Annotated in this window: 75 protein-coding genes and 1 pseudogene (1 of these 76 cut by a window edge); 31 read left to right on the top strand and 45 right to left on the bottom strand. The window is 50.4% G+C overall.

Annotated features, from left to right (window positions below; genetic code table 11):
* Positions 1-214: the start of a LysR family transcriptional regulator gene (locus tag P2W70_RS22335; RefSeq protein ID WP_276483752.1), read on the bottom strand. It extends 671 nt beyond the left edge of the window; only the first 214 of its 885 coding nucleotides appear in the window; its start codon is at positions 212-214; the stop codon falls past the left edge of the window.
* Positions 215-620: 406 nt separating this feature from the next.
* Here P2W70_RS22335 and P2W70_RS22330 point away from each other — a divergent pair, with 406 nt between their 5' ends.
* Positions 621-3059: a TonB-dependent receptor gene (locus P2W70_RS22330; protein ID WP_276483751.1), complete on the top strand. Its 2439-nt coding sequence runs from the start codon at positions 621-623 to the stop codon at positions 3057-3059.
* A gap of 35 nt (positions 3060-3094) precedes the next feature.
* Here the strand turns inward: P2W70_RS22330 and P2W70_RS22325 are convergent, their stop codons facing one another.
* Entirely contained in the window at positions 3095-3976 is an 882-nt protein-coding gene (locus tag P2W70_RS22325; protein WP_276483750.1) for a bestrophin family protein, read from the bottom strand.
* A gap of 293 nt (positions 3977-4269) precedes the next feature.
* Between P2W70_RS22325 and P2W70_RS22320 the strand changes: the two genes are divergently transcribed.
* The 3 genes from P2W70_RS22320 (at position 4270) to P2W70_RS22310 (ending at position 8326) form a co-directional block, all read left to right on the top strand.
* Positions 4270-6405 (top strand): carbohydrate-binding protein, encoded by a 2136-nt coding sequence (locus P2W70_RS22320; RefSeq protein WP_276483749.1) that lies wholly within the window; start codon positions 4270-4272, stop codon positions 6403-6405.
* 157 nt (positions 6406-6562) lie between these two features.
* The gene (locus tag P2W70_RS22315; RefSeq protein ID WP_276483748.1) at positions 6563-6925 is read left to right on the top strand and encodes a BlaI/MecI/CopY family transcriptional regulator; all 363 of its coding nucleotides are present in this window, start codon (positions 6563-6565) and stop codon (positions 6923-6925) included.
* 6 nt (positions 6926-6931) lie between these two features.
* Entirely contained in the window at positions 6932-8326 is a 1395-nt protein-coding gene (locus P2W70_RS22310; RefSeq protein WP_276483747.1) for a M56 family metallopeptidase, read from the top strand.
* A gap of 100 nt (positions 8327-8426) precedes the next feature.
* Here the strand turns inward: P2W70_RS22310 and P2W70_RS22305 are convergent, their stop codons facing one another.
* Positions 8427-11102, bottom strand: coding sequence for a peptidase associated/transthyretin-like domain-containing protein (locus tag P2W70_RS22305; protein ID WP_276483746.1), 2676 nt, complete (start codon positions 11100-11102; stop codon positions 8427-8429).
* A 2-nt stretch (positions 11103-11104) separates the two neighbouring features.
* The gene (locus tag P2W70_RS22300; protein WP_276483745.1) at positions 11105-11995 is read right to left on the bottom strand and encodes a GLPGLI family protein; all 891 of its coding nucleotides are present in this window, start codon (positions 11993-11995) and stop codon (positions 11105-11107) included.
* A 208-nt stretch (positions 11996-12203) separates the two neighbouring features.
* On the opposite strand from P2W70_RS22300, the gene P2W70_RS22295 reads away from it, so the two are divergent.
* On the top strand, positions 12204-12506 hold the full coding sequence (locus P2W70_RS22295; protein ID WP_276483744.1) for a hypothetical protein: 303 nt from the start codon (positions 12204-12206) through the stop codon (positions 12504-12506).
* A 12-nt stretch (positions 12507-12518) separates the two neighbouring features.
* Positions 12519-14633, top strand: coding sequence for a protein kinase/lanthionine synthetase C family protein (locus P2W70_RS22290; protein ID WP_276483743.1), 2115 nt, complete (start codon positions 12519-12521; stop codon positions 14631-14633).
* A gap of 197 nt (positions 14634-14830) precedes the next feature.
* Here P2W70_RS22290 and P2W70_RS22285 read toward each other — a convergent pair whose 3' ends face one another.
* The 9 genes from P2W70_RS22285 to P2W70_RS22245 form a co-directional block, all read right to left on the bottom strand.
* Entirely contained in the window at positions 14831-15682 is an 852-nt protein-coding gene (locus tag P2W70_RS22285; RefSeq protein ID WP_276483742.1) for a hypothetical protein, read from the bottom strand.
* A 16-nt stretch (positions 15683-15698) separates the two neighbouring features.
* Entirely contained in the window at positions 15699-16196 is a 498-nt protein-coding gene (locus P2W70_RS22280) for a hypothetical protein (protein ID WP_276483741.1), read from the bottom strand.
* 12 nt (positions 16197-16208) lie between these two features.
* Complete coding sequence (locus P2W70_RS22275) at positions 16209-17363, bottom strand: DUF4221 family protein (RefSeq protein ID WP_276483740.1); 1155 nt, start codon at positions 17361-17363, stop codon at positions 16209-16211.
* A 104-nt stretch (positions 17364-17467) separates the two neighbouring features.
* Positions 17468-17764, bottom strand: a complete 297-nt coding sequence (locus tag P2W70_RS22270; RefSeq protein ID WP_276483739.1) for a hypothetical protein — start codon at positions 17762-17764, stop codon at positions 17468-17470.
* A gap of 172 nt (positions 17765-17936) precedes the next feature.
* On the bottom strand, positions 17937-20507 hold the full coding sequence (locus tag P2W70_RS22265) for a metallophosphoesterase (RefSeq protein WP_276483738.1): 2571 nt from the start codon (positions 20505-20507) through the stop codon (positions 17937-17939).
* A 26-nt stretch (positions 20508-20533) separates the two neighbouring features.
* Positions 20534-21994 (bottom strand): RagB/SusD family nutrient uptake outer membrane protein, encoded by a 1461-nt coding sequence (locus tag P2W70_RS22260; RefSeq protein WP_276483737.1) that lies wholly within the window; start codon positions 21992-21994, stop codon positions 20534-20536.
* A 19-nt stretch (positions 21995-22013) separates the two neighbouring features.
* Positions 22014-25457 (bottom strand): SusC/RagA family TonB-linked outer membrane protein, encoded by a 3444-nt coding sequence (locus P2W70_RS22255; protein WP_276483736.1) that lies wholly within the window; start codon positions 25455-25457, stop codon positions 22014-22016.
* Positions 25458-25682: 225 nt separating this feature from the next.
* The gene (locus P2W70_RS22250) at positions 25683-26945 is read right to left on the bottom strand and encodes a FecR family protein (protein ID WP_276483735.1); all 1263 of its coding nucleotides are present in this window, start codon (positions 26943-26945) and stop codon (positions 25683-25685) included.
* A 325-nt stretch (positions 26946-27270) separates the two neighbouring features.
* Complete coding sequence (locus P2W70_RS22245; protein WP_276483734.1) at positions 27271-27867, bottom strand: RNA polymerase sigma factor; 597 nt, start codon at positions 27865-27867, stop codon at positions 27271-27273.
* A 315-nt stretch (positions 27868-28182) separates the two neighbouring features.
* Between P2W70_RS22245 and P2W70_RS22240 the strand changes: the two genes are divergently transcribed.
* Positions 28183-29154: an alpha/beta hydrolase gene (locus tag P2W70_RS22240; protein ID WP_276483733.1), complete on the top strand. Its 972-nt coding sequence runs from the start codon at positions 28183-28185 to the stop codon at positions 29152-29154.
* 22 nt (positions 29155-29176) lie between these two features.
* Here the strand turns inward: P2W70_RS22240 and P2W70_RS22235 are convergent, their stop codons facing one another.
* From P2W70_RS22235 to P2W70_RS22225, 3 genes are all read right to left on the bottom strand, one after another.
* Positions 29177-30352, bottom strand: coding sequence for a hypothetical protein (locus P2W70_RS22235; protein WP_276483732.1), 1176 nt, complete (start codon positions 30350-30352; stop codon positions 29177-29179).
* A 313-nt stretch (positions 30353-30665) separates the two neighbouring features.
* Entirely contained in the window at positions 30666-30911 is a 246-nt protein-coding gene (locus P2W70_RS22230) for a hexameric tyrosine-coordinated heme protein (protein WP_276483731.1), read from the bottom strand.
* A 468-nt stretch (positions 30912-31379) separates the two neighbouring features.
* A complete protein-coding gene (locus P2W70_RS22225; RefSeq protein WP_276483730.1) occupies positions 31380-31874 on the bottom strand; it encodes a LytR/AlgR family response regulator transcription factor in 495 nt (164 codons plus the stop codon).
* Positions 31875-32382: 508 nt separating this feature from the next.
* Between P2W70_RS22225 and P2W70_RS22220 the strand changes: the two genes are divergently transcribed.
* The 6 genes from P2W70_RS22220 (at position 32383) to P2W70_RS22195 (ending at position 43388) form a co-directional block, all read left to right on the top strand.
* Positions 32383-32952, top strand: coding sequence for a hypothetical protein (locus tag P2W70_RS22220; protein WP_276483729.1), 570 nt, complete (start codon positions 32383-32385; stop codon positions 32950-32952).
* 367 nt (positions 32953-33319) lie between these two features.
* Positions 33320-34045 carry an RNA polymerase sigma factor gene (locus tag P2W70_RS22215; protein WP_276483728.1) on the top strand — a complete coding sequence of 242 codons (726 nt, stop codon included), beginning with the start codon at positions 33320-33322 and terminating at the stop codon, positions 34043-34045.
* Positions 34046-34111: 66 nt separating this feature from the next.
* Complete coding sequence (locus P2W70_RS22210) at positions 34112-35323, top strand: FecR family protein (protein ID WP_276483727.1); 1212 nt, start codon at positions 34112-34114, stop codon at positions 35321-35323.
* 123 nt (positions 35324-35446) lie between these two features.
* Positions 35447-38671, top strand: coding sequence for a TonB-dependent receptor (locus P2W70_RS22205; protein ID WP_276483726.1), 3225 nt, complete (start codon positions 35447-35449; stop codon positions 38669-38671).
* Between the two features lie 19 nt (positions 38672-38690).
* On the top strand, positions 38691-40328 hold the full coding sequence (locus tag P2W70_RS22200) for a RagB/SusD family nutrient uptake outer membrane protein (protein ID WP_276483725.1): 1638 nt from the start codon (positions 38691-38693) through the stop codon (positions 40326-40328).
* Between the two features lie 18 nt (positions 40329-40346).
* On the top strand, positions 40347-43388 hold the full coding sequence (locus P2W70_RS22195) for a glycoside hydrolase family 2 protein (protein ID WP_276483724.1): 3042 nt from the start codon (positions 40347-40349) through the stop codon (positions 43386-43388).
* 154 nt (positions 43389-43542) lie between these two features.
* Here the strand turns inward: P2W70_RS22195 and P2W70_RS22190 are convergent, their stop codons facing one another.
* Positions 43543-44028, bottom strand: a complete 486-nt coding sequence (locus P2W70_RS22190) for a GNAT family N-acetyltransferase (protein ID WP_276483723.1) — start codon at positions 44026-44028, stop codon at positions 43543-43545.
* A gap of 145 nt (positions 44029-44173) precedes the next feature.
* On the opposite strand from P2W70_RS22190, the gene P2W70_RS22185 reads away from it, so the two are divergent.
* Positions 44174-44599 carry an SRPBCC family protein gene (locus P2W70_RS22185; RefSeq protein ID WP_276483722.1) on the top strand — a complete coding sequence of 142 codons (426 nt, stop codon included), beginning with the start codon at positions 44174-44176 and terminating at the stop codon, positions 44597-44599.
* 141 nt (positions 44600-44740) lie between these two features.
* Here the strand turns inward: P2W70_RS22185 and P2W70_RS22180 are convergent, their stop codons facing one another.
* Together P2W70_RS22180 and P2W70_RS22175 are read right to left on the bottom strand one after the other, a co-directional pair.
* Positions 44741-45307 (bottom strand): porin family protein, encoded by a 567-nt coding sequence (locus P2W70_RS22180; protein ID WP_276483721.1) that lies wholly within the window; start codon positions 45305-45307, stop codon positions 44741-44743.
* A gap of 103 nt (positions 45308-45410) precedes the next feature.
* Complete coding sequence (locus tag P2W70_RS22175; protein WP_276483720.1) at positions 45411-45680, bottom strand: ribosomal protein L7/L12; 270 nt, start codon at positions 45678-45680, stop codon at positions 45411-45413.
* Positions 45681-45838: 158 nt separating this feature from the next.
* Here P2W70_RS22175 and P2W70_RS22170 point away from each other — a divergent pair, with 158 nt between their 5' ends.
* Positions 45839-47503 (top strand): M1 family metallopeptidase, encoded by a 1665-nt coding sequence (locus P2W70_RS22170; protein ID WP_276483719.1) that lies wholly within the window; start codon positions 45839-45841, stop codon positions 47501-47503.
* 78 nt (positions 47504-47581) lie between these two features.
* Here the strand turns inward: P2W70_RS22170 and P2W70_RS22165 are convergent, their stop codons facing one another.
* The 4 genes from P2W70_RS22165 to P2W70_RS22150 are packed head-to-tail and all read right to left on the bottom strand — an operon-like array spanning position 47582 to position 50839.
* Entirely contained in the window at positions 47582-48967 is a 1386-nt protein-coding gene (locus P2W70_RS22165) for a M12 family metallopeptidase (RefSeq protein ID WP_276483718.1), read from the bottom strand.
* A 39-nt stretch (positions 48968-49006) separates the two neighbouring features.
* On the bottom strand, positions 49007-49519 hold the full coding sequence (locus P2W70_RS22160) for an RICIN domain-containing protein (protein ID WP_276483717.1): 513 nt from the start codon (positions 49517-49519) through the stop codon (positions 49007-49009).
* 15 nt (positions 49520-49534) lie between these two features.
* Positions 49535-49948, bottom strand: a complete 414-nt coding sequence (locus tag P2W70_RS22155) for a lipocalin-like domain-containing protein (RefSeq protein WP_276483716.1) — start codon at positions 49946-49948, stop codon at positions 49535-49537.
* A 24-nt stretch (positions 49949-49972) separates the two neighbouring features.
* Positions 49973-50839 carry a hypothetical protein gene (locus P2W70_RS22150; RefSeq protein WP_276483715.1) on the bottom strand — a complete coding sequence of 289 codons (867 nt, stop codon included), beginning with the start codon at positions 50837-50839 and terminating at the stop codon, positions 49973-49975.
* Positions 50840-50975: 136 nt separating this feature from the next.
* Here P2W70_RS22150 and P2W70_RS22145 point away from each other — a divergent pair, with 136 nt between their 5' ends.
* Entirely contained in the window at positions 50976-51680 is a 705-nt protein-coding gene (locus P2W70_RS22145) for a LytR/AlgR family response regulator transcription factor (RefSeq protein ID WP_276483714.1), read from the top strand.
* Positions 51677-53713: a tetratricopeptide repeat-containing sensor histidine kinase gene (locus P2W70_RS22140; RefSeq protein ID WP_276483713.1), complete on the top strand. Its 2037-nt coding sequence runs from the start codon at positions 51677-51679 to the stop codon at positions 53711-53713. The genes P2W70_RS22145 and P2W70_RS22140 overlap by 4 nt, the downstream gene beginning before the upstream one ends.
* A gap of 28 nt (positions 53714-53741) precedes the next feature.
* Here the strand turns inward: P2W70_RS22140 and P2W70_RS22135 are convergent, their stop codons facing one another.
* The 11 genes from P2W70_RS22135 to gap form a co-directional block, all read right to left on the bottom strand.
* Positions 53742-54002, bottom strand: coding sequence for a hypothetical protein (locus P2W70_RS22135; RefSeq protein WP_276483712.1), 261 nt, complete (start codon positions 54000-54002; stop codon positions 53742-53744).
* 163 nt (positions 54003-54165) lie between these two features.
* Positions 54166-55110 (bottom strand): hypothetical protein, encoded by a 945-nt coding sequence (locus P2W70_RS22130; protein WP_276483711.1) that lies wholly within the window; start codon positions 55108-55110, stop codon positions 54166-54168.
* A gap of 40 nt (positions 55111-55150) precedes the next feature.
* A complete protein-coding gene (locus P2W70_RS22125) occupies positions 55151-57004 on the bottom strand; it encodes a RagB/SusD family nutrient uptake outer membrane protein (RefSeq protein WP_276483710.1) in 1854 nt (617 codons plus the stop codon).
* Between the two features lie 15 nt (positions 57005-57019).
* Positions 57020-60193 (bottom strand): SusC/RagA family TonB-linked outer membrane protein, encoded by a 3174-nt coding sequence (locus P2W70_RS22120; RefSeq protein ID WP_276483709.1) that lies wholly within the window; start codon positions 60191-60193, stop codon positions 57020-57022.
* Positions 60194-60274: 81 nt separating this feature from the next.
* Positions 60275-63409: a T9SS type A sorting domain-containing protein gene (locus tag P2W70_RS22115; protein WP_276483708.1), complete on the bottom strand. Its 3135-nt coding sequence runs from the start codon at positions 63407-63409 to the stop codon at positions 60275-60277.
* Between the two features lie 192 nt (positions 63410-63601).
* Complete coding sequence (locus P2W70_RS22110) at positions 63602-65425, bottom strand: RagB/SusD family nutrient uptake outer membrane protein (protein WP_276483707.1); 1824 nt, start codon at positions 65423-65425, stop codon at positions 63602-63604.
* Positions 65426-65443: 18 nt separating this feature from the next.
* Positions 65444-68845: a SusC/RagA family TonB-linked outer membrane protein gene (locus P2W70_RS22105; RefSeq protein WP_276483706.1), complete on the bottom strand. Its 3402-nt coding sequence runs from the start codon at positions 68843-68845 to the stop codon at positions 65444-65446.
* A 123-nt stretch (positions 68846-68968) separates the two neighbouring features.
* The gene (locus P2W70_RS22100; protein ID WP_276483705.1) at positions 68969-70189 is read right to left on the bottom strand and encodes a FecR domain-containing protein; all 1221 of its coding nucleotides are present in this window, start codon (positions 70187-70189) and stop codon (positions 68969-68971) included.
* 183 nt (positions 70190-70372) lie between these two features.
* Complete coding sequence (locus P2W70_RS22095; RefSeq protein WP_276483704.1) at positions 70373-70924, bottom strand: RNA polymerase sigma factor; 552 nt, start codon at positions 70922-70924, stop codon at positions 70373-70375.
* A 307-nt stretch (positions 70925-71231) separates the two neighbouring features.
* On the bottom strand, positions 71232-71450 hold the full coding sequence (locus P2W70_RS22090) for a helix-turn-helix domain-containing protein (RefSeq protein WP_276483703.1): 219 nt from the start codon (positions 71448-71450) through the stop codon (positions 71232-71234).
* Between the two features lie 44 nt (positions 71451-71494).
* The gene (gap, locus tag P2W70_RS22085) at positions 71495-72478 is read right to left on the bottom strand and encodes a type I glyceraldehyde-3-phosphate dehydrogenase (protein ID WP_338119858.1); all 984 of its coding nucleotides are present in this window, start codon (positions 72476-72478) and stop codon (positions 71495-71497) included.
* Positions 72479-72724: 246 nt separating this feature from the next.
* Between gap and P2W70_RS22080 the strand changes: the two genes are divergently transcribed.
* From P2W70_RS22080 to P2W70_RS22065, 4 genes are all read left to right on the top strand, one after another.
* Entirely contained in the window at positions 72725-73765 is a 1041-nt protein-coding gene (locus P2W70_RS22080) for a DUF4421 family protein (protein ID WP_276483702.1), read from the top strand.
* 44 nt (positions 73766-73809) lie between these two features.
* Positions 73810-74658 (top strand): hypothetical protein, encoded by an 849-nt coding sequence (locus P2W70_RS22075; RefSeq protein WP_276483701.1) that lies wholly within the window; start codon positions 73810-73812, stop codon positions 74656-74658.
* 12 nt (positions 74659-74670) lie between these two features.
* A complete protein-coding gene (locus P2W70_RS22070; RefSeq protein ID WP_276483700.1) occupies positions 74671-77151 on the top strand; it encodes a mechanosensitive ion channel family protein in 2481 nt (826 codons plus the stop codon).
* 126 nt (positions 77152-77277) lie between these two features.
* The gene (locus tag P2W70_RS22065; RefSeq protein WP_276483699.1) at positions 77278-78558 is read left to right on the top strand and encodes a TCR/Tet family MFS transporter; all 1281 of its coding nucleotides are present in this window, start codon (positions 77278-77280) and stop codon (positions 78556-78558) included.
* Positions 78559-78688: 130 nt separating this feature from the next.
* Here the strand turns inward: P2W70_RS22065 and P2W70_RS22060 are convergent, their stop codons facing one another.
* The gene (locus tag P2W70_RS22060) at positions 78689-79546 is read right to left on the bottom strand and encodes a polysaccharide deacetylase family protein (protein ID WP_276483698.1); all 858 of its coding nucleotides are present in this window, start codon (positions 79544-79546) and stop codon (positions 78689-78691) included.
* Between the two features lie 269 nt (positions 79547-79815).
* Here P2W70_RS22060 and P2W70_RS22055 point away from each other — a divergent pair, with 269 nt between their 5' ends.
* Positions 79816-81045 carry an MFS transporter gene (locus P2W70_RS22055; RefSeq protein WP_276483697.1) on the top strand — a complete coding sequence of 410 codons (1230 nt, stop codon included), beginning with the start codon at positions 79816-79818 and terminating at the stop codon, positions 81043-81045.
* A gap of 88 nt (positions 81046-81133) precedes the next feature.
* Here P2W70_RS22055 and P2W70_RS22050 read toward each other — a convergent pair whose 3' ends face one another.
* Positions 81134-81553: a VOC family protein gene (locus tag P2W70_RS22050; protein ID WP_276483696.1), complete on the bottom strand. Its 420-nt coding sequence runs from the start codon at positions 81551-81553 to the stop codon at positions 81134-81136.
* Between the two features lie 257 nt (positions 81554-81810).
* Between P2W70_RS22050 and P2W70_RS22045 the strand changes: the two genes are divergently transcribed.
* Entirely contained in the window at positions 81811-84351 is a 2541-nt protein-coding gene (locus tag P2W70_RS22045) for a S9 family peptidase (protein ID WP_276483695.1), read from the top strand.
* A gap of 83 nt (positions 84352-84434) precedes the next feature.
* Here the strand turns inward: P2W70_RS22045 and P2W70_RS22040 are convergent, their stop codons facing one another.
* The 8 genes from P2W70_RS22040 to P2W70_RS22005 form a co-directional block, all read right to left on the bottom strand.
* Positions 84435-87272 carry a M16 family metallopeptidase gene (locus P2W70_RS22040; RefSeq protein WP_276483694.1) on the bottom strand — a complete coding sequence of 946 codons (2838 nt, stop codon included), beginning with the start codon at positions 87270-87272 and terminating at the stop codon, positions 84435-84437.
* A 20-nt stretch (positions 87273-87292) separates the two neighbouring features.
* On the bottom strand, positions 87293-90013 hold the full coding sequence (locus P2W70_RS22035; protein ID WP_276483693.1) for a MutS-related protein: 2721 nt from the start codon (positions 90011-90013) through the stop codon (positions 87293-87295).
* Between the two features lie 42 nt (positions 90014-90055).
* The gene (locus tag P2W70_RS22030; protein ID WP_276483692.1) at positions 90056-92362 is read right to left on the bottom strand and encodes a Gldg family protein; all 2307 of its coding nucleotides are present in this window, start codon (positions 92360-92362) and stop codon (positions 90056-90058) included.
* Positions 92362-93294 carry an ABC transporter ATP-binding protein gene (locus P2W70_RS22025; RefSeq protein ID WP_276483691.1) on the bottom strand — a complete coding sequence of 311 codons (933 nt, stop codon included), beginning with the start codon at positions 93292-93294 and terminating at the stop codon, positions 92362-92364. Before P2W70_RS22025 ends, P2W70_RS22030 begins: the two co-directional genes overlap by 1 nt.
* Positions 93295-93318: 24 nt before the next feature.
* Complete coding sequence (locus P2W70_RS22020; protein WP_276483690.1) at positions 93319-94725, bottom strand: RagB/SusD family nutrient uptake outer membrane protein; 1407 nt, start codon at positions 94723-94725, stop codon at positions 93319-93321.
* A gap of 12 nt (positions 94726-94737) precedes the next feature.
* Positions 94738-98268: a SusC/RagA family TonB-linked outer membrane protein gene (locus tag P2W70_RS22015; protein WP_276483689.1), complete on the bottom strand. Its 3531-nt coding sequence runs from the start codon at positions 98266-98268 to the stop codon at positions 94738-94740.
* A gap of 377 nt (positions 98269-98645) precedes the next feature.
* Entirely contained in the window at positions 98646-99842 is a 1197-nt protein-coding gene (locus P2W70_RS22010; protein ID WP_276483688.1) for a FecR family protein, read from the bottom strand.
* 158 nt (positions 99843-100000) lie between these two features.
* Entirely contained in the window at positions 100001-100582 is a 582-nt protein-coding gene (locus P2W70_RS22005) for an RNA polymerase sigma factor (protein WP_276483687.1), read from the bottom strand.
* A 292-nt stretch (positions 100583-100874) separates the two neighbouring features.
* Between P2W70_RS22005 and P2W70_RS22000 the strand changes: the two genes are divergently transcribed.
* Together P2W70_RS22000 and P2W70_RS21995 are read left to right on the top strand one after the other, a co-directional pair.
* The gene (locus P2W70_RS22000) at positions 100875-101753 is read left to right on the top strand and encodes a helix-turn-helix domain-containing protein (RefSeq protein ID WP_276483686.1); all 879 of its coding nucleotides are present in this window, start codon (positions 100875-100877) and stop codon (positions 101751-101753) included.
* Between the two features lie 33 nt (positions 101754-101786).
* Positions 101787-102395, top strand: coding sequence for a c-type cytochrome (locus P2W70_RS21995; protein ID WP_276483685.1), 609 nt, complete (start codon positions 101787-101789; stop codon positions 102393-102395).
* Between the two features lie 97 nt (positions 102396-102492).
* Here the strand turns inward: P2W70_RS21995 and P2W70_RS21990 are convergent, their stop codons facing one another.
* Positions 102493-103950, bottom strand: coding sequence for a M28 family peptidase (locus P2W70_RS21990; RefSeq protein ID WP_276483684.1), 1458 nt, complete (start codon positions 103948-103950; stop codon positions 102493-102495).
* A gap of 274 nt (positions 103951-104224) precedes the next feature.
* Between P2W70_RS21990 and P2W70_RS21985 the strand changes: the two genes are divergently transcribed.
* From P2W70_RS21985 to P2W70_RS21960, 6 genes and pseudogenes are all read left to right on the top strand, one after another.
* Complete coding sequence (locus P2W70_RS21985) at positions 104225-105688, top strand: hypothetical protein (protein ID WP_276483683.1); 1464 nt, start codon at positions 104225-104227, stop codon at positions 105686-105688.
* 61 nt (positions 105689-105749) lie between these two features.
* Complete coding sequence (locus tag P2W70_RS21980) at positions 105750-107483, top strand: hypothetical protein (protein WP_276483682.1); 1734 nt, start codon at positions 105750-105752, stop codon at positions 107481-107483.
* Between the two features lie 357 nt (positions 107484-107840).
* The gene (locus P2W70_RS21975; RefSeq protein WP_276483681.1) at positions 107841-109286 is read left to right on the top strand and encodes a hypothetical protein; all 1446 of its coding nucleotides are present in this window, start codon (positions 107841-107843) and stop codon (positions 109284-109286) included.
* 17 nt (positions 109287-109303) lie between these two features.
* Positions 109304-113761 carry a DUF6443 domain-containing protein gene (locus tag P2W70_RS21970; RefSeq protein WP_276483680.1) on the top strand — a complete coding sequence of 1486 codons (4458 nt, stop codon included), beginning with the start codon at positions 109304-109306 and terminating at the stop codon, positions 113759-113761.
* Between the two features lie 13 nt (positions 113762-113774).
* Positions 113775-114077 carry a hypothetical protein gene (locus P2W70_RS21965; protein ID WP_276483679.1) on the top strand — a complete coding sequence of 101 codons (303 nt, stop codon included), beginning with the start codon at positions 113775-113777 and terminating at the stop codon, positions 114075-114077.
* Positions 114078-114563: 486 nt separating this feature from the next.
* Positions 114564-115343: pseudogene (locus P2W70_RS21960) on the top strand (hypothetical protein); the annotation flags it as partial.

Genomic DNA, 115343 nt, shown 5'->3' with positions numbered 1-115343 from the left:
CGCTTTGTCGGGCGTATTCCGCAAACTGCTCACCGGCTTCGGTGATGGCAATGCGTTTGCCCACGCGGTTGAAGAGGGGAATATTCAATTCTTCCTCCAGCTGCCTGATCTGCTGGGATAAGGTGCTTTGGCTGATGTGTAATTGTTGGGCTGCTTCGGTGAAATTGCGCAGTTCTCTTGCCTTCAGGAAATATTTGAGTTGTCTGAGTTCCATGGTGCATGGCGATTGGTATGCAAGATAGTCATCTGTAGCAAAAATCAGCCCCTTCCAGGAATGGAAGGGGCTTACCAAAACTAACTGCTTATGAGAATTTGCGACATTGTTACAACAGCACAAAACTAACAGGTTGGTGTGGTTCCCTTATGACGTATCGGGAAACTATCTTACCCGATACGGAAAAAGCTTTTTTTACACTACCCACTTTCCATGGTAATGGATGTTATTTATTCCCGATTTAATAAATGCTTTTTCTGAAGGGGTAGGTTTGAATGCGGAGGGCGCTTTAATTTTGCCGCGCACTAGTCAGAAGTCCAGCCGGAGCAAGCTGCACAGTCAGCCTTGCTCCGCCGGCTGGCACAATTCGTTTAATCACTGCCCTGTACCTAAATCAACCGGGATCATGCATATGAAGAAATTGGGATGGTTATTTTGCTTTGCTGCCTTATGGATCGTCAAAGCGGCTGCACAGCCGGCGACCAGTCGTTTACTCACCGGTAGCATCCGGGATTCTTCCACCAACAAACCCATCTCCTACGCCACCGTCAGTCTGCTGGATACCGCCCGTCAAACCATAGCTTCTACCTATACACAAGAAAACGGATCCTTCAAATTGGCATGGCCGGTAGCCGGTCGTTATTATATGGAGATCAGTTTCGTGGGATACAAGACACGTGAACGTAGGCTTGATTTGTCTGCAGAACAATCGCAGGTAGCGATTGGCGTGCTGTTGTTGCATCCCGGTGATGACCAGCTGCAGGCTGTTCGCGTGACCGCCCGTAAAAGGTTGGTAGATCAGAAGCCGGGTATGCTGGTGTACAATGCAGAAAACGATGTATCCAATAAAGGGGGGACGGCCGCCGATGTGTTGCGGAAGGCGCCGATATTGAATGTCGATGCACAAGGCAATGCAAGCATGCGTGGCAGCAGCAACCTGAAGATACTCGTCAATGGTAAATATTCTGGTCAGATGGCGCGCAGTGCGGCGGATGCGTTGAATATGATGCCGGCGGATATGATCAAGTCGGTGGAAGTGATCACCACTCCTTCGGCTAAATACGATGCGGAGGGCGCTGCGGGTGTCATCAACATCATTACGCGCAAAGGGAGGAACGACCTCAGCGGTACACTCGAAGCCAGCGCCAGCAACCTGGAGCAGATGCTGAACCCCAGACTCACCTATACGAATTCGAAATGGAGTATGAACCTGGCAGGCCATGTTCACAGATTACGTACCAAAGAGGCCAGGATGATGGATAGAACCTCCTTCGATAATGGCTCCGCTAGCAACCAGCTGCAGCAACGGGTGGAAGAAGACAATGCGGCACCTCATGGATCGGCCGACCTGTCTATCGGCTATACCATCGATGAATCCAATGAACTGAACCTGGGTGTTAATGCCTGGTTGGGCAAATGGCCCAATAACAATACGGTAGCGACCGTGCTCAATAGGCCGGATGGAGCTGTTGAACAGCAGTACGGTCAGGATATCGACAGCCGCAATAAATACCTGGGTGCCGATATCAACCTGGGGTATAGCCGGCGCTTCAAACGTAACGGCCAGCAGCTGACGCTGCAGGTGCAAAATTCCCCTTCGCGCGACCGGTCGGATTACGATGCCCGGCAAATCAACATGGGTAAGGACCTGCTGTACCGGGAAGTGAACAACAGTAAAACGAACAACCGGGAGTGGACCTTCCAGGTCGATTACACCCATCCGCTCAATGCCAAAGGGACTGCCCATATTGAGACCGGCACCAAGGCGATCCTGCGCCAGGTAGATACCCGCTACGAGGTGCGCGCCAGCGATCCGGCGGCGGTCGATCAATTGGTGGGGCAACCTGACCGGTCGGATAAATTTACTTACAGCCAGAATGTGGTAGCGGGGTATGCGATGTACCAGCAGCACCTGAAGGGCAATTGGTTTGTTGAGGCAGGGGCAAGGGTGGAGGCTACCCGTATCAAAGGGAACTTTGTGCGTAATGGCAACCCCTTCAGCAATGTCTTTCTGAATTTCGTGCCGACGGCTACACTCACCAAAAAACTAGATGAAAGCAATACCCTGACCCTTAGCTATACCAAAAGACTCACGCGTCCTTATATCTGGGATCTCAATCCGAACGTGGATGCCAGTGATCCGCGGAATATCGAATCCGGCAATCCGCTGTTGCAACCGGAGATCGCGCACCAGGCTGAGTTCTCTTACGGGTTGAATACCGGAAAGGCATTTTTCCTGAACGTTGCTTTGTTCTGGCGGCAGACCGACAATGCTATTATTGAATTTATGGAAACCAATGCCACCGGCATTTCCTATACCAGTAAGCAAAACCTGGCCGCCAACCGGCAATACGGTCTCAATCTGTCGGCTACTATGCAGATTTCGGAACAGTGGACGGCCAACAGCAATGTGAACCTCAATTACTTTGATTACAGCAGTGGCGCATTAGATATTTTCAGGTCCGGCTGGGGTGGGGAGATCAATGTCAATACCACTTACCGGCTACCCAATCACTATTCCCTGCAGGCGTTTGGTGAATACAACACGCGACAAGTGACCTTACTCGGCGAAGAAGGGCGTTTTTATTACTATAGTTTTGCAGCGAAGAAGGAGATCAAAAAAGCAAAACTGACGGTCACGCTGGCCGCAGTAAACCCTTTCCATGAATATGCTTCCCAGACGGATACCAAACAACGTCCCTCCTTTATCTCCAGGGCCGATAACCGCTATTACAACCGCGCCTTCAAACTAACCGTTGGTTGGGAGTTTGGCAGGTCACAGAAACCCCAAAAGGAAAGAAAGAAGATCGACAACAACGACATCAATGTGCAGGGCAAAGGATAGGAGCGGCTCCTGTTCCTTCTCGCCTGTCTGTGCGGTTACATTTCATAATACAGCCCATTGTCCACCTTGGGTTGTATATCGTTGCGACCACTCATTTGCTTGAGGTTGTTTTCGATGGTTTGTGCCAATGTGGTCATGGGGGTGTCTACCGGCGTATTTTCGAAGGGATCCTGCATAATGATGGCGGTTTTCTCGATGGCGATGAACATGATCGGTATCGCAATGGTAATGGTGACTTCCATGAGCAGCTTGGAGTCTTCGAGGCCAAATGGCAGGATAGCTGCGAAAAGGTAGATCATGGTATGTACCAGCATGCTGTACGATCGCGGAAATACGGTATTCTTGATCCTTTCACATTTACCCATACTGTCGCACAATTTGATGAGCAGCTCATTGAGTTGCATTTGTTGGAAGCCACTGAGCTTTCCTGCCTCGTACAGACTGGCGATTTGTTTTGAATGCTCATCGAGGATCGCATTCGGAATGTTGAGCGCCTGTATCTGGTGTTCATCGAGGTAGGCCTGTACTTTCTCGGAGTAGGGCAGGCGGCGCAGCGACTCACCCAGCGCGTAATTCCATATGGCCTGGCGGCGCACGAAAGCCTGAATCTCTTCGTCTGATCCGGCGGGGAGGAATTGCATGGTAAGTCGGATGAGGCTGCGTGAGTCATTGACGATAGCGCCCCAGATGTTGCGGGCCTCCCACCATCGTTCGTACGATTGACCGGTCCGGAAAGCCAGTAACAACGATACGGCGGTGCCTACCAGTGCCGGTACACTCAACGGCAAGGTGACATTCCGGAAGGCCGAAAAGTGGTCGAATACCGCCATGGTGAGCGCAAACAAGATAATGAGCAGAATCTGAAACTTGATCTCATTGATGAAATAGCCGATCGAAATGCTCCTGTTTAATAGCATAAGTATTTGTTTTAAGGCGCAAGGGCGTGGTCATCAACAAGCGGCCGGTGTTGGCCGGACAAACAGCAGGGTGACCAAATTTAAGCGTTAAAACAATTGTACCGACCGGCTGTGCTGGATTTTAGGGTCAATCAATTGATGAAGTTACTACACAATTGATCAATGCCGGCAAGACAGCACAGGACGGTCGGGTCGTAAAAACCAGGTAACATTATATCCTTGTACTCCTTTACGCAGCTGGATATTTGCTTTTAGCGATTGCTGATTTTATCATCAATAACATAAAAGCCATTATGAAACCTTCCTGGAAAAAAAGCCTGCACTCCGCAGGATGTCTATGTCTGCTGCTTTCCATCACACAGCTAGAGGCCCAGCAACTGGCCTTTCCTACTGCCCAGGGATTCGGGCGATTTGCTACCGGTGGCCGTGGCGGCCGGGTGGTAGCGGTGACCAATCTCAATGATGCCGGGGCTGGCAGCTTTCGCGAAGCCCTCGCCGCCTATCCGGGCGAACCGCTAACGATCATCTTTCGGGTGGGCGGTACCATTACCCTGCAATCTGAAATACAAGTCAAACGCTCCAACCTGACCATTGCGGGACAAACGGCGCCTGGTGGTGGTATTTGCTTAAAAGGGCATTCCTTTATTCTCAACGGTGCCCGTGCCTTGAGTCAGGGTGGTAACCATGGCAATATCATCATCCGTTACCTGCGGTCGCGACCGGGCAGTACCCTCTCTACCGATGTATACGGGTTCGATATGGAAAACTGCCACAACGTGATCGTCGACCATTGCTCTTTCAGTTGGGCCAATGAAGAGTGCGCAGCGATGTACGATACCAAGCGGGTTACCGTACAATGGTGTATCATGAGTGAGGGGTTGTACAATGCCGGCCACGCCAAAGGGGTACGTGGATACGGTGGTGTATGGGGCGGTCAGTATTCTTCCTATCACCACAACCTCATCGCACATCAGCAAAGCCGGGCCATCCGTTTTGGTGGTGCCCGGGCACACGACACCACGGCATTGGTCGACTACCGCAACAATGTGATCTATAATTCTGGTAGTACCGGTGCTGCCTATGGTGGCGAAATGGAGATTGCCATTGGTGTATCGCAGATCAACCTGGTCAATAACTACTACAAACCAGGGCCGGCCAATGCCAACCTCAGTTTTGTACAGCCCAGCTACAACGCCATCGGCATCGGGAAATGGTACATTGCCGGCAACTATATGAATGGTAACAGTGGCAAGACCAATGATAACTGGACCGGGGTGGATCTGTCGAAGATACCTGCTGCACAGCAGGCAGCTACGAAGTCGACCACGGCCTTTAACCTTTCGGGGGCAGATATCGCCGTGCAAACGGCTCAGGCAGCCTATACCGAAGTATTGCAAAAAGCTGGGGCAACCTTGCCGGTACGGGATCCGGTAGACCAGCGCATCGTTACCGAAACGACCAATGGAACTGCTTCGGCGACCGGCGCTTCCTCCGGCAAGGCTGGCATTATCGATATGCCTTCGGAGGTAGGAGGCTGGCCTACCTACGCCAATGGTACTGCGCCCACAGATAGTGATGGTGACGGCATGCCCGATAGCTGGGAGTCTACCAATGGTGCCAATCCTTCCGTGGCCGACAACAATGCCGATCCGGACGGCGATGGCTATACCAACCTGGAAGAATACCTGAACTTCCTCACCGGCGAGAATACCGGTACTGCGGGAGCAACCGGTCTTACCGTCCAGGAAAATGCCAATGGCTTCTGTAGCCTCAACGGTACGGTGGATAGTGACAATGCCGGGTATACCGGTGCGGGATTTGCCAATGCTACCAATGCGGTCGGCAATGGTATCACGTGGCGCGTGAACCTGCCTGTGGCCGGTAATTATACGCTGACCTGGCGCAATGCCAATGGTGGCGGCAGCAACCGGCCAGGGCGTTTGCTGGTGAATGGTGCAGAGGTACAGGCGGCGGTCAATTTTCCGGCCACTGCCAACTGGACGACCTGGGCGGAGGTGTCTGTAAGCAGATCGTTTACGGCAGGCCAACAAACCATCCGGTTGGAGTCAACCACGGCCAATGGACTTGCGAATATCGATTACCTCAAGGTGAGTGGTGCCGGGCAGGCTACGCCGGTCAGTTGTAGTGGCGTGGCGCGCGTTGCGACAGACGGGGGATCCATCACCGAACGTTTTCCGCGCGGTGCGCGGGTAGTGGCGGCCGTGTTTCCCAATCCGGCGACGGGTGTCTTCACGGTGACGGCGGAAGGTCGATTCGATTACCAGGTGATCGATGAGCGTGGACAGCAGGTAGAGAAGGGCACAGGGTCGGGCCGGGCCAATACCGGAGCCAAACTGGCGCCTGGGGTCTACTACATCAAGATACTGCGACCAGGAAAAACCGATATATTGAAATTGGTCAAACAGTAAAAAGCGGCTGCTCAATTACTTATCAGACCCTCGGGGATCGCCTGCAAAACAGGGGCGATCCTTTTTTATTGAATCTTATGATTGGCTGCAAATTGCTGTAAGACATGGCGTTAATCTATGAATGTTTCGTATATTTACGGACATCTCGTTTTTAGCTATGGAAAAATTAACGCCCCACGAAGAGGCCACGATGATCGCCATCTGGAAGGTTGGCCCCGGGTTTATCAAAGATTTTATTCCCGCTTTGTATCCTATCAGGCTGCCCTATACGACCCTGGCATCGACCATCAAGAACCTGGAGAAAAAGGGTTACCTGAAAAGTGAACGGATTGCCAATGCCTATCGGTACAGTGCGAAAGTGAAGGAGGCCGAGTACAAGAAGCGGTCCGTGAATGGTGTGGTCGATAGCTTTTTTCAAAACTCCTATAAAGAACTCGTTGCCTTCTTTGCCAAAGAGAATAAGATATCCAAAGAAGACCTGAAGGAAATCATTGACCTGATCGATAAAGACGAAAAATAGACCACCATGCCTACCTTTTTCATCGTGTTGTTCAAGATCAACCTCGTATTGATATTGTTCGTGGCCGTGTATTATGCCATACTGCGCCGGCTCACTTACTATGGTCTCAATCGATTTTTTCTGCTGTTGGGAATTCTCTTCTCCTGCAGTTACCCATTAATGGACCTGTCGGGATTTTTTGATGCTTCAGACAAGGGAGCTGTGCCGGAGCTAAGCCGCCAGTTCCGTTCTATGTTGACGGTGGAGGCTACGCCCGTCTACATCAATTATGTGTATGGCTTGTTCTTTATCGGGTTTGCTTATGTGCTCGTGCGTATAGTAAAGCAGGCCCTATCACTCTATCGTATTCATCTTCATTCGCAGAAGGCTGTCATTGGTGATCAGCCAGTGCAACTGATCAATGAGCCTGTGGGAGCTTTTTCCTTCTGTCGTAAGATATACATCAACCCTTCTTTACATCAGCAGGAGGCGTTGCCCACGATCATCGCGCATGAGCGCGTGCATGTTCGGCAGTGGCATTCGCTGGACATCCTCCTGGTGGAATTGGGATTGTTGTTGTACTGGTTCAATCCCGCTGCCTGGCTGATGCGCAAAGCCGTTAAAGAAAATCTCGAATACATTGCCGACCACGCTGTGCTGAGGGGCGGTGCCGACAGGCGAAGTTATCAATACAGTTTGTTGCAGGTGACCGCTGTTCATAACGGTCTGGCCATTACCAACGACTTCAACCTGGTCGACCTGAAGCAGCGTATCCGCATGATGAACCGGAAACGTTCGTCGCGGTTTATGTTGATGTGTTATGTGGTGTTGTTGCCAGTGCTGGTGATCGGTTGCCTGGCATTTACGGTATCGGTCAAGGACTCGGTGCAGGAATTGTTGCAGCCACAGGAATTGATGGTGGTAGAGGAAAGTGTTCAGTCTGCAGCGCAAGCGGATCTGCAGCCTGTGATGACCATTCAGCTGAAGCCGGCAAGTGCGCAACAACCAGGAGCGGAGCGCAGTTCAGCCGCGTCTCGTCGTGGTAGGGGCGTTACGGCGCAACCTTTGTCTACTTCTTTGCAGGAGCCATTGTATGAACGGCCATCTACTGCCGGCATCCGGCCGGGCACATCTGCCAACGTGCAGCCCGATAAGCCGCAACTGCAGGAAGTGATAGTGACGGGATATGCTACACCCCGGAAGAAGCCTGCTGACGCGGAAGGTACTAATGCTGCTACGCCGCCCCATCGTGAAGTAGCGGGTTTTGAAGTGCCAGGTCGATCAATGCGGGTGGGTCAGCCGGGAGGGGCAGTCGGCGGAGCACAAGTGTCTCCTGCTCAAAGGATACCAGGGATCAAATTGACTCCAGCTGATACCGCGCTCCAAAGTGTGCGAATCGTGCAGGGGTACCGCAATCCTTAAAAGTACGCGGCGTTGCGATGCAAACTCTTGAAAGTATAAACTTATCGATACATACAACGCCGGCCACTTCAAGAGCCGGCGTTTTTTCTTGTCTACTTTTTCACAGATTGAAGGTGGCCCGGAGCATGGCCATTCTACCCCTTATGTCATAACGGGTGGCCGAGATCAGGTTAGTACTGATGCGGAACAGATCATAGCTTTTTATATTGGCGATGTTGATGAGGTCCAACTCGAAGTCGGTGCGCCAGCGGGTGTATTTGTACCGGATGTTGAAGTCCGTGAATACATAGTTAACGGTGGTGAGACCAGGCTGCTGACTATAGAGGTGTCGTGCCCGCAGAATGATCAGCCATTTGCTACCGTTGGAGAGGCCCAGTTCTCCCTGCTGATCGAGCCGGCTCATGGTATTGGTGATAGGTTTTTCCCCAGCAAGACTGTTTTTTTGGTGGTTGTTGCTACGGGCAGCAGTGCTGTTGTAGCGCAGCGTAACCCTATTGAACAAACGGGTGTCGATGCCAGCTTTGACTGATAACTGCCGGTTGCGCCAGGGAAGCCATTGGTCGTTGATGAACTGGTTATACCGACTTTGCTGGAAGGCGGCGGTGAGTGAAAAAGTGGCTTTCAGTGCAAAGACATATTTGCTGACGCCTGCATTGGCGGTAATGGCGCTCTGGTCGTTTTCGTAGGGCAGCAGGATGGTTCGCTGGATATTGTTGTCGATACGGGAAGCTGTGATGGCGTTGGCGATGATCTTATTGTACTGAAGACTGGCATGGGCGCTGAGTAGATGGATGCTGCGTTGATAATGATAATAGAGGCTGGCACCGGCAGTACGTGTTTCGAGCAGGTCGGCATCGCTGGCCTGCAGGCTGCGGTAATTGGTGAGGAGGGTGCCACGGTATATGCCGGTTATATTGCCCATATTGTTGTTGTAGCTATAGTTCAGTCGCAGATAATCTTCCAGGTTGATTTTCCAGTTGATGGAGGCGGAAGGGTTGAGGAACAACCGTGGCAATCTTTCCTGCAGATTATAGTCTTCTTGCCGGTAACGGATCGATTGCCAGATCAGGGGGAGGGATAAGCCGATCTGGATCTTGTCTTTCGAATAGGTGTAGTGGCCGGTGACATGTGCGCGGTCGCGTTGCCAGCGGAGGTCGTTGCCGGCATCACCCGGGTAGGGCTGGAAGCTATCGTTCGTTTCACCCAAGGCCAGGGTGGATTGCAGTTGTTGGCGTTCTGTCAGCAGACCAGCTTCGTAGCGTTGCAGGATACTGCCTTTGCGAATCATATAGGTAAGGGAAAGTTGTTGTTGGAACGCGGGCACGGATACTTCCTGCCTGGTTGCTGTATAGGGAATGTCTTTGTGCAGGATGGCTGGGTGCAGACCGGTATCGGCCATCAGTCGTTGTGGATTGGTACTATAGCTGACCAGCCATTGCAGTTCGAGGTTGTTGCCATTTTTAAGTCCCGGGATATAATGCAGGAAGTTGTTGAGCTCGTATTGGCGCAGGCGCAGGTCAAGGCCCAGTGAACTGTTGTTGATGGAAAGCTGGCTCGATTGCTGTTCTCCACTGATATTGGCCCGAAGGCGGTTACTGAAGTAATAGGACGATTTATTGGCGGTGACCGTAAAGGCAGTTTGCAGGGCAAAGGGTTTACGAATGGCGTCCTGTGATTCCCGGTAGTATACAGTGTCGTCTGCGAGGTATTGTTTGGTGTCGTTGTGGTATTGCAGGGATTGCCGATCGATAAAGCCCTGGATATTGGAGCGCAGTTGTAGGCCTTTTCGGTTGTTGATGAGGTTGTTCAGGTTGATGATCGCCGACCGGTTGAAATAATAATTCCTTTTGGGTAGGTTGGGGTTGCCGACAGTACCGGTATATAGTAGCTGGCCGGGTGGGTTGCTACTGTTGGGTGGGGGAGTGGTGCTGCCCAGTTGGGCAAGTTCGTCGGCATAATCGGTGCCGCTGTTGTTGGCCTTGAGACTATTGAGCAATTTGATGCGCTTGCTCAATACGATGGTATTGCCGGTGGCGTCGTACTGGGCGGGGAGACCGCCACCCACCATGGCCTGGCCCGAAAGGGCCAGGCTGTTCTCATCTTTCAATACGAGGTTGAGGGCTACCGCATCGGATGGTTTTTTGCCTTCAAGCGCTTTGATGGGTTGATGGTGCTGGATCACTTCCACGCTTTGGATCAGTTCTTTGTTGATGGCCTTGGTGGCCATGCCATAGCGGCCATCCATAAGATCGTCGCCGTGTATATACAAATTCGAAACGGGTTGCCCGTTGTAATAGATCGTTCCTTTTTCATCTACAGACAAGCCAGGCATGCGTCCAATCACATCGCCAATGCTGCGGTCATCTTCGCGGGCGAAGGAGCGCACGTTAAAGCTGGTCGTATCTCCTTTCACAATGGCTGCTGGCCGGCTTTTGACGTTGACTTCGGGTAGCAAGGTGGCGCTTTCTTCCAGTATGATGCGGTAATCTGATTGACCAGGCAGCAAGAGTAGTTGCCGATGCTTGTAGCTCAGGTGTGTTATTTCCAGCACGGTACCTGATAGCGACAGGGTATCGGTAAAGGAAATTTGAAAACGCCCCTGCTCGTTGCTGATGGCATATTGCAGTACCAGCCCGCCGGTGCGTTTCCATACCACCGTGGCCTGCGGGATGGGTTGGCTCTTGCTATTCAGTAGTTGCCCGCTCAGTGTTTTCGTTTGGGCAATAGTTGCCAGGGGCAGCCAGCAGACTGCCATCCACACGACGATCCATTTCATGGTTATTTACGTTCCAGCGGGTTATTGATAAAACGACGGGCAATCTTGCGTTTCTCGTCGATCAGAGGTTGAGCGTCTTCGCCGGAAGTGCTTTTGCCATTCAGATCGCGATAGGCCAATCGTGGGGCGGGGGCGCCTTGTGGTAATTGTGATTGCATGGTGGCTACGGGGTTTTCTTCAAAGGCTTCTTTGGCTTTGGCGACTGCCTGTTCGGAGGCGGGAATATAGCTGTTGCGGCCATAGCGGTGTTTTGTTTCTTCGGTGGGTTTGCGTATGGCGAGGCAGGTGAACGATACTTCACCGTTGGCATCGGCGGCTTCGAGTATGAGGCCGGGCAATCCGGATAGCTTCCAGGGGCCGTAGCGAAAGGGGAGCTCGGTAGTAAACCAGGCGATGTATTGGCGGCCTGCATAGGTGCCGGTGGCTTGTTGGCAGGTGTAGTCGCCGATGGTTTTGGTTTGCTGCCCGATCTGCCAGTCGATCCTGGGGAGTGGTTGTTCTATTACATAGGCGCTCATCCCAATGCTGGTGAAAATTTTCAATACGTTGGTGGCGGGAGATTGTACCAGTTCGTATTCGGTATAGCCAGGAGCGTATACAACGGCCATAGGGCCACCTGCTACGACCCTGACTGCGGTGGGAGCGGCGCCTGCGCTGGAAGCAGCAGTGGCTGTGGTAGCGGTGTTGGTAGGTATTAGTGGTGAACGGCGGTAGCTGGCGGTGTGGGCGGCTACGTTGAGGGTCATGTTCTCTTTCAGTGGATTGCTGCGATTGGTGGTGTCATGGATATGCGAAAAGGAGTAGTCGACAGCAACTAAGAGGGTTTCAGGTTCCTGAGCCAGGGTTGAAAAGGTTGGTAGAAGTAAAAGGAGTAAAAATGTGTAGTGTCTCATAATCAGTGTATTAAATTACGATATTGTCGTAAATGTACGAAACTTTAGTAATTATTCAAACTGATTGATAAGTTTTTGTGTGGACTGCTTGCTGCGACCGGTAGGGTTAGAAAACTTAATATTAGACTGCAATAATACTGCAGTGGTGGGGTGTAACTTCAATAGCGATTCGCGTTAGTTTTTTCAACATTATTAAACTGAATCCTGTATGCAAGCAGATTTTATTATCCGCATCCAGAACATTGACCGTTTGATACGGATCAAGGGGACTGGCACGCCCGATGAGTTTGCGGAACGCCTGGGTATTTCCCGGAGGTGCCTGTATGATTGTTTGAATAAAATGAAAAGTGGTGGTGCACCTATTAAGTATGATCACTACCGATCTACCTTCTATTATGTCGAAGAGGGCGTTTTTAAAATTGATTTCTCATTTTGTAAATCGAGGGTTGCCAGTAGTCTGCGCAGTGTGGCTAGTTATGCCGGTATTTATTTTGTTTTACTAGCTTCTTAATCAAACTTAACTATGGAAACACAAACATTGGTTGCTTCAGTAGTAGAGGAGGTACAGGAGCCTGCCTCGTTGGGAAAGGTGGAGAAGAAAAGCGGCAAGCGGATTGGGTTTAATTATATCATCATAAAGAGTCTCAAGGAGAGCCAAAAGAACGATGTTGTCAAATGTCTGTATATAAAAAGTCTGACCAATTTTGGTTTGTGTGTTATTAAAGAAGGCACACAAGGAGATAGTAAAGACGAACACGGTCGCGATATCCAGGACCGGTTGAAGTGGCAGAAGAAGTTACACGAACAACTGCAGGGTAAGTTGCGGATTCCACGGTGTTATGGCTCTTTTGAAGAGAACGGGAATTATTACCTGGTGATCGAGCGAATCAAGGGGGTACCGCTGTATAAACTGGTTAAGGGGCATCAGCGTGCATTGCGCGCAGCTTATCGGGAGAAGAATGCACTGGGTTTGAAGATGCTTCGGTACATGCGTAAAATGGCCTTGTTGATGGCAGGTATGCACCAGGAGAATATTATTCATCGTGACGTTACGCCGAATAACTTCATGATTCATGGTAATAAAGTGGGGCTAATCGATTTTGAGTTGAGCTATTCCCTTGACCTGGATTATCCGGCTCCCCCGTTTAAATTGGGGACTTATGGCTATATGTCGCCTGAGCAGCTGCGTACAGAAATACCTACCAAGGCGCAGGATGTGTATGCGTTGGGGGCTGTCTTTCTTTTTATGGTGACGGGGATTTCGACCAATAAGATCTTGTGTAGTGAGGAAGCCGGGTTGCAGCAACGGATAGCATTCTTTGTGCCGGATAAGGAATTGGCGGGGCTGTTGCAGCGGTGTCTCAAGGTGGATGCGGCGCAACGGCCGACGATAGCGGAGGTTATTGAGGTAATTGATAGGGTGATCGAAGCGCCTGCAACCAATGGGGAATTTATAGCGCCGGTTATTGATAAAGATGAGGTAAGGCAATTGGTGCAGCGATTTATTGGAACACTACACAGTGAGCTGTTGTGCGATCGAAATAGAGGATGGTTCTCGGAGCATCAGAAGATGCCGGTGAAGGTGGATAAGAATACCATTAATAAGGCTTGGTACGCAAGTTTGTACAACGGAGCGGCGGGTGTTATTTATTTCTTGAGTCAGGCGAAGGTAAATGGATTTGAAGTCGATGGATTTGAAGATGCTATTGAGCAAGGCATCGTTTTGATCAGGAAGAAATACATCGACAGGATTGAGCGGGCATCGCCAAGCTTGCATACGGGTGCGTCGGGTATTGCCCTGGCATTGTCTGAAGGCATGAGGAGTGGGGTGTTGGGGCATGACGCTGAGCTTGTAGAGTGGATCAATCTCTTATTGCAGGTACCTAACACCAGACTTAACTATTCTTCCGGGGTTGCTGGTCAGGGCATTGCCTATTTGGGGTGCCGGGATATAGTTTTGACAGATAAAATTCATCAGGCGACCAGTGCTTATGTTTCCTTATTGTTGGAAACGCAGGAAAAAGATGGGTCCTGGAATAGGGAAGGAGATGAGAAGAAGCGACGGGCTACCAAAGGGTATCATAACGGAGTTGCGGGAATAGTTGCTTTTCTATTGGAGTACAGTGCGCGATATGACGATCGGGCGGCGCTGCCTGCTGCAGAGGCTGGTTTGGCCTGGCTGATGCGGAAAGCTAATTGGAAAAGGGACAAAGTGGAATGGCTTTCTTCTCAAAAGAAGCGTATGGCGCCTTGGGTTCGTGAGGGGACAGCGGGTATCGCGGCTGCCTTTATAAATGCGTTTCAACGTACAGGGAATATAGTATTTAAGAGATTTGCCTATGGCGCCTTACATAGCTTTGAGGCGGAGTTAGTGGATGGGATGTTGAGTCAGGCTGATGGATTGAGTGGCTTGGGTGAGATTTACCTACAAGCTGCGAAAGTATTTGGAGACGATCAGTGGTTCCATCGTGCAGAATGGATAGTGCAGGTAATTTTGAACCTTCGCAGGGATGATGAAGCGGCAGGCCCTTTTTGGTTGGTGGAGGGGGAGCGGAAGCCTGTAGCAGATTTGATGGTCGGGAATACGGGTGTGGCGCTTTTTCTGATGAAGTGGGTACGGGTTAATCAGAATACTTAGAATTCCGTTGCAACCCGCAATTAATCTCTCCCCATAGAGCCGCAGTTCGCGGCTCTATTAAGCTTAAGGGCCATTTGCCTGATCGCAAGGTTTACTGTTTGGGGGTAACTATTGGATAGTTGTGTTTTCCCGTATGTCTATTTACACAACTCGACCTTCTGTTTGTCTGCATGAGCTGTAGGGGTTTTGTAGTCTTGTTAGGAGCTGGCAGATTTGGCCGTGTTTATGATTCGGCTACGATACGTATTTCCATTGAAGTAGACCTGGGCAAAATGAGCCCCTTCATCAGTGGCAGCCGCATTGATCCATACCGCTACAGATTGTTTGGGCTGGGGCTGTGTTGGTGGTTGATGGGTTGCATAAAGTATGGCGGAGGTGCCAAAAAAAGGCAGGTATGAAACCGGGAGGTGGCAGGTTGATGCTGCTGATGCAGAGAATGATGTTCTGCTGTCGGATAGTGGGTTAATAAGTTGGTTTAACTCTGTTAAGGATACAGGGTTATTGGCTACGTAGGATAATGTTGTATCGTGTAGGATAGTCATATTCCCTATTTTTTCTATGACATTTTTGGTCTTAAGCCAGTTCCATATTTCCTTGTTTCCCTGATACAGAGCGGTGGTGGATTGATGTAAAAGAGGCGCGTCGGGATATTCTGGATGATGAAGTGCCCACTCATCCTTTAGGTCAACGAGATGGCCTGGATTCAATATAATGTGCAAATAGCTGTTTTCAACTTTTGCCTTTTCCTCCAAAGAGTACAGCAGCCAAAGGCAATTGCTGATATTGTCGCCTTCAAAGGTGTCAATGAATAGAATAATATCATGGTTTTTGGGTTTCCATTGATATTTGTTGTCGATGATATTGCTCTTGATCAGCTTTCGTCTAAGCGGTAGGAAGTTTAGCTTGTGAATAGTCAGTGCCACCAGGTACTGCTTGCGCTCAAATTCACAAGGCTCCTGAAGCAATTTGTCCTTGACCCTGATCGGAAATGAACGTGCTTTGCCCGTACTACTGGGTGCCCGGAGCATGATGTTGGGTGTTTTGAACATATTGTTGATTATGGTTTTAGAAGAACGATTGAAGCTGTTGTTTTACATTGTCGGGGTAGACCCTGGATTTTGCAGTGATCTTTTGGTTGGTTCCATAATAGATTACCGGCTCATCGTCAAATAGGGCGTTGTTTTTCATCAGGCCAATCGTGTCTAAAGCTAGCCGTTTTATACCTGTTGGCAACCTCAGTTTATGTTCCTGGAAATATCCGTCTATATGTTTTTTGCCCCCATTGCCAGCAATGATAATATAGTGGTTTGTTTTAAGGTGATCTTTGTGTTTCATGAATCCCACAAGAATCTTTTTTCGGCAGGAGGGACAGGTGATATCGATAGGAAGGATCAATACCGACAAAGAGTCGTTGCTGGGGATACTCCCGAATAGCGTAGTGAGTTTTGCGTAGATAGGTATTTGTTGCCCCGCAACGATCGCTTCCATTTCTATGTTGCCATCTTTGTCTTTGCACGAACCTGCTATGATTGCCATCAAGATCAGGAGATAGTAGCTTTTCATCCGTATAAAGCGTTATAATTTTGATAGTTGGGAGTTGATTTCGTTGTATTCTATCCTGACAAAGTGTAAAAAATTTTCATCTTTATTGCTGACCTGCGCATAAATCCTGCCGTCTGGAAGAAATAGCAGGGTTTTATAGACATAATCCCCTAAAAATGGGCATTCTCCGATAACGCGCATATGCTCATCCAGTACAATGATGCTTTCTTTCCTTTTTTCTACTCCCTTGTCATATGCTTCATTAGACAATTTGGCCCGGGCCAGCCTCCAATATCGTTTTCTGTATTTGTCGTAAAAAAGAGGACCATATACATCTCTTGTGACATATTCCCTGAAGCCTTTGTCCTTTTCGACGATCTCTTTCGAAATGGTCTCCGGTTGATAAGAGAAAGATTTGCTCTTAGCATAATATCCCCTCGTAAGGCCATTTAGATTCGTTTCATAAATCTTGAAATCTGCCGGAAAACTGAAAACAATATGCCCGCTATCATTGATACAATAGCTATATTCAAAATATCGATCGGTGAAATAATTTGTCCAATAAATAGGGGGCAGGTTGAGGTACATCTTCTTTTTATCATCCTTGATATCGATCCCGTATAATAACTTCCAGTTTTTGACTGCTGATAAGGATGTTTCTTCCACGAAAGGCCTGACTGCCATATAAATCGTGTCTTTGACCTGAAATGCAGGGGCGATATTATCATGGTAGGCAAAAGCACTGACATCGTCTTTTAAAGTGTACGTAGATAACAAACTTGGTTGGCTGTTGATGAGGTGGAGGCGATTCATTTCCGTAACGAAAATGCTGTCCAGCGATTTGATGAAGATCGATACTTTGTAAAGCTTTATGTGGGGAAAGACTCGCTTGATATCAATCCTTTTGAAGTGACTTTGGTTATCGAAGTCGAAGAGGTTTATACTCTGTGATCGTTTATCGTAGAATGTCAGATAGCCTTTATTGTCTATTTTGTTATATCCTATCGTGCTAAATTGATTGAATGTACTGTCTGATAGTGCGAAATGGAGTGTGTCAGTAGTAGTGGTGATCCTGATCGACTCATTGTAGGCAGGTTCTGTGAATGAGTATTCCTGGTAGGTGGTTTGGGGCGTATTTTCGCAGCCAAACAGGAGATACAGAAAAAATAGCGTGAAGGCACGTTTCATGAGCTGGGTAGTGGAGGTGAAAATTGAGGATAATAGTGATCGACAAACAAAACCTTCTCGGGATGAGAAAGTTTTGTTCGTGTTTTTTTGCTCTGGTAAATCGGCTATTTGGTAGTTGTGTTTCCGGTCGTTTGAACTTGAACGCCGTTTACAGTTACCCAGCTATTGTCTTCTCCTGCCTGTGTAGTTTGTGAGTCTGCTGCAGTTGAAGCATTACAAGCTTTGTCATTTATCTGTGCTGTCGGTGTACAAGTTAATACGTTGGCGTCTGTACCAGCTTGACTAATAGAACCTTGCACGCGTAGGTCGGCAGGTTTTGTTGGGATGATAGCAGCTGTAACTGCAGAGGCGCCCATGAGCACCAGGCTAAGAATTGATACGCTTTTGAAATTGAGTTTCATAAATAATGATTTAAAAGTTAATGAAGCATTCAATGGCCATTGAAATTGGTTTCATTTTTAAAATTAGAATCTGAGCGTGCAGGAAGAATGCACGTGAATGTTAACTTCTTAAATCATCATTGTTTAGCTGTCCTGTGTTGTGGCGTTTTATGCCTGATATAATTGGTAAGTGCTAATATGCTTTAAATAATGGGATTCTTTCTCCAAGGTTATTGACCCGATAGTATTTATTACCTTCAATGAGTAGCGCTTCTGAATTTCCGGCACTATGTTTTGTATCGATGTTGATTAGTTTGTTGTTATAGTGCGATGATACGGTATCAGACACGATCGTGTGTCCGGTGATGATCTTGGACGCTTTCCATTTTTTTAGTAACCTGTCGAAGTGTTCCTGGGATGGTTTTTGGACGGTGAATTTTGTGGTAGTATCGTTTCCGAGCTGTAAGCGTTCAGAATCTGTATAGTATTGACGATACCATAAGGGACCTGTTGCAGGATGGAAAATGGCCCGGGAGAGGGTGTCTGATTTGGGCAAATCATTCCACTTGGTGCCGATCGATTGGCGATATTGGTTGTTGATTTCATCGAGGTTGGAATTTGCAACCTCGCTCGTAAACTCAATTCCCAGTCCTCCATGCACAAAAATCAGGCTATCGATTTGTTCTACGATGTTTTTAGTTCTCAACCATTTGCCCAAAATAGAATGGGGAGGGTATAACGTAATTCCTTGTGATTTCAGGTCGTTCGCGGTTTGGGTATATTTTTTTTGTGCATATCGGCTATTTCCTTGTAGGTTCATTACGTCGTGATTGCCCATAATGAAATGTACATAACCACCCATTTCAATAGCTTGTAGTTCTAGTTTGTAAATAAGCCAAAGACATTCCGTAACCTGTTCTCCCCGATCAAAAACGTCGCCACATATGACGAAATGTCCGTTACCAAAGCTCCAGTTCAAATTGGTGTCGATGATATGGTTCGCAACCAATAGTTTTCTGAATGCCGCAAAGTTTCCCTCTATGTCTGAAAGGGCGAAAATGGAAGTGGGATTTTTATAGTAGGAAGGCTGTTTTTTTACATTGTTCGCAACACGAAATGAAAATACTTTTTTAAGTTGGTCTGTTGCAACAGACACGTCTTCATCGCTGGTAATTATTTGAGAGTCGATTTGGTGCTGGTTTCTGGTTATTTTTAAAAGTTTTGAGTTGCCTTGTTCGTACAGGTAGGGACCGTCAAATTGGTTCTGGCGAATAGTCGAAATGTATTGGATCAAACTGTCTGGATTGCTTTTCAGGGAAGCGGGACGCATGGTGGGCGTTAACAATTGCCCAAATGGGTCGATAAACTGAAGTGTTGGATAACTTGTTACATCCATCTGAGTAATAAATTGATGATTCTCTTGTTGCCCCTGTGTGAATAAATGAATTCCCGTTGGGGAGGTGTATTGTCCCTTCTTAATACTTTGTTGCCAGGTCGATTTGTTTCCGTCTATGGATACTTTGAGAAATACTACATTGGTGTCGTCTCTAAAGTGGTCCTCTGCTTTTTGAATTGTTTTTGCGGTTTGTATACAGCCCGCACAGCCGGTGAACCAATACTCGATGATGCCAATTTTGTCTTTTAGGATGGTATTGGTTACAGTGTTGCCATTGGGGTCCTCCAAATCAAAGTCGGGAATTTTCCGGCCATTGATGATACGGCGCAGGCGTGACTCTTTTGACTTTAAATATTGTTTGCACTCCTCCGATTGACTACTGGAATAATAATCTTTCAGGTAAGTTTCCAGCTCTTTGGTGAAGCCAAACTCCTTGAGTAAGTGTTTGTAAAGGAAATCGATGATGAATTGCTCTTTGTTAAGGCCAACATAGTGGTCGATTCCTTTTTGATAACAGGTAATCCAGGTATTGTACTTCGCCTGATAGGTAGAGTCGGTTCGGTTGAAATTGTAAGTTCGATGTATGCTAAAAAGAATGGGTTTCCAGTTTCCGTAAATGATGGTGGAGCAGAACTGGAATCGGCTATTCGTCGCAGGGTAGTAAAGTGAGTCGTAGATCTTGCATAAGATTTTGCCTGGGATTTTTTGGGTTTTAGCCAGGCCAAAAACCAAATTGTAGAATTTGTCCGAACGATCATCTATATTTTGATCTATCATGAGTGCCCGAAGCAGGGTATAGCTGTATTTTGACAATTTTGCCTGATAGTGCGAAAGGATGGAGTCTTTTCCCGCTACTAGCTTGTTAAGATAGGCGTCCCATTCATAATAATCGTCGATAGAGGTGGTTATATAGTCGCGCGTATTGTTGGGTAGAGGGATAGATTTTTGAAACTGGTCGATTTTCTCAAGTAGTTCAAACTTGATGGCCCCCTTGCCGGTAGCAGCGACTTTCTCCGGGGTTACATGGAATGTGATGTTGTCACCGGGTTCTAATAGAAGGGCTCTGTATTTAAATCTGCTGGAAAGCGATTCGAGTGACAGGTAATGTGGTGAATTGGTAGCAAAGGAATAGGTCGGTATTGGGTTTTCCGCACTACGGGCGATAGGTTCCCAGTCTCTTTCCTGGCCAATAATCTCGGCTTTTGATAGAAGTAGTTGCTGGGTTGTGCTGTCTGATGATAGAATTTTTATGGTTATGTGATCTTTTGTATTTGTTTGTTGGGTTGGATGGGATTTGAGAATTTCAGCTGTTGTGTCCAGCTTGAGAAATTGAAGTACGAGTAGTGCGATTGTAAGTATATCAGTCATGCCGGGATTATTTTATGGGTTGGCGTTTAATAGGCTGGGTTCTGTGAAATACCGCCCAGTTTTACGTCATTCGGTGGTATAGGAGCAATTGATTTATCGTTTGGATAGGGGAGGTCTTTAGGTGATCCGGGTAGCGCATCAACCCGATGTACTCCTTGTTTCCACCTTTGTAAGTCGGACATGCGTAAACCCTCGAAAGCAAGCTCTTTTCTTCTTTCCTTATAGATAGAGTCGATTAGTGCATTGCCTATCGGAGCTATGGGCAGGTTGTTGGGGTTTGCCCTTAACCTGACTGCGTTGAGGTACTCTTGTGCGGTGCTGGAATTGCCTGTCTTTGCCGCACATTCTGCAACAATTAGATACAGCTCAGAACTCCTGATGATCGGTTCGTAGTAGGATGCTGTGGGTTGACTAAGTGCAGGGGACACCTCCGGAGCTACATTTTCGGGGAATTTTGTTACCATCCATGAATCCCCGAGGGGTTGTACCCATTTGCAACGAATATCCAACGTGTCTTCTCGTAGCATACTGGCAATGTCACTAGTTGCATACCAGTTTAGGTATTTCTTGAGGTATACACCTAAAAACGTAGTAGCGCCGAGAGAGGGGCCTCCCTGAGGACTTAACTGGAGTATAGTTTCAGCTTTTTTGTTTTGACCATCGAACATAAAGATACGGGCGGGATAGCCTTCCGTGATTTGTAGTAGTGGGTGGTTTTTAATCACGGATAGGGCGTTTTGCTCCGCTTTTGCAAAATCTTCTTTAAACAGAAGTATACGCGATAATAAGGCAATGACGGATTCCTTATTAAATACTCTGGGATCGGTTAGGTTGATCGGTAAATATGCCTGTGCGCGTTCTAAATCTTCGATCATGTTTTTGTAAACTTCTCGGACGGAAATTCTTGGGAAATTTTCGGCCACATTGGAGGATGTGATGTAAGGAATCCCCGGATGTGAGCCATCGGCGCTGTAAGTGTAGTGCTGCGCAAAAACCATGGAGAGCTTTAAGTGAAGGAAAGCTCGCAAGGCAAGGGCCTGGCCTCTGATGGTATTTATGAGTGTAGGATTTTCGCTTTGGTATTTCGCTGCCTCTTCCAGAATGTAATTGCAGTTTCTGATGATTCGGTAGCCATTTTTCCACATCGGATTAGCTGATCTGGCCTTTGGGTCAGCGCCAAAGTATGCTTGCCCATCCCGGGTGTCGACTTCCTGTTGCCAGTTGTAATGGAAAAATAGCGTTTTGCCGCCATCAACGGGTTTTAGATTGTCCGATATGATCTCTGCGTATCCACTGCCAACACCATGTTGAAAGACAGCCGCAAATTCCTGTAGCATTCCTGTGTTATAGGCTCCCAGCGTTGCGGCATCCTTTATAGCGTTTTGCCTGTAAAGATTGCTGTTGTCATTGATGTCGAGAAATGATTTAGTGCAAGCTGAGTATAAAAATGAAATGGAGAATAGTATTGATAGGTGGTATAGTTTCATGTTTCTTGTTTTTGGGCAATTAGAATGTTGCGTTGATGCCTGCGGAGTAAACTTTTTGTAGCGGGTAGGGCGATGATGAGGTTCCTGGGTAACCTACAGTCTCGGGATCGTAGCCTGGATATTTTGTCCAGGTTTTCAGGTTGTTACCCTGTAGAAAGATCCGCAGGCTTGTTAACCTGAGCTTTTGTGCCAGGCTTTGAGAAACTGTGTATGCGAGTCTTATGTTGGACAGTTTGATGAAATCGCCATCGTACAAATACCGGGTTGATATTTGGGATCCATTATCAGTCTCTGTGGGCGTTGTGCCAAACAGTATTCTCCTGGGATTAGGGGCAAGGTCTCCTGGTTTTTGCCATCTGTTGAGGGCTTCCCGACTTTGGTTGAGAAATGGGTCTAAGCCGTCAGATAGAAGAGCTTGTGATTTGTAGAGATCATAGATCTGGAATCCATACTGGTAGTAAAACATGAAGGATAATTCCCATCCCTTGTAATTCAGGGTATTCGTAAACGCCCCGATCGCGTCAGGTTGAGGTTTGCCTACAAACTCGCTTTTGGCTGCATTGCTATTGGTGGAGGGTTTTCCTGTGGAGTCGTACCATTGGGGTCTGCCACTTCCCTGGTCAACCCCGGCCCACCTTTTCATATAAAATGAATTGTAATTTCTGCCTTCTTCGTTGGTTAGATAAGTACCGGCAACATTCTCTATCGGGAAATAGGCTTTGATCAGACGATTGGTGTTTCTGCTCCAGTTAGCAGTAACGTTCCAGGTTAATTGCTTTTGACGAATGATGTCTAGGCTAACGGAGAGTTCAATGCCCCTGTTGTTGAGGTCTCCCAGGTTGCTGGAAAAGTAGCTGTAACCACTCGAGAATGGTACGTTGATGTTATTTACAATCAGATCAGTCGTTTTACGATTGTAGTAGTCTGCTGTAACGGCAAGTCTGGAGTTGTAAAACTTGATTTCCAGGCCGGCATCCCAGGTGAGCGTTTTTTCCCATCTAATCGTCGGGTTACCTGGATTTAGAGAGATACTGGAGAATATGGTATTCTGGGAAAGATAGTTTCTGAGTAAAACCGGATCTTGGTGCAGGAAGCTGGCCATAGAAGCTGAATTGCCTGCAGAGCCAATGCTGCCCCTGATTTTCAGGTAGTCTATTATTTTGCTGGTGCTGGCGAGGAAGTTTTCTTCAGAGATCACCCAGGCAGCGCCCATTGACCAATGGTTGCCAAACTGATTTTTACTTCCAAATAGGGAAGAGCCGTCTCGGCGGATGCTACCTGAGAAAAGGTATTTTGTGTTGAAGTTATAATTTAGTTGTCCGAAATAAGAGAGCAGGTTTTGTTTTGAAATGCTCCCTTCGCCTATACTAATAGTGCCCAGGTTTAGTTGCTCTGCTTCTGGATTGGTGGTGATGTTGTCTCTTTTTAAAGTCAGGCTTTTGTTGTTGAATAATTGAGCTTCGTGTCCCAGTAAAATATTGATATTATGCTTGTTGCCAAATTGCCGGGAGTACCGTAGTATATTGGTGGTGATCAGGTTGGCGTAGCGGATTTGACGTTCCTGAATACTGCCCGTGCCTACAGATAGGTCGCCTGAAGCTAAAGAGGGGTGGTTTTTTTGCATGGCTTCTGTCAGCATGAAATTAATTCCTATGTTGGTGCTGAATGTCAGCTGTTTCAGCAGGTTTAATTCGGCATAGAATTTTACAACGCTCCGATACGATCTGTTTCTATTGATGTTAAGTTTTGATTGCATGAGGGGGTTGGCAATCTGATTGGAGTTTGAACCAATGCTGCTTGACGGCGCAAATCCCCAGGAATAGTTATTAATGTAGTTGCCCGATTGGTCTAAGAGCGCGTTTAGGGGAGACATGCTGGTGGTTAATGCGTAGCTAGCTCCCTGGGAGTTGAAATCTTGTACGGAATAGGATAGGGTAGAGTTTAGTCCGTATTTCAACCAGCTTGCCGGGCGATTCTCAAAGTTGAACCGCATCGAGCTTCTGTCAAATCCTGTTGCTTTTTCTATGCCGTTTTGTGTAAGGTGTTCGAGGTTAAAATAGAATATGCTTTTGTCGGTGCCGCCAGAGATCGACAGCTCGTTGGTGATGCTGGCTGCTCCCTTGTTGTAAAGTGCCTTTTCCCAGTTGGGAGCAGGTAAAAAGCTGGAATCGCCCCGGCTATCCACCTGATATGGGAATTTTTGGAGAAGGTCGGTTTTAATGCGGTCGTCCGTCCAATACCCGGGGTCTGTGTTTCTATAAGTTTCATAGACAAGGTCTACGTATTCCTGTTGGTTGAGGGTTTTTATTCTACCTTTTTCAAGGTAACTCAGATCTGTCTGATGTCTGAAGTTATAGGTGGTTTTTCCAGCCTTCCCCTTTTTGGTGGTTACCAGTATAACTCCGTTTGACGCCTTTGATCCATATAGTGCGATTGCCGAAGCATCTTTCAGTACGGTGATGTTGTCGATGTCCGATGGGTTCAGCTGAGCCATCGGGTTATTGTAAACAATTGAAGTGGTGGCTATTTGAGCCCCCTCCTGCTGAACAGGTATCCCGTCGATCACAATAAGTGGATTTCGTGCTAAGCCTCCGCTTAACAAATCTCCTCCCGTTGCAATTCCCCGCAACACAAAATTCCCCAATCCACCGCCGGGCTGGCCGGTACCTTTCGTCACGAGCAGGCCAGGCACCATGCCTTGCAAGCCGCGCTCGAAGCTGCGGTTGGGGAGGTCGCGGATAGCGTCACCCTTGACGACGGTGATTGAAGCGACGTTTTTGCGCACAGTGGTGTGGTTGTATGCTACGACGATTCCTTCTTCCATCGTTTTTACGTTCGACTTCACCGTCGCCACTACCGAGCTCTTGCTGCCGATATTTACCTCATGCGTCTCGATGTTCACACCGGTGATGACGAGCGTAGCGTCATCCGGCACCTCGTCGAGCGAGAATTCACCGTTGTTGTCGGTGACGGTGTTAAACAATTTTTCACCTTTCACCTGCACGTGGGCGCCGGCTACCGGCTCACCCTGCTCGGTGAGCACTTTTCCGCGGACCTGTTTTTTTTTAAGGTTGCCGGAAAGGGTGGTGGTAACCTTTTCCGCGATCGCCTTGCTGGCCGGTAGGGAGATCGTCACTTGTTTGCCCTCGATTGAATAATGAAAGGGCTGCTGGGCAAAGATGGTCTTCAACGCCTCTGCAATAGGGGTGTTGCGGAAGGTCGCCGTTACTTTATTCGCCTGCTGGAGTGTCTCCTTGTTGTACACAAACGCAAAATTGGTTTGGCGTTTTAGTTCGTCTAATACGGTGATGAGTGGTTGCTGGTTGGCGGTCAGGGTCACGGCTTCGTTATCGTGGTAAGCACGTGCGCTTAACAATTGCAACAGGCAGAGGGTGGTCAAGATCCATAGGCGTCGATGTCGCAAGGGTGAAAATGAGCGAAGGCTGGCGGCAACTGAGATCATGCTTGAAAGTTTTGGGTTGTTTTGCTTGTTTTTTCAGTTTGCCGGAGCTGGACAATACAATACCGATCCGCCAATTAATGACAGAAAGTAGGCGCCCCGGCAAAGGTGGAATGATGATTTACAGAATTTGCAGCAAGCGTATAGCGTTTCGTTAGTGCGGAGTTCTTAGGATCTGGTTCTTTAAGCGGGTTGGTAGCAGCGTTAGGTGTTGTAGAGTGGCTGCTCCTACGGAGCCTTTTCGCGCACGATCACCGAGGAAGGTGCTTTCCACTCGTAAGTAGCATGGGTGATCTTACTAAGGCTTGCCAGTACACTGGCCAATGGTAATGTACGATAGATATCGCCACTTACGATGTCTTTGGGTGGGGAACCCTCATACACCACGGAGATATTGTACCAGCGGGCTACCTGGTTCATGACGTCCTGAATGGGCTCATCCTCGAAATGAAATAGCCCGGTTCTCCAGGAATAAGAATCTAGTAGCAGCCTTGGTGTACGGGCTGTCATGACGGTAGTGCCTCGTTGCTGGGTCGCTTCCTGACCGGGGCGCAACGTAAGGGTGCGGGAACCTCTGGGCCTGGTATTATCCAGACTCGATAACTGTACCGATCCTTCCACCAGACTAGTCGTGAACTCCTTTTCCTCCTTGTAAGCGCGTGTGTTGAAGACGGTTCCCAGGACGGTGATCGACTTCGAGTCGGGCAATTCCACTACGAATGGGCGCTGCGCATTTTTCGCTACCTCAAAAAACGCTTCGCCGCTCAGTATAACCCTTCTCTCGGTACCGGTAAAGGAAACCGGAAACTTCAATTCGGAATCATTGTTGAGCCAGACCTTTGTGCCATCGGCCAACAAAATGTTGAATACCCCGCCCTTGGGTACCGTCACCGTGTTGTACCGGTTGGTAGTGGTAGGAGTGGTTTCAGCAGCAAGGTATTCCAATTGACCGTTGCCCGTCAGGTTGATCCGCGTATCACCTTCATTGGCCAGTGCATGCACGGACTGGCTATCCAGGTTGATCGCTTCTCCCGTCGATAACACCAGGCGGGCCCTGGTGGCGGCCGGCAAAACGTCTTCTGCCGATACCGCGGATGCATATTGTACCTTATCGCTAACCAGCTTGGGCGATAATATAAAATACCAGGCAAGAAAGGCAGCCGCTACCAGCGATGCAGCAACGGCCATCCTTATATAGATGCGTGATGAATGGGCTTTGGTGGTTACAGGTATCGCTGGTATATCGTGTTCCTCCACAGCGGGCCTGTCGTAGTTGATCTGTAAAGGCCGTTTGTATTTACTCATCTGATCGAGTCCTGCCCGTAAATAATCCTGGGTCATCAGGTTCTCGATCTGTGCACGATGCTCGGCGCTCATATCCTTGATTTGCTCAAGGGCTGCGAGTTCATCGTCCGTGATCGAATCGTTGTGATACTTTTGAATCAATAAGCTGATGCGGTCGGCCAAATCCTTTTCTTGTTGATCAGACATCCTGCTGCTTTTTTAACGTTGCCAGTATACACGAGTAATTCGAAAAGAAGTAGTATCCGATTAGGTAGAAATCTTATAATGAGTTGTCCACACCGTTATGAACATGCTCTAAGTGGAGATACATAACAATAGGGTAATATCACAAGTAAATTCGTGTCTGAATAAGCTGTATAGTTGCGGTAGGTATTAATCATGACGAATAGGCGAAACGCGTGGTGCAGGTGTGTGTATTACAGTGTTGCTGATGTGTCGGTGGTAAAAGTAGAAATGATCGGACGGAAGTGTACGCCGATAACAGTTGTAAGATGGCATCGTAAGGGTAGGGTTACAGGAAGGGACGTATCAGCAAAGCTGCCAGGCTGGCCAGTATATTCTTTTCTGTGAATACGTTTTTAAGCTGTTCCAACGCCATCTGGCGTGTCTTGTGAACTGTAGCCGTGGTAATCTGCAATTTTTCGGCAATCTCTTCTGTGCGCAGGTTCTGCAGGTAATATAGTTGGATCACTTCTCGGCGGCGCTGTGGCAGCTTGTTGATCTCATCATGCAGTCGTTTCATCGTTTCTGCTTCAATGAGTGCGTGCAAAGCAGTACGTTCAAATTCCAGCCGCTCTTCCTGTTCTTGCAACAGCGTCAACTCCTCTTTGCGCACATGTACTCTTTTCTGCGCCCGCAAGTGATCATAAGCCGCATTGCGGCAGGTTACCCGGCAAAAAGCTTCTACCGCATCGAGGTCACCAAACCGTTCGCGAAGCCGGTAACATTTATTCAGGGTGTCTGCAACGACTTCTTCGGCGACCGCACTGTCGTGGATCAGTTGGTCTACAAAATAGCAGAGCTTTTTGTAGAAGCGGTGATACAACGCTTCAAAGGCGCCCGCATCGCCCTTTTGTATTAATGTTATGTGTAATGCTGCCGGTTGCATATGCCTTAACCAATATAAATAACAATCTAGTTGCCAATCGACATCTACCTGCTGCTGATACAGAGCGGTCTGTTAATATTTAAAGGGGGAGGTGGATTTAGTAATTAACGAATTGCACGTATCGCTGTAAACCTTACCAGATATAAGCCGTGTGACACGGGTTTGTTAGCGACGAATGAGAGCACAATTTTAGAACTTTGTTTTGGTATTCCAAAAAATACGTCCTGAAACCGTCATTATATCATATTTTGGTAACAATACCCTGTGCCCTTACAGATGCCTTTTTCGTATCCGGTCTGCCATAAACCAATAGACATGAAGCAATTGCTGGCAATTTTTCTTTCCTTGTCTTCCTTCGTTGCGTCCGCTCAAATAACGACCGGCCTTACCGGTATACCCGATACCTCCTTCAACAATCCAGGGGCTTATAAAAAAGAATTGAAATATCATCCGGGTATTTCCCTGGTCACGACCACGACCATGCCAGCGGTCAAGCAGGATACCGGTATTGTATATTGTACAACCGGTACCCGTCAGCTGCTGCTGGATGTATTTGCCCCCAAGGGCAAAAGCCGGAAGCAACGACCTGCCATCCTGATCATCCACGGCGGTGGTTGGCGCTCCGGTAATCGCACCCAACACCACCCGCTGGCGCAACAGTTGGCGAGTCGTGGGTATGTATGCTTTACCCCCGAATACCGCCTGTCGACAGAAGCACTGTATCCCGCGGCTGTACACGACCTCCAAGCAGCCATTCGATATATACGCACGCAGGGCCGCCAATATGGGATCGACACGAACCAGCTTGCGGTGCTGGGGTTTTCTGCCGGTGGCCAACTCGCCGCTTTGCTGGGCGTTACCGGCAATCATCCGGCATTTGAAGGCAATGGCTGTCATACAAAAACTGGCACGGAGGTGCAGGCTATCCTGGACCTCGATGGTACCTTGTCATTCGTGCATCCCGAATCTGGCGAGGGCGACGACAGCAAAGGCATTTCCGCGGCCACCTACTGGTTTGGGTACCCAAAAAAAGAAAACGCCGCCCTGTGGGAGGCGGCGTCACCATTAACCTATGTGGGACCACATACTCCGCCAACCCTATTCCTCAATAGCTCGGTCGACAGGATGCACGCTGGTCGTGATGATTATATGAAAATCCTGCGGCAGTATGGTATCCGTACCGAGGTGTATACCTTCGAAGGTGCGCCCCACACGTTTCCGCTCTTCGAACCCTGGTTTCACCAGGTGGTAGAGCAGGTGCATGCCTTTCTGCAAAAAGTATTCTAATGCCAGCGCGTTCGCAGCACACTTAATTTTCTACGGTACTATTAATGGTGATCGATACCGGATTGTACAACGCTTCCACCCGGTTGGGCGAAGGCAGTGCCGTGATCACCTGGTTGTCGAAACGAAATACCGGCTTGAAGATCGCTTTCGTGGTAAAACTGGCTTGCTGGCTAGTCTGTAACACCTTTACATCGGCTTTGCCTTTCTCTCCCGGCAGTACACCAATCGTTCCGGACACCGGATTCACGAGGTTGGTGGTGATCACGTTGAGCGTAGGACTCATACCCACCAACAAAGTTTTCTCGATGTACTCAGCGGGGAGCATGGCCGTGATCGGACGGTTGCCAACATTCGTCCAGGTAATGGCATTTGCAAACAACTGACTATTGCTGCCATTGCCCGTTTTTACCTTTTGGGTAATAAAGCTGGTCTGCTCGAATTGGATAGGATCTTTCACGTCCACGATTACCTCGTATAGCTTTGATTTTACCCCAAGTGAGTTTTCGGCCTGTAACTGATACCGCGCGGGGTATTTAAAGTTGACGACGGCTCCCGGTTTGTAGTACTCGAGTGAGCCATCCGTGCGGTAATACAATTTGGCAGCTTCATAAGTGACCGTCGGTACCAGTTTGCTGAAGTCGGTCCCAGCCGGCACGATCACGTAAATGGCAGCTTCTGAACTGTTCTCATAATCTACCACCTTGGTAGCTTCGATGGTAGCCCCCAGGGCGGGGTTCTGACTTTTCTCGAAGGAGAAACCAATGATATTCGCTTTCTCCGAATAAGGCTCTCCGCCATATACCACGGTTACCTGGTAGCGCAGTTTCAAGGCAGGGTTACTATTGAAAGATACCGTATAGGTGATGGGGCTATTCGCAAAGTTCTGGGCCACACCAATCGACGGACTGATCGCATAACGCCCGTCTTTAGAATCGAATTGCTTTAGGCTCACTTGCAGGCTGCGGTGGCTATAAGGAATACTGATGAGAATTTTGCCGGGCGTTTTCTCCTGGCCATTCTCAATGACCGGGTCGGTGATGCTGATATCCCGGTACGTAACTTCTGATAACGGGAAATCTTTCAGGAGTAATTCTTTCAGGTCGGGAGTGGCAGGAACAGCGGGCGTGTTGTTTTTCGAGCAATGGGTCAGGCTGATCGCGAAAAGCACGAGGAAAAATGGAATGGCTAACTTTTTCATGAAAAGGTGTTAAATGGCTAAGGGGTAAATAAAGTTTACCCGCCACCAAAATTAACAGCCAGTTGATTATCCTACAAATTCAATGTGGTAAAGAAGCGCCTTTGTCGGATACAGGAGGTCTCAGAAAGAGGTGAAACCCACACTGCACAAGGAACCTGTGGCGTTTGGGTAGAATGTGTGGGCGAAGTAGTCCCGATGCAGGAAAGCGTCGTAGTTGTCGTGGTAGAGGTAGAGCAGCCCAAAGCAAAAACGTCTGCCCCCGGCACGGGGCAGACGCCGAAACTAACAAACAGGCTTCACACGTAGCGTAGCCTTATGATTGATCCCGCCAATAATTGTTGGCGGCAGCAATGGTGGCAAATTCGAGGGCAACGGTTTGTCCGATGGCTATGAGCAGGGCAGCGTCTTCAGCATAGCGCGGTCTGAGCTGCTGCCGGATGGCAGCATCCGGCTGGGTTATCTTGATGATCAGTCGCGATAATTTAATCGCCAGGTGTCTTCCTTCTTCCGGTGTTTTCGTGATCAAGCTATTGCCAGGTATCAGTTCAATGGCGTCCATATGAGTCGTGTTGAATGGTAGTGACTTCAAAATTGCAAAAGGATCTCCACCAGGTCAATGGCGAAATCAGCACATTTGTTGTCAAAATGCTGCTGTTTTCTCCTCCACCGCCTCCCGTCTTACCCGCTATAGAGTTCAAACCACCAGTCGCCAGGCCAAAATCTATCGGGTAAACGGTACTGCCAGATTTACGGCTGCTCCACGACCGGCGTCTTTAATTTCTTTACTGGAGGGTAAAGCTCGTGGAAAATGTTTCTGCATACGAAAAATTAAATTGGTCAAAGGTTCTTACCGGCACATGTTTGGCATTGCCGGAGCAGGCATACAGAAAGGGAAGGAGGAAGGGTAAGACCAAAGTTGGAATGCGCATGAACAAATGTACTACCCGTCAATAAAAGTCTATATAATAAAATGTCAGGTAAAGCGGAGGCTATTGGCAACAATCGATATACCCATGCAGTTAGCTGTTTAATGACGCTGGTATTTGCTTTGTTGTTCCAATCGCTTAGCTTCCTTGGCGGCTTTTTTCTTTTGGTATTTCTGCTGATTTTCTTCAAGTTCCTTCAGCCTCTTGGCACGATATTCCTCCCAGGTAAGCAATTCGTCCTTTTTATTATGTTTATTAGAGGGCGTGTATAGGAGGACGATCTTTTTCAGCAGTATATCGTAATACTGTTTGGTCAATAAAAGGGAGATTTTTGGCTCCTTGAGTAGTACTTCGTCTTTTTTAAAGTGTTCTATGTGGGAAATAGCTACGATGTCTGATCTGTTGATGCGGATAAATTTGGCGCTGGGCAGCAGGCGGACCGCAGCTGCGATCGAAATACGAATGGTGTAAGTGTTTTTTTTCAGTGCAGTGTGGAATATGCAATAATTGTCTTTTGCCTGTACATAGGCAATCGTGTCTATATCCAGTTGTTTCAGTCTGTCGCCGTCTCTGTAAAAGAAACTTTGGTCTTTCATATATGCAATTGGTTTTAGTACTGCCGGCTATCGTTGCCGCATCATTGAAAATAGTAAAAGTATTTATTACAATCAGGTAACTGTAGTCAAAATTTCTGCCGCAGCGCGTTCCTTCGTTTCGTATGCCCGTATCCGGGCAGTGTGCTTCGTTCCCTCGGCCAACCATCGGTGAACCATCCCTCATCCATCGCTCAAAAGCGATACTTTGCCAATGGGCGAGGCTATTTTGGCCGATGGTTGGTCGATGGTTTGCTTGACCAACAAAGGATGTTTCATTGACAGACCCCGAACTTCATACCTACCTGCCTAGGATCCCGTACCTACCTGCCTAGACTCCCACGACATAGCGTTAAATACCCCGTTCACCGCGCCGTACTTTTGTCCTGTTGATCGCCGGTAGCAAGGCTTTACCCAATGCAGGGTGGGAGGGGTGACCCGCACTGCATTTCTTTCCTGCCGGTTGTTCACATCAAAAACCTTTTTTTTAATCAAAATCAATTACAAAGACATGGCACGCATCAATAAAAACCTACTCGTTCGCGGAGCGAGTGGTCATATGGGTAAACAATTCGTTTACCGCAAACATGGCAACAATACCATCATGGCAAAAATGCCGGAAGTGAATCCTAACCAGGTGATCACAGAAGATCAGCACAAAGTGCGCGACCTTTTTGCAGAGGCAGCTACCTATGCGAAAGGCGCCATCACTGATCCGGAACTGAAAGCTGAATACAAGAAAAAGGCGAAGCCAGGTCGCACTGCCTATAACATAGCAGCCCGCGATTACCTGAAGCCCCCCGTTGTACAAAGCATCAATGTAGCTCAATACACCGGTGCCATAGGCTCAAAGATCGAGATCAGTGCGAAAGATGATTTCAGGGTGGTCTCTGTAGAAGTAGCTGTTTATTCAGCCGCTGGGGTGATTGTCGAGCGGGGCAATGCAATCCTCAACCCCATCAACAGGAACAAGTGGATCTATACCGCTACGACCCAGAACGCGGCCCTGGCTGCCAATGTGGTCCGCGCTATAGCCCTGGATCTTCCTGGTAATGTCGGCGAACTGGAGGTTACGCTCTAGGTCTTTTGTTGGCCGTTTTTTTCCTTCCCCCGCCGGTCGGGGGAAGGTTTTTTTTTATAGTAACCACTATCAGGAGGAGCGGAGCCGAATTCCCCGGCCGCCCGAGCGGTAGATAAAGAAAGCGGCCCTGGCGGCTGGTCCATCCCCCCTTCCGGGATCGATTGCGTAACTAAAATCCCCGCCCACCTCTTTTTTTCAGACTTTTAATAACCGGTTGGTCCACACCCCGTGCCGCCAGCCAATTTCCAAAACGATTAAAGGTTTCCATATGAGTATGCACAACCAGCCATCCTCCCCGGCACTTGCTGCCAATCCCGAGCCTGCAGGCTCATCTTGTCACCTATCAACTACTGCCTGACCTGTCCCAATGTCGTCCAACTCGAACCATATGGTCAGCGCGCTGATCGCTCTGCGTGGCGAAAACACCGGCGAGGCTGCAACCCCGGCTCAGCCGCTCACGGCTATATTGGGCGGCAAAGCACAGCATACCGCATCGCGACCCGAGCTGCCCAATGAAAGATACCTGCTCGACCAGGTCGCCCTGGGAGATGAAAAGGCCTTCGCCCGGTTGGTCGCCCATTACTGGCGCATCCTCTACGGACAGGCATTGACCTACCTGAAATCAACCCACCAGGCGCAGGATATCGTCCAGGAGGTATTCGTCAAGGTCTGGGAAAAACGGCACCAATTGCCCGCCATCGAAAAGTTCGACGCCTATCTCTTCATCGTTGCCCGCAACCACCTCATCAGCGCCCTGCGCAAAAAGATCGCCACACCCCTCGACAGGGATATTGCCGAGCAACTGCCTGCCGCTGGTAATCCCGACGAACAGCTATCCTATAAACAACTGCAGCAACACCTGACCACCGCGGTCAACAGCCTGCCCGCTCAGCAAAAGACCGCCTACCTGCTCAGCCGCCACGAAGGCCTCTCCTTTGAAGCCATCGCCAGCCAGATGGGCCTCTCCCGGGAAACCGTCAAAAAGCATATCTGCCGCGCGCTGCAGTCCATCCGCGTATATATCCGCCGGCACAATGACCTAGTGCTCTTATTACCCCTGCTGCTGCCCCTGATCTACCGCGCCGGAAAATAATTTACCCAACACAGTACCCCTTCTTTTTATCTCCTGCGTCTTTATCGGCCGGAACATCTGCAAAAGATGATCCGAACGATCGCTATGCCAACCACACCCATCGAACAACTGCTGGATAAATACCTGTCGGGCAACCTGACAGAAGCCGAACGTCAACAGCTGGAGCTACTATTACAGGACCCCGCCCAGCAACAACTACTCGCCGACCTGCTCACCCATGAAATGGAAACAGGCGCCTTCGAAGCCCGCAAAGACGACCAGCTCTTGCAACAACTGCAACACCATATCCAGGAGCGGATACAATCGCCAGCGCCTTTAAAGAAACGCTGGAGCTTTTATGGAAAGCGCATCGCCGTGGCTGCGGTCCTACTCGTCGCGGCGGGTATGGCCTTCTGGCCATGGAATCAGCCTGCTAACACGCCGGCCGCCCCAACTGCAGATGCTGCGAACGTCACCCCTTCGTCGCTACAGCCCGGCGGCCAACGTGCAGTCCTTACACTAGCCGATGGCTCGGAAATTACCCTCGACAGTGCCCACAACGGCGAGCTCGCTCAACAGGGAGCCATTAAGGTCATCAAACTGCAGGATGGTCGCATCCGGTACGACCAACAACAAATACCCACGACGGAAATTGTTTACAATACCATTTACACCCCACGGGGTGGACAATACCAGGTATTACTGGCCGATGGTTCCAAAGTGTGGCTCAATGCCGCTTCCTCCCTCCGCTACCCGGTCGCTTTCTCCGGCAATGAACGCCGGGTGGAATTGAAAGGAGAAGGCTACTTCGAGATCGCCCCTGATGCCAGCAAGCCTTTTCATGTTTCTGTAAACAATATCGATGTGACCGTGCTCGGCACCCATTTCAACATCAATGCGTATGCGGATGAAGCAGCGGTACGTACCACCCTCCTCGAAGGCAAAGTGACTGTACGTGGTCTTACCAACCCGCAGGCTACGGTTACGCTACAACCAGGGGAGCAGGCTATCCGGCATGCCAATGACAACATCAGCGTCAGCAGCAATGTCGATGTGGAAGAAGTGATGGCCTGGAAGAATGGCCTGTTCTATTTCCAGAGCGCCAACCTGGCTACCATTCTGCGACAGGCCGCGCGCTGGTACGATGTCGACATTGAATTTAACCACACTGTCACCCAGCGCTTCTCCGGACAAATATCCCGTAATGTCAATGCGGCCCAACTGTTGAGTATCCTGGAGTCGACCGGGAAAGTGCGTTTCGACATTGCTGGCAAAACCATCAAAGTACAATCACCATAAGAGAAAATGCAACATCGTATTCACCAAAAACTGTAACCCATTATGCTTTCGATTGCTTGCGGCAACCCGTTGCCAACAACGATGCCGGTATGTGTTCGTGAACGACCTAAAAAGCGCCTCATTATGAAATTAACTGCCATTTTACTCACGATTGCCTGCCTCAATGCAGGAGCAGCGACCACCGGTCAAACGGTCACCCTGCACGAGCGCAATGCACCGCTCGAAAAGATCTTCAAAGCCATCACCCGTCAAACCGGGTATGTATTCTTTTATGCCGATGGCCTGCTCGACAAAAACAACAAAGTTTCCGTTGCCGTGAAGGATGCTCCGCTCGACCAGGCGCTGCGTACCTGCCTCGAAGGACAGCCACTCACCTGGACCATTGTCGACAAAACCATCGTGTTGAAAGAACGGCTCGCGCCCATAACGCCGGTAGCGCCGCCGCCGCCATTGCCCCAACTCATTACCGGAAAAGTGACCAACAGCAACGCCGAGCCACTCAGCGGTGCCTCCGTCACGGAGAAGGGCACCAGCAACAACACCATGACGAAGAACGACGGAACCTTCTCGATCGATGTGTCGAAAGCCAACGCCACCCTCGTGGTGTCATATATCGGTTTCCAAACCCGTGAACTGCGCATCGGCAAACAAACCAACCTGTCGATCTCCCTAGACAGCGCCCGCACGAGCCTCGATGAGGTCGTTATTATCGGTTACGGCGCCGTGCGCAAAAAAGACCTGACGGGGTCGGTTGTATCCCTCAAAGGAGAAGAGCTGAAAGAAGTGCCTACCACCAACGTGCTGGAAGCAGCCCAAGGCAAGATCGCCGGTGCGGATATCGTTCGCAGCAGCGGTCAGGCAGGTTCTGGTGTATCCATCACCATTCGGGGTGTACGCTCCGTAGCGAGCGGAACCCAGCCGCTCATCATTGTAGATGGTATCCAGTACCAGCGTATAGAAGATATCAACCCCAATGACATCCAGTCCATGGAAGTGCTGAAAGATGCCTCCTCCACCGCCATCTATGGTTCACGCGCTGCCAACGGCGTGGTGATCATTACCACCAAGAAAGGAGCCAGCGGCAAAACCGATGTCTCTTTCAATAGTTATGTGGGCGTATCAGAAGCCACCATGTACCCCAAAGCCATGAACTTCGATGAGTTTACCAATATGCGACGGGAAGCTTATCGTGCCGCCGGCCTTTGGAACAGCACAGCCGATGATCCTGTGGCCTTCGCTGGCAACGGCGAGTTGAAAGCTGTTCAAAACAGGACCTGGACCGACTACCAGGAAGAACTATTGCACAAAGGACTACAACAGGACTATCAGCTGGGCATACGCGGTGGGTCTGATAAGTTGAAGGCCTACATGTCGCTTGACTACTTCAATGAAAAGGGCCTACTCAAACTGGATGACCTCAAGCGTTACTCAGGCCGCCTCAACCTCGACTTCACCGTCAACAAGTTCATGACCATCGGCATGCAAAGTCAGTATACGTATTATAACCAGAGTGTTCGCCGCGACCCGCTCAACCAGGCCAACAAGGTGAGCCCGCTGGGCGCTTTGTACGACTCCCTGGGAAATTTCAACTTCCTGCTCATCGACGGACAAACCGGTAGCCCGCTGGCCGATGAACAACCCGGCGTCTACAAAAACTCCGTACAAACGACGCGTGTGCTGGCCAATGCCTATGTAGAGATCAAACCCATGACGGGTCTTACATTCCGCAGCACCTTCGGCGCCAATACGGCCAATACCCGTCAGGGTATCTATGCTTCGCCCAAGTCGCTCGATCGTGGCCTACAGGGCAAATCGCAATCGCAATACCTCACCAGCATGAGCCGCAACCTCAATTGGGAAAACGTACTGACCTATATCAAGAACACCGGCAACCACAACTTGTCGGTCACCGCCATTGGTAGCTACGTTGGTTTTCAGTCCGAAGACGCTTCTGCTACCGGTGTCAATCAATTGCTGCCTTCGCAATTGTTCTATGCCCTCGAAAACAACTCGGAGGAGATCAAGATCAGCTCCGACTACCTCAAGTCTGACCTGGTATCGTTTGCGGGCCGTATCAACTACGGCTTCATGAACAAATACCTGCTCACCCTTACGGGCAGGGCAGACGGTTCTTCCAAACTGGCAGTAGGCAACAAATGGACCTTCTTCCCCTCCGCAGCCTTTGCCTGGCGCGCCATCGACGAATCTTTCCTGCAGAAGCAAAATGTGCTCAGCGATCTAAAGTTGCGGGTAAGCTATGGTGTGGCAGGCAATGACCCGGGCAATAGTTATATTTACAGCACACAAAGTCAATTGACCCGCATGGCCTTTGGTTGGGACAATACGCCCGCACAGGCCTACACCTATTCCCGCCAGGTAGGTAATACCTCCCTGGGTTGGGAGTTGACCACCACCAAAAACCTGGGCCTCGATTTCGGTATCCTCAATAACCGCATTACTGGTGCTGTCGATGTGTACGAAGCCACGACAAAGGATCTGCTGTTGCCAAGGGGCCTGCCGCCTACAACAGGTGTCACAACGGTTGTGCAGAACATCGGTAAAACCCGCAACCGGGGTGTAGAAGTATCGCTGTCGACCGTCAATATCGAAAGCCGTGATTTCTCCTGGACCTCCAACTTCACCTTCACGCACAACAAAGAAGAGTTTGTAGAACTGGTAACCGGCAAAGATGACATCGGCAATGGCTGGTTCCTCGGTCAGCCCATCAACGTGTACTATGATTATGAGAAGATCGGCATCTGGCAAACCAAAGATGCCACAGACGCAGCGAAGTACAACCAAAAGCCGGGAGAGATCAGGATCAAAGACCAGAACAACGATGGTAAGATCGAAACGCAGAACGACCGTATCATTCTTGGCACACCCCGTCCCAAATGGAGCGGCGGTTTCGACAATACGGTTAAGTACAAAGGATTTGACCTGAATGTCTTCTTCTTTGCCCGCATAGGCCAGATGATCAATGCCGACCGGTATGGTCGCTTCGATGCACAAGGATTGGGTAACAGCACCACCGGCCTCAATTATTGGACACCGGAAAATCCTTCCAACGACTATCCGCGTCCCAATAAGAACGGCAACCTGTTGTACCTGTCTACCTTGCCCTACAGGAACGGTTCTTATGTGCGGCTGCGCAATATATCGTTGGGATATAATGTGCCAGGTGCCCTGCTGAAAGGTTCCTTTGTGAGTAGCATCCGTGCGTATGTAACGGCCAAGAACCTCTTCACCTGGACCAAAGACAACATCGAATACGATCCGGAGCGCGGCGGTTCAGAAAATTTCCCGATGACCAAGCTCTTCGTGTTTGGACTCAATGTTAATTTTTAATGCAACAACTCATCATACCATGAAACGAATCTATTGCCATATCATATTGCTGACGATGGTGCTTGCGGGAGCTACCGCCTGCAAAAGCACGTTGGAAGAATACAATCCCGGCGGTTTAACGGCCGAGTCGGTCTATACAACCCCGGAGGGTTTTGAAACACTGGTCAATGCCGCTTATTCATACCAACGCTGGTGGTACGGAAAAGAAGAAGGATACAACCTGGCCGAAACCGGTACCGATATCTGGACCAGCGGCAGTGGTGATGTATACCTCGACCTTACCCGGTACATCAACCTGCAGGCAGGTAATGGCGCCCTCTCGTCCGAATGGCGCGAACTGTATGCCGGCATCAACCTCATCAATGGAGGATTGATCAACATCGACAAAGCAGGATTGGCCCCAACGGCAAAATCAACCCGCACCGGTGAGCTAAGCTTTCTCCGTGCCTTCTACTACTGGCATATCGTAGAGACCTGGGGTGGGGTGCATTTTACACTGGAGAATACCAATGGCATCGTATCGACAGCCAACCGTACGCCCGTGGATACTTTTTACAAACAGATCTTCGCCGACCTCAACACCGCCATCAATAACCTGCCGGCTACACAGCCACAATGGGGTCGTGCCACCAAAGGCGCTGCCCAGGCTTTCCTCGCCCGCATGTACCTTACCCGGGGCATGAACCAGGAAGCACTCGATATGGCCAAGGCGGTTATTGCCAATACCAATTACAAACTGGAACCCGTATTTGCCGACCTCTGGAAGATGAGCAACCTTAAGAGCAAGGAAGTCGTATACACGGTCAACTACAACGAAGACTTTGCTTTGAATGACCTGGCCAATAGTGCGCTCAATCCCTATGGACACGGCCGTGGCAGCAATAGCGGACATATGTTGTTCCTGATGAAATACGACAACCTGCCGGGGCTGGTGCGTGACCTGAAGAACGGTCGCCCCTTCGTGCGGTATATGCCTTCCCGTTTCCTGCTTGATCTGTATACCGATGCCGATGCACGCCACGAAGGGTCTTTCTGGCAATACTGGTTCGCCAATACGGCTACCAATACATTGAAAGTGGGGGATACAGCGGTATACTGTACCAACAAAGAGATCGATAATGCCCTGGAGGCCACCAAAAAATACCAGATCTACGACCGCAGCAAAACCTACAATGCCGATGGTTCGGTAAAAGACAATAACCGCTACGAGCAGCTGTCGAAGTTCATGGATCCCACCCGCGCCAGCTTCAATGAAGCACAAAGTGCCCGCGATGTATTTGTGATCCGGCTGGCAGAAGTATACCTCATCGCTGCCGAAGCCGAGCTGAAGCTTAACCATGCTGACCTGGCTGCCGGTTATATCAATGAGGTGCGTACGCGTGCCGCCAAGCCAGGAAGAATAGCAGAAATGCAGATCACCCCGGCACAGGTAACGCTTGATTTCATCCTCGATGAGCGCGCCCGCGAACTGGCCGGCGAACAACTGCGTTGGTTTGACCTGAAACGTACCGGTAAACTGATCGAGCGTGTAAAGGCCTACAATCCGGATAATGCGGTGAACATTCAGGCGCACCACGTATTGCGTCCTATTCCGCAATCACAGATCGATGCCGTCACCAACAAAGATCAATTCAAACAAAACGAAGGCTACCAATAATGCCTGTTTATCACACCCATGAAAAAGATACTTACAGTGATCGCCTCTTGTTGGGCGATCACTGCTATTGCCCAAACCGGTAGAACCACCACCGACCTTACGCAGTATCCCTGGAAGCTATGGCTCGATACTGCCGCACGCTGGAAGAATGACCAGCTATTTGCACCGCCCGTCGATATCCGGTCCGTACCGGTCAATCTTCCCACCGGTGGCTGGGATCATTTGCAGCAAGCTCCTGGCAAAACGGTACAATTACCTGCCACCGTAGAACAGTATTACTGGGGCCGCAATGGCAATTCCTTTGGGGTAGCCGGTAACTATCTCGGTGTATCCTGGTTTACGACCAAAGTCATGGTGCCTGCCACACGCAAGGGGCAACGCATCACCTTGCAGTTTGAGTCGGTACGCTTCCGGGCCGAAGTGTTTGTCAACCGCAAGCTGGTGGGTTATGACCTGGTCAACAGTACACCGTTTGAAGTAGATATTACCCAGGCGGTGCAACACGGCAAAGAGAATGAAATAGCGGTCCGCATCACCGATCCCAACGGCAACTTCGACTGGCGCGATTCGCAAAACTTTATGTGGGGCGATTACCGTACCCAGCCCACACATGGCTTTGGCGGTATTACGGGTCGTGTAAAGCTGGTGACCACCGATCCACTGCACATCAGTGATGTGTTTGTAAGCAATATGCCCGCGCCGCAAAAGGTACGCGTAGAAGTACGCATAGCGAACGGGGCCGACGTGACCAACGCACAACTGGCGTTGGAAGTGGTGGAGGCCAAAAGCCGTAAGCGGGTATGGGCTGAGCAATATGCACTGACAGGGCTAAAGCGGGATAGCAATCTATACCGGACGTTTGTCGAGCTGCCGGACGCCAAACTGTGGAGCGTCGATTCGCCACACTTGTATGTATTGCGGGCACGACTGTCCAGCCATAAGGCGGTCGATTCGATGAGCCGTCGCTTTGGCTTTCGCTGGTTCGAAGTGCGCGACGTCGCAGGCGACCGGCAGTTTTACTTGAATGGCAAACGTATCGTTTTACGCACCGCCATCTCCTGGGGCTTCTGGCCAGGTAATGGCATCATGCCCTCCGACGAGCTGGCGCGTAAACAGGTGTCCGTAGCGAAGCAGCTGGGATTGAATATGCTCAACTTTCACCGTACCATTGGTCAGCAGAATGTACTCGATGCCGCTGACGAACTGGGCCTGTTGTATTTTGAAGAACCGGGCGGCAACCAGTATCCTGCTGATCGATTTAACGCGACCGATGCGCTGGGAAAGAAGCAGGCAGACTATTATTTCACCGTGCGCAATGAGAAGTTGTTTCGCATGATCCGGCGCGACCGTAGCCATCCTTCACTGGTGATTTACAACCTGCACAATGAGCGGGGCGCGCAACCACAGGCAAAGGACAGCGCACAAATGCTGGCAGCCCGCGCGCTGGACGAAAGTCGGATCATCACCTACAACTCTTCCAATGGTTCCATACAGATGGGGCCTGATCCGCGTTTCAAACTCCACCTGATGCCTTATAGCACCACCTTCAAAGATTATGGCTGGTTCGATCAGCACCATGCAGGTGGTCCGGGCGTATACCATGACAACCTGTACAGTAATCCTACCAAATACCTGCGTTATTTCGATCATCCCGATGAGATCATCTATTACGGCGAGGAAGGGGCCATCGGAACACCACCGCGCCTGGAACTGATCCGCAAAGACATCTTATCCAGGGGGAAAGATATTGGGTGGGAGAGTGCGGATTACCTGACATGGTATGACGCGTACGCACAGTTTCTGCAAACATCCGGTTTTTACAAGGCCTTCCCCTCGGTGGATGCGCTGACCCGAGCCATGGGCAATGTGGCATACTATTACCAGGGCCGGGCCATCGAGAACATCCGCATCAGCAATACCATCGATGGCTATGCGGTGAATGGCTGGGAAAGCATGAAGCTGGAAAACCATTCAGGCATTGTAGACAATTACCGCAACCCCAAAGGGGATGTGGAGTTGATCGCACGCTATAACAAGCCTTTGTTTGTGGCAGTGAAAATGAACCGAAAGGTGTTGGGGGTGGGCGATAGTACGACCATCGACCTGTTTATCGTGAATGAAAAGGATATCAAAGGGCCGCATCAACTAATGGTCAGCGCTGTGAACGCACAAGGACAGCGAACGGCCATAAAGACGATCGGGGTGAATGTGACCGGTGGTGTCACCTACGGCGAATTGTTATCGGCTGGATTGCGGTATGCGCCACCAGCCGAGGGTTATACCACCATTACGGCAGAGCTGCGCAAAGGCAGCACCGTGGTGGCTCGTGGCGACGACCAGTTGTTTGCCGTGAAGCTCCAAACAGCCGGTGTGCCGGCGGCGGGTATGGTGGCAGATACGACCGGCGTCATGGCAGGCTTCCTGCGCGTGACAGGCATCAATACCTTCAAGGAATTCAAGAGTGGCCGTCCCGAAGGTAAGTGGCTATTGGTGGGTGGTTTTGAACCACAGCAGACAGGCAATCCGCTGGTGACGGAAATACTGGAATGGGTGAATGAAGGAAATACGCTCATCGTCGCCGGCGATGTAGAACGCTGGGCCACCTTCCTGGGCCGCAAAGAAGTGATCGATTACCGGGGCAGCAAGGAGTTAGGCACAAGTTGGTACGGTGGTAACTTCTTTGTGAAGGAACATCCGTTGTTAAACGGACTTCCACAGAACTGTGTATTCAATTGGGAATACCAATGTTTTGCGGCCTATAACAAAAAGAGGTTGGGTTTACGGCTGTTCAATGGCGAAACGGTCGCCGCCTGCGTATCCGATCACAAGCCGGAGGTGTACTCGGCGTTAAGTGTGATTTCACATGGTCGGGGTAAAATTATCATCAGCACCTTGGATATCATGTCTTGTCTGCGGAGTGTGAAAGGAGAAAAGCGGGCAGAAGGAGATGGTGAAAATGAAGCCATGAATACCTTCAACAACTCCCAGCAAAATACGGCAAATGTCGTGGGGCAGCAATTGCTATTGAATATGCTGCGGTTGGCAGGAAGCAGCGATTGATGAGGAAATCATTTATAGATGGCTACGAGGATGGCTCCCTGGGTTGTCCTCGTAGCATTTTAGGTATACACGTAAGGGTAGGCCTACAGATTGGAAAGCGCATAAGAACGCGCTTTATGCAGTACGATGAGGTGCACAAGTCTTGGAAAGCCGGTTACGCCGGGTGCGTCAAATCCTTCTCCATATAAACCGCGCCCTCGAGCGGATTGAACCGGTAAGCCGGGATCTCGTAAAAACCAAACGAGCGGTACAGCGCCAATGCACGTGTCATGGTATCGATGGTGTCCAGCCTTATCTTTTGGTAGCCCAGATCACGGGCAGCCTGTATAGAACGTTCCAGCAATTGTACGCCGACGCGTTGCCCTTTGTAGGCGTCACGTACGTACATGCGTTTCAGTTCAGCCGTTGGAGAGTCGATCCGGCGTACGCCCGAGCAGCCGATCGGGGTGCCTTCATGATAAGCCAACAGCAAAGCACCGGTGGGCCGGTTGAATTGCTGGTCGATGATGGCCAGCTCGCCGGCAAAGTCCTGGAACGACAATTCGAAGTCGAGCGAGTCGACATACTCCCGGAAGAGTAGCTTTCCGTCTTCAAATTCGGATGCAGTGGATGCTATGCGATAGGTAATGTCCGGTATCATACAGCGCAAAGTTACGGCGAACGATGAAATGTGTTCAACTGGATGGTCGATGGCATGCGATTTGTTTGATCAGAATTGGTCTTGTACATCCCGGCTATTATCTTGTGCCCGGATTTGTTCTATAGACAGTATAATAAAATAAGACATGGCAAATATCGAGCACCTGTTAACCATTAAAGTACCGGCGCAGCAGGTTTATGAAGCACTGACAACGCGTAAAGGCTTAGGAGCCGTATGGACGACTGAGCTACAGGTGTACCAGGATGTAGGAGCGATCAACGAATTTACCTTTGGTACAGATACCGACCGGATGAAGATCATTGAACTGGTGCCCGGCAAAAAAGTAGTCTGGGAAGTGGTTGCCTCCGATCCGGAATGGGTTAGGACTATTATCAGTTTTGAACTGGAAGACAAGGGTACTAAGACCGCCATCACTTTGAAGCATATGCACTGGCGCGAGGTGACCGACTTTTTCCGTAGCTGTAACTACAATTGGGGTTTCTTTCTGTACAGCCTCAAGCTGTATTGCGAGGAAGGTAAGGGAATGCCTTATCAGCACCGAAAGTTTTAAAAAATGCTAGGCAGGGCCTGCGAGGCCGAACATGTTACCAGAATAACAACCTGGCAGTTCACGCTCACGATAGCTATAAAGACAAATAACAAGCCCGGCCATCGTTGCCGGGCTTTGCCGTCCTATGATGAATCGTCCTTGTTAATGGGTGGGCAATAGGTAATGAATACCAGCGGTAACAGTTTGCAGTTTCACTTCCGAATCAGCCTGCAGACGCGATAGCCCGGCCGCATACCGGAGGTCGAACCCGAAGCCTTGCTGCAGCCGGTAGCCGAGACCAACCACGAATGAAGTTTCGAAATGACCCATCAATCCCTTCAGTTCATATTGCTTGTCCAGTAGTTTGTCTTTCGATTTACCGCTCAGCAGATAGCCTGCCTGAGGACCGGCTTGTGCATAGAAGCCACTGGCATGTTGCAGGTGGATCAGCAGAGGCAGGCGCAGGTAATTGAGCGAATACTTCATGCCGGGCGATGTGGCGCCTTCCGCGGAATAAAACAGTTCGGGTTGTACGGATAAGAGTTTGCTAAGAGAAAAGCTAGCCACCCCGCCAGCCTGGTAGCCTACGAGGGTTTGGATCTCGGCATGGGGGCTGGGCGCAAAGGAGGAAATGTTTACGCCTACCTTGGGGCCTATACGTACTTCAGTCTGTGCAAAGCCTATGCTGCCGGTGAGCAGGAATAACGCGATAATCAGGTTCTTTTTCATGGTCTTGTTGTTAATAGACCACGAAGATGGGGAAGGGGAATGGTCGCTGCCAGGCGCACTTAATGAATGCCCGGCCCGGCTTAATAGATGGGGCTGACGTCCCTCACGGCATCACCGCCAACCACACAATCACCAGTATCACCAGCCCCAGGGCCAGTACACCGGCGCATCCCTTCGGGTGTTCGGTTTTGACGTTGTATTTCTTGGCAATGGCTTCTACCGTGTCTTTGGACTCCTTCAGACTAAGACCAGTAAGTTCCTTGTAAGATTTGATGGCGTGGATCTTGCCATCCCGTTTCAGGACCTGCAGGATCTCCTTTTCAAGATCGGAGGGTAATTGACCGCCGTCGGTGGCGTGGCTTTCAGGATACATGGATATTGGATATAGGGTAAATATAACAGAAGCAATTGATAATTAAAAGCCCCCGGCACAACTTTGCCGCCCCTCACCACTCATCCACTCGTCAATTTCCGTACAGAACCGGTTAAATTGGCGATGCCACTTCTCCCGCCACTCCGGTAAATTTGGGCATGCTGACAAGAAAACTGCTCGCCGTTGCCGGCGCATCCCTGCTGACGTTATTCGCCGGCGCCCAATCGAAATCATTTACCCTCGCCGACACCTTGCGCGGCACCCTCACCCCCGAACGTACCTGGTGGGATATCCAGCGCTACGACCTGGCAGTAAAACCCGATTACAATACCAAAACGATCAGTGGCTCCAACCTCATCACCTTTAAAGTGGTAGGCCCATCCACCCGCATGCAGATCGATATGCGCGAGCCACTGGTTATCGACAGTGTTATTTTCAACAAAACGACCCCGCTGACCTTCGCTAAAGAAGGAACGGTATGGTACATCAATACCCCCCAGCAGAAAAAGAATGCCACCAATACCGTAGCCATCTACTTCCAGGGCAAGGCCCATGAAGCCGTGCGCCCGCCATGGGATGGAGGCTGGACCTGGACCACAGACTCGCTCGGCCGTCCCTGGATGACCGTCACCTGCCAGGGGCTCGGGGCTTCCATTTGGTACCCTTGTAAAGACCACCAGAGCGATGAGCCCGATAAAGGGGCTAGTCTCACCATGACGGTGCCCGACACGCTCGTCGCCATTTCGATGGGCCGACTGCAATCCAAACAAGCCAATGGCGATGGAACCACTTCCTGGAAGTGGGCGGTGGTCAATCCTATCAGCAACTATTGTATCATCCCGTATATCGGTAAATACGTGAACTGGGGAGAAACTTATAAAGGTGAAAAAGGCAACCTCGACGTCAACTACTGGGTACTCGACTACAACCTGGCAAAAGGCAAGGCCTATATGCCAAAAGAAGTCAACAACATGCTGAAGGCGTTCGAGCATTGGTTTGGCCACTATCCCTTCTATGAGGATGGCTACAAACTCGTCGAAACCTCCAACACCGGTATGGAACACCAAAGTGCCGTATCTTATGGCAACTGGTTCAAGCCCGGTTACCGCGGTCGCGATGGCTCTGGCACCGGCTGGGGCATGAAATGGGATTTCATCATCATACACGAAAGCGGCCACGAGTGGTTTGGCAACAACATCACCACCAACGACCTCGCCGATATGTGGGTGCATGAAGGATTTACCAATTACAGCGAAACCCTCTTCATCGACTATATCTTCGGCAAGGAAGCAGCCAACCAATACAACCACGGCATTCGCAAAGGCATCCGCAATGACAAGACCATCATCCCGGCATACAATGTCAACGCGCAAGGTAGTGGTGATATGTATCCCAAAGGTGGCAACCTGTTGCATGCCATTCGCCACAGCATCGACAACGACGAGCAGTTCCGCGGCATTTTGCGCGGTCTCAATAAGACATTCTACCACAAAACGGTCAACTCCTCGCAGGTTGAACAATACGTATCGAAGCAGGCGAAGTTCGACTACAGCAAAGTATTCGATCAATACCTGCGCACCACGCAGATACCAAGCTTTGAATATTATTTCAGTGATGACAACAAGCAGGTCTATTACCGCTACGCCAATTGCATAGCCGGCTTCAACCTGCCGCTCGCCCTTAACGGCAAAGAGGCAAGTGTAAAGATCAAGCCCAACGACCAGTGGCAAAACATCACCCTGAAAGATGGTCAGGCGGCCCTGTTTGATAAAGCAGCCATCGAAGCGATGTACTATATCAACGTGAAGCCCAACGCAAAATAGCTTTTCTCATGTGCTCTTTGTAGTGACCAACGGGGTGCACCACGATGTGGAGCACCCCGTTGGCGTTGCAGGTAGTACCTATGGTTGCTTTTTTCGTATGATCACACCTCCTCCCCGGCGTGGTAGGCTGGAGGGTATTTGCTCGCCCGCATGGGGCGACACTGACAAGGGAATATTTCCTAACCGCTCAAAAGAAAATACCTGCAAAGCTTTTTCCTGCTGAATGATCACGCCACCATTGTTAAGCCCCAGCAATCCCCAGTATTTACCACTCTGCCTTCCCTGGATCACATACCCGTCTACGTTTTCGGCGTACAGGATATAGAACCGCTGGTTGTCCTGGTTGGCGTAATCCCATTGAATGATGGTGGCCAGGTTGTCGAGACTGGCCCTGTCTACACTCAGGTAACGGCCACTGTGCATGGCCTTGATCTCGTACAGCTGATTGCCCACCGAGGTGATGGCGAATTTTTGGTTGTCGGCCGTAAACTGATCCCACTGCTGTAGGATGGCGCCATTATTCTTGCTGATGTCTTTGATGTCTAGGTACTTCGCCGTGCTCCTTACTTTGATGCGGTACACGCCGTTCTCGATGATCTTGCCCGATACCTGTGTGAGGGGGATGTTAAACGCTTGGGTGAGGTTGAGTTTTGCATAAGATTGACTGCCGGCAAAAAGCTTGTTCAGTCCCTCGATGTCTTTGGGAGAAAGTTTGGCACCGCCCAGTGGGCAGTTGCTGATCACGTCGCCGTTCTTGCATTGAATGGTCGGTACACCACTAGTGGCTGCAAAGGCATCTGCGGGGTAATGCATGATCGATTGATAGTCGTAAGCGCCCAGGGCCAATCCCGGTTCCATTTGAAAATTATCTTCATAGCCTTTCGCCACCTTGTCCGTATTTACCCGTACATAGGTGTTGCGGTCACTACGGCTCTGCTCGTGCCAAAAGCCCAGGGCATGTAACATTTCGTGAATGACAACGGCTTCTGGTTGGTTTTTGTTGAGGAACAATAGTTGCTCGCCTCCCTGGCGACCGACGGCAGAAAGGCCGCCAATAAGCGGATCGTCCAGGTACATCTCCAGTTTGATGTAATCGGCTTCGGTTGTACGTGGTCTGAAACGCAGGTGGGTTTGTTGCTGCATCGACTCCAATGCCTTCAGCACGGTCTTGTACATATCCCACTTGATCACATCCGGACTGATGGCAATGGGGATATACCCCTGTGGCCATAAGTTGAGTGCGAAAGTTTGTGGATCCATGCGCACGTAGCTTCTCGTGTTGGGAAAATCATCTGCCATGATGATGTCGCCATTCAGTACAAAATAGTGTCCGATCTTGGCCAGCTTGTATTCCTGCTGGTGGGGTCCTACCTGGATGCGTTTAAGGGTAATCTCTTTCTGGGCCTGCAAAGCCAGGCAGTTGAGCAGCAGGCCGCAGAGAACTGTAAGAATAGTCGATTTCATGTTGTTGTTTTTTGATGATTGATCCGGCAGGGTAGGGCATTAGTTGGCTTCGTTTTTCTTGAAGTCGAGGATCATCGTTCTGAAATAAGGGTCGCCTTGCAGGTAGCTATATGCGCCATTGGCGGGTGTTACCAGCGAATTGAAATGCTGGATCACCACCTTTAGGCCGCCGGTGTACGCACTCATGGCATATCCCCGGCTGCCTTTCACCGGTACGATCACCCATTTCTGGTTGTCCTGGTTTACCCAGTCCCACTGGATGAGTTTGGCCCCAGGCCGGGGTGCCCCCTCCGTACTGAGAAATTTACCGCTGTGCCGTGATTGCAGGGTATACACATCATTGCCCAGGTGGGTGAGGATAAAACGAAAATGGTTGTCATATCCTTTGTCCCATTGTATCAGTCGGGCGCCATTGGTCATGCCTGCACCGGCAATGGAAAGGTACCGGCCCGTGTCATTGATCTTGATGAGGTATTCGCCATTGATCAATCGCTGTGATAAAGCGGCGACGCTGGTCATCAGTACTGTCAATAAGATAGATAGTCTTTTCATGTCGGTGAATGATGTTTACAGGCGTTGATACGTGATGATACCCTGCCCCTCGGTGCCGGTCATGATCATTTTATTGCCCGAGAAGCTTACCGTATACGATTGTCCCACGGCGAAATTGGTGGCTGAGGTCGTAAACTTGCTACCCTCCAGCTTCCACTTGGTTTTGGCATACAGCTTTTCCTGAATGCGTTTGTAACTGTCATCGCAGCCACTGTTGGCGGCATTGAGGCGGTAGGTGCCATCGGCGTTGATCTCCCATACTACTTTGGCAGCACAGGGCCGTTGTTGTAATAAGGCTGCATGCATGTCCATACTTTTACCTTCATAAGTGATCTGATGTGAGAGTACCTTCCATTTGCCAACCGGGTTCTGCGCTTGTAGACCATTGGCCAGCGCAAGGGCCAGCAGGATAAATAGTGTTGATTTCATGATGGATGTTTTTTTAAGAGGTTATTATTTTCCCCAACCAGCAGGCCAGGTCATTAAGTCATTCATGTTTCTCCACTCGGCCACCTGCACACCTCCCTTGGTACAGGGCGCACCATAAGAAGCCGGGCACCAGTCATAGGTGACAAAGTAGCGCCAGTTGTCGAAGTCGAAATAGAGGTGGTGGTAGATGGCCGATTCAAAAAACGTCAGCACAGCATCCACTTCTTTCCAGAGCGTACTGGCCGTGTTGACGCCATTCACCAGGTCGGTGAGTACTATGCCACCCCGGCCGGGACCAATCACATCGGAGAAGGCAGATTCCCGGAAATAATAAATGATATCGCGCGGACTTGCATTCCCGGCAGCATCCGGTCCCCAACCACTGGCGCGGCCTTGCGGATTTTTACCCGCCATCGTACCGGCATACAATGGATTGTTCAGGTAGTTGTATAGGTAGATGGCAGTACTAAACTTGTGAATGGAATCATACCGGAAAGTGTAAGGTTTCGTCGGGGTCTGAGCTTGCAGGCGCATAGCGGCATTCACCGTCATGTCATTGCCGTACCCGAATGCTACTGAGCGAACCGATGCGGGCCAGTTGGTGGCGAGGCTATCGATGGGGAGTGGCCCTTTCTTCAGCACAAACTTGAACTTGGTACCACCTGCGGGTTCCAGATCAAACACCATATATGATTTGTCTTTGTTGCTGGCATGGTCGAGGTCGAGCATCAGATACCCGCTTCTTACCCAGGTACTGCCATTGTACTCCCAGTTGACGAGGAATGAGCCTGGTTTTTTTGCCGTGTCGGCGGGCGTTGCAGGCGGTGTATCTTTTTTACACGCTGCCAGCGAGGCGAGCGCTGCGAGCAGGATAAATAACTTCACTTGCATGGTAATAGGAGTTGATGCGGTAAAACTAGCTTATGCCGGGGCCCCTAGCCAGCGCCGATAGCTGAACGACATTTATAATAGACAAACAACAGCTTTCGCTATATTTGGCTACCTGCAGCTTTATTTGCAGCACCTGATGACCAATCCATTACGCTGTATCATCGTGGATGATGACGAGATCGACCGCCTCACCACCGTGGCGCTGGTGAAGCAATATCCTGTTATACAGGTCACTGGTGTATACGACCATCCAGGGAAGGCCATGCAGGCCATGGTACAAGACCCACCCGATATCGCCTTCCTCGACGTAGATATGCCTGGTATGAGTGGATTGGAACTGCGCCGGCAGTTGTCCGGTATTCCTGCGTGTGTATTCATTACTTCGTATCCGGAGTATGCGGTCGAGAGTTTTGAACTCGCTGCCATCGACTTCATTGTAAAACCCTTGCGGGCCGATCGCTTCGCCATGACCATGGAACGCCTGCAACAGTACATGACCCTGCGACAGAAAGCGCAGCTGCTCGATCATACACTGGGAGGCGATACGATCTTCATCAAGGAGGGAACAGCGCAGGTAAAGCTGTCCTTGCACGAGATCATCTACCTCGAAGCGTTGAAGGATTATACCCGTATTGTCACCAGCAACAACAAGCATTGTGTGCTTACGTCATTGGGCAACCTTCTCCAGGAACCAGGCTTTCAAAATTTCCTGCGGGTGCACAAAAGCTTTGCCGTGCAAAAACAATGGGTAGAGCGGATAGGGAGCCAGGATATTCTTGTAAAAGGTACCAGTCTGCCGGTTGGCAGGGCGTACAAAGAAAATCTCGCGCAACTGAAATGAAAACGATAAGCGTCCTCATATGTCTGCTTGGTCAACTCGCTGCATCTGCTCAACAGGATGGCCGCAAACTGGTCGACTCCCTGGTCAACGCCCTTCCGCTGGCGGCCAACGATACCGTTAAAGCGCGGCTCTACAACAAACTGTTCTTTGAACTGTCGCAGACCAGTGTGGAGGAAGCAAAACAATACGCCGTGAAAGGATTGGCACATGCCCAGGCCATGCGTTGGCCCAAAGGCATTGCCGTATTTCAAAACAACCTGGGCATCATACATACCAACCAGAAGCACTACGATTCAGCCGTCCATTACTACGATCTGGCCCTGCAAACCCATATCGGTTTGGGTGATCAATACAATACCGCCAATACCTACAATAGCATGGGGACGGCGGCCCAGAATATCCGGGCAGATTTTAGCAAGGCGGCGGAGTACTATTTTAAAGCACTGCGGGTAGCTGAATCCATCCACGATAATAGTTTACAGGCGCTAACCCTATCCAATATCGCCAATATCTACAGCCTGCAGAAGAACTTCCCCCGTGCGCTCGAATACGGCAAAAAGGCCTTGCAGATCACCGAACGGACCGGTACACCCGACGAATTGGCCGTCGCGATGATGTCTTTGGGTAAAACACATTACAGTGCCGGTGATACCACCGCAGCCAGGCAATACTTCCTCAAGGCGCAAACCCTGTACGAAAGTACCGGCAACATACAGGGTCTGGCAACGGCCTGGTCGGCACAATCCCTGGTCGTAGGGCCCGACCTGCGACCGGTGATCGCAGCCCGACTCAAATCACAGGCCTTGTGGAACGAGGTCAATCCGCTGCATCCCGAAGCCATCACCAACACCGGCAACCTGGGGGTGGCCTACCTCGATCTCGTACGAAATGCGGGCTCAAATACTACCAGCCTGCCCGAATCTGCCCCGCGGCTGCTCGATAAAGCAGCACAGCACCTGCATACTGCCGTGCAACTGGCCAGTCAGGCCGGGGATGTCGACAACCAGTCCTTCTTCACCGGTGCACTGGCTGAATTACAGGAGTACCGGGGGGAGTACAAAAATGCCTTCTACAATTACAGAACGTATAAAGAGATGGAAGATTCCATCTATTCACAAGACGCCAAAAACAAGATCGCCGAAGCGGCCAGCCAGCAAGCCATCGAACGCAAAAATGCAGAGCTGCAAATTAGCCAGCTCGCCTTGCGCAACCAGCGCATCACGGTATGGGCCCTGGTGGCCGGGGTGGTGCTGTTGGGCATTATCGGGTTGCTCTTGTTTCGGCAGGGCAGGCAGCGGCAAGCGGCCAACGCCGCCTTACAGCGTTTGAATACCGACCTCGACAACGCGAACAAAGTGAAAGCGCGCTTCTTCGCCATCTTGAGCCACGACCTGCGGGCACCGATCGCCAGCCTGGTCAGTTTTCTGCAGTTGAAAAAGAACGAGCCCGGCCTGCTCACCGAAGCGCAAGTCGTACAACATGAGCAGCGATTGACGCATTCGGCAGAAGCCTTGCTGGAAAACATGGAAACGGTATTGTTGTGGAGTAAAGACCAACTGGAACAATTGACACCGCGGTTGACACCTATCTCCACCGCTCATTTATTTCAACAACTACAGGCGCAGTTTTCCCACTTGCCGCAGGCCGTATTGCAATTCGATGGTGACATCACTTTACTGACCGACGAAGATTGCGCACGTACCATCCTCTACAATCTTACCACCAACGCGGTACGGGCGGTAGCCACTGTAGCCCAGCCGCAGATCGTTTGGCGGGCTGGTGAGCGCAACGGGCAACCTTACCTGTCCATCACCGATAATGGCACCGGACTGGATCCGGCCTGGTTACAGGATGATGAACAACGGGCAGCGGCAGCAGGCAGCGTACGATCGGGCCTGGGGCTTACCATCGTCAAAGACCTGGCCGCCGCGATACAGTGCACCCTGTCGATGCCCGCCGTAACCGTCGGTACCTGCATTGAACTCGGCTTTCCCGCCATAAAAGAAGCCAGCCCGAGGGACTGGCTCCGGTAGCACCTTTCTAAGGTCTATATCCTGGTTACTACTGCATAGATGGTTTGCGCAAGCGGCTTGTCCTGCACCTGGTTGATGGCTGCAATACGGCCTGCAATGAATCGGTTTCTGCACTGAGCGATTTGGCCTGTTGGCCGGCGGAAAGGGAATCCGATACCACCAGCGATTGCTTCAACTGTAAATAGCTGGCTACCATTTCGTCGGTGCCACGCGTGGACAGGGGAGTAGTGCGCGGGGAGAATGCGCAACAGACGGTGATGACGCCCAATACGATCAATAGCTGTTTCATATACGAGTTGTTGACGTCCGGTGGGGCTGATTGTTTATGTACAACAGGCGAGCAGGGGGATCGTACCGGCCCGCCTGCAGCTTTTTTTGCCCTATCTCCACGGTACCAATAAAAAAGGCGCAGTAGACACTGCGCCTTGAGCTAACTGTTACTGTTCGGATGATTACAAAACGACTTTATAACTGAAGTTCACGTAAGCTTCATCATTGAAGTTGGAGGTGGTCGCGTTGATCAGCAAGGCGCCATATTTACCCTCCGGTGTTTTAAAGTAAAACAAGGATCCTGCACCATAACCCGTGCTGATATGGGTGAGGTTGATGGTCTTTTTCTTCGCTTCTGTCTCCAGGGCCACGCCTGACTTGAACCCGTTGAAGGTCGCTGTGCCACTGGTGGTGGCAGCAGAAAACAACGTACCGCGTTTGGTCCAGCTGCTGATATCATAGGGGGTAAATGGATTGGGCGTGGTGGCCGGTGTATACAATCCATTCATCCAACCCGTGAATGCACCGGTTGTCGGGTTGTAAACGGGTTTGCGGTAAATACCGAAATCGATATCGGCCGAAATAGCCGTAGCATCCCCGTAGTTGTAAGCAGCGCCCTTACTGAGTGAGAAAAAGGAGGCCATCTTTTTAGTAGCTGTATCGGGGAAATATACGTTCCGGTTGGTCACATACTTGAAGTCGGATTTGATCTCCAGTACGATCTGTTTTTCACCATCCCCCAGGTATACGCCATCCTTGTCCAGCGCCCACACCCGGTAAGTAGTGGTACCCACACCCTGGTCGGCCTTGATGGTAATGGCGTCTGAATAGGAGCGGCGTTTGTCAGCATCGTTAATGGGGATGCGGATGCCGGGCGTGCCCTGGCCAGCCCGCCAGATACACACCATGTACATGTCTTTATTGGGTGACTTGATGGTGAAGTCGATCACCAGTTCGTCGTTGGGATTCACCTGGTTGAACTCTTTGGCAGCATTGGTTTTTTCGCCATGCAGGTCGAGGGTCACGTCAAACATGTTGAACACGTTCTGCGCGTCCTTCTTGCAGGATACCAGCAAACCGCAGCAGGCGATCACCATAGCCAATGTCCTGATAATATAGTGTCTCATAAAAAGCGTCATTTGAATGCAAGAATTTTTTTAAGGGGCACTAGTTGAGCGGATCAAACGTGCCGCCATCCCAGCCAATCGTTTGCTCCAGCAACGGGCTCGAGTTCATGAATTGGTTGGAGAGCCCAAAGAAATAATAATACTGCGGCATCGCGAATGGCCCGTTGTTGGCAATGGTCACCGTTGGGATAGGATACTTGAAGAAAGCTTTGACAGAAGCCTTGTTGGTCATATCCAGCGTGTCACGGTTCATTTTGCCACCGAGGTTGGGGTTGACGGTCTCCAGGAATTTTCGCTTGGCATCGTCGATCACCGAGATCTGGTAGGTGGCGAGTGTGCCGGTCAGCTCATGCATCTTGCGGGTTCTGCGTAGGTCATCGTTGCGCTTGCCTTCAAAAGCAAATTCCACCATGCGCTCATTGGCGAGTAACGCGCGCATCTGGTCTTTGTCATTGGCCAGGGCCAATCCATAATCCAGGCTGCCTTCGATAATGCCGGCACGTTTGCGGATATCGCGTACCAGTGACTTGGCCATAGCCAGGTCGCCGGTCTCATTGGCCGTTTCGGCGTAGTTCAGCATCACCTCGGCAAAGCGCAGCTCGATCCAGTCCATGCCGCTGCCACCGATATCGCTCGCCACACGTACCTGGCCAAAAGGCAGGTTGGGGCTGGAGAAACGTTTACAGTAAAATGAGCGGTTACCCGATTCGTTGATGGCATTTACATACGTCCACTGGCGGCGGGTCGCATTGCCACTCAGCGGCCATACGCTGCCATTGTAGGCGATGGTGGCCTCAAAGCGGGGATCGCGGTTCAGCCAGAACATTTCAGGGTCATAAGCGGTGTTGGAGGCCACCGCTGGCTGGCCATCCTTCATCAGGTAGGCATCGATCATGCGAGTGGTAGCATAGTACCAGTCGTTGACCTGCCCGTTCTCAGAAGCTGGCCGGCTGCGGGCTTCCACACCATGGCCCCGCTTTTCCACCTTATCCGAATAAGAACGTACGATGATCGCTTCGGTATTGGCAGGACCTTCAACCTGGAAGATCTTGCCATAGTCGGGCATCAGCGCATGGCCGGCATCCTTACAAGCCTGGTAGGCTGCTTTGTTGGCCTCGTGGGCCGTTTGCCACCGGGCCGCGTCATTGCCGGGATTGAATTGCGCACTGGCCCAAAACAACAGGGCTTTCGCTTTCAGGGCCATCACACCCACTTTGTTGAGTTTGCCACGTTCGGTAGCATCTGCCCATTTCACGCCTTCCAGCATCACGATGGCGGAGTCATAATCTTTGATGATCTGCTCCATCATCACCTTGGCTTTCACCCGGCCACCCACGGTCAGGTTACCCGGACTCTGTGGCTCCAATACCAGCGGCATGCCACCATAGGTTTTGGTAAGGCCAAAATAGCTCATGGCACGGAGGCCATAAAACTGTCCGAGTATACGCTTCTTGTTGGCCTCGGGAATGGTCTTGCTCTTGGGCAGGTTGACGATCGCCGTATTGCAACGCGCGATATCAAAGTACTTGTTATCGCCCGGATTGGTGCCCTGGTACTTGCCGCCCAGCCAGCGGGCATCATTGGCCACCAGTGCGCCATTGAAGTTGAACAGTTTCTGGATATTGGCTTCCGTAGCAGAGGCCCAGTTCTCATCACTGCCCATGTGGATGTTGAAATTGTTGGCCGTGTAATTGTAAAAGAACTCCGGCATCACCACATGGTAGGTTTCATTCAGGTAGTACTGAATAGCGCCCTCTGTTTCCCAGATCTGCGCATCGAGACCTTCGCGGTTACGCAACATCAGGAAGTCTTCCGTCTTCTTGCAACCGGCGAAGAGACCGGCGGTGGTAAGACCAGCCAGTATGTATAGCGAAATAGATAGTTTCTTTTTCATTGTCAGCAATTTTACTTAGAAGCCCATGCTGATACCGACCGATACGGTCCGCAGCGTGGGGTAATCGAAGATGTAGTTGGAATAAGGGTCTTTGTACTTGAGCGGATTTTTCAGTACCCACAGGTTATTGCCGGTAGCAAGAATGCGGGCATTGCTCATGCCTACTTTCTTCGTCAGCTTCTCCGGAATATTGTACACGATGGTCATATCGTTTACCCGGATGGTGGTGCCGTCAACCGCCCAGAAATCAGATTCCCAGCCGGCAACGATCGAAGCGTCGTCATGACGGGGAAACTTGCCATTGGGGTTCTCCGGTGTCCAGCGATCGGTCCAGAAAGTAGGTACATTGGTGGTGGCCGTAGGGCGCAGCCTGCGGGCCTTGCTGTCGTAAAATTGTTTGCCACCAAATACAGCACCGATATTCATATTCATCGCCAGCGATTTGTAGCTGAGGGTAAATTGAATGCCGGTCGCGAAAGGAGGATCGGTCCGGTCAAACATGATCGTCTTGTCCTTGTCGGTGATCACCCCGTCGCCATTGATGTCCTTGAAATACAACCAGCCTGGTTGTGGTACCTTGGTGGCGATGGTGTAGTTAGGATACTTGGCCAGGTAAGCGTCTACTTCTTCCTGCGTACGGAACATACCTTCCGTGATCAGCCCCACATTGCTGCCATTGTATTTGCGCGGATCGGTACCCATAAATACGAGCCAGTCTTCCGCTTGCTTATCCCACAGCAGGTAGGGGTTGTAGTAGGTCTTGCTGATGACCGAATTGCCAAAGCCGAAGTTCATGCTGGCTTTGAAGGTCAGGTCGCGGGTAAAATGCGCCTGGTAGCCAATCGAGAACTCCGAACCCCAGGAATAGCGCTCCATATAGTTGACCACCGGGGCTGAGAAGCCAGCGTACATCGGGTAGTTGTTGTCGCCACCCTTGTCGAAGGCGTCGTAGTTGAAATTCTGGAATACATCGATGCCCAGGCTCAGCTTGTTGTTGAACAGCGAGATGTCGGCTCCTACGTTGAGGGTGCGTTTCTTTTCCCAGGTAATATCGGGGTTGGGAATACGCTCCGCCTTCAAACCGGGCACCAGTGTTTCGTTATACATATAGGCGGTGGTATTCACCTTGTACCACTCCTGCCACAGTCGTTTGTCTACACGATCATCACCCGTCCAGCCGAAGTTGGTGCGCAATTTAAAGTAAGTGACCATGGGCAACAGGTCGCGGAAGAAGTTCTCTTCGCTCACGATCCAGCCCAGACCCACACTGGGGAAGATGCCCCAGATATTGCCGGTAGCAAAATTGGAGGAGGCGTCGAAGCGGGTGATGCCTTCGAGCGTGTACTTGCCATCGAAATTATAACTCATGCGGCTGAAGAAAGAACGCCGGGTAGATTCAGTGATAGCTTTGTCTTTCACGGTTGGGGTCTGTCCAAATGCCCAGAAATCATCGATCAGCGGCAGTTCCTGGTTAAACCATTGTACCCCCAGGTCTTCGCTATTGGATACGGCTTGTTCGCCACCAGCGATGAAGTTGATGCTGTGACGGCCAAAAGTGCGGTTGTACTGTAAGGTCAAGGTCGCCTGGTAACTGTTGCTGTTGCTCAGTTTGCGGCCCAGCAATTGGTTGTTGCCCTGCAATACATTCACTACGGGGTTCAGGTCTGTGAGGGTGTCGGTATACAGTTGCAGGTTGTTGCCAAAGCGTTTGAAATTGTAGATCTGGTAATTGGGGCGGTATTCATCACCATCGCTGGCGCCACCGGCCTGCGATACCTGCAAACGTGCCGTGAATCCTTTCAGTACGCCGGTTTCCGGAGCGTACGAGAGGGCTGCGTTAATACGGTAGTTCTTGCTTTTCGTCGACTGGTAGAAGCCCGACTCGATCTGCCCATCGGGGTGGGTATTCATATTGCCATTGTTGTTGACAAACTTGTCGCCGATCTTATAAGGCACCCAGCGTGGTATCTGGATGATCTTTTCCAGGAACTCCTGGTCATTCTCATTCAATCCATTCTTACTGTTCTTGACGTTGTGGTCTACGCTGAAGTTGATGTCGGCTTTGATGGCAGAGCCGATCTTAGCGGTCATACCACTACGGAAACTGTATTTGTCTACCTTCATCGAAGCGTAGTTGGCATTCTCATTCTGATAACTGCCACCCACGAAGAAAGTAATCTTGTCGCTACCACCCGAAAGGCTCAGGTTGTGACGTTGCGTGATCGCCGGGCGCCAGATTTCATCGAACCAGCTCTTGTAATTGAGCCCTTTGATGTATTCCAGGTCTGCTTCGGAAAAGAACAGGTTATAGGGAACATTGTTGATCTTGTAAGTGTCGTTCATCAGCACGGCATGGTCATAAGCAGACAACATCTCCGGCTTGCGGGTAGCATCCGTATGACCCACATACCCATTGTAGTTAATCCTGGGGGCGCCTGCCTTGCCACGTTTGGTGGTGATCAGTACCACGCCTTTGGCTCCTGCTGCACCATAGATGGCGGCAGAGGCATCTTTGAGGATCGTGATCTCATCCACCATCGAAGGGTCGAGCGCATCGAAATCGCTTTTGCCCACAATGATGTTGTCGATCACATACAACGGCTGGTTGGTGGCCCCCACATCGGTAGCTGCAGCCGATACCGAGGCGTTACGCACGTTGAGGGTAATGCCTGCACCGGGACGGCCCGAAGCAGCGCTCACACCCAGACCGGCGATACGGCCACGCAAGGTGCCCGCAATATTCGGCGCAGGGATATCCTGGATATCCTTGGCGTTGATGGTGGCCACCGCACCCGTGGTCTGCGATCTTTTCTGGGTGCCATAGCCTACCACGACCACGTCGTTCATGTTGCCACCGAGGGAAGCCAGTTTGGCCGTGATCATCGTTTTGCCGGTGATGTCGACAGTCATGTCGAGCATGCCGACAAACGATACCGACAGCGTGGTGCTGCCTTCCGGTATTTTGATGCTGAAGGTGCCATCCTCTTTCGTGATAGCAGTTATTTTGGTGCCTTTGACGGCCACCGTGGCCCCGGCCAGCGGGGTGTCTTTGTCATCCGTCACCTTGCCCGTCACCATCTTCTCGGCCTGCTGAAACCAGTGCCGGTGATTGGTGCCGTACGCAAAGCCGGGAATCGGAGCAGCAGCCATGCCTATGGCCACTGTCATTGCAATCATCCGTTTTCTCATACGCGAATCATTAAAGTGTTAGCTACGTTTAGATGTTCTTTATAGGTTCTTACAGAAACAACATGGTTGAATAGGCCAGGACTATTTGGTGACGATCAGTTGCGTCGATAGCTCCTCTCCGCCGACCACCGCGATCTTCAATACATACACCCCTTTGTTCACTACCTGGATCGTTGTGACGTTACCATTTTGTAGCCTGGTCGCCGATACCGGTTTGCCATCTACGGTAAACAACCTCGCTACCAATTGCTGGCGGGTCGATGGGGCGGCTATATGAAAGCGCCCCTCGTTGGGAGTTGGCCATACCTTGAAAGCACGGTTGGTGCCTTTCACCGTGGCAATAGGTGAGGAGCTGCTGCGGCCGTCAAGATCCTTTTGCACCAGCCGGTACCAGGTGGTAGAGACGGCATCGTTGTTGTCGGTGAGCGTATAGTCGAGTTGGTGGCTACTATTGCCGTCTGCTGCTTTTGACTTCACCGTCGCAATCGTGGTAAACGGACCAGCCGCACTGAAGGCACGCAGTACGTCGAAATGACTGTTGTTGTTTTCCTGGGCGGTCGACCAATTCAGGGCCACCGTGGCGGGGTTCTCGCGGTTGGCTTTGAACGAGAGCAGCCTCACCGGCAACGCAGCCAGTGTTGCATTGACCTCCAGGTTCACCGTACGCTGCATCGAGCTGCCATCCGCATCGGTCACCGTAAAGGTGAAGGAGGCCAGCCCATCGGCAGCTGGGGTAAATATTACCCGGGTAATAGCAGCCGTACCCGTAGATCCGTTGGTGCCATTGGTGCTGTTGTCACTACTGGTAGTGGTCAGCATAGCACTGCCATTGGTGATCTTGGATAACACAAAATTGGGGGCATTGGTAAAGCCGCTGGCCAGCGTCGCGAGGTCTATTTCAATGGGCGACCCAGGGGCTATGAAGTAATGGACCCCGCCGATCCATTCCAGGTAGTCTTCCAATTGTGTATAGCCATCGCGATCGGTATCGTTGTTGGCATCGGAAAAATCATTGGGCGCTGAGTTGGGATTGAAGCCGCGCTCACGTTCCCACCAATCGGGCAGGCCATCGAGGTCCGAATCATAATCTGCAGCCCGCTTGACTTCAGGGTAATCTTCCCAGCCACCCGCATCGGTATGGGAGTCGATCAGGCCGGGTGTTCCTTTGTAGCTGCCGCGGTAAGTGAAGGTGCTGTCGCGGGTTTCACGAACGATGCGCTTGTCGTGGTCGTCAAACACCGGTTGGTTGGCGCCCACATTCGATAGTACACGCTTATACGCTTCCCGGGCCGATTGTGTCTTTACATACGACTCGAAGAAAGGCGTATTGACCCAGGTTTCCCAGTTCACGATCGCATTGTTGGTGATGACGATACGTTTACCCGCATCCTGGTTGTTCTCGTCAAAGCGGCCAGTCATGACATTGCCGGCTACATAATAAGATTGTGTACCCAGCCCTACACCTTCATGGTTCGCGGTAAGCGCGTAGAAGTGGCGGGTGGCAGGGCCTGGTTTGTAATAGTTGTTGACGAAGTTGACCTGGTACGATCCGCCATCCGTCGTACGGCCGCCCCAGTTATACACGACATTGTTGCGGATGTCCAGTTTGCCGGAGTAGTAAGCCAGCCCATCGAGCGCGCCGGCCATACTCCAGTTGCGGCCTTCGTTGTGGGCCAGCAAATTGTGGTGGAAGCTGCCCAGATAACCACCGATCGTAGCTGCATAACCATGCGCAGTACCGGCCGGATAGTTCTGGTGGTTCGCGATATTCAGCGCCTCCGAGATCAAGGTTCTTTGCAGCGTGATATTCTTGGCACCACGTGAACTGAAGGCTTCATCGATCGTCCAGCTGATGGAGCTGTTGTCGATGATGCAATGATCGCCCTGCATGCCCATGCCATCATAGGTGGGGCCCGATCCCAATCGTACCCGCATATGACGAATGATGAGGTCATTGCCACCCGAACCGAAAGGCGCCGAACGGATACAGATGCCTTTGCCGGGAGCCGATTGCCCCGCGATGGTAATATTGTTTTGACTGACGACCAGTCTTGATTTGAGCGTGATGATGCCTGATACGGCAAACAGGATCGTGCGCGGACCAATATTGTTGGTGACGGCTTCCCGCAAACTGCCGGGTCCGGCATCGTTCAGGTTCGTGACATAGACTACCTTGCCGCCTCGTCCGCCGTGGGCAAAACGGCCATAGCCTTCTGCATCGCGGAACGCCAGTTGTCGGGGTTGATAATACCACACATTGCCCTTGGTGACATAACCATTGGCATCCACCTGGTCTACCCGCCAGTAATACGTGTCCATGCTGTATTGGTTACCCGCAGCCAGGGTGGTATTTGCCTGATGTCCTTTGTACAACGGAGAGCTATGGGTCGCGTTCTCTACAGAGGCTGAATCGAAACCGTAATACACTTCGCTGGCCACCGTGCCTGGCGCATTGGTCCAGCTGAGGGTGATTTGGCCGGCATCGGCATCGGTATGGCGGTCTCCCTGGGCAGGATAAGGTTGCCTGGCTTGGTACACGGCATTCGGCGTATTCAGTTCAATGGCATTGATAATCACATTGCGGAAACTAGGCCCAGCCAGCGTGTCGGCTGCAAACAGCAACACCACATCCTGCCCGGGCACGGCATCGGCAAATAAATAAGTGGTCGGCACTTCCGATTTCAGGAATTTGCGCACGGATGCTTTCAGACCCGTCACTTCTTTTACCCCATTCACATACACATCCATCGGACTGATGTTCGCATCCAGCAGGTTGTCGACCTGGTTGTGGTAGGTCATGATGCTATGACGGCCAGTGGGCAGACCACTGATGCGTACTTCGATCTGCGCGCCCTCATTGCCATCCTGCACGCGGATACCATCGCAGGTAAGGCGGGCAAAATTGGGAGTGATGATCCCGTTCTTAAACCAGTTGGACGACAACTTGGTCCCACGACCACCCTTGCGGATAAATGTTATTTTGAGGCCTGCGATTGGGTTCAGCACGAGCGTAGCAGTATCGACCGTGTTGGAGGGTACTTCAAAAGGGGTGTAACCCACTTCATTGGTCTCGGCCAGTGGCCGGCCGGTTTGGTTGATGTCGACTTTATAAACGGGTTGTTGCGCCAGCAATCCCGATAGGGGAGCGGTTGTCAACAGGCATAGCAGTGCCCTGGTACGAATAGTACGAAAGGAAGGTGAAAAATGGCCTGGCATAAGCGTTAGTGATAATTGGTTTGGTCAAATATTATAATGGCAACCGGGCACGGATCAACGGTTTGAAAAGGGAAGGGGTAGAAACCCCCTCCGTAACTAGATATTTGCTATATGAAGTCTGAACGCTTACAATAAGTCCGCTCAGTCATTCACGGAGTTGGGGTTGTTCATAGGATTCATCGTTGTTGGTTTTTAATAGTTTGGATTTTGGTAATACACACCGCCTTCCTGGAGGGTATTCAGGAAGGTGGGTGGTATTGGACGTACAGTATGCGTATTGTCGTTGAAGAACTGACCCACATCCGGATTCGTTGCCATCAAATGTGCCTTGGTCAGTTTCTTCGTTCGTTTCAGGTCATAAAAGCGTACATATTCACCACAAAGCTCCCGGGCACGTTCATCGAGCACAGTCTGTACCGTGACGGCACCACTGAAGGCAGTTGCACCTGCACGGGTCCTGATCTTGTTGAGGTAACTGGCAGCACCCGATCCACCGTTGGCATACACATCGGCCTCTGCGGCGATCAGGTATACCTCCGACATGCGCATCATGAACGTCGCATTCAGGTTGCCATAACGGTTACTGGAGGCGTTGTTGATGTAGTAGTTGCTGCTGTTGTGTTTCATCAGCGAAGGATACAGCCCCCAGAAGGGGTTGGAGGTAAGGGTGCCCCCGCCATCCAGTGGCCGGTTCACGCGGTTGTACTGCATGTTCACCGCGCCGGTGCTCGTATTGTACAGGTCGTTGAAGTCAACCACAATATGCTTCTGGTCCAGCTTGGTGGCTATTTTAGTGGCGTAGTTTACATCATTGGGATGGAGGATGTCGATGGCCAGGTCGCCGGCCGATAACTTCGTGGTATTGTTGATCGTCGTACCGCGATCCCAGATCTTCAGCGCTGCATCGGTCCAGGTCCAGCTCGCCCGGTTGGCCGTCCAGGACGTTTGAAATGATTTGTGGTAGCGCGGATCCAGTGTGCCATCGGGCTGCACGAACAAATTGATCATATAAGCCGTAGGCATAAACTGGCCGCCGGAACGTCGGCCCCAGGTCGTGTAGTCCGCACCTGCCTGTTGCATAGCGCCAAAGTCGGTCACTACACCGTAGAACAATTCATTGTTCATATTCATGAACCAGGCATTGTTGCTCACACCGCCTACCACAAAGCGATGCGCCCATAGTGCTTCCTTATTGGCGAGGTTGTTGTTCTCGGCAAACACTTCATCGAAGGTGGGGTAAAGGAAGGTGTTGTATTTTGCTCCACCACCCTCACAATCGGCGATCAGTTCCTTCGCCGTTTCCAGGGCCTTGCCGGCAAACCCCTTCGTGTCATCATATTCTACGGTTTGGAGATAGGCACGTGCCAGGAAACCCAGCGCAGACTTGCGCGAAGGTTTGGTGATGCCATTGTTGATGGGTAACCACTTGGCGGCAAACTCCAGGTCGGGAATGATCGATGTCTTATAGATCTCCAGTGGCGCCGTACGGGTAGGACGCAGGTCTACCGTGGTAGCCGGTTCTGTCGTCAGCGTCACACCGCCAAATTGCTCCACCAGGTTGTAGTAATACATGGCACGCAGAAAATACGCTTCCGATACCATCGCATTTCTTTCCTCTTCTGTTTTGAAAGGTGCTTTGGTGGCGTGGAAAATAGCCAGGTTGCAGGAGCCGATACCATCGTAACACACATTCCAGACTGTTTGACCCACATTCGGCGGCAATATACCACCAGCCCCGTATTTAAAGAATTGCGAAAAAGAAACGGCATTCTTCTGGTAATTCCACAGGTCGGTACCTGCCTCACAAAACATCATCCATTGGTTGTACCCATACAACTGGCGTTCCATTCCGAAATAACAGTTGTTGACCAGGTTTCGGTAACCTTGCAGGGTAGAGGAAGTAGCAGATTCAATCGTGAAACCCGAAGGGTTGTATTCTTTCAGTGAACAGGAACCCAGCAGCATGCCTGCCAGTAGCGTACCTGTTAACGTTGTTTTATTAAGTAGCGAGCTCATCTTGTAGTGTTGTTGGATTTAAAAAGTGATGTTGAGGCCGATCACATAAGTGGCAAAAAGTGGGAAACTGTCGGATCCATTGGTTTCCGGGTCTGTACCTTTCAGCGCTTTGTCCTTTACCCATACCAGTGGGTTGTACGCCGTAGCATACAGACGTCCCTTGTTCATGAAGGCACGTTTCAGCCAGGTAGGGGGCAGTGAATAACCCAGGGTGATCGTTTTTAGTTTAATAAAAGAGCCGTCAACATAACGAAGCCCTTCAATGCCTGTGTAGTTGGCAATACCTGGACGGGGATAGTAAGCGCCCTGGTTTTCCGGTGTCCAGTAATCGATGCCCGTGGGTTGCCCTTCATCTTCTCCGGTATACCAGCCCATCAGCGAGCTGTTGATCACCTGGCCCCAGCGGATCATGGTGAATACACCCAGGTCCCAGTTCTTATAGGTCAGGTTGTTGTTGATGCCCAACAACCATTTGGGGTTGGAAGAGCCGAGGATCATACGGTCGGTGGTGGAATAAGCATGGATGCCTTTATCACTCACACCATTCGCGTCAAACTTCTCGATGGTTTGCACTTTCACATAACCGGGTTGAGCGCCGTATAGCTTGGCTTGTTCTTCTTCGGCACCAGACCAGATGCCCAGGTATTTGTAATCGAAATGGGTATTGATGGGGTGGCCTTCAAACAACTTGGAAGCGACTACGTCGCCATCGGGCAGGTCCACGATCTTTTCTTCATTGCGCGTAAAGGAGAATGCGCTGGTCCATTCCAGGTCCGATTGCACAATATTGCGCGTGCGCAAGGTGATCTCCCATCCTTTGTTACGGGTTTCGCCGATATTCTGCCAGGTGCTGAGCGGCGAGCCCCAGGCGGTAATGGCAGAAGTAACCGGCAGGGTACGTTTGAAAAGCAAACCTTTGGTCCGCGTATCGTAGATGTCGAATGCCAATTCGATACGGCGATCCAGCACTGCGATGTCGGCACCGATATTCAGGTTATGACTGCGTTCCCAGGTGATCGTGGGGTTGGAGTAAGTACCGGCTAGTTGCAGGTTAGGCACCAACTGACCGTCGAGAGAGATGACCTGGTAGGTATACGCCTGCGTTTGAGAAGAATAAGCCGACATACCACCCGCGTTGCCGGTGATGCCATAACCGCCGCGGATCTTGAAGTCATTCAGCCAGTCGCGTGTCGTTTCCATAAAGTCTTCATCCGAAATGCGCCAGGCCACCGACCCTGCCGGGAAGCTGCTCCACTTATGGCCTTCGGCCAGGTGCGATACCCCATCCCAGCGATTGGTCAGCGATAGCAGGTATTTACCCCGGAAATTATAATTCAATCTGCCTGCAAACGACATACGTTGACGCTGATCATAAGCGGAAGCAATACCCGTTTTCTGGGTGCCGTTGCCGATATTGTAGAACAGGTAATAGTCCAGTCCCTGGCCCTGCCCGAGTAAAGTGCTGTTATCGCCTGCACCAAATGCCCAGGAAGTAATGCCTGTTACGGTCAGCTGGTGATCGTGCGCGATCGTCTTGTTGTACGTGGCCACATTCTCCCAGGTATAGCCATAGCCATTGCTATTGTAGATAGAGGCGAGCGGAGCTGCATAGCCCGATACGACATTCGATACCGCCCCTTTACCCCAGTACTTGCCCTGGCGGGAATAGTCGAGCGTGCCACCCGCGGTAGAGCGAAGCGTGAATCCCCGGAAGGGAGCGATCTCGGTATAGGCAATCAGGTTCACATACGTACTGCGGGTATTGTCGGCAAACTGGTCGGGCAGCTGATCGCCCAATGGCGTAGCCTCTCCCTGAATAAACTCCGGTTTCACGTTGCCGGCTGAATCATACGCATCACCCAGCGGAAAAGCGGCCAGGGCCTTGGTGAAGATATTCTTCGCGCGGGCATTCCGTACCGTATGCGTCACGTTGAGGTTGGCGCCAAACTTGAGCCAGTCGGCCGCCTTATGGTCGATGTTGAGACGGGCAGCCAGGCGGTTCTGGTTCTCATTACTCAGCAGGCCCGACTCTTTCGTGTACAAGAACGAGGTATAGATCTGCGTTTTGTCGCTACCGCCCGAGAAGGAAATATTGTATTTCTGCTGAGTAGCGGCATTGTCTGTAATGAGGCCCACCCAGTCGATCCATTTGCCCTGGTTGTAAGCGTCCAGCACCGTAGCATTGGTGAAGATCTGCGAAATATCCTGGGGGTACTCGCCGATGCGGGTACGGTAATGTTCCCGGCGGTACTTGATGTATTCGTCACCCGTCATGCTGTGGAAGAAATGCGGCGTGCCGCTGAAACCATAAAAAGCATCAACATTGAACGTAGATTTGTTGGCCTTGCCCTTCTTAGTGGTAATGATCACTACACCATTGGAGCCGGCAGAGCCATAGAGGGCCGTAGAAGAAGCATCTTTCAGGATGTCGATGGTGGCAATATCGGACGGGTTGATCTGTGAATAGCTCGATTGGATACCGTCTACAATGAACAACGGACCATTATCCCCAAAAATAGATCGGGTACCGCGCAGCAGGATGTCGACGTTGGTGCCCACAGCGCCGGAAGTACGCATGATGTCCATGCCGGCCACCTTACCCTGCAGGGCTTCCATCACGTTGTTGACAGGGGTGGCGGTGATGTCACCTTCTTTGATAGAGACGACGGCGCCCGTCAGGTCTTTCTTTTTAGCAGTACCATACGCAATGAATACTGTCTCCTGCAGTTCGCTGATATTGGGTTGCAGGGTAACGGCCAGTACCAGGTTCTCACCTTCGGTAACTTGCAGCAAACCTGCCTGGGTCGCTTTAATGCTGGTGGCAGCAAGTCCTTTACTACCCGCGCGCACCAGTACTTCCATGGTTTCGTAGCCCACGTTTGAAATTTCGATAACGGCATTCTCAGTGACACCGGTCAATGTAAACTGCCCATCCTGGTTGGTGACCGTACCCCTGGACGTTCCTTTGATACGTACAGACACCGAGGCAACGGGTTTGCCATCCTTGTCTACGATGCGGCCGGATACAGCTCCCGCAGGTGTTTCTGCGCGGGGCGTGACGATGCGTACCACAGGTGGGGCTATCTTTTCAGAAAGTATGATGGTTTTGTCATCTATGCGAAAACCGATCGGCTGGTCAAGTAGCAACGCCAACAGGAAATCGGACAATGGCATAGCACGCGCCGTCACGGTGACGGGCCTCGTGCCTTCCAGCAATTGTTGATTGTAAAACACGCTGAAGCCCGTCTGATCTTTGATCGCGGAAAAGACTTGCTTCAAAGGCACCTGCCGGCCCGTGTAAGTAATGGTCTGCGCGTTTCCGCTTGCAGCAACACCCAGGGAGGCGACCATACAGAACAATAAAATAAGTTTCATCTTGAACAACGGCATACAGTGATCGTTGGCCAAACAGCCAGGCATAAGCCCGGAAGTTTGGGAGTTAGTAAAAAAGTGACGATAAACGGTTATGGATGATGATTGGATAAGTAGGTTGGATAGTACTTCATATAGCTTTGTTTTAGGTTTATGTACAATCGTTGAACATCAGGGGAGGATCGAGATCCGCCTGCCATCTAGTTTGAAATGAACTTTTGACTCTTCCAGCGCCTGCAACACCCCCGATAGCTGCATACCCCGGCTCATCTCTCCCTGGAAATGAATGATCGGGGTGCCTTGCGGGTATACCGGCTCCAGGTCGTACCAGCGGGCCAGTTGATCCATTACGGCCGGCAGCGATGCGTTGTCGAAATTGAAAAAGCCCCGGCGCCAGGCCATCACCCGGTCAAGGTCGACGGTAGCAGTGCTTATTTGTGTAGCCCCGGGTACTACCTGTGCCTGTTGACCAGGTTGTAATACGACCGGTGTGCTGGTGAGTGTTTGACTGATCCGCACGCTGCCTTCCAGTAAGGTAGTTTCGGCGATGGCGGTATAGGCATTGACGTTGAAATGGGTACCCAATACTTCCACGGAACTGAAATGACCATCCGCCGTTTTAACATGTACCACGAAGGGCAGTTTGTGGCTGGTGATGGGATGCGTCTGCGCAGCCACTTCGAAATAGACTTCCCCGGTAATAAATACCTCCCGGCGATCCGCCGCAAAGCTGGTGGGGAAACGGATCGAGCTGAAGGAGTTGAGCCAGGCTGCCGTACCATCCGGCAACAGGATCTTGAACTCCCGGCCTTTGGGCGTACGCAAAGTATTAAAGACCGGTTCCGATGATGTACCCTCGGACCGGTAAGCCAGTTGACCATTTTCAAGCGCAGCAGCGACACCTTGTTGATGGGCGATCACGCCGGGGCGTAAGCTGTCGAGTACCAGTGTGGTTCCATCACTGAGCATGAGTAGGGCGCCGGGTTTACCGGGTACTACTACCGCGGGAGGTGGTAGTGGCAACTTGGCCGTTGCTGTACGGGTGTTATGCAGGTGAAGCGTCGCTAGCCAGCCACTGACGGATAACAGCAACAGGATCGCTGCCGCCAGGGACCATTTTTTATACATGAGTAAACGGTATGCTGCGGGAGGAGGAGCGACTTGTTGCAGTATGTATTGAAAGTGCAGGTCCTTGTCGGCATTCCGCTGCGAGAACTGTTCCATCTTCCTGTGCAGCAGGTCGCTGTTCGTCAGCTCTTCATATTTTGACTGGTTTTCGGGTGATGCTTTTATCCAGGTAGCCAGCAACTGCTGCTCCTCGGGGGAGAGCGGCGCAAAGGTAGATTTCATGATGACTACCAGCGTGGCTGTATCGGGATGAAGCATTTTCATATGCAGGTGTTACTAAAAACAATCGCTATTGAGATATACAACCGGTGGCTTCCTTTTAACCACAACCAGTGTTACTTTTTACGAAATAAATGGCCAGATGGACAATCGATCATATTAGTACGATAGGGTGCGGTAGCTGTCCTGATCTATCCTGCTAATGCCGGATGATCAGCGCTACGTTTGTCAGATCAATAATAATTCGGGTTGAAGTTTTTTACGGATATAAGCAATGGCGCGCGCATTCTGGTTGCGCACCGTCTGAATATTCAATTGCAGGTTGGCGGCAATATCCTGGTAACTCAATCGGTCCTTGTACAACAGGTCGAAAATGCGTTTGCATTCGCCGGGCAAACCTTCGGCGATCTCGAAGATCATATCGAGCGCGGCGGTTTCCACCAGTTCTGCGTGGATGTATGCGTCTGATAATTCGATGGTGTCGATATAGTCTTGCAGGTTTCTTTCCTGGCGTTTCGTTTGCTTGAGGTAATTGAGACATTGATTCTTGACACCCTCGAAAAGGTAACCCTTCAAATGGTCAATGCTGGAAAATCTTACTGAAGACTGGAAGGTTTTGACAAAGACGTCGACGACGGAGGCGGAAGCTGCCTGACGGTTGGCCGTCAGCTTTTCGGCGAAGTAGCAGAGCGGGCCATAGAACAAGCTGTACACTTCTTCTAAAGCTTTGGTGTCCCTTTGCTGGAACCGGGATAATATTTCCGCATGCAGGTATGGCAACCGTCAGTTAGTTATGGCTTTGCAGTCAATAACGATCACCAGATACATTCCGGAGAAGAGCTCTTTTTTCACACAGTCAGGCAATCACCGCGGCTCAGAAAAGTATAGGGTGAATCGCGTGGTCAAATTACGCTGGGAGTGTGCCAGTAGAAAATGCCATATTTCACCTAAAAGATGGATTATTTTCCTATTTCGGGGAGAGCCGGGCATGGCCGGATTTACGCAAACGTTCCCGGAACAATGCAGCCAGAAAAGGAGGGTGGTGACAGGCTCTCAACTGTCCTGAACTGTTCGGTTCGCAGTCCGGTCAGTTGCCCATCGACGGTTCCTGTTCCAGGGAGGTTCTGAAGCTGTTGCGGTAAAACTTGGGAGTGATCTTTAAATACCGCAGAAATACACGCCGCATATATACCATACCACCGAGTCCACATTTGAGCGCAATCTGTTTCAACCCCAGATCGGTCTCCGACAAAAAACGATGGGCAGCATCTAGGCGCATCTTTTCCAGGTATTTCGCTGGCGTCATGCCATGGGATGCATTTCTACAAATCTATGCCGGGCAACCGGCTTTTAGAGTTGACTCACCAGTTCGGAGATGCGGTTAGAGATGCCCATCTCATTGTCATACCACGCTACGACCTTGACGGTCTGCCCAATAACGCGGGTCAGCTTGCCATCTACGATAGAAGAATGGGTATTGCCCAATATGTCGGCCGATACCAATGGTTCTTCCGTGTATTCGAGAACACCTTGTAAAGGGCCGTCCGCATAGGTCCGGAACAACTGGTTCAGGGCCTCCACGGTGACCGGCTTATGCAGATTGACGGTAATGTCGGCGATCGATCCATCGATCACCGGTACGCGGTAACTGAAACCATCCATCTTGCCTTTCAGATTGGGCAATACATCCCCGATGGCTTTTGCTGCGCCGGTCGTCGTGGGGATAATAGAGTGGGTGGCTGCCCGTGCCCGGCGCAGGTCGCGGTGGGGTGCATCCTGCAATTGCTGGTCGGCAGTAAACGCATGTACCGTACTCATGAAGCCGCTTTCGATGCCAAACTCCCGGTCAAGGATGTACAACACGGGTGCAATGCCGCCTGTCGTACAGGACGCGGTAGAGTAAATATTGTCGTCACCTTTGATCAGTTCGTTGTTGATGCCATGTACGATCGTCTTCACACCACCGGTCGCTGGTGCCGTGATCAATACTTTGCCGGCACCGGCCGCGATATGGGCTTCCGCCTTGGCGCGTTCCGTAAACCGCCCGGTCGACTCGATCACCACATCGATGCCCAGCGCCTTCCAGGGCAATTGAAGGGGATCCTTCTCCGACAGGAATTGAATGGCCCTACCATTCACCACCAAATGGCCCGCTTCCTGCTGCACGGTGCCGGGAAATTTTCCATGGGCACTGTCGTATTTTAATAGATGAGCGAGCGTCTCCAGGTCGGTGAGGTCGTTGACCGCCACAACCTGTACATCCGTCTTGTTTTGAAAAGCCCTGAGTGTCATCCGTCCGATACGGCCAAATCCGTTGATAGCTACCTTCTTCATAATAATTTTTTATTTCCACCTAAAGGTAGCCAACAGCCAGGCTGTCGGTTAGGACATAAAATGTACTATTTCGGCCAAGGTTTGTATAAATTACAGGGCTTGGTTTTTATAGTATTACTGCTATAAATTGTTGGTGATGACAGGGCGAGAAAGGCCGTGTTTAATAGATTGTCATGGAATTGGGGATAATTTAAACTTAACGCATTAAAAATAGGGGTAGAAAGCAATAAGTATTTAATTTACAATATGAACTACTGCGGCCTCATCCTTTTTATGTTTTTTGGCAACAACGCGCTGGGGCAATCGGGCCCGGCAGATACGTTGCAGCCACAAAACAGACCATCGAAGATCGAAAGGATGGAACCATTCATGACCTTCAAACTCACCCAAAGCTCCGACGCAGAAAAATTGGGCGTTACTACCCCCACCTCCAACATTCGGTTAAGTCCCAATGCCGCCAGCAATACCCGCCTGGGGTTTACGTATCGATTTATAGATATAGGAGTCAGTTTTGTACCCAGGTTTCTGCCCGCCAATAACGACGACCAAGAAAAGGGGAAGACGACCAGCACGGGATTGTCTGCCAGTTTTGTATTCCGTCACTGGTTACAGGAATTGGCGTACAAGCGAACCAAAGGCTTCTACCTCGAAAATACAGGCGATTTCGATCCCACCTGGTCACCCGGCAAACCCTATATACAAATCCCCGACCTGGTATTCACGCAATACAAAGGCGCCACCGCTTATAACTTCAATCCGCAGTTTTCTGTCAGTGCCGTGGCATTTCAGTCCGAACGGCAGTTGAAAAGCGCCGGCAGTTTTATTCCACAGTTGCTGTATCGCTATTATATCACCGACGACCAATCGGAGATCAGCCCCAATGGCTTTACCCAAAAGTCAAAGAACCTCGAGTTGTTATTGGGCGCAGGATATCACTATACGCTCGTCGTGGCCCGGCAATGGTATGCCTCTCTGGGGCTCACACCCAACCTTGGTTACCTCCACAGCAATATTGTATCACGCTCCAGCACTGAAACTTTAAAAGGTAAGCAGGATAACCTGTTATTCCGCTTTGATGGAAGGGCAGGAATTGGCTACAATGGTCCCCGCTTTTTTGCCGGTGCATACCTTAACTGGCAGAATGCGAGTTACCGTCAACAGCATACCAGCGCAGGTACAAGGGACGATTATGCGATCTTTCATATTTCCGCGGGGTATCGTCTGCGGGCACCCAAATGGATGGAAGAAGGGTTTAATAACCTTACCCGTAAGGTCGGAATACCATGAAATCTGTAACTTTATTAATACGTCCTTTTAACAAACTGAAAATTATGAAAAAGCTCCTTTCTTTTTTCCTGATGTTGACTGTATCCCTTTGTGCGTGGGCACAACCAGCTAAGAATGATGTGATCCTGAAACTTAACGGTGAAGAACTGACCGGCAAAGTGTTAAAGATCAATGACGCAGAAGTCGAATTTTCCTACGCGGGTGAAACCCTGGTCTACAACATCAAGAAATCGGATATTCTTAAGATCACTTATTCAAGTGGCCGCATAGAAGTATATAATAAGCCAGCCCTGCCTTCGGAATCAAAAAGCCAACCGGCTCCGGGCAATACCCCTGCCAGTGGACCTGGTTTGGGCGATCACCACAACAAGGTGGCCATTCTCCCTTTCAGTTTTATACGTGATGGCCAGGCGGCGGATGAAGCCATCAGCGAGCAGGTACAAAATGAGACCTTCTCCTTTATGAGTAAACACGCTGGGATATTTGAGGTCCTCAATCCACGTACAACCAATGCGCTGCTGATCAAAGGAGGCGTTAATAAGGAATCGATCAAAGGATTTACGATGGACGATATTTGTAATATCCTGGGTGTTGAATATGTAGTAGAAGGAACGGTCACGATGAATAAAACTACCCAGACAACCTACCAGTCCAACTCCGGCTCCAGCACCCGAAAAGAGGACGACAAGGATGACAAGCAGAAAAAAACATACAATAATTATTCCTACGGTACGGCTACGCAGAATTATTCGACCAACCTCAACCTGAATATTTACAACGATAAAGGAACCACGGTATACACGCAGGATAGGACATCTTTCTGGAATACACAGGACGCTTACAAAAACACCCTGGAGTACCTGCTGAAGCGTTCGCCGTTGTATACAAAATAACATCCAACCTGCATGTTCCCTTTCTATCCCAAATTGTTTACTGCTATAGGGTTACTCTTGGTTTCTCTGAGCGGTTATGCTCAACAGTCCGATTCCCTGCCCGCTTTACCCCGCAAGGATACCAGCAAGCTGGAGAAATTGCGCCAGGCTGTAAAGAAGGAATCGTTTGTATACCTGCAGCGCTATGGCAGCGACAAAATGGGGGTGAGGCAATTGAGTACCTTGCAGGAACTGCGCTATACCGGCGAACGGAGCAAGCTATACCTCCGCAAAGCGCCCGATACCCTCGAATACCGGCACGAGCTGACGGAGATCCGGGAAGAATTGCAAGTGCTGCAACAGGGCATCTTCGTCAATAAGGGGTCGGAGTACACGACCCGTAACCTGGCAGTAACCTCATCAATTTTAAATGAGTTATTGGTCAAAATAAATTCGCAGCGGGTTGAGTTGAGCAGGCATATTACCATCATTTCAGATTTCATCACACGCATCGATTCCCTGACAGGAGATTCTTCCATTTATACTTTTCCACTCGATTCCATGGCCGCGATGCAGTTTGTTGCCAAGATCGTTGTGGTGGGTAAGGAACTTGGACCCGCGGATTCGATGTTGCGTGCATCGATCGGCCCAGCCACCCAGCTGCAGACAGAATTTGACCTCATTGCATTTGATGTCCGCAGCCGTTACGAGGAAGTCGAACTACTGCGAAAAACACATACTGCCAGTCTGCTCGACAAGGAGTTTGCCTATCTCTGGGAAAAGCCGGAAAAACATTGGACTTTTTCCCAGGTTATGGACCTGTCCCTTGCCAAGGAGAAATTGGCGCTGGCCTATTACCTGGCCGATTATAAAGGGCGGATCCTGATACTATTGTTGTTGATCATGGCGTCCTGGTATTTTTTATTTACCCTGAAACACCGATGGGAAAATGAAAAAGAAGAGTTTCAGGCTTCATCGCGGGGTGAATTGGTACTACGGTATCCCTTACTGTCTGCGATAGTAATGACCGTCAGTATCTTTCAGTTCATCTTTTTACAGCCGCCATTTATTTTTAGCTTTTGTCTATGGCTGATAACTGCTATTTGCCTGGCTGTTATCTTCTTTCGGCATATAGCAGGTTTCTGGATGTGGTTTTGGGTCATTATGGTAAGCTTGTTCATCCTGGCCGGTCTCACCAATATGTTATTGCAGTTTTCCAGAAGCGAACGCTGGTGGATGCTGCTGGTGTCGACGGGAGGTGCTGCCTACGGTATTTACCTGTTGAAAAGTAAGCGTCGAAATGAATTGAAAGAAAGGAATATCCTGTATTTCATCGGATTTGTCGTATTCATCGAATTAGCGGCTGCCCTCTTGAATGTCTTCGGCCGGCTTAACCTGTCCAAGACCATGTTCGTGAGTGGTTATAGCGGCCTGGTCATTGCCATACTTTTCTTATGGACCGTAAGGCTCATCAACGAAGGATTGGGGATCATCGCAGCCGTATACAAACATCCCGACAGGAAATTTTTCTATATCGATTTCCAGAAGGTAGGAGAACAGGTGCCGACGTTCTTTTATATATTCCTGGTGATCGGCTGGATTATTCTGGTAGGCAGGAATTTTTATTTCTTCCAGCAGGCAGCCACACCATTTATGGAGTTTCTCAATGCCGATCGTACGGTAGGGAGCTATACCTTTACCATCAATAGCTTGTTTATCTTCATTGTAATCTTAGCGGTCGCCACTATTCTCTCCCAGATCATCTCCTTTTTTGCAGGCGAACCTGGTGATCAGCGTCGCAAAAATGCACAGGCCCGCAAGGCAGGCGCAGGTAGCTGGTTACTGCTCATCAGGATCTTTATTCTAACCCTGGGTATTTGGCTCGCTTTTGCTGCTGCCGGTATACCCATGGATAAATTAACGCTCGTATTAGGCGCACTGGGGGTGGGTATCGGACTCGGTTTGCAGGGCCTCGTCAGTAACCTGGTCAGTGGTTTGATCATTGCTTTCGAAAAGCCCGTCAATGTGGGCGATATCATAGAAGTGAATGGCAAACTCGGTACCATGAAATCCATTGGTTTCAGAAGCAGTGTAGTGAACCTGGTAGAAGGAGCCTGTCTCGTAGTACCTAATGGCGATCTGCTCAGCAATCACTTGGTCAACTGGACCATGGCCAACAACCGCCGTCGGCTGAATGTCGTTATCAGCGTTCCTTATGGCACCAATCTCAAGGTCGCTAAACAACTCCTTGAAGAGACTTTGTTGGCCAACGATGAAATCCTCCGTACACCCGAGCCAGTGGTATCCGTGAAAGAATTTGGGGATAGTGGTATTTCGTTTGATCTCTACTTCTGGACAGGTAACATCAAACAATTTCTCCAATTGCGCAGCGCTGTCATTACTCAGGTGGATGAGGCATTCAAGCAAGCAGGTATCGTGATCCCCTTCCCGCAAAGAGATTTGCACATCATTACACCGCCTGGCAAAGAAATGCCGCCGACGCGAAGCGAGTAAAAACAGTTCTCCCCGGTCAACGTCGCATTTCGCCCGGTAAAAGGCCGTAATTCCTCCCGTGGCCTTTGGCGGTTTCGCAGTAAGTTTGTGGCATATTACCCGGATCAAAACACACAACACAACAGTATGGCCACTGCAAACAAATCTGCGATCGGATTTATTTTTATCACCTTGCTGATCGACGTCATGGGATGGGGATTGATCATTCCCGTCATGGCGGATCTGATCGTTCACCTGAAAGGCATTCCCGTCAACGAAGCCAGTACTTATGGCGCTTACCTGCTCTCGGCATTTGCGATCACGCAATTCCTGTTTGCGCCCGTCATTGGCAACCTGAGCGATAAATATGGCCGCAGGCCCGTATTGCTGCTTTCGCTGCTCGGCTTTGGCATCGATTACATCATCCTGGCTTTCGCGCCCACGTATGAGTGGTTGTTTGTCGGTCGGATCATTGCCGGCATTACCGGCGCCAGCTTCACTACGGCAACTGCTTATATCGCCGACATTAGCCACGACGAAACGACCCGCGCCAAGAATTTTGGTTTGATTGGTGCTGCATTCGGACTGGGCTTCGTACTGGGCCCCGCGCTCGGCGGCTTGTTGGCCAATTGGGGCATGCGGGCGCCGTTCTATGCAGCTGCCGTGCTTTGTCTGCTCAATTGTGCCTACGGATATTTCTACCTGCCAGAATCATTGAAAAAGGAAAATCGTCGTGCCTTTGAATGGAAACGGGCCAATCCCGTCGGATCGCTCAAATTCTTGTTCCAGCATCCCGAGATTGGTGGACTCGCCTTCAGCTTCTTCCTGATCTACCTGGGCGGACAAGCAGTACAATCCAACTGGAACTTCTTTACCATGTACCGCTTCGGTTGGAGCGAAGGCATGATCGGCATTTCACTGGCCGTGGTAGGCGTATTGGTGGGAGCTGTGCAGGGTGGATTAACCCGTGTCATCAATCCTAAACTGGGCAACGAGAAAAGCATTTATCTTGGGTTAATATTGTATACCGTCGGATTAGTGCTGTTCGCCTTTGCTTCCGAAACCTGGATGATGTTTGCCTTTCTCATTCCTTACTGTCTCGGCGGAATCTGCGGTCCTTCCTTGCAGGCTGTCATATCGGGACACGTACCATCGAGCCAGCAGGGCGAATTGCAGGGCGGCCTCACCAGCCTCATGAGTCTCACCACCATCTTCGGGCCCATCGTCATGAATGGTACTTTCGACTATTTTACGTCACCCAAAGCGCCCTTCAAAATGCCTGGCATCCACTTTCTCATTGGTGCCTTCTGCATGTTGCTGAGCGTCATCATCACCCGGTACGTGCTTGGCCGCGAGAAAAAAACACATCCGGAATATGCCGAATTCCTGGCGGGAAGCGGAGGAGCCTCCAACACGCCGCTTCATTAACGCCAGAATTGCAGATAGCACAAAGGAGCATTGACCTTGAAACGGCTAATGCTCCTTTGTTGTTTTGATGCTACTCGTAGTGCTGCCCAGCTGGGTTCATGTTGCGACCACGTAACCAGTACTTGCTAACTCACCGCTTCAGATCTGCATAACTGATCAGTTGAATCTTCCGCTCCCGGATCAAAGCTTTGATGGCAGGATCGGTCCAGAGATCGGTCACGCCTTGCCGGTCGGCCGCCACATTTTCATAGCCAATATGATGGATCGCTTGTAGTTCTGCATCATTCAGCCCGGGATGCTCGAGAAACATATAAGTGCCGCCGGGTTGCAGGGATTGCAGCATCGCACTAAAGCTTTTCTTCTTTTCGGCGAGCGTGCCATGCGCACCGATAAAGTTCACGCCCTTTACCCCCAGTGCCTCCAGGTCGATATCGATACCATATTCCCTGGCCAGCTTTTTCGCCAACGCCGACACCTCGGGCGACATATACGTACAGCCCATATGGGCCGAAATATGACTGATACGTGGGATCTTCTTCAAGGCCAGTTCTATCTGTGCCCGGAATTCCTTTTCTACCTCCCCCAGCTGCCAGGCATGTTGTAGCAAAGCACCGTTGGGATATTTTGCATCCGCCCATATCTTGGGGTAAAAATAACCGCTGGAATCGGTCAGGCTGGGTGCATACGTCAGCGGCCGCCATTTCACATTGTCCCACTCGCTGGTCAGCGCCAGGTGAATGCCCACGTCCACCGTGGGATGCTCCGCCAGTAGCTTGACTGCCTCCGGAAACCAGGGCGACGGAACGATCACTTCAATCGACCGCTCGATCCCTTCTTTAAAACATTTGATCAACGCCAGGTTGCCGCTGTGACTGAATCCCATATCATCGCCCCGCACGATCAGGCGAATGGGTGACTCCTGGGCAGTGCAGGACAGCGACAGCAACAGCAAGGCATTCGCAAGGAGGGCAAGCAAGTATTTGCGCATAGGACAAGTTAGTTTGCTTAAAGTTGTAACAAATTCACGGTACTTCCATGTCTTCTTCCGCGCCAGGCACGCTGAAAGCCCTAAACCTTGTCGCCGGTACTGATACGCTGCTATACGACATCGAACAATTCCCCCACCTGCCCTGTTATGCAATCCGGTGAACCGCTTCGCGACTATCCTTCGCCAACTTTCACTCATTATTTGAATTTTATAATAATCTGCTTGAATTCTGTAATGGATGCACTTTTGACTTGTGCGAATTTTGCAAGATGAATTCGTCCAGTACGTTGGTCCCCGGGCAATGGGCCAAGCACATTAAACCACAGAACAGTGGTATAGCCAATTTCCTCGCTTTTGCGTTATTGCCCCTTTCAGGATTTGCTACCGATATTTACCTGCCCTCCCTGCCAGGCATGGCCACCGACCTGCAGGTAGGTCCGGTCCAGGTGCAATTCACCATCACCATTTTTCTCATCAGTTACGGCCTTAGCCAGTTGTTCATTGGCAGCATACTGGATAGCTATGGTCGCTACAACAGCAGCCTGGCTTCCCTGGCCGTCTTTACCCTGGCCAGCATCACCGCGGCCATGACCCACAGCATCGAAATGATCTACGCCATGCGCGTCATACAGGGCGTTACGGTAGGCTTTGTCGTAGCGGGCAAACGTGCCTTCTTTGTTGATCTCTACACAGGCGACAAGCTGAAGAACTACCTGGGCATGTTTTCGATCATCTGGTCCACGGGCCCCATCATCGCGCCTTTTGTAGGAGGGTACCTGCAAACGCTGTACGGATGGCGCGCCAACTTCTGGTTCCTCGCCGTACTGGGCGGTTTGCTCTGCATAGCTGAATACCTGTTCAGCGGCGAAACCCTGCCCCAGCGCAGCCCCTTCAAGCTAAAGCGCGTAATGAATGTCTACCGGGAAATGATCACGCACCTGCCCTTCGTACTCGGCATTGCCCTGATGGGTTTGTCGTATGCGATGGTGATGGTAGCCAACATGACAGCCCCCTTCATCATCGAGCACCACCTGCAGTTCGATGCGGTGACCACGGGGTATTGTTCGCTCATCCTGGGCCTTGCCTGGATGGTGGGTGGCTTTATCAGCAAAGCCGTTATTCACATCCCTTTCTTCCGTAAACTGGGCGTCAATATCACCTTGCAGGCGCTGCTGGTATTGATCATGATCCCTACGGTGCGTTATTTCGATAACATTTATGCACTGGTGCTCTTTGCGTTCGCGGTGCATGTAGGGGCTGGCTTCACCTTCAACAATTACATGACCTTCAGCATGACCCGCTTTCCCAAAAACGCAGGGGTTGCGAGCGGTCTCACCGGAGGATTCGTTTTCCTGTGTGTATCCGGTCTTAGTTACGGCATCATCAATGTGTTCCCGGCCAGCGATGGCATGCACCTGGCGCTCAGCTACGGCATATTGAGTGCCCTGGTGATAGTCGTCATCATCCTTGCCAAAAGATCGACGCCCGTCGTACACTGATCCGTCTTTGATACCCATAAAAAAAGGAGGTCCAAAAGGCCTCCTTTTTTAGGGTACAGGGCATGCCACGAAAGCAGCACCCGACCAATTATTTATGATTGCTATAATTGATCATCCAACGCACGCCATATTTGTCGGCGAAGGAGCCAAAATAATCGCCCCAAAACATATCGGCCATCGGCATTTCAATTTGGCCCCCGGGAGTGAGACCATTGAAAATGCGGTCCGCTTCTTCACGACTGTCGGGGCTCAGGGAAATGTAATTGTTGTTGCCCACGGTCAGCACATGGCCGGCAGAAGGAACGCAATCCGATGCCATCAGGCACTGGCCATTGCCAATGGGCAGGGATACGTGCATCGCGCGGTTCTTTTCGCTCTCCGACATTTGTTCGGTGCCCGGGGCCTGGCCCATCTTCTGCACAGACAATTCGCCGCCGAATACAGATTGATAGAACCTGAATGCTTCTTCCGCATTACCATCGAAATTTAAATAAGGATTGACTACCATGACTACACTTTTTTTAAGTTTACAAGCAATGATTGTTGATGTGGTGAACAGTTGCTCTGTCGACTGCCGGGGCAATCAATCGCGACCGTTCATACTGCAAAGCTAATGTACCAAAAACTCAGGCAGGCTGTGTGCCTCTGACAAACTCCGGGTGCAAATGCGACAAAAGGTAATATACCCTGACAACCGGCGCCTGCCCGCAACCATCCAATCGCTCAAATCGCGAACTTCACGGGCCTAAAAACTGCCCCTTGCACATGAGATTTTTACACGCTATTCCACTGTTGCTATTGGGAGCAACAGCCACAGCCCAACAATTGACCCCGGTCACCAAAGCCAATTACCAGCAGGCCGCGCGTTTCGCGCCCCGCAAACTCGGTAAACTTATTTTTAGTACCTCCGTCGATCCGCATTGGCTCAAGAAAAGCGATCGCTTCTGGTACGAATACGAAACCACCGATGGGAAGAAATGGTGGATCGTAGATCCGGTAAAAGGAGAGAAGAAGTTAATGTTCGACAACGCCGAACTCGCAGCCAAACTCACCCGCATTGTGAAAGATCCCTTCGATGCACAACACCTCACCATCGATAGCCTCCGGTTCATCAAAGATGAACGCTGGATACAGTTCGAAGTGAAAAGCACGGAAGAGATCGTAAAGAAAGATACCGCTGCTAAAGCCAAAGGCGCCGCAGCTACACCGCCCGCCCGCGACAAGAAGACCTTCTACTTCGAATACAATCTCGACAACGGCGAGCTGATCGAGCTCAACGACTTCAAGAAGCCCAAGCGCAAACCATCCTGGGCCAATATCTCCCCCGATGGCAATACTGTGCTCTTTGGTCGCAACTTCAACCTCTACTGGATGGACAAGGCCAGCTACGAAAAGGCCCTCCTGAAAGAAGACGACTCTACCATCGTAGAGCATGCCATCACCACCGACGGCGTAGAATACTTCAGCTACCACAGCGCCGGTGGCATGGGCGGCAACGAGAACAACGTAGAGAAAGAAGCCAATAAGAAGAAGCGCAAGTCGGTATTCGCGCAATGGTCGCCCGATAGCAAACATTTCACACTCACCCGCGCTGATAGCCGCAAGGTGAAAGACCTCTGGGTCATCAACGTACTCAGCGATCCGCGCCCCACGCTGGAAACCTACAAATACATGATGCCGGGTGAAAAAGAATCACCCGTCGATCACCTGTATCTCTTCGATGCCGTCGCCAAGACCGGTAAGGAAATGCCCATCACCCTGTTCAAAGACCAGGATGTCAACGTATGGTCAGATCCCGGTCGCATCGATACCCGCGACGACGACTGGCGTCCCAGCAAATGGTTAGGCACCAACGAGTATTTCTATTTCAGCCGCACCGGCCGTGACCTCAAGAAAGTAGATGTCTGTAAAGTTGACATCGCCACTGGTACCGTTAAAACCCTGATCGAAGAGCGTTTCAATACTTATATAGAAATGCGCCGCATCGGTCTGGTGAGCGGTGGCAAAGAACTCATCCACTGGAGCGAGCGTGATGGATGGGCTCATTTCTACCTGTACGACCAGGACGGCAAACTGAAGAACCAGATCACCTCCGGTGCCTGGCACGTAGAGAATATCCTGGGCATCGACGATGCCAAACGTGTATTGTATTTCTCCGGCAACGGACGCGAAGCCAACGAAGATCCCTACTACCTGCACGCTTACCGCGTCAACTTCGATGGTACTGGCCTGAAGTTGCTCAATCCCGGCGAGTTTGAACACGCGATGAGCCTCAACGACAACAAGGCTTTCTTCGTCGATAACTATTCCCGCGTTAACACAGTGCCCAGGTCGACCTTGTATGCAGCCGATGGCCGCAAGGTAATGGACCTTGAAACCGCCGACCTCTCTTCCCTCATGCAGACCGGCTTCAAGTTCCCCCAACCCTTCAAGGTAAAAGCCGATGACGGCATCACCGATATCTATGGTGTACTGTACAAGCCCATGGACTTCGACTCCACCAGGAAGTATCCGGTCATTGAATACGTATATCCTGGCCCGCAAACAGAAGCGGTGAACAAAGCCTTCGGTCGCTCCATGGATCGTACCGATCGCCTCGCCAACCTGGGCTTCATCGTGATCACCATGGGCAACCGCGGTGGACACCCGGCTCGTAGCAAATGGTACCACAACTATGGTTACGGCAACCTGCGGGATTATGGTCTGGCTGATAAGAAAGCCGCTGCTGAGCAACTGGCTGATCGTTACGCCTGGTTCGATGTGAACCGCGTAGGTATCCACGGACACTCGGGTGGTGGCTTCATGAGCACGGCAGCGATGCTGGTATACCCCGACTTCTTTAAGGCAGCGGTATCTTCATCGGGTAACCACGACAACGCGGTCTACAACCGTTGGTGGAGCGAACAGCACCATGGTGTGCGTGAAGTGATCGGAGATAAGGATACCACCTTCGTGTACAACATCGAGAAAAACCAGGACCTGGCAAAGAACCTGAAAGGGCATTTGCTGTTGACCACCGGTGATATCGACAACAACGTACACCCCGCCGGTACCATCCGCGTGGCCAACGCACTCATCCGTGCCAACAAACGTTTCGACCTGTTGATCCTGCCCGGACAACGTCACGGTTATTCCGATATGACGGAATATTTCTTCTGGCGTATGGCCGACTATTTCACCCAGCACCTCATGGGCGATACAACAGAAAGACCGGTGGACATCGAACAGATCAACCGTGAGCAGGAGCAAGGTGGTTCGGGCGGCGGTGCACGCAGACGCCCCGGTGGTTTAGGCGAAGAGCAATAAGTATAGCCGCTCAACGGCAGCGATCATAAAAGCACAGCCCTTTGACATTGTCAAAGGGCTGTTGCTTTATAGGATAAGGATGGTTAACGGGGAACCTCGTTTTCCGGCAACAGGATAAACTGTTGCAGGTTGTCCAACCGGATATATTGATGGATCATTTGTTTAAAAACAGCTACGTCAAAAGCAGGGGGCTGCAAGGCCAGGGGGATCTGTAGACCGGGATCTTCTCCCCACTGCAGGCGCAGACTGATCAGGTTGTTCCAAAAGACATTTGATGGTTGATCGGTTTCCAGCTTACGCCGGTATTCAGCCGTACTCTTCTGGAGTTCCACTTCGGTTGCTCCTTCCTGAAGCAACAACGCCATTTCTGATTTGGCGATCGCAGCCAGCTGCGCTGCCCTTACCGGATCGCAGGAAAAGGAGATATGGATACTATAGGTTGGCTCGGGGAGACGCCAGGCTGATATCGATACCTGCGGGGTATAAACGCCTCCTTCTTTTCCACGCAGGCGATCCGTTAGCCGGTAGTTGAGTACTGACTCCAGCGCCGTGAGGTATGCGTCGTTGACTGTCGAAGGGATATAATGACCCATGATCGCCAGCCGTACCAGGGCCTTGTTCTCCTTGCCGCTGCGCACCACTTTCTCCAGGGTGCCCACCGGCAACTTCAACCGTGGGTTGATGCCTGCCTCCCTGCGCCGAAGACCGGGAAGGCTGCCCAGGTATTGCGCCAGCAAAGGTTTGATAGAGTCGACGGTAAAACTACCTGTGATGACGAAGGTGAAATCTGACGCATCGGCAAAACGCTCCACGAAGATCTCATAAGCACGTAACGGGTCGATCCGTGCAATATCGGCCGCGGTAGGGGGCTTGCGCCGCCAGTGGTATTGGGTCAATATGGCATTGAGGGTATCGATGAACACATTGTTGGGTTGCTGGTACCTGCCTGCTAAACCTGTTACGGTATTCCGCAACATGGTTTTTACCAGCACGGTATCCATCCGCGGTTGCGTGAAGTACAGGTGCATTAGTTGAAAGGCAGTCTCCAGGTCCTTCCTGCCGGCACGTGCATTGATGCCTTCATAGAGCTCGGCGATATAAGGCGATACAGACACTTTTTTATCTGCCAGGAGCTTTGGCAGGCTGCGCGCATCGAAGGTGCTCAGACCGCTTTGTGCTACCATGCCAGCTGCATTGGTGGCCGTGTGAAGATCATCCTCGCCATATAGTGAATACCCGCCCGGGCTAAAAGAGGAAACAACGATCTCATCAGACTGGAACCTGGTTGGCTTAAGGTATACCCGTACGCCGTTGTTGAGGATAATGGCCGTGGTGCCAATAGCGGTAAGCTGTTTTTCCTCAACGATCTTGCCGGCGCGGGGAAGCAATGGCATCAAAGTCGCGTTGGTGATTTCTTCTTTATAAGCAGGCACCTCTGCTGATAAAGCATCCTGTACCCATTGCGCAATTTGTGCCTGTTGAGGGAGCTGAACGGCCAGCGAAGCTGGTGCTAGCACATATATGTCACGGTTCGTGCTGTCAGTAAAGCGCGATATCCATCCATTGACGGCCGGTAGGTCCACCGCGTCGATATACCGCTGGTAGAAAGCGTAATAAAACGAATCTTCCGGGTAGGGTGCGTCGTTGAGGAAGTGTTGCAGGTACTTGTTTACATAGGTTTTTGATTCAACATGGTCACGCTCCCGGTAGCGGTTTGCCTGGTTCTCCATGAACACGGCCTTCGCCCGCTTCAATTCGTTGGCAGTAAAACCATGTTGCTGCACGCGTCGCAATTCGGTCCATACACCTGCGAATCCCTTAGCCGTTTCACCCGGATGAACAGTAACACTCACTTTGGCGGCACCCACGCCACGGAACAGGCTGCTGATCGAAGCGGAGGCAGACCGGAATGGCGGGTTGCCCGATTGCTGCAATTCACGCAGCCTGCCTGCCAACATGGTATTGAACAACTGCAACGACATACCCTGCACGAGACTTTGTTCGCTGTGCGTAGCCCGGGTTTTATATTTACACAATACTTCGATCGTTGTTTGCGTGATCTCTGTATCCGTAAAGGATTTGTATTGCTGTTGACCCGTGAGCGGTACATCATATACCACCCGATCGGGAGGGTTAGCAGGATTACGGAGATCGCTGAACAAGCGCCTGATCAAAGACTCCATAGTAGCAGGATCGAAATCGCCTACAGCAATGATAGCCTGCAGATCGGGACGGTACCAATCCCGGTAAAAAGATCGTAGTAAGGCAGGCGCTGCGCCGGCTATCACAGCCTCCCGACCGATCGGCTGTCTTAGTGTATGGCGCGACTGATTGAGCAACACCGGCAGGGAAGCATCCTGGATACGCTGCTGCAAGCCTTTTCGCTGCCGCTTTTCCTCCAGGATCACACCGCGCTCTTGCTGCATCTCCGTGGTATCGATCAATACATCTCCGGCCCAGTCACGCAACACCTGTACACCGGTGGATAGTACGGAAGGATCGTCTGTAGGGACTGGTAATTGGTACACCGTTTCTTCGAACGAAGTGTAGGCGTTGAGATCGGCGCCGAGTTGTACACCCGCCCTTTGCAGGTAATCCACCAGCGCTTTTCCTGGAAAATGTTTGGTGCCTTTAAAGGCCAGGTGTTCGGTAAAGTGCGCCAACCCTTGTTGGTCATCGGTCTCCTGCACCGATCCGGCTTTTGTTGCCAGGTACAACACAGCACGCCTGGCGGGATGCAGATTACGCCGGATATAATAACGCAGCCCGTTGGGCAACTGTCCGGTGATCACCAACTGATCGTTGGCGATCTTTCGTTTCGACAGCCCAGCCGTATCTGGCTTACCCTGTGCATGAGCGCTTACAGCAAGCAATAACAATAGCCATCCTTGCGCGGAGGCAATGATACATTTCTTCAACATGGTATGGTATTAATAGTACGTTAAGGGGTGGATGGCAATGGTTTATTGGCGTTGGTATCCAGCATCTCCAGCACATGCTCATTGTTGATGAGCAGCATGCCGTGACGGTCTTCCGAAATACCTTCCACCATGCGGTAAGGGTACCGGGGTACTGTACCTTCCATCACGGTAGGCATGTACCGGAATTGAACCTGACCAGCCTGGTGCTGCAGCGCATGCCCCACTTCGGTAATATGGGTAGAGATCACGAACCGGCAATGTGTATAGGCCATTAGCGATCTGATGATCTGGTACGTCGCATCGTGGGCGTCTTTCACATTCGTACCCTTGAATAGTTCATCGAAAATGATCAGTAATTGCCGTCCGCTGGCGAGGGCTTCCGACACTTTCTTCACCCGCATCACTTCGGCATAAAAATGACTATGTCCCTGTTGCAGGTTGTCCGCCACATTGATCGACGTATACAGACCCTCCATAACGGAAAACTCCATCTGCCGTGTCGGCACCGGGAAACCCATATGTGCCAGGTATACACAGGTGCCCAGTGTTTTCATAATGGTCGATTTGCCAGCCATATTGGCGCCCGTCAGGAAGATCAGGTGACGACCTGGGTCCATGTAAATATCGTTGGTCACCGCTTTATCCAGGGCAGGATGCCAGGCTTCGTAAAGTACCAGTTGCTGTTTGTATGCAGGATGAGCCACTGCTTGTGTAAACCCCCGTCGGCGGCTGATATGCCCCACGGAGATATACACATCCAGCTCGTGCAGGAAATGCATCGCTGCAGTAAGCGCCTCATGCAGATCACCCAGCAGCAAGGATTCGTAATGCAGCGCCCTTCTCCAGGAGAGATCATCCAATTCCGCAACAGCCTGTTTGATACCAAGCTGTCCGCCTTCCAAAACTTTCAGTAGCTGGTCACGTTGCGCGCGCAGGGGAGCCGGCGCTTGTTGCGCCCAGGGTTCGTGCAGGAAGCTGCGGACTAACGCCAATCCCTTCAGCGTGCCGGATAATCCTGCCATGGCCATTTGTTGGGGTTCCTGTTCGCCGATCAGGAAACGCAGCCGGCGTAGCACTCCCTGGTATAGGATCATGCGCCTGCTTACCCGCACCGTGCGCAGGTAATTACTCATCGTTGTATACAGCGTCTGGTCAAGAGGAAATGTGCAGGCGTGCCGGCGAAAGAAAGCGAACAACTCCGCCCGCGCATTGATGCCAGCAGCATCGGTCAGTGGCTCCCGGAAATATTGTTCCAGCAATTGTTCGCCACCTGCCGTCACCGTTTCATTATACAAACTGAACGCCGATCGGCTTTTGTATTTGCCTGTCAGGTGCAGATCGTCCAGCGTTTGCTGGTCGGTTATAAAACCCGGATGCTTGCCGGCGCTTTCAGGCGCTGCATTGCCTGCAATCGTAGCGCCGGCAGCAAGGATTCCGGGAATGCCTTCCTGGTTGATGATCACCAGGCCATGCCGGTCGGCCGTGATGCCTTCGCGTAGCTGGTAAGTATAACAGGGAATACTTCCATCCATGACGGTAGGCAGGTACACGTAGCGGATATTCCGGCAACGAAGCTGTAAGGCGTCGGCAGCTTCTATGATATGTGTGCTTACTACAAATGAACAATGTTGATGCCTGCCATAGGCTTCTGTGATCGATACGGTAGCTTCATGGGCGTCCTTCACATTTGTACCCCGGAACAACTCGTCGAACAGAACAAAAAGCCGGCGGCCTGCGCTCAAATGTTCCGCAACCTGTTTTACCCGCAACACCTCGGCATAAAAATGACTGTAGCCCTGGTTGAGGTTATCGGCGAGGTTGATGCTCGTGAGCAGACCTTCCTGTACCGTAAAATGCATGTTCGTGGCCGCCACGGGGAATCCTGCATGCGCGAGGTACACGGCCAGTCCCATCGCCTTCATAAAGGTCGACTTGCCGGCCATGTTCGCGCCGGTCAGGAAAAGCACATTCATGGCCGGGGTGATCGATACATCATTGCCGACAGCGTCCGGCAACAACGGGTGCCGCAATCCATCGATAACGATACCGGTCGCCGCGTCTGCGGTCGCTACTGCAAACGATAATGAATGCCTTCGGGCGCCAACGCCAACGGCGATGTACAGGTCAAGCCGGTAACAATAACGCAGCAGTTGTAACAGTTGCTCGTATTTTTGGAATCGAAGCAGCAGGTCCTGCGCAGCGATGGCCGCATAGTCGTTCTTTCTGACCGGTTCGCTCAGAAAGGTGGCCAACTCCGGGTCATGCAGCAAGGTGTTGATACCCGCCACATCCTGCAGCAGCAGTTCTCCCGCTTCCGGCCGATCGATCAGGGGTACATAATGCGCTAAGGCGAGCATGATCTCACGAAGGGCCGCGAGACCGCCTACTACACCCTGGTATTGCGTATCCGCGCCGATCAACTGATTCAGCTTACGGCTCACCGCATCGCCGTCCGACCGCAGTTTACTACGCTCATCGCGAACAGCAAGGTATTGTTCCGCCGCATCGAACCAGGCTGGCTCCAATGGAAATCCTGAAGGCTGTTGCTCCAGAAAGCGGATGGCTGCACTGCGTTGGTTGATGGCAACGGTATCCGATAAAGGATAGCGCAGCAACTGGTCCAGCAGTTCCCCGCCACCACGGGTACGTGTATGGCGGAACAATTGGTCTATCCCATGCCGGCCATATTTGCCAAAGACCTGTAGGTCGGAGAGGGTTTGCGGGTCGATGATAAAACTCATAAATCGTGATTAATGACCATTCATATTCATAGGACGGTGGGGCTATCTGCCGCGTCTGCGCAACCAGATCAATACGCCCGCCAGGATCAGCAGGCCGGGTAATACCCATTTCAATAACACAGAGGCTACGGCCCATCCCCCTTTACCGATCAGCAGGTCGCTGTCGATCGGTACAGGCCGCCGCATATCGATCGGTACCTCGCCGTCACTCATCCAGAAGAAAGTGGCATTGATCAGCGGGAAGTTGGAGGTGGATATATTATTCCTGTGCATCGCCAGCTCACCATTGCTCAGCCAGTCTGCATCACCCGTAACAAGGATCTTTTGCACTTTACCGTTGATCGTTCGGGACAGGGCCAGCACGGTAGGGTAGCGTCCCATAGCCTCACCGGCAGCAGGGTTCAGACAAAGCGAGTCATCGATGAAATTGAAGGTTTCCTGCTCATTCCATCCGGCAGAGTCTGATCGGAACAAGGTATCCGCCATAAATCCCTTTGAAGGATCAAACTGCAAAGCGCTGGTGCCGGGCATTGTTGCCTGCATACCCCGGCGCAACATGCTTTCGAGATGATAAGAGAAGGCTATACTGTTGAGCGTCGGACGCAGCAGCAACAGGTCGGGCTGAAACATTTGAGACGGTTTTACGAGCATGCCAGGTTGTAATTGTACACCCAGTTGCTCCGTCAGTGCATTGGTGAATTCTCTTTTTCCGGGATCGCCCGCAACGATCAGGTTACCGCCGCGTGCAATGTATTGCCGGAGATTCGCTTGTTCGATCTCTGTATACGCCGACCGCGGTTCCGCGATCACCAGGATGCGCACCTTGGCAGGCACTGCCTGGTCGAGCGTCACCGGTGTAAAATCAAAGCCCTGGTTGATCAGTGCATACCGGTAGGTCTTCTCCTGGGCGATCATATTATAACCCCTGTCCTGGTGGGAATCACTTTGGCGTTCGCCATGCCCCTTGACAAACCCTACCAGCGGCAATTCCATCACGAGGCGCTTGATGGCGGCCGTGATCTCTGTCTCCGACGGGTTGCGGTTATTGTCATTGAACAGCCGCAGGAAAGTAGAGGTGCCATTGGCGCGTTTTAACCGCCGTACAAACCGGAAGCCTTCACCGGACAGATCTACATCTTTGCGGAGCTGGCTGTAAGGGACGATAGGGAAGTTCCAGTTATTGATCTTCCGCAGTGTGTCGATCAGTTGCGCATCCGGCAGCTTCGCTAGTCTGGGATTCATCAGTTGAAAATCCCCCCGCTGGTAATAGTAATGATAGTTGACTTTGATCCCGGGCTTGAACCGCAGGTAGCGCTCAAACTGCTTCATGTCATCCTTGTATTGTTTCGGCACCGCCATCATGTAGTTGGGCTCAAACATATTTACATAGGTGTCGATCGTCAATTCATCATCCAGCTTGCTCAGTACGGCCTGACTGCTTCTTGTTAGCGTATTCTTGCGGGTGTGCGTCACATCGTAATACTTCTTGAAGGCAGGTAAAGAGCTGACATAACCCACCAGTGCAACGATCAACACTACCACGGCATATTGACCAACCGTTTGCCAGCGTGGCTTGTTCATACGGCTGCTTTGCATCCGGATAATGGTAAAGCTGAGGAACAGTGCCGCCACCATGAAGAAGTACAGCAGGTCCTCTGTCGTGATAAGCCCAACGATGAACGTGTCGCTGCGGCCACTGATCGCCAGCCAGTAGGTGACGTCACGCACAAAAGCGATATCCTGCCACAGCGTTTTTACATAAGCCAGCAGGGAAAGGATCGCAAGGGTGCCCATGGCTGCTACCACTGTGTAAGACGTCAGCGAACTCATGAACAGGCCAATGGCAGCATAAGCACAGGTCAGCAGGAACAAGCCCAGCATGCCCGACAGGATCAATGGCCAGTCCACGTCTTTGACAACAGCGCCGGAGAACAGGCAGAATACACCCAACAGCCCGACGATCACAGACGCATACGATACCAGCGCCAGGTATTTACCCATGATGATCTGGAAATTGGTGATCGGTGAAGAGTACAGGAGTTTAATAGATCCGCTGCTCAGTTCCCGGCTCATCACACCCATGGTCAACAGGGGAATATAGAGGTACAGCGAAGATTGGATCAGTGAGAACAATCCCCGCATACTCGTAAATAGTGCGGCAGTGAGATCGTATAAGGATGCGCCGGCATTTTTGCCCAGCATAAAGCTTTCGAAAGACTCGGTATAGATCAGCCCCGCCTGGAAAGTGAAGATCACCAGGATGATCCAGGCAATGGGTGAATAGAAAAATACCTGCAGCTCCGCCTTCGCGATATTGCATATCGTAAGGCAATTCCTTTTAAGTGACATTAGTTCAGTTTCCTTTTAGACAGTTCAGCGAATACGGTTTCAAGCGAGTTCTTCTCCTGGTAGATCTCCAGCAGGCGCCAGCGGTGTTGTACACTCGCCGTTACCAGCTGCTCGATCACCTCACCCGCATCCTGCGCAAAACGGATCCTGCATTGCAGCGGCGATAGCGCTTCAACACCGGTTACGCCCGGAATACTCAGCAGGGTAGAGAGAGAAGGCGGCGCGGCCAACGTCACCAGCAGGGTGGAGGGCGCCATATAATTATCAAACTCATGCAGCGTACCCGAAAAGATCATCGACCCTTCATTGATCATCCAGATATGATCGCACAAGGCCTGTACTTCTTGCAGGATATGGGTCGATAACAGTACGGTGCGCTCCTGGGCAATCTCCCGGATCAGGTTGCGTACCTCGAGGATCTGGTTGGGATCGAGACCATTCGTAGGTTCATCCAGTACCACGAAGTCGGGCTCATGAATGATCGCCTGGGCAATGCCAACACGTTGTTTGTAGCCGCCCGACAGGTTCCGGATCAACCGCTTCCGGAAATGATGGATCGCACATTTCTTCATTACCTTGTCGATCGCGGCAGGGATAGCTGCGCTGTCCATCAGTCGCAGCCGGGCAGAGAATTGCAGAAACTCTTCGATAGTGAGCTCCGCCTGTAAAGGGGGCTGCTGGGGCAAAAAGCCGATCAGCTTTTTCGCTTCCACCGGATCGTTGGCCAGGTCTATCCCTTTGATGGCTACTGTGCCCTGACTTTGCTTCAATACCCCGCACATGATGTTCATGATGGTAGATTTGCCGGCGCCATTGGCGCCGAGCAAACCATAGATACCAGTCTCGTTCAGTTCAAAATTGATGTCCCGCACAGCCCATTGCACACTGTACCGGTGCGACAGGTTCTGTACGCTTACGATGGGAGCGTTCATGATACTTTTTATGTAATGAATAAGTTATTCCCAGCCCGTTGTTTGGGCATGGCCGCCCAATTCGCGCACGGTAATGGGTAGTGGGAAAGTATAACGGTGACTATTGGGTTCAATGGAATATGTTTTACCACCAATGGTCCGCGTAAGCGTGACCGCTGTTGCGGGCGCCAGGTTCAGGCGGCGGAGGTCGGCCCAGCGCGTACCCCGAACCAGCAACGACTTCTTGCGTTCGGCCAGTATCTGAAGCAACGCATCGTTTGCGTCGGCAGCGGTACGATCTGTATACAACGTGCTGCCATCGGTATTGGTTTTCCAACGTGTACGCAACAGGTCGTTCAGCCCTTTCATGGCGGCAGCAGCGTCACCCTTACGGGCCTGGCATTCCGCTCTTGTCAGGTATACCTCATCATTGGCAAGCCCGCAGAATATTTGCCAGTTGCTGTTGTTATAGTTGCCTTTGAAGATGAGGTTGGCGCCCAATGGGAAAAAATAAAGTGTTTTCCGCAGGTCATCGGCATGGTAACTGTCATACAGCGAACGGTCGAGGAGACAATTGTTGGTGGTAAAGCTGTTGATCTCCGAGCTACTCATTTCATCGTGGTACAATACCTCGCTGTTGAAAGCGCCGATATAAAAGTTGCCGGCTGGCACTTTGCTGTAGTCCAGCAGGGCGGGCTGCAGCTCCAGGCTGCTATTGGCGTGTAGCAGGGCATTGTCATAATCCTGCATGCATAGGTATACCCGTGATAACAAAGCGTGTACTGCTGGCCGACTCGCCTGGGTTACATGCGCCGGTTTCACAGGCAACAGTGGTAACGCTTCCGTCAGCATGGTAATGATGCTGTTGTAGGTCTCAGCCACGGTCAGGCGGTGTACGTTTTCCAGGAATTCCAGGTTGTCCTGTGCCAGGATGCCCTGGTCTGTAGCTGCTGTTGCGGCGCGGTAAGGTTGCGCATAAAGCTGCGATAGCCAGTAATAGCTGATCGCTTTTACAAACAAGGCACGGGCGCGCAAACCATCGAGCTCGGCACGCTCTGCAGCAGTCGTTACCGTCAATTTGCGCAACCCATCCATCACCACATTGGTGAAGAAAATGCGGTTATAGAAACTGCGGTATGACTCCATATCTGGGTACACGGTCGACTGGCTCCAGGTATAGGCATTGATCGCCGGAATATCTTTTGTGGCCGTCCAGATCGCGTCACTCACATAGTGCCCGTCCGAGGCGACTTCACCCAAAGCAATACAATTGGCATTGAGTACACTGGTATGGTTCAGCATTGCCCGGTAATCACTCAGCCTGGTAGGGATAGCCTGGCTCTTATCCGGCTTTACATTCAACCAGTCTTTTTTACAGCCGGTAGCGAACACCAGCAGGCACAGGCTGCCAAGCAGTCCCACGCAACGTTGTATAAGATGTAATGATTTCATGTCTCAGTATTTTTAGAATTGCACCTGCAATCCGATGGTGTAAGATTTGGCAGCCGGAATTTCCCGGGAATAATAATCGGGGTCAAGTCCCTGTTTATTGGCCTTCCACAGAATACCCAGGTTCGAGACCATGGCTGTGAGGTGAGCGCCTTTGATAAATTTGTTGAGCCGCAAACCGCCAAGGTCATAGCCCAACCGGATGTCACGCAGGCGGATATGATCGCCGCGTTCTACCAGGATCGCCGAGCTTGTATAAAAGGCGTTCAGGAAATAATCGGAACCAGCAGGCATGGCGGGAACCGTAGTCGTTGCTTCATCACCCGCTTTCTGCCACCTAAGGGCGTAATCCTTATGGGTTACACTCATCGCGTAGGTGCCGGGGCCGCCCAGGGGCAATATGTTTTGATAGTTCACAGACGAACGGCGGAAATAATAGTCAAGGGCATACGTAATATTGAACGACACATCAAATCCTTTGTAAGATACCGTGTTCAGCAGGTTGCCCGAATACAGCGGCGTGGAGGTGCCATGGTATTGCAGGTCTTCCGGCATCGTGTTGGGGTTGGGGCCGCTTTGCCCGGCAGCAACGGTATACAGCGCCACGGTATCCTTCAGGATGCCCAGCGGTCTGCCCTTGTCATCCAGTCCAGCCCATTTATAACTATACAAACCCCACATGTTGCGGCCAACATATGGCTGACCGCCACCCAGTAATTGGCCAGTATTGGCCTTGCCTTCAAAGGCAGTTACTTTATTGGTATTGAAGCTGAACGTCATACTGGTATTCCACTTCAGCGCGCCCGTCAGGTTGCGGCTGTTGAGCTGCACATCCACCCCGTTGCCGCGTACCGTAGCCCGGTTGCCGGAGTAGGTTGCTACGCCCGAAGTAGGATCATTGTTGACGGTGCTCACCAGGTCAATACCATCTTTTTGGTACCATTCGATGCTGCCGCCTACGCGGTTGCCGATCAGGCTAAAGTCCAGACGGAGGTTCAGTACCCGCGTCTTTTCCCAGCTCAGGTAGGGGTTGGGAACACCCACCAGCTGTGCCGAAGGAAAGCCGGTAGACGAATTATTCAAATAAGAGATGGTCGCAAAGGCTGAAGCATTTTTATAGTTGCCATTGAAGCCATAGGTTGCCCTGAATTTCAACTCAGGCACCAGGCGAAACTTATAGAAAGATTCGTTGCCGATATTCCACAGCACACCGGCCGACCAGAACGGGCTCAGTTGCTGGTTGGTCTTCACGCCAAAGATATTGGCGCCATCCTGCCGTCCACTCAGGGTAAGCGTGTAACGGTTCGCATAGGTATACGCACCATTGGCGAAATAGCTCCGTTGCCGGCGCAAGTTGCTCATCAGCGTATTACCATTTTGGATGCGTTCGGAAGAATTACCAGGCCTTGTGGGGTAAAATTGGTCGTAGTTGAGAAAGGTCTGGAATAATCCAGTCTCTTCGTTGTAGCCATACCAGTTATCGCTCATGCCTTCTACGGTGCGTTCGCTCACATCCATACCAGCAAGGGCGGTTACCTGGTGGTCGCCAAAGCTGCGGTTAAAATTGAGTTGTGCCCTTCCCTGCCAGTATTTCTCGGAGTTGTTGTTGTAAAATACGATCGCTCCGCGTTGGATGGGATAGGTAACACTGGTAGGGGTGCCACCCATATAGCGATTGAGGATGTCACGGGTATAAAAACTGTTCTCTCCATTGATATTCCTGGTCTCATGGGCAATGCGCTGGTACTGATAGTTCACATCCAGCCGCAACCCATAGGGAAGGGTGTATTGTAATCCACCTCCCACACGCACATCCATATTGGTAGATCGGAAATTCTTGGTTGTCAACTCCTGCACCGGCGAGAAATGCCAGTCCAGCAGCGCAGGATAGGCTACCGTATCTACATATGCCTGCCGGTATTTGTACGGCATGGACACGGCCATCCCATGGTCATCGACCAGCCGGGTATACAAGGGCGCATTGTTCAATAGGCTCATATAATCAAACCCATTGTTGCTGTTTCTCGCTTGTGTATAGTTGATATAGGCATTCAGCGAAAGGTTCTTCGTTACGCGGTAGGTATTGTCGGTTCGCAGCGTAATGCGGTTGTTCTCATTGCCGATGGCCGTGCCCCGGTTCCGATCCACGCCGATCGAGGTATAATAAGAGAACCTGTCCGATCCGCCGGATACGTTCAACGCATATTGCTGGTCGATCGCTTGTTGCATCAGGTATCTTTCAACGTCGTTACGGGTGTCGTACGAAGCAAGTTGCGCCAGTTGGGCATCGGCTTCGGCGGCCGACAACTTACCTTTCTTCATGGCCAGTAATACCTCTGCAGCTTGCGGCAATACGGGGAAATTACGGCTGGCAGGATAAGAAGCATCATAAGGGTTGTACGTACCGCGGTTATAGAGTGCCTTATGAACTTCCACGGCGTCGGCTGAGCTCATCATGGGCAGCTTGCTCAGGTCTTCTTTATCGCGGATGCTGATGTTGGTCGTGAATTCTACGCGTGCCTGCTGGTTGAAACGCCCTTTCTTGGTAGTGATCACGATCACACCATTGCCTGCCTTGGCGCCCCAGATGGAAGCGGCTGCCGCATCGCGCAGGATCGTTACATCGGCTACGTCGTTTGGGTTCAGGTCATTCAGGACGAAATAAAGACTGCTGCCCTCCATCGTCGTTTCTTCATAAGGGAAACCATCGATCACGATCAGCGGGTGCGGGTTGCCACTAATGGTCGACAGGCCACGGATCAGGTAAGGTGTTTGCCTTTCCGCATTCGCCATCAGGGTCGTCTTACGATCAAATACCAGGCCGCTGGTCACATAAGCAATACGATCCAGCAGGTTGGTAGACGGACTGCGGTCCAGCAGTTCGCGGTCGATGTGTACAAAGGAACCGGTCGCCCGGTCTTTGCTGATCTGCTGGTATCCGGTCTTATAGGTTACATTGACCTCCTCCAGTTTGTCCATCCTGGGAGTAAGGGTAACGGTCAATGGAAGTTTCGCTTTTTTCAGGTTGATATCCACCTGGGCAAATCCCAGGCGGGATACATGCAACGTCGCATCGTCGGGAATATTCCGTAAGATGAAATAGCCATTTTTATCACTGGAGGTACCGGAGGTAAAACTTCCTTTGTTAGCCCAAACAGAGCTGCCTTCCAGGATAGCGCCTTTTTCATCCAGCACGCGCCCTGTTACTTCGATATCGGCTGGCGCTTCTCCATCGGTAGCGGCTGTTGTGCCGGCCGCCGGCTTTAGTTTGATGACGATCGTACGGTCGATGATCTTGTATTGTAGTGGCAGGGTGCCGATCACGCGGTCCATCACCGTTTTGATATCGGCATTGTTGATTTGTGCAGTAACCTTATACCGGCCCAGTTCCTGCTGGTTGGTCAGGAATACATACCCGGATTGCTGCCGGATCTGGTTCAATACCTGGTTGAGCGGTGCATCTTTGACCTTGATGGTGATCTGCCCATAACCTTTGGCGCTGACCTGTAGCACGGCAATAAGGAGAAAGAAAAAAGTTAGGCGCATGATTCGCGAGCATTGCTTCATGAGCGGGTGTCGCCAACAGGCAGCCGCGCACGAGGGGTTGACATTCATCATTGATGATTTGAGGCCATGCGAGGTCCCGGGGAATCAGATTGTCCAATTAATTCCCTAAGTTCGCAGTAAGCCGGGTTTACGTAGCAGAACGTGTTTCCAGAAATAGGTTCTTTACCCTCGTGTTCGAGACGAGGGGGCGGGTGATCCGGTCAATTGGCCGCAGCAATGGTGACACATTACTGTGGCTTTTTTATGGATCAGCGACCGGTCAGGTCTTGCAGGCTTCTTGTTTCATTTGAGCAGTAGTTTGGGTGAATAATGAATGTGTTAAGGTTTCGGTTCCTTCATGGTATTGGAAAGGCGCACTATTTTTTATTGCTGATAATGATCCGGTTGTTGTCGATGCGGAAAGCGATCTCCAGGTAATCCAGCACTTCAAAAACCTTGCTGGCGGGCATGTTCCGGTCTACCTCTCCATTGATCGACATCGTTGGGATCGTACCCTCAAAGCTCACTTCAACCCCATACCACCGACGCAATTGTTTCATCAGTTCTTCTACCCCGGCATCCCGGAAGGAGAACAGGCCGTCTTTCCAGGCAGTCGCACTGAACACGTCTGCTTTCAGTACGGTTGTCAACTCGGCATTTACCTGGCTGCGCAGTCCTGGTTCCAACCGGTGTGAACCACCCGTATACAGGTTCCTGACCTGTACCGCACCCGATACCAGCGTGGTGGTGATCTTTCGCTCGTCTGCATAGGCATTGATGTTGAAGCTGGTGCCCAGCACCCGTACTTCCTGTCCTTTGCTCTTTACCACAAACCCTTGCAGGTGGCCGGCAGCGTCCGCGCGATGCACAACTTCGAAATAGGCTTCACCCTCTAGTTCCACTACGCGTTCATTGGCCGCAAACACGGTAGGGTAGCGCAGCGTAGTCATCGCATTCAACCATACCGTAGAGCCATCCGGTAACACGATCTTATATTGACCTCCCTGCGGTGTCGAAAGTGTATTCAACAAACGATCGTCTTCCGTCGGTGTATTGGTGGCGGCCAGGGTACTGTCTGCATACATCACCTGGTGACTGCCCGCAATGATACCGCCCGCGGTACTGTCCAGGGCAACCCGCTCTCCATTGGCGAGCGTCAGCGTGGCTTTGTTCGAGCCCGGCCGGATCTCGTTCATCGTCAATGTCGGCGTTACTGGCTGGCTCGTGTCCGTTTGCAGCCACCACCAGCTACCTGCAGCCAGCACAAGCACCGCTGCTGCTGTAAGCCACCTGCGACCCATTTTCCAACGGCGGGGCAGGGGGGCTGGTACCGCGGACTGCAGTCCGCGCTGCACGATTGCCTGCATCCTGCTGGTCGATTGTTCGTCATTATAGGTGTCGCCATATTGGCGCAGTTCTTCAGATAGAAACGCCTCCTCGTGCACTGCCACCATTAGTTGGGCGTAGGCGGGGTCAGCTGCGGCCCAGGCATTCAAAAGCTCCGCTTCTGCAGGTGTCAGTTCTCCACGGAGGTCTTTGCGGATCAGTGATATGATCTCGTTCATGTCATTCATAAAGCAAAAGATGGATAGGTTTATATAATGAAAACAATGATCTTACTGAAACCTTACAGTAAACCACAAAAAAAATACAAAGGCCAGGAAAAAGGTTGTGTTGGCAACACAATCGGTAGTGGCGGCGCACAATTGTAGTTAAAAAGATAGCGGGCAGGCTATCCTGCCATCCATTGCAAAAAAAGAAGATACAGCAAAGCGTTCCTGTCTTTGAACACTTTTTTCAGTGTCTCCGTAGCGCGCGAGCGGTTGGTGAACACGGCCGCCGGCGTCATGTCAAGCGCGGCGCAAATGTCCGCTGTGGTAGCTCCCTCGAGATAGCTCATCCGGAAAACGAGCCGCTGTTTTTCGGGCAATTGGTCAATCTCCCGATAAATGGCATCCATCAGTTCGGCCTGGATCATTTGCGCAAAAAAAGCAGGCTGCTCGCTGAGCAATTCCTCGGTAGGCTCGGCCTGAAAAGTTTGCCGCGCATGCGGCGATTTGATATAATTCAGGCAGGCATTTTTGACGGAGATATACAGAAACGCTTTGACCTTATCCGTCGAAGCAAACCGCTCCCGGATCTGCCACAGTTTGATAAAGCAATCCGATACGCATTCTTCGGCCACTTCATGGTGGAGAACGATCTTTTTGGCGAAATACAACAAGGGCTTGTGGTGTTGGTGAAAGACCTGCATAAAGGCCGCCTGGTCGCCCTGCTGCAACGCGGAGATATGTACGGAGGAGGCATCGCTCATAAGCCTTGGTTGATGAAACAGTTTCTTAAATGCTGATAAATGCAGGAAGACAATCGTAGTAGGTAGGAAAAGGTTTCGCTAATGTACTGAAACCTGCGCAGTATTGCTACGGTTGCCCCGGGTATAACTACCTGATCTGTCAGATTACGCCCGAAAAATGTTAACTTACCGCCGCATTACCTCCATTAAACCTTCGCTATCCTCCTCAAAACCACATAAAGATGTCGGATTTTTTCAATGGCAGGATATTTCCGACGGCTACCTTTGCTACTCATCCTGAATGGTGGATTGAATGATGATCATTTCATATAAAGAATTTTTTCCCTCTAGGGCTCTGGCGCCTTACGTGGAGAATTACTGGTACCAGGTATTCGACGGAGAGCAGGGCGAAGTATCGCCGGCCCAGGTATGCCTGCCCCTGGGGATGGTACAGATCATCGTTCACGTTTTTCAACAGGACTGCGAAGTGCAGGTAGCCAATGGGTGGCAACGTTTGCCCGATGCATTTTTCGTAGGCATCTACAAAGATGCGGTCACCTGGAGAAGCAAAGGCCATTCGATCTGTTTTGGCGTCAACCTGAAGCCTGAGATATTCGTGCGGCTGTTCAACGTGCCGGCCGCGGAATTGTTCAACGACTTTACCGATGTGGGCAATTTCATGAATCCCGGCATCAATGAGATGGCGCAGCGCATGTATGGGGTATCGGATGCGGACGAGCTGGTGTTGATCGCAGAGTCGGCTTTGTTGCAGCGGATCAGTAAAAGCAAACTGCAGCAGCATTACCTCGATCATGCAGCGACGCTCATACGGGAGGCGAAAGGAAATATTTCCATCGAGTCGCTGTGCAAAGACCTGTATGTAAGCGAGCGACAATTACAGCGCAGTTTCCGGGAGGTGCTGGGCACCAGTCCGAAGACTTATACGCGCATCATTCGTTTCAGGAATGTGTACCAGCATGTGTTGCATGCGGAGAACAAAAAGATTCCCTGGGCCTCTTTGTCTTACGACTTTGGGTATGCCGACCAGGCGCATTTTAGCCGGGATTTCAAAGAGTTTTCCGGCGTCAACCCGTCCCTGGTCAGCGAAAAGAACGGTTATTTTTATCAGCTAAGCACCGATATATACGCACAGAAGAACGTACCACCCTCCGATATCACAGAACAATCGTAATCATTAGTATTAACCAGTAAAGAACGAACAACAATGAAGCAATTCTTGTACATGGCTACTATTGCCATGGGCGTAACCATGGTGTCCTGCGGAGATGGAGCAGGTGCCGGTAAACCCGAACAAACGGCTACCGATACGGCAGCCCTCGTAGAACGCGGAAAGTATTTAGTAACCGTAGTAGGTTGTGGTGACTGCCATACGCCGAAGAACATGACCCCGCAGGGGCCCGTGCCCGATATGGAAAGGTTCCTTTCCGGCTATCCTGCAGGTACAGAATTGGGCAAGTTCGATACCTCGATCGTAAAGACCGGACAATGGGCCTTGCTGAAAGGTGACCTGACAGCAGCCGTTGGTCCCTGGGGTATCACCTATGCCGCCAACCTCACGCCCGATGATACCGGGTTAGGCGGCTGGACCCTCGAGAACTTCAAGCGCGCACTGAAAGAAGGCAAATACCGGGGCGTGGAGAATTCCCGTCCGCTGATGCCGCCGATGCCCATTGAAGCATTGCGCAACCTGAGTGATGAAGATGTAGCTGCCATCTTCAGCTACCTCAAAACCATTAAGCCAGTGAAGAACCTGGTGCCCGCAGCGCAATTGAATCCGCCACCGCCTGGTGCACCGGTTGCGGCTGCTCAATAGTAGCGAGTCACATGTAGATAATAAAAAACGGGGCCGATGCAGTGGCCCCGTTTTTTATTATATATCGCGGCTTTATGGGCCGTTTATAAATGCATACTTAATCCTTCCAACGCCATTCACCTTCCAGTTGCAACGGTTCCTTCAGGTTATGTTTCAGCAGGAACGCTTTGGTCTCTTCATCGTTGAGCTTTTTCGCTGGAATGCTTTCAGCAGTACCCAGGCCATACAGCAACATACTGGTAAAGCGTACGGTATTTTTTAGGCCTTGCTCGCTGTTCACGAGGCTGAACACATCGCAATCGGCATGATAGCAACCTGCCGGACCGTTGGCACCACGACCGCCGCCACCACCGCCGGTGGGCACGCCTTGCAGCATGAAGGGCTGGTGATCACTGTGCAGGCCAGCACGGCTGGAGAAGCCGTTGGTAAATACGGTATCGATCTTTTGCGCGATGGCGCCGATGGATTGAAACAGGGGTTGTGCTTCGGGATGGCTGGCTGAGAAGCTACGTACGTCGCCGGTCATGTCGTAGTTGAGCATGAAGCGGAGTTGTTCGATCTGTTTGTTTTTGATAGTTTCATGTACATAGGCTTTCGAGCCGAGCAGACCTTGCTCTTCACCCATAAACATCACGAACTCGATGGTGCGTTTGGGTTGCAGTTTGAGTTGAATAAACGTGCGGGCCATGTCGAGTACGGAGAAGGAGCCGATGCCGTTGTCAATGGCGCCGGTGGCAAGGTCCCAACTGTCGAGGTGGCCACCTACCACGATTTTCTCGTTGGGCAGGGTGCTGCCTTTGATGGTGCCGATCACGTTGCGGGCCTTGATCTTGCCAGAGTGATTGGTCATGTTGATACGGCTGTAGAGGGCGCCGCTTTTGAGTTGTTCTTTGAGGCGCATACCGTCTTCCTTGCCGATACAGACGGCGGGGATGGGGATGAGCTTGCCGGTCACGGAGGCGGTGCCGGTGAGCAGCGTACCACCATCGACGGTATTGATCACGATGATGCCTTTGGCGCCGTGTTTGATGGCGATGGCCGTTTTCTCGGAGCGGTGCAGTGATCGGCCGGTGGTGCCGGGCAGGGTGCCGAGGTATACGAGGGCAAACTTACCCTTCGCGATGCCAGGATGGGCCACATAGTCGCTGTCGAGGCCATTGCCCATGTCGACTACTTCCAGGGTCAGGTCAGCTTTCACGGGAGAGTGGGCGAGGGATACGGATTTGATGGGCTGCAGGCTGCCTTTGCTGCCGGCAGAAACGGCCAGCGTGCCGCGGCTCCAGCTTTCCACTTCAAAGGGTTGGTATTTGACATCTGTAAAGCCATACGATTTCAGGAGGTTGAAGGCATACTCTTCGGCCTTATTGCCGTTCTCGGAACCGGTGAGGCGGTGGCCGATGGTTTCGGTCGCGTCTTTCAGCGTGCTGTAGGCTTTGGAGTTCTTTTGAACGTCGTCGTTGATCTGGCGGAAAGTGGATTCCCAGTTGGGATCCTGCTGGGCGAATGCGGAGAGGGTGCCCAGGGCCACCAATCCAGTCAGTATTGATTTTCTCATGATGAATGGGGATTGAAAGCGGGCAAAATAAGGAAAAATTCAATGTGGTCTGCCGACTGGTGGGATGAGCGGTAGGGGCGGCTCAGGCGGTGATGGCTACGACTACCTTACACACTTATCCGTCAAATCTGCCCACTTTTAGCCCAAAACTGCACGCTTATGGGTTTGTTGTTGTTGGTTTGGTAAAGGCTTCATTACTTCGCAATACAAACTACGAACGCTTACAAAAGTAACTCTCCTTACTTATCTGTTAACCATCTAAACCTGACTGTCCATGAGCAATCCATGGCTCCTTATCCTATTATTGACTATCCTTCCGTGGTGTGCTTACACCCAGGATCAGCCGCCGCTGCAAGACCGCTTGCTGAATTTACCTTCCCGGTTCAACGAACACATTCAGAACAAGACCGCTAAACTGGAAGCACAAGTAACACGTGCTACAGAAAAATACCTGGAGCGGCTTTCCCGGAAAGAAGAGATGCTGCGTAAAAAGCTGATGAAGACCGATTCATCGGCAGCAAAGGAGCTTTTCAATAACAGCAAAGAGCAGTATGCGAAATTGTCCGCGCAACTCAAGGACCCTACAGCTGTCGCCGATAAGGTAGGAGGGCAATACCTGCCTTATGTAGACTCGCTCAAATCATCTTTAAGTTTTCTGCAGCAAAACTGCAGCCTGCTCAATAAGGATCAAGCTGGTAAGATTGCCAGCTCACTGCAACAGGTGCAGCAATTACAGGGCAAGTTGCAACAAGCAGACCAGGTGAAAGAGTTTATCCGCCAACGCAAGGAGCAGATTCAAGCAGCCCTGAGCCGGTATACCAATTTGCCAAAAGCTATCACCAAACGCTACCAGGATTTTCAAAAGGAATTATACTACTACAACCAGCAGGTGCAGGAATACAGGGACTTGCTGAATGACCCCGACAAACTGCTGACAAAAACATTAGGACTGTTGCAAAAGCTGCCAGCTTTCCAAACATTTCTGAAAGAGCATTCGGAACTGGCTTCGCTTTTTGCAGTACCCGCAGGATATGCCAGCGGCCAATCTTTGGCGGGTTTACAAACAAGAGATCAGGTGCAATCACTACTGCAAAATCAGTTGTCTGCTGCCGGTCCCAATGCCCAGCAATTGTTACAACAGAACCTACAGGGTGCGCAGGCACAGCTCAGTCAGCTAAAGGACAAGATCAGCAAGCTGGGCTCCGGCGGAGGCTATATCAATATTCCCAATTTTAAACCCAACAACCAAAAGACCAAGACATTTTGGAAGCGCCTCGAGTATGGCTCCAACTTGCAGACGCAGAAGTCGCAGGCCTTCTTTCCTACTACGTCTGATATAGGACTCTCTGTTGGTTATAAGATCACAGACAACAGCATCGTGGGGGTAGGCGGCAGCTACAAGGTGGGGTGGGGTAAAGATATCCGCAATATCTCGATCTCCAGCCAGGGTGCTGCAATACGTTCCTTCCTGGATGTGCGCTTGAAGGGCAGCTTCTTTGCCTCCGGCGGGTATGAATACAATTACCAGCCACTATCTTCTACTACAACACTTACTACCCAGGAACTCCAGGCAGCCGAAGAATGGCAGCAAAGCGGTTTGCTGGGTGTCAGTAAGATCGTTTCCTTAAAAAGTAAATTCTTCAAAAAGACAAAACTCCAGCTATTGTGGGATTTCCTGAGTTACCAACAGGTGCCCAAGGCCCAGCCCTTGAAGTTTAGGGTGGGGTATAGCTTTTAATTTGGTATTTCCACTATAACCCGGAGTGTTCGATTTCTTCCTAATAAAATAGACCTAAATAATGAAAAAGAAGATTTTATTATTAAATCTTATCGTCGCTGCTGTTCGTGCTGGGCAAGCACAGAGCACAAATCCTAACCTGAATCCTGGCCTTGCCAACATTGTACCTCCATCTCCATCTGCTGCCTCCCTCGGCAAATTTGGCGAAGTGCCGATTGGCTATGCTACGGGAATTCCCCAGATTAATGTCCCAATTTTTTCCTATTCGAATGCAGATAAGACACTCAACTTATCGATTAGCCTTGACTATCATGCTGGCGGGGTAAAGGTGGATGATGTTGCATCAAATGTTGGAATTGGGTGGGCCATCAATGCTGGCGGGGTGATTACTAGAACAGTAAGGGACTTGCCAGATGAAACGGATGCAATTGGGTTTTTGAATACGCCTGTCCTGCCGCAAGAGTTTGATGGAAATTCGAATTGGGAGACATCCTTGTTCAGTAAGATCAATGCTGGTGCTCATGATGGGCAAAATGATTTGTTCAGTTTTAATTTTGGAGGGAGAAGTGGGACTTTTATGTATGGAAAGAATGGGGATTTTTTGATGATTTCGCCATCCAAAATAAGAATTGAGAAGGAGGTTGGAGTCATAAATGGAATGAAAGGAATAGTTAGGTTTAAGGCTGTCGACGAAACTGGAGTTACCTACGAATTCGGTATACAAGAAGTCTCCAATTCAAGCCAGCCTTTTGGCTCATGTTACTCATCCTGGCAACTAACAAAGCTAACAGCCCCTTTCGGTGGTGACTCTATTACTTTTGAGTACGAAGCCGAAAATCCATACTACGTAGCTTATCGTTCGTCTAGCATGTCTATTCCGATGGGGGTTGAGTTTGGCAGCCACGGGAGCAACTCTGTATTGTTAAATAGCGTTGCGGGGAAAAGGATCAAACGAGTTAATCTACCTAACGGAGTATTAGTAGATTTTTCGTATGACGCTACCCCTAGAACCGATTTGCAAGGTACAAATCGGTTATCAAAAATAGCAATTAAGTCTGGAACTGCAGAAAGAGGCTTTAATTTATATCACGACTATTCCATTAACCGACTTACACTAAAAGGTGTTACTCCCTACAATACCATCGAAGGTGAGTCGACAGGCTATCTGTTTCAGTATATAGGAGCGCTGCCAGAACGGATGGGTTACCAAACAGATCATTGGGGCTACTACAATAGCAACCTGGTAAATACACCATATCCACACGAATACTACGAATACATCGACAATACTAATACTGTTCGCTACGAGTTGTCTGGTGCAAATAAAGAGGTTGATCCGGTTCGTGTAAAATATGGTTCTCTTTCGCGTATTACATATCCTACAGGCGGATTTACTGAGTTTGATATGGAACCACATATGGCAGTGGATAGCAGACTTGATAGGGAAATCATACAAAGGCATAGCAGCAAGTTCTTTCAAAAATCGGTTTATGTTAGCAGTAGCACTCCAGGAACCATTTCGATCAATAATTTTCGAGGAGACCCCAATAGTGCGACACTATTCAAAATATACTCTTATTTACCATCTTATGAATGTAATAGCGGGGGATGCTATCTTCTTGCCGAACTAATAAATTCTTCTAACCAGGTGATACGTACAGAGAATATTCCCTTACAGCCAGATACTGATATAGACCGGTCTTTTTATATAAACAATATCCCTTATGGGGATTTTACAATGCGGTTGACGGCAACGTATCCCCAGAATTTTGGGGTTTATATCGATGTTGAGTGAACGGAAGTTCGATTGCAAAACCCAGATACAACAGTACTTCGCGACTATCGGCCATATGTTGGGGGATTACGTGTTAAATCAATCCGCAATTATGACAACGTAAATACATCGCCTGCGACTAAAACTGACTTTGATTACTTCAGAGAAGACGGAGTAACTAGTTCTGGCGCATTGGGTACATATCCAAAATATTCATATAAGGTTTGCTACACCTACGAATATGATTGCGTTACGAGGATTCCGGGATCCTACAATGAGTACATTCCAAATACAAATGAGAATTATCTGATCAGGTTTTCTTCCCCGATTTTGACTTTGCCACAAACGAATGGTAGCCCTGTTAATTACTCGCGCGTAGTGGAGAAATTTGAAAATAACGGTGCTTCGAATGGTAAAATTATTAGGTATTTTGATTCTTATGCTGATGGTAGTTTGCCAGAACCGAGTACTTTTCCAATAGTGCCGCAGGACAACAGATCCTGGGTCTTTGGTCAACTGAAGAAAGAACTGGTATACGATAAAAATGGTGTATTGTTAAAGCAGACTAGAAATGAGTATGGGATTTCACAGGACAGCTATTACAATACCCCGGGTCGGTTAGATAACTTTACCAGTATTTCTCTTGCTCCCTATAAATACCAGTGCAGAAACCCATATTCAGGATGCTATCCAGGCATGCAATACGTTCAAATCTGGGAAGCCATCAAAGGGCCAGTGTATTTCAAAAGTCAGAGATTTTCTCCATTTACTGGACGGAAGGATCTTACAAAAACTCGTGTAATTGAATACGCAGGAAACGATTCTCTGGTCAATGAAATAAGTTATACAAGAGATGATGCATTTAACGTAATTAATACTCAAACGAAGAACAGTCGGGATCAAGTCGTGGAAGAAATTGTTCATTTCCCTTCAGAGTATAGTACAAATTTAGTCGCTACAAATATGCTGTCTGCTGACAATAACATGTACGCAGTTCCTATTGCTGTCGAGAAATGGAAAACGATAGGTGGAACGAAGTATTTGACCGGAGGAATTGTCAATCAGTACCAACAGTCTGGTACAGCCATTCGAAAATCCACCATTGAATCGTTGGAAACGACTTCGCCGGTGCCAGAAAGCAGCGTTCCGGCTATAGGCTCATCCCTAAACCGGGCGCCGGCATTAATCAAGCCGAAGATTGAGTTTCAGCAATACACTAGTAAAGGTTTTATAGCCCAGCAGGCCAAGGTTGGCGACGCTCCGCAATCTATCATATGGGATTATAATCAACAATATCCCATTGCGCAGGTCGCAAATGCTTCTGTTGACCGGACAGCATATACTTCATTCGAGGCAGATGGCCTTGGTGGTTGGCAGTTGAGTGTGGGATCAGTCATATTTGAAACCAGCAATGCGCCAACAGGGAAAAAGGTATTGAGCGGCGGTGTGTCAAAAGTAGTCCCCGCCGGAAACTATGTGGTAGGTGTATGGAGTTATGCCAACACTTGGGTCAATGGACAGGCTGTTACCCAACCGCTGAAGATAATTGGTCCTTGGCGCTATTTTGAGGTGAAGCTAACCAATGTAACTAATATAACGGTGTCTGGCGATAGTATTGACGAAGTCAGGTTGTGTTCTGAAGGCGCCCAAATGACAACATACACGTACGACCCATTGTTTGGCCTTACCAGCACTTGCGACGCCAATAATCGGATTATTTATTATGAATACGATGGCTTTGGTCGACTCAAGCATGTTCGCGACGAGAACAAGAACATTCTCAAGCGTTACGACTATCAATTCCAGAAAAATACCAATCAATAACCCTTACACCAAAATCCATGACTATAACAACATCGATTTCAAATACGACTAGGGTCCTGCTAGCGGTTGCGGGTCTAGGCGCTTCGGTAAAGTCGCTAGCGCAAACGCCGGTATCACCCCAAGTTCCTTACAGCTCAACGATCAAGGTTAATTATGTGCGTACCTGGGAGGCTACTGCGCCGGAGACCAATCCGGCGCTATTGCCCGGGCGGGCATTGCGTGATGTAAAGCAGACGACTGCTTATTTTGATGGCCTGGGTCGCCCCCTGCAAACAGTAGTCAAGCAAGGATCGCTTACTACGGGCAGTAGTCCTGTAGATCTTGTCTCGGCCAACAAATACGATGACTTTGGCCGTGAACAACAACAGTACCTGCCATTTGGCGCCAATGCCACGGGAGGCAATACTTCAACAAGTGACGGCCTTTTTAAAATAAATCCATTCCAACAGCAAGTTGCTTTTTACAACACACAGTTGGCGGGCCAGAGTGTAGAAACCAATGTCGGGGCCGGCAGTCTAAACTGGGCTTACGGACAAACAACCTTTGAGTCGTCACCACTTAATAGGGTGGTGGAAGCATTTGCCCCAGGCTCCAGTTGGGTAGGCACAGTTGGGGAAACTAACGAAACTAGTCGGCGATCAATAAAAACAAAGCATGTCTTCAATACTGCTGCCGATGATGTTAAAGTATGGACAGTTACAGATGTTGCGAATAACTGGGGGACCTATGCCGTATCTGGGGTGTACGCTGCAGGAACTTTGTATAAGACAATTGCAGTTGATGAACATAATAAGCAGGTTATCGAATTTAAAGACAACGAGGGACAGGTTGTTCTTAAGAGGGTTCAATTAGCTGGAAATGGTGACGATGGAAGTGGCAGCAATCATACTAACTGGTTGAACACCTACTATGTCTATGACAACTTAAGTCGTTTAAGGTTGGTGATCCCTTCGCAGCCCGTCAAGTATCTATATGAATCAAATTGGTTTTCCGGTACGATCACCAGTGTATTAACCAACTTATGTTTCCGGTACGAGTATGATACACGCGGCCGTATGATTCGAAAGAAGGTGGCTGATGCTGAAGATACGAGGATGGTGTACGACGCCCGCGACCGGGTGGTGATGACTCAAACTGGACAGCAACGTTACCGTAAACAATGGATGTATACCCGGTATGATGATCTCAATAGGCCGGTTGAAACTGGACTATTCGTCGATGATGCCAATTATGATAACCTGGCTTATCATTTATCCGCTGCTTCAGCAAGTATCAGCTACCCAGATCTCGCCAATTATGAAGAGGAGATCTACACCAACACCTTTTACGATAATTATAACTGGAAAAGAACCTATACCAACTCCCTTGATACAGTTTACAATAACAGTTATGATCAGTACTTTTTATCAGTTGATAACGCGTGGCCTTATGCCCAGGAAAATGTCCAGAGTTTTGGTACAAAGGGGCTGGTGACAGGTACTCGAAATAGGGTTCTCGGTTCCTCTAGTTATTTGTTTGCGGTGAATATCTACGACAATAATGGACGTCTTATTCAGGTTCAGGAAACCAACATCACTGGCGAAAAGACGCATACAACGACGCAATACAGTTGGTCTGGTGCATTTCTCGTATTTGTTAATAAGCATTTTAAGGCTGGGACAAATGCTCAGAACCATACTGTAGTTACTAAAATGTCCTACGATGACCTCGGGCGATTGACCGCAACTACAAAGGCTGTTTATAGTACAGTTAATGGTCAATCGATTACCAAGGCTGAACAAGTGATTGCAAAAAATGAATATGATGCATTGGGTCAACTGAAGAGTAAAAAGCTGGGACAGAACCCGGCGAACACTTCTTTGCCTATGGAGAGTATGGAGTACGAATACAATATCCGTGGCTGGTCGCTGGGAGCAAATCATTCCTACCTGATCAACCCAACGAGAGACAACCACTACTTTGGGTTCGAGCTGGCCTATGACAAACCCAGCAACTGCAAGGCTTATTACCTGTATTTCACCAACCCGCAATACAATGGCAATATAACGGGCGGCATGTGGAAATCCAAGGGAGATAACATGGCGCGTAAGTTTGACTATAGCTACGATGTCGCAAACAGGTTGACCAGAGCCAGTTTTAACCAGCAAAACGGCACAGCCTGGGATAAGTCCGCCGGCATAGACTTCAGCGTCAGCGGCATCACCTATGATGCCAATGGCAACATCCTGACAATGAAACAAGTGGGTTGGACAGGTGCTAAGAGTGAGACCATCGATAGTCTGGTTTACACCTATTCTCCTGCCGGTAACAAGCTTCGTAACGTGATCGACTACGCCAACAATACCGGCACAGTGTTGGGTGATTTCCGTTCATCGACTAAGTACATGCAAGAGGTGGGAACCAAGACATCCACGGCTTCAGACTATGTATATGATGGCAATGGCAGTATGGTGCGTGATCGAAATAAAGACTTGGGGGATGCCAATGAAAATGGAATAGTTTATAATTCGCTCAATTTACCATCGTTTATAACAGTCAATAAGTTAGGTGGAGGATACAAAGGACGTATATCCTATATATATGACGGGTTAGGTAATAAATTGAGAAAAATTGTTTACGATAGTACAGTTTACCCGACCAAGGTTACTACGACAACCTATTTGGCCGGCGCGGTTTATGAAAACGACACCCTGCAATTTATCGGCCACGAAGAGGGACGGCTTCGATTGGCAAAACGGACGTTTATCAATGGGGCCATCGGCAACCAGTTCCAATACGATTACTTTCTCAAAGACCACCTGGGCAATGTACGCATGGTGTTAACTGAGCAGACGGATACCGCCAATTACATGGCCTCCATGGAAGCATTGTATCGTACGACCGAGAATAAGTTATTCTATAATATCGCTAAAACAAGCTATGCCAAAAGTCTCGTACCAGGCGGCTATCCTGCGGACGGCACTACGAATCCCAACGATTCGCTGGCACGAACAAATGGTAGTGGAAACAAGGTGGGGCCTGCGTTGGTACTGAAAGTGATGAGTGGTGATAGAGTTCAGATTGGTGTTAAATCATTCTATAAGAGTGGCGGATCGGCGAATAGTGGTGGTGATCCGGTTGCGGACATTCTAAGTTCCCTGGCTTCTGGTATTGTGGGTGCTTCAGGTACCGCAAAAGGGACTCTTGATGCCTTGGGCAACACAGGAACCAGCCCGCTGTTAGGAGCCATGAATGCCTTCCGGGGCGACAGAAATCCAGACCAGACGTCTAAGCCCAAGGCTTACCTGAACTGGATCCTGCTGGATGAACAGTTGAAATATGAAGCGGCCGGCAGTGGGGCTAAGGTTGTTGGCAACGCGGATGTACTTGAACCGTTAACCAACGATGGTCCTGTTGCCATTCCAAAGAACGGATATTTGTATATTTACGTCAGCAACGAAACGCAGAACTGGGATGTGTTCTTTGATAACCTTTCGGTCCAGCATATAGGCGGTCCCATTATGGAAGAAACCCACTACTATCCGTTTGGGTTGACGATGGCGGGGATAAGCACAAAAGCTCTAAAAGGGAAAGTCAATAAATTTAAGTTTAACGGAGGTAATGAATTGCAATCCGAAGAATTTAGTGATCAAAGTGGATTAGAGTTATATGATGCATCCCTTAGATCATATGATCCACAAATAGGAAGATTTCATCAAATCGATCCATTAGCCGACTTTTTTGAAAATTCAAGTCCCTATGTGTTTGCCTTAAACAATCCAATTTTGATGAATGATCCTCTTGGATTAGCAGCAGACACGGCTGTTGCGGGTGTGCCAGAGATGCCAGCTGTAATTGTAACTCCTGAGAATAATAATAATAATAATGATCCTCAAGTTGTCTGCTTGGTTTGTGATCAGCCAACTCCGTCGCCCAGCGGATTAGTTCCTGTAATACCAGAGGGCGGGGGAACTAATGTACCAGGTAAAGATAAAAGAGATTATAAATGGTATGAATTTTTTAATGATCATAACCCCGGTGGTGATTTTTTATACGAACTAAATCAATGGAATCCATTAGCAAATTTTGTAAATGGAGTGGTTTCCTTTTACCAGGGAGAGGATACTTATGGAAGAAAACAGGATAAAAAGGCATCTGTTGCGCAAGCGGGATCTGTTTTTTTTGGCGGCTTTGTGCGAGCTGCAGGAACTGCTACAAATGTTGTTAGTACAGCGGTTAAAACTACTGGTTGGGTAAAACGATCAATATTTAATACCTTAGATCCGGCTATCAAGAAAAAAGTGGCTAAAGCAATCAGTAAAGGAATTGTGGATCCGAAGGGAAAAAGCGGGATAATTAAACTAACACAAAGTGAAATTGCTGAAACGGGATATTTATATAAGGTAAAGATTCTGGGTCATGGTGGGGATATAAGAATATATGGAAATCCCAATGAAAGTGGCCACATTATTTTTGATTGGATTAGCGGACATTAATAAAATAGCATAGATGAAAATTGAAATTAATGGAATAGATGTGTCGTTGTTATTCCAAAGAGCGAGAGCCGGTTTTCTTAATTGCATTAATCTTAGTGAAAATGGTTATTTAGAAGATGAACTGGCTGTCCCTATTCGGAATGTAGAGTTGCGTGATAATGACATAAGAATAATATTATCCTCTAAAACTTCTGAACTATATCAGCTGGAGATTGGTGTGAAATTAATTTTTGAAGAAAAAGAGTTGGGGGACTATATATATATATTAGACGAGAATGACCAAGCCGTTGATGACAAACTTATCTTCTATTCATAAAAACGACATCTGTGTGAATTAATCTTAGCCGTTGAGATGTGCTTCCGGTCTAAAATTAAGGGAATTACAGCTTCTTAGGAGCGAACCCTTACTGTTCGACCACCAAACATCACTCCACCGTCTCCGCCAGCTTGGCGGAGACGGTTTTTTATATACGTAATCAGCCAGGTATCTTCCAGAAACTTGTTGGAGAACAACTGGGCGGTATCTTCGGAGTGGAGCGCAGTGTGGTGCCGCATCCAGTCAATGGCATCATTACAGTACACATGATGTGCGCGGATAGGGCGTCGGGCCAGGATTGATAATTTTTACCATCCCCTTACACACTTATCGGTTAAATCTGCACACTTTTAGTCCAAAACTGCACGCTTATGGGTTTGTTGTTGTTGGTTTGATAAAGGGTTCATTACTTCGCAATACAAACTACGAACGCTTACATAAGTAACTCTCCCTACTTATCTGTTAACCATCTAAACCTGACTGTCCATGAGAAACCCATGGCGCCTTGTCCTATTATTGACCATCCTTCCGTGGTGTGCTTACACCCAGGATCAGCCGCCGTTGCAAGACCGCTTGCTGAATTTTCCCAACCGGTTCAATGAACATATTCAAAACAAGACCCATAAGCTGGAAGCGCAGCTAACGCGTGCTACAGAAAAATACCTGGAACGGCTTTCCCGGAAAGAAGAGAAACTGCGTAAAAAGCTGATGAAGACCGATTCCCTGGCAGCTAAGGAGCTTTTCGATAACAGCAAAGAGCAGTATGCGAAATTGTCCGCGCAACTCAAGGACCCTACAGCTGCTGCCGATAAGGTAGGAGGCCAATACCTGTCTTATGTAGACTCGCTCAAATCATCTTTGAGTTTTCTGAAGCAAAACAGCAGCCTGCTCAATAAGGATCAGGCTGGTAAGGTTGCCAGCTCACTGCGACAGGTGCAGCAATTACAGGGCAAGTTGCTACAAGCAGACCAGGTAAAAGAGTTTATCCGTCAACGCAAAGAGCAGATCGAGGCTGCCCTGAGCCGGTATACCAACCTTCCAAAAGGTCTCACCAAAGGCTACCAGGATTTTCAGAAGGAATTATACTACTACAACCAACAGGTGCAGGAATACAAAGAACTACTGAATGACCCCGACAAACTACTCACAAAGACGTTGGGACTGTTGCAGAAGCTGCCGGCCTTCCAAACATTCCTAAAAGAGCACTCCGAATTAGCTTCGTTGTTTTCAGTGCCCGCAGGCTATGCCAGCGGCCAGTCCCTGGCA

The sequence above is a fragment of the Paraflavitalea pollutisoli genome (assembly GCF_029360705.1).
In the GTDB taxonomy this organism is placed as follows: Bacteria; Bacteroidota; Bacteroidia; order Chitinophagales; family Chitinophagaceae; genus Paraflavitalea; species Paraflavitalea pollutisoli.
Note: the sequence above shows the minus strand (reverse complement) of the source record. Positions and strands in the feature narration are given on the sequence as shown.

Coding starts and splice junctions, on each gene's coding strand:
- P2W70_RS22130 (WP_276483711.1), bottom strand. CDS start 55,110: ATGAGACACTATATTATCAGGACATTGGCTATGGTGATCGCCTGCTGC.
- P2W70_RS22255 (WP_276483736.1), bottom strand. CDS start 25,457: ATGATCTCAGTTGCCGCCAGCCTTCGCTCATTTTCACCCTTGCGACAT.
- P2W70_RS22230 (WP_276483731.1), bottom strand. CDS start 30,911: ATGGACGCCATTGAACTGATACCTGGCAATAGCTTGATCACGAAAACA.
- P2W70_RS22150 (WP_276483715.1), bottom strand. CDS start 50,839: ATGCAAGTGAAGTTATTTATCCTGCTCGCAGCGCTCGCCTCGCTGGCA.
- P2W70_RS22200 (WP_276483725.1), top strand. CDS start 38,691: ATGAAACGAATCTATTGCCATATCATATTGCTGACGATGGTGCTTGCG.
- P2W70_RS22250 (WP_276483735.1), bottom strand. CDS start 26,945: ATGTCTGATCAACAAGAAAAGGATTTGGCCGACCGCATCAGCTTATTG.
- P2W70_RS22005 (WP_276483687.1), bottom strand. CDS start 100,582: ATGAGCGATGCCTCCTCCGTACATATCTCCGCGTTGCAGCAGGGCGAC.
- P2W70_RS22065 (WP_276483699.1), top strand. CDS start 77,278: ATGGCCACTGCAAACAAATCTGCGATCGGATTTATTTTTATCACCTTG.
- P2W70_RS22105 (WP_276483706.1), bottom strand. CDS start 68,845: ATGCCTGGCTGTTTGGCCAACGATCACTGTATGCCGTTGTTCAAGATG.
- P2W70_RS21990 (WP_276483684.1), bottom strand. CDS start 103,950: ATGAGAAAATCAATACTGACTGGATTGGTGGCCCTGGGCACCCTCTCC.
- P2W70_RS22295 (WP_276483744.1), top strand. CDS start 12,204: ATGCAAGCAGATTTTATTATCCGCATCCAGAACATTGACCGTTTGATA.
- P2W70_RS22185 (WP_276483722.1), top strand. CDS start 44,174: ATGGCAAATATCGAGCACCTGTTAACCATTAAAGTACCGGCGCAGCAG.
- P2W70_RS22110 (WP_276483707.1), bottom strand. CDS start 65,425: ATGAGCTCGCTACTTAATAAAACAACGTTAACAGGTACGCTACTGGCA.
- P2W70_RS22160 (WP_276483717.1), bottom strand. CDS start 49,519: ATGAAAAGACTATCTATCTTATTGACAGTACTGATGACCAGCGTCGCC.
- P2W70_RS22055 (WP_276483697.1), top strand. CDS start 79,816: ATGAATTCGTCCAGTACGTTGGTCCCCGGGCAATGGGCCAAGCACATT.
- P2W70_RS22270 (WP_276483739.1), bottom strand. CDS start 17,764: ATGAAACTCAATTTCAAAAGCGTATCAATTCTTAGCCTGGTGCTCATG.
- P2W70_RS22035 (WP_276483693.1), bottom strand. CDS start 90,013: ATGAGTTTTATCATCGACCCGCAAACCCTCTCCGACCTACAGGTCTTT.
- P2W70_RS22010 (WP_276483688.1), bottom strand. CDS start 99,842: ATGAATGACATGAACGAGATCATATCACTGATCCGCAAAGACCTCCGT.
- P2W70_RS22285 (WP_276483742.1), bottom strand. CDS start 15,682: ATGTTCAAAACACCCAACATCATGCTCCGGGCACCCAGTAGTACGGGC.
- P2W70_RS22275 (WP_276483740.1), bottom strand. CDS start 17,363: ATGAAACGTGCCTTCACGCTATTTTTTCTGTATCTCCTGTTTGGCTGC.
- P2W70_RS22015 (WP_276483689.1), bottom strand. CDS start 98,268: ATGCGCCTAACTTTTTTCTTTCTCCTTATTGCCGTGCTACAGGTCAGC.
- P2W70_RS22050 (WP_276483696.1), bottom strand. CDS start 81,553: ATGGTAGTCAATCCTTATTTAAATTTCGATGGTAATGCGGAAGAAGCA.
- P2W70_RS21985 (WP_276483683.1), top strand. CDS start 104,225: ATGAGCAATCCATGGCTCCTTATCCTATTATTGACTATCCTTCCGTGG.
- P2W70_RS22045 (WP_276483695.1), top strand. CDS start 81,811: ATGAGATTTTTACACGCTATTCCACTGTTGCTATTGGGAGCAACAGCC.
- P2W70_RS21995 (WP_276483685.1), top strand. CDS start 101,787: ATGAAGCAATTCTTGTACATGGCTACTATTGCCATGGGCGTAACCATG.
- P2W70_RS22020 (WP_276483690.1), bottom strand. CDS start 94,725: ATGAAATCATTACATCTTATACAACGTTGCGTGGGACTGCTTGGCAGC.
- P2W70_RS22100 (WP_276483705.1), bottom strand. CDS start 70,189: ATGAAAATGCTTCATCCCGATACAGCCACGCTGGTAGTCATCATGAAA.
- P2W70_RS22000 (WP_276483686.1), top strand. CDS start 100,875: ATGATGATCATTTCATATAAAGAATTTTTTCCCTCTAGGGCTCTGGCG.
- P2W70_RS22060 (WP_276483698.1), bottom strand. CDS start 79,546: ATGCGCAAATACTTGCTTGCCCTCCTTGCGAATGCCTTGCTGTTGCTG.
- P2W70_RS22205 (WP_276483726.1), top strand. CDS start 35,447: ATGAAATTAACTGCCATTTTACTCACGATTGCCTGCCTCAATGCAGGA.
- P2W70_RS22170 (WP_276483719.1), top strand. CDS start 45,839: ATGCTGACAAGAAAACTGCTCGCCGTTGCCGGCGCATCCCTGCTGACG.
- P2W70_RS22290 (WP_276483743.1), top strand. CDS start 12,519: ATGGAAACACAAACATTGGTTGCTTCAGTAGTAGAGGAGGTACAGGAG.
- P2W70_RS22280 (WP_276483741.1), bottom strand. CDS start 16,196: ATGAAAAGCTACTATCTCCTGATCTTGATGGCAATCATAGCAGGTTCG.
- P2W70_RS22175 (WP_276483720.1), bottom strand. CDS start 45,680: ATGTATCCTGAAAGCCACGCCACCGACGGCGGTCAATTACCCTCCGAT.
- P2W70_RS22040 (WP_276483694.1), bottom strand. CDS start 87,272: ATGTTGAAGAAATGTATCATTGCCTCCGCGCAAGGATGGCTATTGTTA.
- P2W70_RS22320 (WP_276483749.1), top strand. CDS start 4,270: ATGAAACCTTCCTGGAAAAAAAGCCTGCACTCCGCAGGATGTCTATGT.
- P2W70_RS22260 (WP_276483737.1), bottom strand. CDS start 21,994: ATGAAACTATACCACCTATCAATACTATTCTCCATTTCATTTTTATAC.
- P2W70_RS22080 (WP_276483702.1), top strand. CDS start 72,725: ATGAACTACTGCGGCCTCATCCTTTTTATGTTTTTTGGCAACAACGCG.
- P2W70_RS22305 (WP_276483746.1), bottom strand. CDS start 11,102: ATGAAATGGATCGTCGTGTGGATGGCAGTCTGCTGGCTGCCCCTGGCA.
- P2W70_RS22145 (WP_276483714.1), top strand. CDS start 50,976: ATGACCAATCCATTACGCTGTATCATCGTGGATGATGACGAGATCGAC.
- P2W70_RS22165 (WP_276483718.1), bottom strand. CDS start 48,967: ATGAAATCGACTATTCTTACAGTTCTCTGCGGCCTGCTGCTCAACTGC.
- P2W70_RS22180 (WP_276483721.1), bottom strand. CDS start 45,307: ATGAAAAAGAACCTGATTATCGCGTTATTCCTGCTCACCGGCAGCATA.
- P2W70_RS22210 (WP_276483727.1), top strand. CDS start 34,112: ATGATCCGAACGATCGCTATGCCAACCACACCCATCGAACAACTGCTG.
- P2W70_RS22300 (WP_276483745.1), bottom strand. CDS start 11,995: ATGAGACACTACACATTTTTACTCCTTTTACTTCTACCAACCTTTTCA.
- P2W70_RS22195 (WP_276483724.1), top strand. CDS start 40,347: ATGAAAAAGATACTTACAGTGATCGCCTCTTGTTGGGCGATCACTGCT.
- P2W70_RS22125 (WP_276483710.1), bottom strand. CDS start 57,004: ATGAAAAAGAAACTATCTATTTCGCTATACATACTGGCTGGTCTTACC.
- P2W70_RS22235 (WP_276483732.1), bottom strand. CDS start 30,352: ATGAAAAAGTTAGCCATTCCATTTTTCCTCGTGCTTTTCGCGATCAGC.
- P2W70_RS22310 (WP_276483747.1), top strand. CDS start 6,932: ATGCCTACCTTTTTCATCGTGTTGTTCAAGATCAACCTCGTATTGATA.
- P2W70_RS21965 (WP_276483679.1), top strand. CDS start 113,775: ATGAAAATTGAAATTAATGGAATAGATGTGTCGTTGTTATTCCAAAGA.
- P2W70_RS22315 (WP_276483748.1), top strand. CDS start 6,563: ATGGAAAAATTAACGCCCCACGAAGAGGCCACGATGATCGCCATCTGG.
- P2W70_RS22245 (WP_276483734.1), bottom strand. CDS start 27,867: ATGCAACCGGCAGCATTACACATAACATTAATACAAAAGGGCGATGCG.
- P2W70_RS22225 (WP_276483730.1), bottom strand. CDS start 31,874: ATGAAAGACCAAAGTTTCTTTTACAGAGACGGCGACAGACTGAAACAA.
- P2W70_RS22070 (WP_276483700.1), top strand. CDS start 74,671: ATGTTCCCTTTCTATCCCAAATTGTTTACTGCTATAGGGTTACTCTTG.
- P2W70_RS22075 (WP_276483701.1), top strand. CDS start 73,810: ATGAAAAAGCTCCTTTCTTTTTTCCTGATGTTGACTGTATCCCTTTGT.
- P2W70_RS22240 (WP_276483733.1), top strand. CDS start 28,183: ATGAAGCAATTGCTGGCAATTTTTCTTTCCTTGTCTTCCTTCGTTGCG.
- P2W70_RS22120 (WP_276483709.1), bottom strand. CDS start 60,193: ATGAGAAAACGGATGATTGCAATGACAGTGGCCATAGGCATGGCTGCT.
- P2W70_RS21970 (WP_276483680.1), top strand. CDS start 109,304: ATGACTATAACAACATCGATTTCAAATACGACTAGGGTCCTGCTAGCG.
- P2W70_RS22155 (WP_276483716.1), bottom strand. CDS start 49,948: ATGAAATCAACACTATTTATCCTGCTGGCCCTTGCGCTGGCCAATGGT.
- P2W70_RS22325 (WP_276483750.1), bottom strand. CDS start 3,976: ATGCTATTAAACAGGAGCATTTCGATCGGCTATTTCATCAATGAGATC.
- P2W70_RS22115 (WP_276483708.1), bottom strand. CDS start 63,409: ATGCCAGGCCATTTTTCACCTTCCTTTCGTACTATTCGTACCAGGGCA.
- P2W70_RS22030 (WP_276483692.1), bottom strand. CDS start 92,362: ATGTCACTTAAAAGGAATTGCCTTACGATATGCAATATCGCGAAGGCG.
- P2W70_RS21980 (WP_276483682.1), top strand. CDS start 105,750: ATGAAAAAGAAGATTTTATTATTAAATCTTATCGTCGCTGCTGTTCGT.
- P2W70_RS22220 (WP_276483729.1), top strand. CDS start 32,383: ATGGCACGCATCAATAAAAACCTACTCGTTCGCGGAGCGAGTGGTCAT.
- P2W70_RS22025 (WP_276483691.1), bottom strand. CDS start 93,294: ATGAACGCTCCCATCGTAAGCGTACAGAACCTGTCGCACCGGTACAGT.
- P2W70_RS22140 (WP_276483713.1), top strand. CDS start 51,677: ATGAAAACGATAAGCGTCCTCATATGTCTGCTTGGTCAACTCGCTGCA.
- P2W70_RS22215 (WP_276483728.1), top strand. CDS start 33,320: ATGTCGTCCAACTCGAACCATATGGTCAGCGCGCTGATCGCTCTGCGT.
- P2W70_RS22265 (WP_276483738.1), bottom strand. CDS start 20,507: ATGACTGATATACTTACAATCGCACTACTCGTACTTCAATTTCTCAAG.
- P2W70_RS22330 (WP_276483751.1), top strand. CDS start 621: ATGCATATGAAGAAATTGGGATGGTTATTTTGCTTTGCTGCCTTATGG.
- P2W70_RS22090 (WP_276483703.1), bottom strand. CDS start 71,450: ATGACGCCAGCGAAATACCTGGAAAAGATGCGCCTAGATGCTGCCCAT.
- gap (WP_338119858.1), bottom strand. CDS start 72,478: ATGAAGAAGGTAGCTATCAACGGATTTGGCCGTATCGGACGGATGACA.
- P2W70_RS22190 (WP_276483723.1), bottom strand. CDS start 44,028: ATGATACCGGACATTACCTATCGCATAGCATCCACTGCATCCGAATTT.
- P2W70_RS22135 (WP_276483712.1), bottom strand. CDS start 54,002: ATGAAACAGCTATTGATCGTATTGGGCGTCATCACCGTCTGTTGCGCA.